Annotated in this window: 101 protein-coding genes and 1 tRNA gene (1 of these 102 running past the window's edge); 53 read left to right on the top strand and 49 right to left on the bottom strand. The window is 60.1% G+C overall.

Annotation, left to right across the window (positions count from 1 at the left end; translation table 11 throughout):
* Positions 1 to 913 carry the end of a M16 family metallopeptidase gene (locus tag RHSP_RS01685; protein WP_200863235.1) on the top strand. Its footprint begins 1,949 nt before the window's first position, so only the last 913 of its 2,862 coding nucleotides appear in the window; the start codon falls outside the window, past its left edge; it ends in the stop codon at positions 911 to 913.
* Between the two features lie 202 nt (positions 914 to 1,115).
* Positions 1,116 to 1,628 (top strand): DUF2867 domain-containing protein, encoded by a 513-nt coding sequence (locus RHSP_RS01680; protein ID WP_004107847.1) that lies wholly within the window; start codon positions 1,116 to 1,118, stop codon positions 1,626 to 1,628.
* Here RHSP_RS01680 and RHSP_RS01675 read toward each other — a convergent pair.
* The gene (locus RHSP_RS01675) at positions 1,606 to 2,697 is read right to left on the bottom strand and encodes a TraB/GumN family protein (protein WP_037148959.1); all 1,092 of its coding nucleotides are present in this window, start codon (positions 2,695 to 2,697) and stop codon (positions 1,606 to 1,608) included. The two genes, RHSP_RS01680 and RHSP_RS01675, sit on opposite strands and share 23 nt — an antisense overlap.
* 129 nt (positions 2,698 to 2,826) lie before the next feature.
* Positions 2,827 to 3,762, bottom strand: coding sequence for a tyrosine recombinase XerC (locus RHSP_RS01670; RefSeq protein ID WP_037149058.1), 936 nt, complete (start codon positions 3,760 to 3,762; stop codon positions 2,827 to 2,829).
* A gap of 243 nt (positions 3,763 to 4,005) precedes the next feature.
* Here RHSP_RS01670 and RHSP_RS01665 point away from each other — a divergent pair, with 243 nt between their 5' ends.
* The 9 genes from RHSP_RS01665 (at position 4,006) to RHSP_RS01625 (ending at position 14,101) form a co-directional block, all read left to right on the top strand.
* Complete coding sequence (locus RHSP_RS01665; protein ID WP_037148957.1) at positions 4,006 to 4,950, top strand: GNAT family N-acetyltransferase; 945 nt, start codon at positions 4,006 to 4,008, stop codon at positions 4,948 to 4,950.
* Positions 4,951 to 4,976: 26 nt separating this feature from the next.
* The gene (locus RHSP_RS01660; RefSeq protein ID WP_037148948.1) at positions 4,977 to 6,110 is read left to right on the top strand and encodes an AAA family ATPase; all 1,134 of its coding nucleotides are present in this window, start codon (positions 4,977 to 4,979) and stop codon (positions 6,108 to 6,110) included.
* Between the two features lie 57 nt (positions 6,111 to 6,167).
* Complete coding sequence (locus RHSP_RS01655) at positions 6,168 to 8,399, top strand: primosomal protein N' (protein ID WP_037148945.1); 2,232 nt, start codon at positions 6,168 to 6,170, stop codon at positions 8,397 to 8,399.
* A gap of 108 nt (positions 8,400 to 8,507) precedes the next feature.
* Positions 8,508 to 8,891: an AGROH133_08824 family phage infection protein gene (locus RHSP_RS01650; protein WP_004107841.1), complete on the top strand. Its 384-nt coding sequence runs from the start codon at positions 8,508 to 8,510 to the stop codon at positions 8,889 to 8,891.
* A 262-nt stretch (positions 8,892 to 9,153) separates the two neighbouring features.
* Positions 9,154 to 9,720 carry a F0F1 ATP synthase subunit delta gene (locus RHSP_RS01645; protein ID WP_081615277.1) on the top strand — a complete coding sequence of 189 codons (567 nt, stop codon included), beginning with the start codon at positions 9,154 to 9,156 and terminating at the stop codon, positions 9,718 to 9,720.
* The gene (gene atpA / locus RHSP_RS01640) at positions 9,720 to 11,249 is read left to right on the top strand and encodes a F0F1 ATP synthase subunit alpha (RefSeq protein WP_037148938.1); all 1,530 of its coding nucleotides are present in this window, start codon (positions 9,720 to 9,722) and stop codon (positions 11,247 to 11,249) included. Before RHSP_RS01645 ends, atpA begins: the two co-directional genes overlap by 1 nt.
* A 28-nt stretch (positions 11,250 to 11,277) precedes the next feature.
* Positions 11,278 to 12,162: a F0F1 ATP synthase subunit gamma gene (locus tag RHSP_RS01635; RefSeq protein WP_037148935.1), complete on the top strand. Its 885-nt coding sequence runs from the start codon at positions 11,278 to 11,280 to the stop codon at positions 12,160 to 12,162.
* A gap of 23 nt (positions 12,163 to 12,185) precedes the next feature.
* Positions 12,186 to 13,616: a F0F1 ATP synthase subunit beta gene (gene atpD, locus RHSP_RS01630; RefSeq protein ID WP_004107837.1), complete on the top strand. Its 1,431-nt coding sequence runs from the start codon at positions 12,186 to 12,188 to the stop codon at positions 13,614 to 13,616.
* A 77-nt stretch (positions 13,617 to 13,693) separates the two neighbouring features.
* Positions 13,694 to 14,101 (top strand): F0F1 ATP synthase subunit epsilon, encoded by a 408-nt coding sequence (locus tag RHSP_RS01625; protein WP_004107836.1) that lies wholly within the window; start codon positions 13,694 to 13,696, stop codon positions 14,099 to 14,101.
* 396 nt (positions 14,102 to 14,497) lie between these two features.
* On the opposite strand, the gene RHSP_RS01620 is transcribed toward RHSP_RS01625, so the two are convergent.
* Positions 14,498 to 15,403 carry a LysR substrate-binding domain-containing protein gene (locus tag RHSP_RS01620; protein WP_004107835.1) on the bottom strand — a complete coding sequence of 302 codons (906 nt, stop codon included), beginning with the start codon at positions 15,401 to 15,403 and terminating at the stop codon, positions 14,498 to 14,500.
* A 117-nt stretch (positions 15,404 to 15,520) separates the two neighbouring features.
* Between RHSP_RS01620 and RHSP_RS01615 the strand changes: the two genes are divergently transcribed.
* From RHSP_RS01615 to RHSP_RS01605, 3 genes are all read left to right on the top strand, one after another.
* Positions 15,521 to 16,666: an iron-containing alcohol dehydrogenase gene (locus RHSP_RS01615; RefSeq protein ID WP_004107834.1), complete on the top strand. Its 1,146-nt coding sequence runs from the start codon at positions 15,521 to 15,523 to the stop codon at positions 16,664 to 16,666.
* A 1-nt stretch (position 16,667) separates the two neighbouring features.
* Complete coding sequence (locus RHSP_RS01610; RefSeq protein ID WP_004107833.1) at positions 16,668 to 18,167, top strand: aldehyde dehydrogenase family protein; 1,500 nt, start codon at positions 16,668 to 16,670, stop codon at positions 18,165 to 18,167.
* 76 nt (positions 18,168 to 18,243) lie between these two features.
* The gene (locus RHSP_RS01605; protein ID WP_004107832.1) at positions 18,244 to 19,365 is read left to right on the top strand and encodes a mandelate racemase/muconate lactonizing enzyme family protein; all 1,122 of its coding nucleotides are present in this window, start codon (positions 18,244 to 18,246) and stop codon (positions 19,363 to 19,365) included.
* Positions 19,366 to 19,412: 47 nt separating this feature from the next.
* Here the strand turns inward: RHSP_RS01605 and RHSP_RS01600 are convergent, their stop codons facing one another.
* Both RHSP_RS01600 and RHSP_RS01595 read right to left on the bottom strand, forming a co-directional pair.
* Complete coding sequence (locus tag RHSP_RS01600) at positions 19,413 to 20,624, bottom strand: acyltransferase family protein (protein WP_004107831.1); 1,212 nt, start codon at positions 20,622 to 20,624, stop codon at positions 19,413 to 19,415.
* A gap of 169 nt (positions 20,625 to 20,793) precedes the next feature.
* Positions 20,794 to 21,369 carry an NADPH-dependent FMN reductase gene (locus tag RHSP_RS01595; RefSeq protein ID WP_004107830.1) on the bottom strand — a complete coding sequence of 192 codons (576 nt, stop codon included), beginning with the start codon at positions 21,367 to 21,369 and terminating at the stop codon, positions 20,794 to 20,796.
* A gap of 74 nt (positions 21,370 to 21,443) precedes the next feature.
* On the opposite strand from RHSP_RS01595, the gene soxR reads away from it, so the two are divergent.
* Positions 21,444 to 21,908, top strand: coding sequence for a redox-sensitive transcriptional activator SoxR (gene soxR, locus RHSP_RS01590; protein ID WP_004107829.1), 465 nt, complete (start codon positions 21,444 to 21,446; stop codon positions 21,906 to 21,908).
* Between the two features lie 11 nt (positions 21,909 to 21,919).
* Here the strand turns inward: soxR and glpD are convergent, their stop codons facing one another.
* Positions 21,920 to 23,431, bottom strand: a complete 1,512-nt coding sequence (gene glpD / locus RHSP_RS01585; RefSeq protein WP_004107828.1) for a glycerol-3-phosphate dehydrogenase — start codon at positions 23,429 to 23,431, stop codon at positions 21,920 to 21,922.
* Between the two features lie 116 nt (positions 23,432 to 23,547).
* Entirely contained in the window at positions 23,548 to 24,321 is a 774-nt protein-coding gene (locus RHSP_RS01580) for a DeoR/GlpR family DNA-binding transcription regulator (protein WP_004107827.1), read from the bottom strand.
* 97 nt (positions 24,322 to 24,418) lie between these two features.
* On the opposite strand from RHSP_RS01580, the gene RHSP_RS01575 reads away from it, so the two are divergent.
* The 8 genes from RHSP_RS01575 (at position 24,419) to RHSP_RS01540 (ending at position 33,047) form a co-directional block, all read left to right on the top strand.
* A complete protein-coding gene (locus tag RHSP_RS01575) occupies positions 24,419 to 25,189 on the top strand; it encodes an SDR family NAD(P)-dependent oxidoreductase (RefSeq protein ID WP_004107826.1) in 771 nt (256 codons plus the stop codon).
* A 101-nt stretch (positions 25,190 to 25,290) separates the two neighbouring features.
* Positions 25,291 to 25,635: an ArsR/SmtB family transcription factor gene (locus RHSP_RS01570; protein WP_004107825.1), complete on the top strand. Its 345-nt coding sequence runs from the start codon at positions 25,291 to 25,293 to the stop codon at positions 25,633 to 25,635.
* A 63-nt stretch (positions 25,636 to 25,698) separates the two neighbouring features.
* Positions 25,699 to 26,592, top strand: coding sequence for a LysR family transcriptional regulator (locus tag RHSP_RS01565; protein WP_004107824.1), 894 nt, complete (start codon positions 25,699 to 25,701; stop codon positions 26,590 to 26,592).
* Positions 26,593 to 26,816: 224 nt separating this feature from the next.
* Positions 26,817 to 27,236, top strand: a complete 420-nt coding sequence (locus RHSP_RS01560) for a formate dehydrogenase subunit gamma (protein ID WP_420820080.1) — start codon at positions 26,817 to 26,819, stop codon at positions 27,234 to 27,236.
* Complete coding sequence (locus RHSP_RS01555) at positions 27,233 to 28,789, top strand: formate dehydrogenase beta subunit (protein WP_004107822.1); 1,557 nt, start codon at positions 27,233 to 27,235, stop codon at positions 28,787 to 28,789. The genes RHSP_RS01560 and RHSP_RS01555 overlap by 4 nt, the downstream gene beginning before the upstream one ends.
* A 5-nt stretch (positions 28,790 to 28,794) precedes the next feature.
* Positions 28,795 to 31,674: a formate dehydrogenase subunit alpha gene (gene fdhF / locus RHSP_RS01550; RefSeq protein ID WP_004107820.1), complete on the top strand. Its 2,880-nt coding sequence runs from the start codon at positions 28,795 to 28,797 to the stop codon at positions 31,672 to 31,674.
* A gap of 274 nt (positions 31,675 to 31,948) precedes the next feature.
* Positions 31,949 to 32,776 carry a formate dehydrogenase accessory sulfurtransferase FdhD gene (gene fdhD, locus RHSP_RS01545; RefSeq protein WP_004107819.1) on the top strand — a complete coding sequence of 276 codons (828 nt, stop codon included), beginning with the start codon at positions 31,949 to 31,951 and terminating at the stop codon, positions 32,774 to 32,776.
* The gene (locus RHSP_RS01540; RefSeq protein WP_004107818.1) at positions 32,766 to 33,047 is read left to right on the top strand and encodes a formate dehydrogenase subunit delta; all 282 of its coding nucleotides are present in this window, start codon (positions 32,766 to 32,768) and stop codon (positions 33,045 to 33,047) included. The genes fdhD and RHSP_RS01540 overlap by 11 nt, the downstream gene beginning before the upstream one ends.
* A 130-nt stretch (positions 33,048 to 33,177) precedes the next feature.
* On the opposite strand, the gene RHSP_RS01535 is transcribed toward RHSP_RS01540, so the two are convergent.
* The 5 genes from RHSP_RS01535 to RHSP_RS01515 form a co-directional block, all read right to left on the bottom strand.
* Positions 33,178 to 33,654, bottom strand: a complete 477-nt coding sequence (locus RHSP_RS01535; RefSeq protein ID WP_004107817.1) for a chemotaxis protein CheW — start codon at positions 33,652 to 33,654, stop codon at positions 33,178 to 33,180.
* A 376-nt stretch (positions 33,655 to 34,030) separates the two neighbouring features.
* Positions 34,031 to 34,966: an arginase gene (rocF, locus tag RHSP_RS01530; RefSeq protein WP_037149056.1), complete on the bottom strand. Its 936-nt coding sequence runs from the start codon at positions 34,964 to 34,966 to the stop codon at positions 34,031 to 34,033.
* Positions 34,967 to 35,216: 250 nt separating this feature from the next.
* On the bottom strand, positions 35,217 to 39,404 hold the full coding sequence (locus RHSP_RS01525; protein WP_004107815.1) for a translocation/assembly module TamB domain-containing protein: 4,188 nt from the start codon (positions 39,402 to 39,404) through the stop codon (positions 35,217 to 35,219).
* 65 nt (positions 39,405 to 39,469) lie between these two features.
* Entirely contained in the window at positions 39,470 to 41,395 is a 1,926-nt protein-coding gene (locus tag RHSP_RS01520) for an autotransporter assembly complex protein TamA (RefSeq protein WP_004107814.1), read from the bottom strand.
* A gap of 320 nt (positions 41,396 to 41,715) precedes the next feature.
* On the bottom strand, positions 41,716 to 42,015 hold the full coding sequence (locus RHSP_RS01515; protein WP_037148932.1) for a glycine zipper domain-containing protein: 300 nt from the start codon (positions 42,013 to 42,015) through the stop codon (positions 41,716 to 41,718).
* Positions 42,016 to 42,313: 298 nt separating this feature from the next.
* Here RHSP_RS01515 and RHSP_RS01510 point away from each other — a divergent pair, with 298 nt between their 5' ends.
* The 4 genes from RHSP_RS01510 (at position 42,314) to hemA (ending at position 47,473) form a co-directional block, all read left to right on the top strand.
* Positions 42,314 to 42,802 carry a (2Fe-2S)-binding protein gene (locus tag RHSP_RS01510; RefSeq protein ID WP_004107810.1) on the top strand — a complete coding sequence of 163 codons (489 nt, stop codon included), beginning with the start codon at positions 42,314 to 42,316 and terminating at the stop codon, positions 42,800 to 42,802.
* A gap of 83 nt (positions 42,803 to 42,885) precedes the next feature.
* Positions 42,886 to 45,231, top strand: coding sequence for a xanthine dehydrogenase family protein molybdopterin-binding subunit (locus RHSP_RS01505; RefSeq protein WP_037148930.1), 2,346 nt, complete (start codon positions 42,886 to 42,888; stop codon positions 45,229 to 45,231).
* 15 nt (positions 45,232 to 45,246) lie between these two features.
* Complete coding sequence (locus RHSP_RS01500; protein ID WP_004107808.1) at positions 45,247 to 46,041, top strand: FAD binding domain-containing protein; 795 nt, start codon at positions 45,247 to 45,249, stop codon at positions 46,039 to 46,041.
* Between the two features lie 220 nt (positions 46,042 to 46,261).
* Positions 46,262 to 47,473 carry a 5-aminolevulinate synthase gene (gene hemA, locus RHSP_RS01495; protein ID WP_037148927.1) on the top strand — a complete coding sequence of 404 codons (1,212 nt, stop codon included), beginning with the start codon at positions 46,262 to 46,264 and terminating at the stop codon, positions 47,471 to 47,473.
* Between the two features lie 88 nt (positions 47,474 to 47,561).
* Here hemA and RHSP_RS01490 read toward each other — a convergent pair whose 3' ends face one another.
* Together RHSP_RS01490 and dxr are read right to left on the bottom strand one after the other, a co-directional pair.
* Positions 47,562 to 48,482, bottom strand: a complete 921-nt coding sequence (locus tag RHSP_RS01490; protein ID WP_037148916.1) for a pyridoxal-phosphate dependent enzyme — start codon at positions 48,480 to 48,482, stop codon at positions 47,562 to 47,564.
* Between the two features lie 38 nt (positions 48,483 to 48,520).
* Positions 48,521 to 49,714 carry a 1-deoxy-D-xylulose-5-phosphate reductoisomerase gene (gene dxr, locus RHSP_RS01485; RefSeq protein ID WP_004107804.1) on the bottom strand — a complete coding sequence of 398 codons (1,194 nt, stop codon included), beginning with the start codon at positions 49,712 to 49,714 and terminating at the stop codon, positions 48,521 to 48,523.
* 198 nt (positions 49,715 to 49,912) lie between these two features.
* On the opposite strand from dxr, the gene RHSP_RS01480 reads away from it, so the two are divergent.
* Positions 49,913 to 50,179, top strand: a complete 267-nt coding sequence (locus tag RHSP_RS01480) for a BON domain-containing protein (RefSeq protein WP_004107801.1) — start codon at positions 49,913 to 49,915, stop codon at positions 50,177 to 50,179.
* A 252-nt stretch (positions 50,180 to 50,431) separates the two neighbouring features.
* On the opposite strand, the gene RHSP_RS01475 is transcribed toward RHSP_RS01480, so the two are convergent.
* The 8 genes from RHSP_RS01475 to RHSP_RS01445 form a co-directional block, all read right to left on the bottom strand.
* A complete protein-coding gene (locus RHSP_RS01475) occupies positions 50,432 to 52,276 on the bottom strand; it encodes a TniQ family protein (RefSeq protein WP_004107799.1) in 1,845 nt (614 codons plus the stop codon).
* A gap of 25 nt (positions 52,277 to 52,301) precedes the next feature.
* Positions 52,302 to 53,267 (bottom strand): ATP-binding protein, encoded by a 966-nt coding sequence (locus RHSP_RS01470; protein WP_004107797.1) that lies wholly within the window; start codon positions 53,265 to 53,267, stop codon positions 52,302 to 52,304.
* Position 53,268: 1 nt separating this feature from the next.
* Positions 53,269 to 55,452, bottom strand: coding sequence for an integrase catalytic domain-containing protein (locus RHSP_RS01465; protein ID WP_037148913.1), 2,184 nt, complete (start codon positions 55,450 to 55,452; stop codon positions 53,269 to 53,271).
* Positions 55,453 to 55,503: 51 nt separating this feature from the next.
* The gene (locus tag RHSP_RS01460; protein WP_004107792.1) at positions 55,504 to 56,355 is read right to left on the bottom strand and encodes a hypothetical protein; all 852 of its coding nucleotides are present in this window, start codon (positions 56,353 to 56,355) and stop codon (positions 55,504 to 55,506) included.
* A 176-nt stretch (positions 56,356 to 56,531) separates the two neighbouring features.
* Entirely contained in the window at positions 56,532 to 56,690 is a 159-nt protein-coding gene (locus tag RHSP_RS34460) for a hypothetical protein (protein WP_157385284.1), read from the bottom strand.
* A gap of 1,160 nt (positions 56,691 to 57,850) precedes the next feature.
* A complete protein-coding gene (locus tag RHSP_RS01455) occupies positions 57,851 to 59,824 on the bottom strand; it encodes an AAA family ATPase (protein WP_157385283.1) in 1,974 nt (657 codons plus the stop codon).
* A complete protein-coding gene (locus RHSP_RS01450; protein ID WP_200863233.1) occupies positions 59,793 to 60,452 on the bottom strand; it encodes a hypothetical protein in 660 nt (219 codons plus the stop codon). Before RHSP_RS01450 ends, RHSP_RS01455 begins: the two co-directional genes overlap by 32 nt.
* A gap of 306 nt (positions 60,453 to 60,758) precedes the next feature.
* Positions 60,759 to 64,850 carry a PIN domain-containing protein gene (locus RHSP_RS01445; RefSeq protein ID WP_004107781.1) on the bottom strand — a complete coding sequence of 1,364 codons (4,092 nt, stop codon included), beginning with the start codon at positions 64,848 to 64,850 and terminating at the stop codon, positions 60,759 to 60,761.
* 741 nt (positions 64,851 to 65,591) lie between these two features.
* On the opposite strand from RHSP_RS01445, the gene RHSP_RS01430 reads away from it, so the two are divergent.
* Positions 65,592 to 66,140 (top strand): class I SAM-dependent methyltransferase, encoded by a 549-nt coding sequence (locus RHSP_RS01430; protein WP_004107779.1) that lies wholly within the window; start codon positions 65,592 to 65,594, stop codon positions 66,138 to 66,140.
* Positions 66,141 to 66,237: 97 nt separating this feature from the next.
* On the opposite strand, the gene RHSP_RS01425 is transcribed toward RHSP_RS01430, so the two are convergent.
* Positions 66,238 to 66,594 (bottom strand): hypothetical protein, encoded by a 357-nt coding sequence (locus RHSP_RS01425; protein WP_004107777.1) that lies wholly within the window; start codon positions 66,592 to 66,594, stop codon positions 66,238 to 66,240.
* A 68-nt stretch (positions 66,595 to 66,662) separates the two neighbouring features.
* Between RHSP_RS01425 and RHSP_RS01420 the strand changes: the two genes are divergently transcribed.
* The 3 genes from RHSP_RS01420 to RHSP_RS01410 are packed head-to-tail and all read left to right on the top strand — an operon-like array spanning position 66,663 to position 70,020.
* Positions 66,663 to 68,237 (top strand): recombinase family protein, encoded by a 1,575-nt coding sequence (locus RHSP_RS01420; protein WP_004107775.1) that lies wholly within the window; start codon positions 66,663 to 66,665, stop codon positions 68,235 to 68,237.
* The gene (locus tag RHSP_RS01415; protein ID WP_004107773.1) at positions 68,237 to 69,133 is read left to right on the top strand and encodes a plasmid partitioning protein RepB C-terminal domain-containing protein; all 897 of its coding nucleotides are present in this window, start codon (positions 68,237 to 68,239) and stop codon (positions 69,131 to 69,133) included. The genes RHSP_RS01420 and RHSP_RS01415 overlap by 1 nt, the downstream gene beginning before the upstream one ends.
* Complete coding sequence (locus RHSP_RS01410; protein ID WP_037148893.1) at positions 69,130 to 70,020, top strand: plasmid partitioning protein RepB C-terminal domain-containing protein; 891 nt, start codon at positions 69,130 to 69,132, stop codon at positions 70,018 to 70,020. Before RHSP_RS01415 ends, RHSP_RS01410 begins: the two co-directional genes overlap by 4 nt.
* 103 nt (positions 70,021 to 70,123) lie before the next feature.
* Here RHSP_RS01410 and RHSP_RS01405 read toward each other — a convergent pair whose 3' ends face one another.
* From RHSP_RS01405 to RHSP_RS01395, 3 genes are all read right to left on the bottom strand, one after another.
* On the bottom strand, positions 70,124 to 70,708 hold the full coding sequence (locus RHSP_RS01405) for a CCDC34 family protein (protein WP_240535341.1): 585 nt from the start codon (positions 70,706 to 70,708) through the stop codon (positions 70,124 to 70,126).
* A gap of 205 nt (positions 70,709 to 70,913) precedes the next feature.
* On the bottom strand, positions 70,914 to 72,143 hold the full coding sequence (locus RHSP_RS01400; protein ID WP_004107768.1) for an RDD family protein: 1,230 nt from the start codon (positions 72,141 to 72,143) through the stop codon (positions 70,914 to 70,916).
* A gap of 359 nt (positions 72,144 to 72,502) precedes the next feature.
* Positions 72,503 to 73,252 carry a hypothetical protein gene (locus RHSP_RS01395; RefSeq protein WP_004107767.1) on the bottom strand — a complete coding sequence of 250 codons (750 nt, stop codon included), beginning with the start codon at positions 73,250 to 73,252 and terminating at the stop codon, positions 72,503 to 72,505.
* 208 nt (positions 73,253 to 73,460) lie between these two features.
* On the opposite strand from RHSP_RS01395, the gene RHSP_RS01390 reads away from it, so the two are divergent.
* A complete protein-coding gene (locus RHSP_RS01390; RefSeq protein WP_004107765.1) occupies positions 73,461 to 73,964 on the top strand; it encodes a hypothetical protein in 504 nt (167 codons plus the stop codon).
* Between the two features lie 23 nt (positions 73,965 to 73,987).
* Here the strand turns inward: RHSP_RS01390 and RHSP_RS01385 are convergent, their stop codons facing one another.
* On the bottom strand, positions 73,988 to 74,617 hold the full coding sequence (locus RHSP_RS01385) for a winged helix-turn-helix transcriptional regulator (RefSeq protein ID WP_240535340.1): 630 nt from the start codon (positions 74,615 to 74,617) through the stop codon (positions 73,988 to 73,990).
* 185 nt (positions 74,618 to 74,802) lie between these two features.
* Here RHSP_RS01385 and RHSP_RS01380 point away from each other — a divergent pair, with 185 nt between their 5' ends.
* Entirely contained in the window at positions 74,803 to 75,357 is a 555-nt protein-coding gene (locus tag RHSP_RS01380; RefSeq protein ID WP_037148889.1) for a recombinase family protein, read from the top strand.
* Here RHSP_RS01380 and RHSP_RS01375 read toward each other — a convergent pair whose 3' ends face one another.
* From RHSP_RS01375 to RHSP_RS01360, 4 genes are all read right to left on the bottom strand, one after another.
* Positions 75,358 to 76,458, bottom strand: a complete 1,101-nt coding sequence (locus RHSP_RS01375) for a flagellin (protein ID WP_037148885.1) — start codon at positions 76,456 to 76,458, stop codon at positions 75,358 to 75,360.
* A gap of 513 nt (positions 76,459 to 76,971) precedes the next feature.
* Positions 76,972 to 77,367 carry a hypothetical protein gene (locus RHSP_RS34455; protein ID WP_004107755.1) on the bottom strand — a complete coding sequence of 132 codons (396 nt, stop codon included), beginning with the start codon at positions 77,365 to 77,367 and terminating at the stop codon, positions 76,972 to 76,974.
* A gap of 136 nt (positions 77,368 to 77,503) precedes the next feature.
* Positions 77,504 to 79,642 (bottom strand): hypothetical protein, encoded by a 2,139-nt coding sequence (locus tag RHSP_RS35050; RefSeq protein ID WP_004107752.1) that lies wholly within the window; start codon positions 79,640 to 79,642, stop codon positions 77,504 to 77,506.
* Complete coding sequence (locus RHSP_RS01360) at positions 79,614 to 79,958, bottom strand: hypothetical protein (protein WP_004107750.1); 345 nt, start codon at positions 79,956 to 79,958, stop codon at positions 79,614 to 79,616. Before RHSP_RS01360 ends, RHSP_RS35050 begins: the two co-directional genes overlap by 29 nt.
* A 499-nt stretch (positions 79,959 to 80,457) precedes the next feature.
* On the opposite strand from RHSP_RS01360, the gene RHSP_RS01350 reads away from it, so the two are divergent.
* On the top strand, positions 80,458 to 82,650 hold the full coding sequence (locus RHSP_RS01350) for an AAA family ATPase (RefSeq protein ID WP_004107748.1): 2,193 nt from the start codon (positions 80,458 to 80,460) through the stop codon (positions 82,648 to 82,650).
* A gap of 209 nt (positions 82,651 to 82,859) precedes the next feature.
* On the opposite strand, the gene RHSP_RS01345 is transcribed toward RHSP_RS01350, so the two are convergent.
* Positions 82,860 to 82,936 (bottom strand) — tRNA-Arg (locus RHSP_RS01345).
* Between the two features lie 119 nt (positions 82,937 to 83,055).
* Positions 83,056 to 84,216 (bottom strand): M20 aminoacylase family protein, encoded by a 1,161-nt coding sequence (locus tag RHSP_RS01340; protein ID WP_004107746.1) that lies wholly within the window; start codon positions 84,214 to 84,216, stop codon positions 83,056 to 83,058.
* Positions 84,217 to 84,409: 193 nt separating this feature from the next.
* Between RHSP_RS01340 and RHSP_RS01335 the strand changes: the two genes are divergently transcribed.
* A complete protein-coding gene (locus RHSP_RS01335; protein WP_037148879.1) occupies positions 84,410 to 85,576 on the top strand; it encodes a D-alanyl-D-alanine carboxypeptidase family protein in 1,167 nt (388 codons plus the stop codon).
* A 116-nt stretch (positions 85,577 to 85,692) separates the two neighbouring features.
* Positions 85,693 to 86,883, top strand: coding sequence for a CobW family GTP-binding protein (locus RHSP_RS01330; RefSeq protein WP_037148878.1), 1,191 nt, complete (start codon positions 85,693 to 85,695; stop codon positions 86,881 to 86,883).
* A 210-nt stretch (positions 86,884 to 87,093) separates the two neighbouring features.
* On the opposite strand, the gene RHSP_RS01325 is transcribed toward RHSP_RS01330, so the two are convergent.
* The 5 genes from RHSP_RS01325 to RHSP_RS01305 all read right to left on the bottom strand — a co-directional run bounded on the left by RHSP_RS01325 (position 87,094) and on the right by RHSP_RS01305 (position 91,012).
* Positions 87,094 to 87,327 carry a sulfurtransferase TusA family protein gene (locus RHSP_RS01325; RefSeq protein ID WP_004107739.1) on the bottom strand — a complete coding sequence of 78 codons (234 nt, stop codon included), beginning with the start codon at positions 87,325 to 87,327 and terminating at the stop codon, positions 87,094 to 87,096.
* Entirely contained in the window at positions 87,320 to 88,609 is a 1,290-nt protein-coding gene (locus RHSP_RS01320) for a L,D-transpeptidase family protein (protein ID WP_004107738.1), read from the bottom strand. The genes RHSP_RS01325 and RHSP_RS01320 overlap by 8 nt, the downstream gene beginning before the upstream one ends.
* A 229-nt stretch (positions 88,610 to 88,838) precedes the next feature.
* Positions 88,839 to 89,792, bottom strand: coding sequence for an acetyl-CoA carboxylase carboxyltransferase subunit alpha (locus RHSP_RS01315; protein WP_004107737.1), 954 nt, complete (start codon positions 89,790 to 89,792; stop codon positions 88,839 to 88,841).
* Between the two features lie 63 nt (positions 89,793 to 89,855).
* Complete coding sequence (gene xerD / locus RHSP_RS01310) at positions 89,856 to 90,812, bottom strand: site-specific tyrosine recombinase XerD (protein ID WP_037149046.1); 957 nt, start codon at positions 90,810 to 90,812, stop codon at positions 89,856 to 89,858.
* Between the two features lie 14 nt (positions 90,813 to 90,826).
* A complete protein-coding gene (locus RHSP_RS01305; RefSeq protein ID WP_004107735.1) occupies positions 90,827 to 91,012 on the bottom strand; it encodes a hypothetical protein in 186 nt (61 codons plus the stop codon).
* A 157-nt stretch (positions 91,013 to 91,169) separates the two neighbouring features.
* On the opposite strand from RHSP_RS01305, the gene RHSP_RS01300 reads away from it, so the two are divergent.
* The 3 genes from RHSP_RS01300 to RHSP_RS01290 are packed head-to-tail and all read left to right on the top strand — an operon-like array spanning position 91,170 to position 94,200.
* Positions 91,170 to 91,763, top strand: coding sequence for a shikimate kinase (locus RHSP_RS01300; protein ID WP_004107734.1), 594 nt, complete (start codon positions 91,170 to 91,172; stop codon positions 91,761 to 91,763).
* Positions 91,760 to 92,890 carry a 3-dehydroquinate synthase gene (gene aroB / locus RHSP_RS01295; RefSeq protein ID WP_004107733.1) on the top strand — a complete coding sequence of 377 codons (1,131 nt, stop codon included), beginning with the start codon at positions 91,760 to 91,762 and terminating at the stop codon, positions 92,888 to 92,890. The genes RHSP_RS01300 and aroB overlap by 4 nt, the downstream gene beginning before the upstream one ends.
* The gene (locus tag RHSP_RS01290) at positions 92,890 to 94,200 is read left to right on the top strand and encodes an HlyC/CorC family transporter (protein WP_004107732.1); all 1,311 of its coding nucleotides are present in this window, start codon (positions 92,890 to 92,892) and stop codon (positions 94,198 to 94,200) included. Before aroB ends, RHSP_RS01290 begins: the two co-directional genes overlap by 1 nt.
* Positions 94,201 to 94,217: 17 nt before the next feature.
* Here the strand turns inward: RHSP_RS01290 and RHSP_RS01285 are convergent, their stop codons facing one another.
* Complete coding sequence (locus RHSP_RS01285) at positions 94,218 to 94,505, bottom strand: BolA family protein (protein WP_004107731.1); 288 nt, start codon at positions 94,503 to 94,505, stop codon at positions 94,218 to 94,220.
* Between the two features lie 107 nt (positions 94,506 to 94,612).
* Here RHSP_RS01285 and RHSP_RS01280 point away from each other — a divergent pair, with 107 nt between their 5' ends.
* From RHSP_RS01280 to RHSP_RS01260, 5 genes are all read left to right on the top strand, one after another.
* A complete protein-coding gene (locus RHSP_RS01280) occupies positions 94,613 to 95,233 on the top strand; it encodes a J domain-containing protein (RefSeq protein WP_004107729.1) in 621 nt (206 codons plus the stop codon).
* 310 nt (positions 95,234 to 95,543) lie between these two features.
* Positions 95,544 to 96,533 carry a cobaltochelatase subunit CobS gene (gene cobS, locus RHSP_RS01275; protein WP_037148877.1) on the top strand — a complete coding sequence of 330 codons (990 nt, stop codon included), beginning with the start codon at positions 95,544 to 95,546 and terminating at the stop codon, positions 96,531 to 96,533.
* A gap of 17 nt (positions 96,534 to 96,550) precedes the next feature.
* Positions 96,551 to 98,452 carry a cobaltochelatase subunit CobT gene (gene cobT / locus RHSP_RS01270; protein ID WP_004107725.1) on the top strand — a complete coding sequence of 634 codons (1,902 nt, stop codon included), beginning with the start codon at positions 96,551 to 96,553 and terminating at the stop codon, positions 98,450 to 98,452.
* A 38-nt stretch (positions 98,453 to 98,490) separates the two neighbouring features.
* Complete coding sequence (locus RHSP_RS01265) at positions 98,491 to 99,552, top strand: esterase-like activity of phytase family protein (RefSeq protein ID WP_004107723.1); 1,062 nt, start codon at positions 98,491 to 98,493, stop codon at positions 99,550 to 99,552.
* A 106-nt stretch (positions 99,553 to 99,658) separates the two neighbouring features.
* Entirely contained in the window at positions 99,659 to 100,411 is a 753-nt protein-coding gene (locus tag RHSP_RS01260; protein ID WP_004107721.1) for an alpha/beta fold hydrolase, read from the top strand.
* A 50-nt stretch (positions 100,412 to 100,461) separates the two neighbouring features.
* On the opposite strand, the gene RHSP_RS01255 is transcribed toward RHSP_RS01260, so the two are convergent.
* Positions 100,462 to 101,097: a queuosine precursor transporter gene (locus tag RHSP_RS01255; protein ID WP_004107719.1), complete on the bottom strand. Its 636-nt coding sequence runs from the start codon at positions 101,095 to 101,097 to the stop codon at positions 100,462 to 100,464.
* A 117-nt stretch (positions 101,098 to 101,214) separates the two neighbouring features.
* Entirely contained in the window at positions 101,215 to 101,514 is a 300-nt protein-coding gene (gene rpmB / locus RHSP_RS01250) for a 50S ribosomal protein L28 (RefSeq protein ID WP_004107717.1), read from the bottom strand.
* Positions 101,515 to 101,752: 238 nt separating this feature from the next.
* Here rpmB and RHSP_RS01245 point away from each other — a divergent pair, with 238 nt between their 5' ends.
* A complete protein-coding gene (locus tag RHSP_RS01245; RefSeq protein ID WP_037148876.1) occupies positions 101,753 to 102,529 on the top strand; it encodes a DUF3108 domain-containing protein in 777 nt (258 codons plus the stop codon).
* Positions 102,530 to 102,571: 42 nt separating this feature from the next.
* Positions 102,572 to 103,471, top strand: a complete 900-nt coding sequence (yddG, locus tag RHSP_RS01240; protein WP_037148875.1) for an aromatic amino acid exporter YddG — start codon at positions 102,572 to 102,574, stop codon at positions 103,469 to 103,471.
* Between the two features lie 21 nt (positions 103,472 to 103,492).
* Here the strand turns inward: yddG and RHSP_RS01235 are convergent, their stop codons facing one another.
* The 3 genes from RHSP_RS01235 to gloB all read right to left on the bottom strand — a co-directional run bounded on the left by RHSP_RS01235 (position 103,493) and on the right by gloB (position 105,971).
* A complete protein-coding gene (locus tag RHSP_RS01235) occupies positions 103,493 to 104,641 on the bottom strand; it encodes an esterase (RefSeq protein WP_037148874.1) in 1,149 nt (382 codons plus the stop codon).
* Between the two features lie 134 nt (positions 104,642 to 104,775).
* Positions 104,776 to 105,201 carry a cupin domain-containing protein gene (locus tag RHSP_RS01230; protein WP_004107710.1) on the bottom strand — a complete coding sequence of 142 codons (426 nt, stop codon included), beginning with the start codon at positions 105,199 to 105,201 and terminating at the stop codon, positions 104,776 to 104,778.
* Positions 105,201 to 105,971: a hydroxyacylglutathione hydrolase gene (gene gloB, locus RHSP_RS01225; protein ID WP_004107709.1), complete on the bottom strand. Its 771-nt coding sequence runs from the start codon at positions 105,969 to 105,971 to the stop codon at positions 105,201 to 105,203. Before gloB ends, RHSP_RS01230 begins: the two co-directional genes overlap by 1 nt.
* Positions 105,972 to 106,024: 53 nt before the next feature.
* On the opposite strand from gloB, the gene RHSP_RS01220 reads away from it, so the two are divergent.
* From RHSP_RS01220 to RHSP_RS01205, 4 genes are all read left to right on the top strand, one after another.
* Positions 106,025 to 106,804, top strand: a complete 780-nt coding sequence (locus tag RHSP_RS01220) for a class I SAM-dependent methyltransferase (protein WP_037149040.1) — start codon at positions 106,025 to 106,027, stop codon at positions 106,802 to 106,804.
* A 102-nt stretch (positions 106,805 to 106,906) separates the two neighbouring features.
* Positions 106,907 to 108,016, top strand: a complete 1,110-nt coding sequence (gene hisC / locus RHSP_RS01215; RefSeq protein WP_037148873.1) for a histidinol-phosphate transaminase — start codon at positions 106,907 to 106,909, stop codon at positions 108,014 to 108,016.
* The gene (locus tag RHSP_RS01210; protein ID WP_004107698.1) at positions 108,013 to 108,942 is read left to right on the top strand and encodes a prephenate/arogenate dehydrogenase family protein; all 930 of its coding nucleotides are present in this window, start codon (positions 108,013 to 108,015) and stop codon (positions 108,940 to 108,942) included. The genes hisC and RHSP_RS01210 overlap by 4 nt, the downstream gene beginning before the upstream one ends.
* 26 nt (positions 108,943 to 108,968) lie before the next feature.
* Positions 108,969 to 109,397 carry a GNAT family N-acetyltransferase gene (locus tag RHSP_RS01205; protein ID WP_004107696.1) on the top strand — a complete coding sequence of 143 codons (429 nt, stop codon included), beginning with the start codon at positions 108,969 to 108,971 and terminating at the stop codon, positions 109,395 to 109,397.
* 4 nt (positions 109,398 to 109,401) lie between these two features.
* Here the strand turns inward: RHSP_RS01205 and RHSP_RS01200 are convergent, their stop codons facing one another.
* Positions 109,402 to 110,415 carry a DUF2125 domain-containing protein gene (locus RHSP_RS01200; RefSeq protein WP_004107694.1) on the bottom strand — a complete coding sequence of 338 codons (1,014 nt, stop codon included), beginning with the start codon at positions 110,413 to 110,415 and terminating at the stop codon, positions 109,402 to 109,404.
* A gap of 11 nt (positions 110,416 to 110,426) precedes the next feature.
* Here RHSP_RS01200 and RHSP_RS01195 point away from each other — a divergent pair, with 11 nt between their 5' ends.
* Complete coding sequence (locus tag RHSP_RS01195) at positions 110,427 to 110,999, top strand: gamma-glutamylcyclotransferase (protein ID WP_004107692.1); 573 nt, start codon at positions 110,427 to 110,429, stop codon at positions 110,997 to 110,999.
* A 28-nt stretch (positions 111,000 to 111,027) separates the two neighbouring features.
* On the opposite strand, the gene RHSP_RS01190 is transcribed toward RHSP_RS01195, so the two are convergent.
* From RHSP_RS01190 to ftsE, 4 genes are all read right to left on the bottom strand, one after another.
* The gene (locus tag RHSP_RS01190) at positions 111,028 to 111,831 is read right to left on the bottom strand and encodes a lysophospholipid acyltransferase family protein (RefSeq protein WP_004107690.1); all 804 of its coding nucleotides are present in this window, start codon (positions 111,829 to 111,831) and stop codon (positions 111,028 to 111,030) included.
* A 150-nt stretch (positions 111,832 to 111,981) separates the two neighbouring features.
* The gene (locus RHSP_RS01185) at positions 111,982 to 112,695 is read right to left on the bottom strand and encodes a YdcF family protein (protein ID WP_037148868.1); all 714 of its coding nucleotides are present in this window, start codon (positions 112,693 to 112,695) and stop codon (positions 111,982 to 111,984) included.
* 75 nt (positions 112,696 to 112,770) lie between these two features.
* Positions 112,771 to 113,817 (bottom strand): cell division protein FtsX, encoded by a 1,047-nt coding sequence (locus RHSP_RS01180; protein ID WP_338059870.1) that lies wholly within the window; start codon positions 113,815 to 113,817, stop codon positions 112,771 to 112,773.
* A complete protein-coding gene (ftsE, locus tag RHSP_RS01175) occupies positions 113,810 to 114,469 on the bottom strand; it encodes a cell division ATP-binding protein FtsE (protein WP_004107686.1) in 660 nt (219 codons plus the stop codon). The genes RHSP_RS01180 and ftsE overlap by 8 nt, the downstream gene beginning before the upstream one ends.
* A gap of 210 nt (positions 114,470 to 114,679) precedes the next feature.
* Here ftsE and RHSP_RS01170 point away from each other — a divergent pair.
* Positions 114,680 to 115,343: hypothetical protein (locus tag RHSP_RS01170; RefSeq protein ID WP_037148866.1), on the top strand; the 664-nt coding region annotated here is incomplete at its 3' end.

Below are 115,343 nucleotides of genomic sequence, written 5' to 3'. Positions count from 1 at the left end.
CAAGCGGGTGCAGCAGGCCTATCTGAACAGTCTTCCGCAGCTTCAGGCAACGCCGGGCAGCGTGGTCGGCCGTGATCTTCCCGGCCTTCTGCATTCCGGGGATCCGCGTTGGACCTTCCCGGAGCGGGCGCAACTGCTCGATGCCAAGCCGGAGGATTTCGAGGCGTTCCTGCGGCCCTATCTTTCCAAGGGGCAGATCGAAGTCATCATCGCCGGCGATGTTGCGGTGGATGACGCCATCCGCATGACGGCCGAGACCTTTGGCGCGCTGCCGGCCCGGCCTGACGCGCGGGGACAGGCCGGTAATGGCGACAGGCTCTTTCCGGCGCCGACCGCAGAACCGGTCGTGCGGCTTCAGGACGGGCGAAGCGACAATGCCGGCGCGCTCGTCGCCATGCCGGTCGGCGATTTTCTCTCCAACCTGCCGCGCGCTGCCGCCGCTAACACTACCGGAGCGATCTTCCGCAATCGCCTGATCGATCAGTTCCGCGTTGCCGAGGGCGCGACTTATAGTCCCCAGGGCGATGTCGATCTGTCCAGAGCGATACCGGGCTATGGTTTTACCTATTATTATGTCGAGACGACCCCGGCCAAGGTCGACCATTTCTTCGATCTCGTGGACAGGATCGCCGCCGATTTGCGGGACAAGGATGTTTCGCCGGATGAACTCACGCGGGCCAGGGCTCCGATCGTTGAGGAGATCAAGCGCTCGCAACAGACCAATAATTATTGGCTGGAGAGCCTCGGCAATGCCCAGACCGACCCGCGGCGCCTGGAACGGATTCGCGGCAGTATCGACAATTACCAATCCCTGACCGCGCAGGACGTCCGCGCGATCGCCACGAAATATCTGAAGCCGGAGACGGCCTGGCGCCTGAAGATCTTGCCGGCGAATGGAGCGGCTGTTCGCTAGAGCAGCTCCAGGAAAAGTGCGTAGCGGTTTTCCGTCCGGAATGCGCTGGGAAACAAGAAGATAGAGCGTTTTCGCGATTCGAAGAAAAGCGGAAATGCTCTAGCCGGCCGCACCTCTGGTAAATTGCCGCAGGCGGCATTTGCGCGTTTTGGTAGATTTGCCGATGTGGTAGCTTGCAGACATCGAAGCGACAGGTGAGATGATGCCTGCAAGACCCCTGGTGGTGAAACCCCTCATGCCGCACCCGGCGTTGCCGACCGCGGACTGGGCGGATTGTTACGAGCTACAGGTTCCGAAATCGGATTTCACGGCAATTGCTGCCGCGCGTGCCATGCTCAGCCGCTTTCCGCTCTGGGTGCGGCTATTGCTGAAACTGCGCGATTCGGTGACGTCCCTGTTCGGATTGAAGTCGTCCGGCAGCGCGGCTGGGGATGGCGTGGAAACGATCGGCTTCTTTCCCGTCGTCAGCAAATCGGACCATCAGGTCGTGCTCGGTTTTGACGATCGTCATCTCGACTTTCGCGTCGTCATCGACGTGCGGGATGATGCCCAGGGCCACCGGCTGGTTGATGCGACGACGCTGGTGAGACGCAAGATACTGCTCGGGCGGGTCTATATCGCGCTGATTGCGCCGTTCCATCGGCTGATCGTCGCAAACATGCTCGCCGGTTTCGGCAAGCGCATGTCTAAGGTCAGTTTACAGACGTCACCGTAAAGCCCTGCTTGCGCAGCAGTGCGACCAGACCCTGATCGCCAACGAGATGAAGTGCGCCGACGGCGATGAAGGCGTTGCCCTTGCCGAGGATCGGGGCGGAGCGTTCGGCCATCACCTTGTTGCGGTCGAGGATGATGCGCTGTTCGAAGGCGGCGGTGTCGGCGTCCGTGATCTTCTGGCTCGGCTCGATGACCTTCAGCATCGGCACCATCGCGCCGATATTGCCGACGAGATAGAGGTCGGTCATCGTTTCGTTGACGTCGTTGATCTTGTTGCCGAGCTCGAGCGTCTGGATCAGCGACTTCAGATGCAGTTCGGTCGGCAGGTCGCTCATGGCCTTGGCCTGCTCTGCCAGCGTCTCCAGGCCCTTGACTTGCTTGCCTTGGGCGGCGGCGTCGCTTGCCAGCTTCTGATCGAGGAATTTCGCGCCGGCAGTCTTGCGACGAACTTCGCAGCCGGTCATTTCGAAGGAGCTCGCAATCAGCCAGGGCTGCATGCGGGAAACGGCGGCAAGAACAATCCCGCGTTCCTTTAGCCCCGCCTCCAGACGTGCATTGTCTTCTGGCGAAAGATGCTGGCTGATGGTCGAGCCGTCGGCGAGCATGGTCAGGGACGGATTGGCAAACAGCGTAGCCGCGGCCTTCTTGTCGTCGAGAATCTCATCGGATTCGACGACGATCGTATCCGATGAGGCGACAGCCTCGGCTGCGCCCTTCGGCATGGTAAGCACGCGCGAATCGGAGACATGCATGGTGCCGAGCAGCCAGGAGGGCTTCAGGCCGGGCTTTTCGATCTTCCAGAAAATGCCCTTGCCGTTTTCCACTTTGTCGCCGGCGGCGATGATGGAGGCGTATTTCGCGGGATCGGTTTTCTGCAGCTCCGCCATCAGATCCTTGCCGCCGCAGCTGTCGGACGGTGCTTCTTCGGCATGGGCCGGCTGCAGCGTCAGCATGGTCGCGACCAGCAGGATCGCCAGTGCGAGCGGAAAGGCTGTGGCAAGCCAAAGCAGGATGTCGCCGGGCGTCGGCTTCATCGACCGCATCGCCTTGGATCCGAGGGCAGATATCATCAAAACCTTCCGTTCGCAGAGGGCATATCCTTAGCGCTCGAAAGCGGCTTTCGGGAGGCATGCCGGGACAGGATTCTGCTTTACACGCACCGGACGGAGATTCCCTTAATGCAAGGGGTTAATCTTTCCTTACGCGCGGGGATGGGCGCGGTCATAGACCTCGAGCAGCCGCGAGGAGTCGACGCCGGTATAGACCTGTGTCGTCGACAGGCTGGCGTGGCCAAGCAGCTCCTGGATGGTGCGCAGATCGCCACCACCGGCCAGGAGATGGGTGGCGAAGGAATGACGAAGCGCATGCGGTGTGGCCGTATCCGGCAGGCCGAAAGCGCCGCGCAGCTTCTGCATGCCGTGCTGGATGATGCCCGGCTGCAGCTTGCCGCCGCGGGCGCCGCGAAAGAGCGGACCGTCCGCATCGAGATGGTAGGGGCAAATCTTGCGGTAGTGATCGACCGCCTCGATAACGATCGGCAGCAGCGGCACCAGCCGCGTCTTGTTGCCCTTGCCGGTGATGCGCAGGGAGGTTGCGCCTTGCGGCATGTCCTGCGGCTTCAGACCCAGCGCTTCGGAAATGCGCAGGCCGCAGCCATAGAGCAGGGTCAGCACGGCTGCGTCGCGTGCGGCGATCCAGGGCTCCTCATGCAGCTGCGCCTCGTCGCTGACGACGGTGATCGCCTGGGTATCCGAGAGCGGCTTGGGAAGCGATTTCGGCTGTTTCGGCGAACGCACCGCGGCTGCACCGGCGGCATTCACCAGGCCTTTCTTTTCGAGGTAACGCAACAGTGAACGAAGGCCGGCAAGATTGCGCCCGAGCGAACGCGCGCCTGCGCCATCCTTGCGGCGTGTGGCGAGAAAGGCGCGAAAGTCCGCGGGGCGCAGAGCCTGGATATCCTTGATCGTCGCCGGACCGCCGAGATGGCCTGTGAGGAACATCAGAAACTGCCGCGTATCGCGCTCATAGGCATTCAGGGTGTGATCGGCGAGCCGCCGTTCCTGGCCAAGCGCTTCGAGCCAGCGGTTGCGTTCCGCCATCAACCCTGAGTCGGCGATGATCAACAAATCGTTCAGTGGAAACCCCCTTGAAATTCGGATTCCTTCTGCCACTTTGAAGGAAGGAAGGTTATGGAATCACTAACTTTCCCGCTGCTTCGGGTGTGTTTCCCCCTCGTATTGCAGGTACAGCTGCACCAAAAAACTGCATATGGGCCGATCGCGGATCTTCAGCGGTTCGGTTGTCATATGCGAGGCGTTTGTCATGCTTCGATCATATTCGATTGCGATAGCATATATCCCAACCATTCAGGATACTTCATGGCGCGCCGCGGTTCGATGACTGCACTGGGACAGCTGGCAGAGGCGATCGCTCTGGTGTCCCAGGGCCAACCCGGACATATCGTCGATACTTTGATCGCCGAGCGCGGGCGGAAGATCGTGCGCAACCCGCTCTGGCCGCTCATGCGTCCGTTCCTTTACACGCTGCTGCGCTACAACAAGGCGATCGAATTTGCCGATGATGTCGCCAAGCTTTCGGGCTTCCAGTGTTTCGAATATATGAGCGATCTGCTGAGACTTGATATCGGCGTCACCCATGCCGAGCGCATTCCGGCTACCGGCGGCTTCATTCTCGTCAGCAACCATCCGACCGGCATTGCGGACGGCGTCGCCGTCTTTGACCTCTTGAAGTCGCGCCGGCCCGATATGATGATCTTTGCCAATCGCGATGCCGTCCGCGTCAATCCGCGCTTCGCCGAGATGATCATCCCGGTCGAATGGCGAGAGGAGCACAAGAGCAAGCCGAAGACGCGCGAGACGCTGCAGCTGACCAACCGCGCTGTCGCCGACGGCAAGGTCACCGTGCTGTTTCCGTCCGGCCGCATCGCCTATTGGGCGAACGGCAAGCTGAACGAGCGTCCCTGGAAGACATCGGCCGTTGGGCTGGCGCGAAAATACAATCTGCCGATCCTGCCCGTGCATCTGACGGCGCGCAATTCCGGCCTGTTCTACTGGTTCGCAAAATGGTCGACCGAGCTGCGCGACATGACCGTCTTTCACGAGCTGCTCAACAAGCGCGGCGACCAGTTCGATTTCCTTGTCGGTAATTTGATCCCCGTCGAACACCTGGACGGCGAGGTCAACGAGGTGACGAAGGCGCTGGAGAAGCACACCGTCTTCGATCTTGCAGCCGACAGCAATGCAACCTTCTCGCCGCTTGTTCTACCCAGGCGGGACGAAACCCTGGTTTCGCGTTCTCTTTGATATGGGAATCGGCTAAACCGCGTGGCATGCAGCTACGCTCCATGTTTGCCCGGAATTATCGTTCCCTGCGCTCGATCCGCATGGATCTCGCCGACGTCAATCTGTTCATCGGCGAGAACGGCGTCGGCAAGTCCAACCTCTATCGCTCGCTGCAGCTCGTGCAGGCTGCTGTTCGCGGCAGGCTGGCGCATGAGATTTCCAGCGAGGGCGGCATGTTCTCCGCCATGTGGTCGGGCAAGCGGCGTTCGCACGAATCCGCCCGCATCCGCTTCGACGTCGAGCTGCTCGATATGGAGCGGGCGGCGACCTTCCGCTACTCGATCGAGGCTGGCATGCGGCCGCCGGCCGCGGCGGGTTTCTCGCTTGAGCCGGAAATCAAGACCGAAGAGCTTACGTTCGAAGCCGGACGCCGGCCGGTAACGATGATGAAGCGCGACGGGCCTGGTATTTCGGTGCGAGGCGAGTCTGGCCGGATGGAAACCTATCGCGAGCAGGCCTTGCCGTCGGAAACCGCGATTGCGCTGCTTGGTGATGCCGGACATTATCCGGAGATCGGCACCTTCCGGCGCGCCGTCGAAGCCTGGCGATTCTATCACGGGTTTCGCACCGATCGCGGCTCGCCGCTGCGTGCGCCTTGCCTTGCGGTCACGTCGCCGATGCTGGATGAAGACGGCGCCAACATTGCAGCTGCTTTCGCCACGCTTGTGCATATACGAGGAGACACCGTCGAACTCGACCGAGTGATCGCAGCAGCACTCGGCGGTGCGCGGCTCGTCGTGCCGGTGCCGGAGGAAACGGCGGATTTCGGCCTGATGCTGCCGGAATTTCCCAATCGCGTCTTCCAGCCGCGCGAGCTCTCCGATGGCCAGATCCGCTTTCTCAGCCTTGCCGCGGCCCTGATGTCCTATCGCCTGCCGCCGCTGATCGCGCTCAACGAGCCGGAGGCGAGCCTGCATCCCGACATGCTGGCGCCGCTCGCCGACATGATCGCGCAGGCGGCAAGGACCAGCCAGATCTGGATCGTCACCCATTCCGAAGTTCTGGCGCAGGCCGTGCGCGAGCGCTGCGGCGCAAAGCCGCGCCGCGTGATCCGCGAAGACGGCTCCACCTGGATCGACGGTATGCGGCTGACCGGCGTGATCGACGACGATGATGAATAGCGGCAATCCGGCAATGCGGGTTTTCTTTTGCGTTCGTCCAAGGCATGGTCTGGCGCAATGAGCAAAGATTCTTCCGATCTGTTCGGTGCGCTTTTCGAGGCGGCGCCCGCAAAACCTGTGATGAGCCATACGGTTCCTGTTCTCGTGCCGATGCCGGCGCCGAGGGCCTATTCCTATTCCGTGCCCGAGGGTATGGCGGTGGAGCCGGGGTCGGTCGTGCAGGTGCCGCTTGGGCCGCGGCAGGTCATCGGCGTTGTCTGGGATGGCGAGGACGATGGCGGTGTCGATCCGAAGAAGCTTCGGCCGATCAGCCATGTGTTCGATTGCCCGCCGCTCGGCAAGCATATGCGCGATTTCATCGATTGGGTTGCCGGCTATACGCTGTCGCCGCCGGGGCTGGTGGCGCGGATGGCGCTCCGGGCGCCGGCCGCCTTCGATCCCGAGCCGATGGTGGAAGGGTTACGCTTCGTCGGCGGGCAGCCGGAGCGGCTGACGCCGGCGCGCGCCAAGGTCATGGAGATTGCCTCCGACGGGCTTTCGTGGACGCGCATCGGCCTCGCGCATGCGGCCGGCGTTTCCACCAGCGTCGTCGACGGGTTGATCTCGCAGGGTATTTTCGAGACGATCTTTCTGCCGCCGCCGCCCGTTGTTGCCAAGCCCGATCCCGAATTCATCCCGTCGCGGCTGGAAGGGCCGCAGAGGCAGGCGGCTGACGAGATATTGGCCGATGTGCGCGAGGGTGAGTTCGCGGTTTCGCTGATCGACGGCGTTACCGGTTCCGGCAAGACGGAGGTCTATTTCGAGGCTATTGCCGAAACGCTGAGGCGCGGCAAGCAGGTGCTGATCCTGTTGCCGGAGATCGCGCTGACGGCAAGCTTTCTCGAACGCTTTCAGGATCGCTTCGGCGCCAAGCCGGCCGAATGGCATTCCGATCTTGCGCCGAAGATTCGGGAAAAGGTCTGGCGTCAGGCTGTCACCGGCGAGGTCAGGGTCGTGGCCGGCGCTCGCTCGGCGCTGTTCCTGCCCTTCGAGGATCTCGGCCTGATCATCGTCGACGAAGAGCATGACCCTGCCTACAAGCAGGAGGATCGCGTCTATTACAATGCGCGCGATATGGCCGTGGTGCGCGGCCGCATCGGCGATTTCCCCGTGGTGCTGGTGTCGGCCACGCCTTCCGTCGAAAGCCAGGTCAACGGCCAGAGCGGGCGCTACACCACCATTCACCTGCCGACGCGCTTTGGCGATGCCGCACTTCCCGATCTGCATCTGATCGACATGCGCCGGCATGCGCCGGAGCGCGGCGGCTTCCTTTCGCCGGTCTTACTCCGCGCGATCGGCAAGACGGTTGCCAAGGGCGAGCAGGCGCTGCTGTTCCTCAACCGGCGCGGCTATGCGCCGCTGACGCTCTGCCGCGTCTGCGGCCATCGCTTCCAGTGCCCGCAATGTTCGAGCTGGCTGGTGGAGCACCGGTTTCGCGGCCAGATCCAGTGCCATCAATGCGGCTATGCCGAGCGCACGCCGGAGGCCTGCCCGGAATGCGGCACGCTCGACCATCTCGTTGCTTGCGGGCCGGGCGTCGAGCGTATTGCCGAGGAAGTGGAGCGTCACTTCCCCGAAGCGCGGACGATCATGCTGTCTTCCGACATCATGGGTGGCGTCAAGCGGCTGAGGCTGGAGCTCGATGCCATCGCCAAGGGCGAGGCGGATATCGTCATCGGCACGCAGCTCGTCGCCAAGGGCCATAATTTTCCGCTGATGACGCTGGTCGGCATCGTCGACGCCGATCTCGGCCTTGCCAATGGCGATCCGCGCGCCGCCGAGCGCACATTCCAGCTTCTGTCGCAGGTGACGGGCCGCGCCGGGCGAACGGGCCTGAAGAGCCACGGATTGCTGCAGACCTACCAGCCGCAGCATCCCGTGATGCAGGCGATCGTCTCCGGCGATGCCGGCGCCTTTTACGAGCGCGAGATTGTGGAGCGTGAAAGGGCGATATTGCCGCCCTTCGGCCGGCTCGCCTCAATCATCGTCTCGGCCGACAGCAGGCAGGATGCCGAGACGCACGCCCGCGGCATGCGCAATGCGGCGCCACAGGTCTCGGGCATATCGGTACTCGGCCCGGCCGAGGCGCCGATCGCGCTCGTGCGCGGGCGGCATCGCTTCCGCCTGCTGGTGCATGGCCGGCGCAATTCCGACATGCAGGGCTTCCTTCGAGCGATGCTGGCGCAGTCGCCGAAGGAACGCGGCTCCGTACAGGTGCAGCTCGATATCGATCCGCAAAGCTTTCTGTGATTGATGCGGCAGATATCTTGACTGCGCCTTTCCCTGTCTGATCGGATCATGCCATAAGTCGCCGTCTCACTTATGTGATTTGCGCGGCTGACTTTTTGGGGGCGACCGATGGAGCTTTATTTTCCGACCGAATTCGGCGAGCGGCTCGCCTACTGTTCGGCCGCCGTCACGGCACTGATCGGCCTCTTCCTGATGTTCGCGCCGGGCTACACCTACCGCATCCTCAAGCTTCAGGTGAAGGAAGGGCGATCCGATGCCTATGGCGAGGCTCGTTCTGCCGGCGGCTTCATGCTCGGTTTCGGGCTGATGGCGATCCTGCTTGCGCAGCCGATGATCTATCTTGCGCTTGGTGCTTCCTTCGGCGTCGCGGCGTTCGGTCGTATTCTCGCGCTCATGTCCGACCGCGGCAGTGTGATCTTCAGTCTTCTCCTTCTGGTTGTGCAGGCGATTCTTGCCGCGCTACCTTTTCTGTACGGGTTAGGTTATATTTGAGCCGAAAATCGCTTCGGCGCGGCCTCATTTGCCCGCGCTATCCCCATGCTTTTGAATTTTTGCCATCATAAATTCGCCCGAATGGCGTATTCGGCGAATACGCGTGTTGCGAGTCTCAATATCCTATGTTAGACGAACCCCGAATTTCGGATGAGGCAGGAGCGCGCTCCTGCTGATTTCTGGGGGAAATCAAAACGAATTCAAGGGCATATGGCTTCCGTCATCCGGGAGTCGGGTTCTTGGGTTGAAATCAGGGAATTTTGTGCCCGTGGCAGACACATCCCAGCATGTTTCTGGCGTTGCAGAACGATATGCCTCGTCGCTGTTCGAGTTGGCCCTTGAAGAGGGTACAGTGCCGGCAGTGACTGCCGATCTCGATCGGTTCCAAGCCATGCTCGATGAGAGCGACGATCTGAAGCGTTTCGTTCTCAGCCCGGTCTTTTCGGCCGATGAGCAGGTCGGCGCGATCCAGGCGCTGGCAACGAAGGCCGGCTTCGGTGCCTATGTCACCAATTTTCTGAAGCTTGTGGCCAGCAACCGGCGCCTTTTCGCGCTGCCGGGCATGATCAAGGCTTTCCGCATCATCGCCGCCAAGCATCGCGGCGAGATTTCAGCCGAGGTCACCTCGGCCCATGCGCTCACTCCGGCGCAGGAAGATGAATTGAAGGCGGCGCTGAAGGGCGTCACCGGCAAGGATGTGGCAATTGCCGTCACGGTCGATCCTTCGATCCTCGGTGGTCTGATCGTCAAGGTCGGTTCCCGCCAGATCGATACGTCCCTTCGCACCAAACTCTCCACCCTTAAGCTTGCATTGAAAGAGGTCGGCTGATGGATATCCGCGCCGCGGAAATTTCCGCAATTCTGAAAGATCAGATCAAAAACTTCGGCAAGGAAGCTGAAGTCTCCGAAGTCGGCCAGGTTCTCTCCGTCGGTGACGGTATCGCCCGCGTCTACGGTCTGGACAACGTCCAGGCCGGCGAAATGGTCGAATTCCCCGGCGGCATCCGCGGTATGGCTCTGAACCTCGAAGCCGACAACGTCGGTGTGGTTATCTTCGGCTCCGACCGCGACATCAAGGAAGGCGACACCGTCAAGCGTACGGGCGCCATCGTTGACGTTCCGGTTGGTCCGGAACTGCTCGGCCGCGTTGTCGACGCTCTCGGCAACCCGATCGACGGCAAGGGCCCGATCAACGCGACCCGCCGTTCGCGCGTCGACGTCAAGGCTCCGGGCATCATCCCGCGCAAGTCGGTTCATGAGCCGATGTCGACCGGCCTCAAGGCCATCGACGCTCTGATCCCGGTTGGCCGCGGCCAGCGCGAGCTTGTCATCGGCGACCGCCAGACCGGCAAGACCGCCATCATTCTCGACACGATCCTGAACCAGAAGGCCATCCACGATGCTGGTCCGGACAGCGAAAAGCTGTACTGCGTCTACGTCGCCGTCGGCCAGAAGCGTTCGACCGTCGCCCAGTTCGTCAAGGTGCTCGAAGAGCGCGGCGCATTGAAGTACTCGATCATCGTCGCCGCGACCGCTTCCGATCCGGCTCCGATGCAGTTCCTCGCACCGTTTGCCGGCTGCGCCATGGGCGAATACTTCCGCGACAATGCTCAGCATGCCCTGATCGGCTACGACGACCTTTCCAAGCAGGCCGTTTCCTACCGCCAGATGTCGCTTCTGCTGCGCCGCCCGCCGGGCCGCGAAGCTTACCCGGGCGACGTTTTCTACCTGCATTCGCGTCTCCTCGAGCGCGCTGCAAAGATGAACGACGATAAGGGCGCCGGTTCGCTGACCGCTCTTCCGGTCATCGAAACGCAGGGTAACGACGTTTCGGCCTTCATTCCGACCAACGTGATCTCGATCACCGACGGCCAGATCTTCCTCGAAACCGACCTGTTCTACCAGGGTATCCGTCCGGCCGTTAACGTCGGTCTGTCGGTTTCGCGCGTCGGCTCGTCCGCTCAGATCAAGGCGATGAAGCAGGTTGCCGGTTCGATCAAGGGCGAGCTTGCCCAGTATCGCGAAATGGCCGCCTTCGCCCAGTTCGGTTCCGACCTCGATGCTGCAACGCAGCGCCTGCTGAACCGCGGTTCGCGCCTGACGGAACTCCTGAAGCAGCCGCAGTTCTCGCCGCTGAAGACGGAAGAGCAGGTTGCTGTGATCTTCGCCGGCGTCAATGGCTATCTCGACAAGCTGCCCGTCAACCAGGTCGGCAAGTTCGAGCAGGGCCTGCTGTCGTACCTCCGCTCGGAAGGTAAGGAAATCCTCGACACCATCCGCACCGAAAAGGCTATCAGCGACGCAACGAAGGGCAAGCTCACCGCTGCTCTCGACAGCTTCGTCAAGTCTTTCGCGTAATCGGGCTAAGCTCTAGGACGGACCAAGGATGCCTTCACTCAAGGATCTGAAAAACCGGATCGCCTCCGTCAAGGCGACGCAGAAGATCACCAAGGCGATGAAAATGGTCGCCGCGGCAAAGCTTCGGCGTGCGCAGGAGGCGGCTGAGGCCGCCCGGCCTTACTCGCAGCGCATGGCCGCTGTTCTGGCCAACATCTCGGCTGCCGTCAGCGATGCTGACGGTGCGCCGCTCTTGATGACCGGAACCGGCAAGAGCGATGTGCATCTGCTCGTCGTCTGCACCGCTGAACGCGGCCTTTGCGGCGGCTTCAATTCGCAGATTTCGCGTTTCGCTCGTGATCATGCCCGCAAGCTTCTGGCCGAAGGCAAGACGGTGAAGATCTTCACCGTCGGCAAGAAGGGCTACGACGTGCTTCGCCGCGAATACGCATCGCTGATCGTCGAGCGCAAGGAACTGCGCGACGTCAAGCGCATCGGCTTCGACAATGCCGACGCCATCGGCAAGCGCATCATCGACATGTTCGAAGCTGGCGAATTCGACGTCTGCACGCTGTTCTATTCCGAATTCAAGTCGGTGATCAGCCAGGTGCCGACGGCGCAGCAGCTCATTCCGGCTTCGGCTCCCGCCGCCGTCGAAGAGGACGCAGCTCATAAGGGCGCCGTCTATGAATACGAGCCGGATGCGGCTTCGATCCTCGCGGACCTTATCCCGCGCAACATCTCTGTCCAGATCTTCCGCGCGTTGCTTGAAAACGTCGCCGGCGAGATGGGTGCCAAGATGAGCGCGATGGACAATGCGACGCGCAATGCTGGTGAGATGATCAACAAGCTGACGCTGAACTACAACCGTCAGCGCCAGGCTCAGATCACCAAGGAATTGATTGAAATCATTTCGGGCGCGGAAGCGCTCTGAGGTTAGGGAAAGAGGGTAAGAATATGGCTGACGCAGCTACCCCCGCAGGTTCTGTCGGTAAGGTTACGCAGGTTATCGGCGCCGTTGTGGACGTTGCTTTCGACGGCGAACTCCCGGCGATCCTGAACGCGCTTGAAACCGACAACAACGGCAATCGTCTGGTTCTCGAAGTCGCACAGCACCTCGGCGAAAATTCCGTCCGCACGATCGCCATGGACTCGACCGAAGGTCTGGTTCGCGGCCAGCCGGTCAAGGACACGGGCGCACCGATCTCCGTTCCGGTCGGACATGAGACGCTCGGCCGTATCATGAACGTCATCGGCGAGCCGGTCGACGAAGCAGGTCCGCTGAACACGTCGAAGAAGCGCGCCATCCACCAGGATGCTCCGTCCTACGTCGAGCAGTCCACGGAAGCGCAGATCCTCGTCACCGGCATCAAGGTCGTCGACCTCCTTGCTCCTTACGCAAAGGGCGGCAAGATCGGCCTGTTCGGCGGCGCCGGCGTCGGCAAGACCGTTCTCATCATGGAACTGATCAACAACGTCGCCAAGGCGCACGGTGGTTACTCGGTCTTCGCAGGCGTGGGTGAACGTACCCGCGAAGGCAACGACCTTTACCACGAAATGATCGAATCGGGCGTCAACAAGCATGGCGGCGGCGAAGGCTCCAAAGCTGCGCTCGTTTACGGCCAGATGAACGAACCGCCGGGTGCCCGCGCCCGCGTCGCTCTGACCGGTCTGACGGTTGCCGAAAACTTCCGCGACGAAGGCCAGGACGTTCTGTTCTTCGTCGACAACATCTTCCGCTTCACGCAGGCTGGTTCGGAAGTGTCGGCTCTGCTCGGCCGTATTCCTTCGGCCGTGGGCTATCAGCCGACGCTCGCCACCGACATGGGTCAGATGCAGGAGCGCATCACCACGACGACGACGGGCTCGATCACCTCGGTTCAGGCCATTTACGTTCCGGCCGACGACTTGACCGACCCGGCACCGGCAACCTCGTTCGCCCACCTGGACGCAACGACGGTTCTGTCGCGCTCGATCGCTGAAAAGGGCATCTACCCGGCCGTCGACCCGCTCGACTCCACCTCGCGTATGCTCGACCCGCTGGTTGTTGGCGAAGAGCACTACGAAATCGCTCGTAAAGTTCAGTCGACGCTGCAGCGCTACAAGGCCCTGCAGGACATCATCGCCATCCTGGGCATGGACGAACTTTCCGAAGACGACAAGCTGGCAGTTGCCCGCGCCCGCAAGATCGAGCGCTTCCTGTCGCAGCCGTTCTTCGTCGCCGAAGTCTTCACCGGCTCGCCGGGCAAGCTCGTTGCGCTCGAAGACACGATCAAGGGCTTCAAGGGCCTCGTCAACGGCGAATACGACCACCTGCCGGAAGCCGCCTTCTACATGGTCGGCTCGATCGACGAAGCGATCGAAAAGGCCAAGAAGCTGGCTGCCTAATCAGGCCAATCCATCGGCGCGCGGCATTGCCCGCGCGCCCTTGCCTTGCGAATAAGACAATCGAGAAGTGACGGGCCATGGCTGACAATTTCAATTTCGAACTGGTTTCTCCGGAGCGCCTGCTGCTATCGGAACAGGTCATCGATGTCGTCATCCCCGCGACCGAAGGCGAGATGACCGTCATGGCACATCATGCGCCGACCATGACCACCATCAAGCCGGGCCTCGTCAAGGTGCATTCGGCTTCGGGCAGCAAGCAGGATTACGTCGTTTTCGGTGGCTTTGCCGATATCCTGCCGACCGGCTGCACGCTGCTCGCCGAATCCGCCGTTCCTGTTAAGGACATGAGCCGCGACGAGCTGGACCGCCGCATCAATGCCGCCAAGGCCGAACTTGAAGATGCGCTGCATCATGAGCACAAGTCGCGCCTGGAGCATTTCATCATGGAACTCTCGCATCTACGCGGCTCGATCCCGCAGGATTGATGCGATCCGGATAGTGATGATTGAGACGAAAGCGGTCCTTTGGGCCGCTTTTTTGTTGGAAGGTCCGCAGGCAATCCTCTCCCTTCGAGGCTTCGGCTGCTGACTTCAGGGTGAGACGCAGCGGATCACAGGGTTGAGCAACATCCGGCGCAAACCCGGGCGACCCCGCGGTTCGAGGCATTACCGTTTTCGCTCCGCTTAACGGCGCTGCACCTCACATGAGGTGCAGCATGCCCGGTGGCGAGGCACGCAAGACCAGTCCCCATGGTGAGGTGCGAAAGCACCTTGAGCTTGTCGAAGGGGGGCTGTAGCCTCGAACCACGAGGGCGGATGGCGAGCGGCTGTAACTCCCACTTCGCGAAGCGGAGGCAGCGGAATATTCGCTCTCAAATCGCATCAAGCCTGTTGCCCCCGCAGCAGGAACCGATGCAACTGGACTGCTTCGGGAGACAGCGACCGGAAGCGCGGGGCGCCGAGATAATATCCGAAGCCGCTCTCCACGCGGTCGTTGCCGATAGCGACGAGCGCGCCGGACTGCAGATATTCTTCGATGAGGCCGAGGCTGCCGAGCGCTATGCCTTCGCCCCTGAGTGCTGCTTCCACCGCCATGATATAGGTCGAGAAGGAAAGCCGCGGTCGCGGCAGCTTGCCTTTCAACGGGTCGCCGATGCGACCGAACCATTGGCGGAAACTGATCCAGTGGGCGTTGGCGCGCTCATAGTCGATCAGATCGAGTCCGGCGATATCGACCGCCGTCAGCGCTTGCGCGTCGAGGCCGCGGGTCGCCAGATAGTCCGGCGAGGCGATCGGCACCAGCACTTCCTTCATCAGCGGCGTCAGGTTCCAGCGCGGATGCTCACCCGTGGAATAGATGATGATGAGGTCGTTGTTCTCCGAGGCTAGTTCGGAATGGACGTCCGTCGTCAGCAGGCGCACCGAGATGCCGGGGCTTTCCTTGCCGAAATCCCTAAGCCTCTGCCCGAGCCAGAGATGCGAGATTGAGCCGCTGGCCGCAATGGAAATGATTTCGCCGGTTCCGGCGCGAAAGGGCTCCAGGCTTTCTTCCAGATACTCCAGCGTGGCGCGCACGCGCTGGAACAACCGCTCGCCATCCGGCGTGAGCGCCAGATTTCGGCCGCGCCGGGTAAACAGCGTTGCGCCGAGGTGATCCTCAAGCCCCTTGATGCGGCGGCTGACGGCGGCCTGGGTGATATTCAGCTCCCGGCCGGCTCGGGAAAAATTCATGGCGCGCGCGGCCGCGTCGAAGACGCGGAAGGCCTCCAGCGGTATTTTCTCTAGCATCGGCTCTCCATAACTTCAGATCATCAATATTCCTGATAATTGCCCGGATTTGAAGATCTGAAATTGTGATGCACGATTATGACATCATTTTCAGCCGCTCTTCCAAGGGGATCCCTCGTGTCCTTTTCCATTTCCGCCATTCCAGACATTCGTTTCGGTGACGGGGCCCTCTCCGGCCTTCCCGCGGCGGTTAAATCCTTCGATGGCGTTGGTGCCGCTCTGCTCGTCATCGATGCCTTCCTGGCGCAGTCCGGTCTTGCGGCCAAAATCAGCGGCGAGCTTGCCGAAGCGGGCGTGAAGACGCAGGTCTTTTCCGATTTCGCCGGTGAGCCGAAGCTTGCGCATCTGCATGCGGCGATCGCGGCAGGGCGGGGCGCGGATATGGTGATCGGCGTCGGCGGCGGTTCGGCGCTTGATATCGGCAAGGTCGTCGCCTGCTGCATCGCTTCGGGCGAGGATCCGATGCACTATGCGCTGGCGGCCAACCCGCTGCCGAAGAATCCGCTGAAGAAGATCATGATCCCGACGACCGCCGGCACGGGCTCGGAGACATCTGCAACGAATATCTTTGCCGGACCGGAAGGCAAGAAGCTCTGGATCTGGGGACCGGAGACAAAGGCTGATCTCGTCATTCTCGACCCTGCGCTGACGAAGACCCTGCCTGCCAACCTGACGGCATGGTGCGGCCTCGATGCCTTCATTCATGCTTTTGAGGCGGCCACGAACCGCAACACGCATCGCGGCGCGCAATTCTATGCCCATCAGGCGCTGCGGCTGCTGACCGGCGCGTTGGAAACGGCCGTCAAGCAGCCCGAGAATATGGCGGCGCGCGGCGACGTGCTGCTCGGCTCCTGCTTTGCCGGCATCGCCATCGATAATTGCGGCACGGCGATCGCGCACAATGTCAGCCATGCTCTCGCCGGCCTCGGCCCCGTTCATCACGGTCTTGCGACCGCGCTCGGCTTCGAAGTGACGCTTAGCTGGCTTGTGGAAGCCAATACGGCGGAGCTGAATGCTGCCGCCAAGGCTTGTGGCCTCGACAATGCTGCGCAGCTTCCCGCCTTCGTCTCCGGCTGGATGGATCGCTGCGGGATCACGCGATCGTTGCCGTCAGCCTTCAAGCCCTTCGATGACGCAGACCTCGCCCGCGAAATGCGTGCGCCGGAAAACCAGCCCATGCGGCGCTCGACGATCCGCGACGTGACGGATGCGGACATCGACCGCTTTGCCGCCGCCATCATGGCGCTGCCGAAAGGAATCTGAGATGACCAAGAACTATACGCGCGACTATTGGGAAAGCGTTCTCTCCGGCCTGAAGCCTGAAGGCCGGCACTTCATAAATGGTGCTCATCGCGCCGCCATCTCGGGTGAGACTTTCACCCGCATCCGGCCGATGGACGGCAAGCCTGGAGCCGAACTCGCGCGCGGCAATGCCGCCGATGTCGATGCTGCGGTCGCCTCTGCCCGTGCTGCCTTCGAAAGTGGCGTGTGGCGCAAGGAGGAGCCGCTCGAAAAGAAGAAGGTCATGCTGAAATGGGCCGAGCTCATTCGCGCCCACGGCGATGAGCTTGCCATGCTGGAGACGATCGATGTCGGCAAGCCGGTCATGGCGTCGCTTGGTGTCGACGTGCGTCTCTGCGCCGAAGGCATCCAGTTCTACGGCGAAATGATCGACAAGATGTATGACGAGATTGCGCCGACCGGCCCGAATGCGCGGGCGCTGGTACGCAAGGTGCCGCTCGGTGTCATTGGGGCAATCACGCCCTGGAACTATCCGATGATCATCGATGCCTGGAAGCTGGGGCCGGCGATCGCGGCCGGCAATTCCGTCGTATTGAAGCCAGCGGAGCAGTCCTCGCTTTCGGCGATCCGTCTTGCCGAACTCGCAGTGGAAGCTGGCCTGCCAGCAGGCGTCTTCAACGTTGTCACGGGCTATGGCGAGGAGACCGGCAAACCGCTGGCGCTGCACATGGATGTCGACATGATCGCCTTTACCGGCTCGACCGAAGTCGGCAAGCTGATCATGGGCTATGCAGCGCAATCGAACGTCAAGCGCGTGGCGCTGGAGCTCGGCGGCAAGTCGCCGCTCGTCGTGTTCGAAGACGCCGATCTCGACGCCGCTGCCGTCGCGGCTGCCTGGGGCTGCTTCTACAATTCTGGCGAGACCTGCCATGCCTCGACGCGCCTTATCGTGCAGCGTTCGGTGCAGGACAGACTGATCGCAAAGATCGAGGCGGTGACCCGCTCCGATATCGCGCTCAAGCATCCGCTCGATCCCTCGGCGCAGATCGGCGCCCTGATCGAAGAAGAGCATATGAACAAGGTGCTGGCGATGATTGCAGCCGGCGAGAAGGAAGGCGCGCGCCGTGCCTTCGGCGCCGAGCGCGTCATGAGCGAAACCGGCGGCTACTATGTCTCGCCGGGCGTCTTCGTCGACATGACCAACGACATGAGCCTGGCGCGGCAGGAAATCTTCGGGCCCGTACTGGCCGCCATCCCCTTCGACACTGAGGAGGAGGCGCTGAAGATCGCTAACGACACGATCTATGGGCTGGCCGGCGCGGTCTTCACCAAGGACATGGATCGCGCTCACCGCTTTTCCGAAGAGATCCATGCCGGTACGGTGTGGATCAACACTTACGACATGTCGAACTTCGCCACGCCGTTCGGCGGTTTCAAGCAATCCGGCTTCGGCCGCGACCGCTCAGTGCACGCGATCGACAAGTACTGCGATTACAAGACGATCTGGCAGCAGTTCGGCTGAGGATTGAAATCAGCATGATCCCGTCCGAGCGGCAACGCTCTTCGGGATCATGCCCGGAGGATAAAAGGGAGCCAGCATGAGCAAGATCGTTTCCATCGAAATCACCCATCATCGCCTGCCGCTCGATCCCGCGTTCAAGGCGAGCTGGGACGGCCGTCCGCGCCGGCATTTCGATGCGACCATCGTCCGCGTCAGGGACGATGAAGGCCGGGAAGGTATCGGCTCCGGCGACCTGATGAAGGGTTTCGAGGGGCATGAGGATCTGTTCATCGGGCAGGATCCGCGCCACCTTGAGCGCCACTATGAGGTCCTGTCGCATATCAACTTCCACTACGGCCGCTGCTGGCCGATGGATCTGGCGCTCTGGGACCTCTCCGGCAAGATCACCGGCGAGCCGGTCTGGCGGATGCTCGGCGGCCGCGCCAGCCGCGTGCGCCTCTATGCATCTTCCGGCGTGCTGCGCGAACCCTCTGCCATGGCCGAGCAGGCCGAGCGCTATATCGATGAAGGCTTCCCGGCCATGAAGGTGCGCTTCTCCTCGTCTTCGGGCGGCCGCGGCGGCTGGCGTGAGGACGTCAAGGCGCTGGAAGCGATCCGTGCCCGCGTCGGCGACCGGCTGGAACTCATGGTCGACTGCAATCAGGGTTGGCGCATGCCCTGGGATACGACCTTGCCCTGGACCTTCAAGGACGCGCTTGCTGTCGCCAAGGAGCTGGAGCGGCTCGGCGTCTACTGGATGGAAGAGCCGCTTTACCGTTCCGACCGCAAGGGCATGAAGGAATTGAAGCAGGCAACATCGGTTCGGATCGCCGGCGGCGAGATGACGCGCGAGCTTTACGAATTCCGCGACATCATCGAGGAGCGTGCCTTTGACGTCATCCAGCCCGACGTCGCGCTTGTCGGCGGCATCACCGGGTGCCGGCGGCTGGTCTATCAGGCCCGCGAGGCGGGCGTGCAGTTCACGCCGCATTCCTGGACGAATGGCATCGGCGTGCTCGCCAACGCGCATCTGACCGCCGGTGTCGGCGATGCTGCCTGGCTCGAATATCCCTACGACAATCCGGAGTGGAGCGAAGCCCGCCGCGACTACCCCATGGCCTCCCCGCTCAAGCATGATGCCGGCTGGCTGGATCTCGGCCTTGCTCCGGGGCTTGGCATCGTTCTCGACGAGGAGCGTCTGAAGGCGACGCGGATCTAACGAACGCTTTCGGGCTTCCGCACTGTCGCCTTATCTTCAGAGGCCCGTCACGCAGTGGCGGGTCGCATCATTGTATTTTCCCTGGCGCGGGCCCATCGCATGACGGGGCGTTCGACAAGCACGTAACTCAGCGTTCCGATGGCGAAGATGATGGCTGTTGCAATGAGGCACGAGGTGATCCAGCCGCCAAGCACGTCATCCGAGCCGGTGCCGAAGGTCCAGGGGAAGAGCTTCTGCATCAATGTCAGCACGATATCCTGCCAGATATAGACACCGAAGGAGACGGTGGCGACATAGCGGCTGAAGCCGTTGTCGAGCAGTTTCGCCAAGAATACCGACTGCGGGAGCGTGCAGAGGGCGGCGGCGACGGCCAGAGGCAACAGCGGAAATTGATAGGGAATGCCGAGCCAGGCATAACCTTCCGCCGCACCGCCGATCGATTGCGGCAACTGCCATGCACCCATGACGATGGCGAGCGTTCCGATGATATCGTAGATCGCCAAGCGGCGGGCCGGTAGGATGGTCTGGATTCCGGCGGCCAGCGCGCCGATCGCGAATATTGCGAAGAATCCAGCGGGGTTATAGCGCGGCATCCATTCCTTGGCGCCGCCCTGGAAGCCAAATTGCCACCCCCGCCCGACATTGTCTGTCGGGAGATAGGCGACTATCAGCCAATGGCCGACCAGCGAGGCCGCGATGATGCCGATCCAGAGAAGGCGATTGGCGAAAGCGTGGCGGGACCTCAGCTTCGCATTGAACAGCAGCAGGAAGCCGATCGGCAGAAGAACATAGCAGGTCGTCTCGAAGGGGATCGACCATAAGGGTCCGTCGCCTTGCACGGGGAAAAAGGTGCGCCAGTGCCATTGGCTCATCAGGAAGAAGCCGGAGATGTAGCGGCCGACCAATTCTGCATCAAGCGGAAACCCATAGACAGTGAAGCTGATCACGAAACCGACGGTCAGGGCGAACCAAAAGCCCGGCAGGATGCGCGCCGCGCGGCGCATGGCATAGATTTTCAGCGACGGTAACGGCTGGGTTCTATCCAGCGCCAGCCAGAAGGGGCGGGCGAGAAGAAAGCCGCTCAAAACGAAGAAGACAGAGACGCCGTGATTGCCGAAGCGCGCGATTATGAAGGTCATGTCCAGAGCTGGGGGAATCTTGTAGAAATTCATTCGAAGAACGAGATGATGCGCAAGCACCATCAGACATGCGACGGCGCGCATGAAATCCGCTCCTCCTAGGCGCCTCCCGTGCTCCATTTCCGTATCCGCCCAAACTCCTCTTCATTGGGTTAGGTCATCGCGGCGATTTCGGCAAGACAGATCCTTGAAAGCATGACGCCCGAACCTCTGGTGCGAGGTCCGGGCGTCGAACTGGCCTCTCGCACCTGCCAGAAACGAGAGGCCGGATTCACATGTTGCAGGGGGATCAGGCGGCAGCCGAACGATAAGGGCGCATTGCGCGGGCCGGCTTCAGCGCTGCGCTCCACCAGTTCAACCGCGCGATCAGTTGAACCAGCGATTTGCGTGCCTCTATCGGATTTTCGAGGGCGCCGTCCTCGGCAAACCTGCCCCAAGGGTTGGCGAAGCTGACTGTGTCGCGCACCGTTACGGCATGCAGCTCGGAAAAGACCAGCCGCAATTGCTCGACGGCGCGCAAGCCGCCGGAGATGCCGCCATAGGAAACGAAGGCGACCGGTTTGCCGTGCCATGGCTCATAGGCGAGATCGAGCACGAATTTCAGCGAGGCCGTGAAGCTGTGATTGTATTCCGGCGTGACGATGATGAAGGCATCCGCCTGCGAAAGCCGAGCTGTGAGGGCGGTGACGCCGGCGTGCTCGCGGTCATGCTGGAACGGCAGATCGAATTCGAGGGGGTCGATGACGTCGATTTCGATAAGCGGGTAATGCACCAGCTCCCGGGCGACCCAATTGACAACCCGGTCACATAAGCGGCCTGGGCGGGTGCTGCCGTAAACGATTGCCAGCCTGGTTGATTCTGTCATGCCTTGCTCCTGCTTTACGCGGTTTGGAGCTGGGTTTATAGAACCTCAAGTACGGTTGAGGTCAATAGAGCAAAATGGGAAAAATCGAGTCCGGTCAATTTTCAAAACTGCTGACGGTCGGCGAGGTGGCGGCGCGAAGCGGCATGGCCGTTTCGGCGCTGCATTTTTATGAGGCGAAAGGGCTGATCGAGAGCCAGCGCAGCCGTGGCAACCAGCGGCGCTATCCCCGCGAGGTGCTGCGCCGGGTGGCGATCATCAAGGTGGCGCAAAGGGTTGGCATTCCGCTTGCGGAGGTTCAGGCGGCGTTGCAATCGCTGCCGCAGGGGCGCACGCCGTCGGCTGCTGACTGGAAAGTGCTGTCAGCCCGCTGGAAGGACGATCTCGATGCCCGTATCCGACGTCTGCAAGGGCTGCGCGATCAGCTCGACGGCTGCATCGGTTGCGGCTGCCTGTCGATGAGCAGTTGTCCGCTGCGAAACCCCTGGGACAGGCTTTCCGAAGAAGGCGTCGGCCCGCGCTTGCTCGATCCGGACGATTGAGCCCAAGAGCTTTATGCGTGAACGCGGCTGCCGGCCATGTAGTCGTCAAGTGCGGCGGCTTCCTCCTTCGACAGGTAGAGGCCTTTCTTGGAGCGGCGCCAGAGAATGTCGGCGGCGCTGTGGGCCCATTCCTGATCGATCAGATATCGCACTTCCGCCTCGTAGAGATCGCTTCCGAAGCAGCGGCCGAGATCGGCAATCGCCTTCGCATCGCCAAGGATCATGGCTGCCCGTGTCCCATAGCGGCGGACAAGGCGGCGGGCATGCGGATCGGTCAGGAAGGGATAGCGCGACTTCAGCTTGGAGACTTCGGCATCATAGCCGCGAACGGGAAAGTCGCCGCCCGGCAGCGAACTCTTGGCCGTCCAGGGTGTACCCTTCAGGCCGATCGCCTCGCCGATCTTTTCCAGTGCATGCTCGCCTAGGCGGCGATAGGTGGTGAGCTTGCCGCCGAAGACATTGAGTAGCGGCGCCTGGCCTTCCGCGCCTTCGACCTTCAAGACGTAGTCGCGCGTTGCTTCCTGTGCTTTCGAGGCGCCGTCGTCGTAGAGCGGGCGCACTGCGGAGTAGGTCCAGACGATATCCTCTGATCGTACCGGCTCCTTGAAATATTCGCTGGCAGCGTTGCAGAGATAGGCGGTTTCTTCCTCGCTGATCTTCACATCCTTCGGATCGTTGTTGTAGTCGCGATCCGTGGTGCCGATCAGGGTGAAATCCTGCTCATACGGAATGGCGAAGATGATGCGATTGTCCGGATTCTGGAAGAAATAGGCGCGAGGACCATCGAACTTCTTGCGAACGATGATGTGGCTGCCCTGGACCAGGCGGACATTGTGCACCTGGTTCTTGCCGAAAGCGTCGGAGAGAACGTGATCCACCCAGGGCCCTGCGGCGTTGACCAGCATGCGCGACCGGAACAGGCGCTTCTCGCTGCTGATGGTGTTTTCCGTTTCGATTGCCCAGACGGTGCCTTCACGCCGAGCGGAAATCACTTTCGTGCGGGGCATAATCGTCGCGCCACGATCGGCGGCGTCGCGCGCGTTCAGTACCACCATGCGGGCGTCGTCGACCCAGCCGTCGGAATATTCGAACGCCTTGGTGAAAAGCGCCTTTAGCGGCTTGCCGGCCGGATCCCTTTTCATGTCCAGCGTCGCCGTCGGCGGCAGCAGCTTTCGCCCGCCGAGGTGGTCGTAGAGGAAGAGGCCGAGACGGATGAGCCAGGCCGGGCGGATGCCGCCCTTGTGGTAGGGCAGCACAAAGCGCATCGGCCAGATGATGTGCGGCGCCATCGCCCACAGCACTTCGCGCTCCATCAGGGATTCGCGCACGAGGCGGAATTCGTAGTGCTCGAGATAGCGCAGGCCACCGTGAATAAGCTTGGTGGCGCCGGAGGAGGTGCCGGAGGCGAAATCGTTCATTTCGGCAAGCGCGACCCTGTAGCCGCGTCCGGCTGCGTCACGGGCGATGCCGCATCCGTTGATGCCGCCGCCGATAACGAAAATATCGTAGACCTGTTCGCTCACCCGCCCCTCCGCAAAAGGCCAGCCATCCTTTGGAGATGGAAAATCGAAAGATAATTCATCTAAAACGAAACAGATACGAATGTCAAACGAAGGTTTCGTGACCGAAAACGCGCCGATCAGACTGGCCTGCGGGAGGTTTCCACAAGGCGTACACCATGTTCGGCCGCTATGGTGCGCACGGATTCGATGTTGCATTCGTCTGTGACGAAGGTGTGAACCTGCGAAAGGTGACCGATCCGTACGGGGGCGGTCCGCTCGAACTTGGTTCTATCGGCCACGAGGATGACGTGTCGGGCATTGGCGATGATGGCCTGGGCCACTTTCACTTCGCGAAAATCGAAATCCAGAAGCGCGCCGTCGGCATCGATCGCCGATGCGCCGATCACGGCATAATCGACCTTGAACTGCCGGATGAAATCGACGGCCGCTTCACCGACGATGCCGCCATCGGAGCCGCGCACGACACCGCCGGCAATGACGACCTCGATCGACGGGAAGATACGTAACTTATTGGCCACGTTGATGTTATTGGTAATCACCATCAATTCGTGATGCCCGAGCAGCGCCTCGCCAACGGCCTCCGTCGTCGTGCCGATATTGATGAAGAGTGAGCTGTTGTTGGGGATCAGGCCGGCGGCGGCGCGGCCAATCGCCTGCTTTTCGGGTGCGGCGATCGAACGGCGTGCCTCGTATTTCACGTTTTCGGTTCCACCAGGGAAAATCGCGCCGCCATGCACGCGCGACAGCACGCGGCCGTCGCAGAGGTCGTTCAGATCCTTGCGGATGGTCTGCGGCGTGACCGAAAAGCGTGATGCCAATTCTTCAACCAGCACGCGCCCTTCCGCCTTGGCGATTTCGAGGATCTCGGTCTGGCGCCCGGACAGGAACATGGCTTTCGCTCCCCTTCTTTCGTTTTTTAGCCATCATATGGTAAAGTGAAAATTCCGCAATTACTGGCGCGCGAATAGTGCGGTTGGGGAGGTTGTCGTGTTTCATCCGAAGCTATTCGAAAATCGCAACGTGGTGGTCACCGGTGCCGGCCGCGGCATCGGGCTGGAAGTCGCGAGGCAGTTTCTCGATTGCGGCGCCCATGTTCTCGTCCATATCGGGCGCGACTCCAATCGTGAGCTGCCGGATTATCTGATGGAAGCAGCCGCCGACCGCCGCGCCTTTCTCATCGCCGGCGATTTCTCCGCCGCCCATGGCGTGCGCAATTTCGTTGTTGCCGCCGGCGAGCGCTTCGATCGCGTTGACGTGCTCGTCAACAATGCCGGTACCATGGTCGGCCGCTTTCCTGCCGGCGAGCTGACGGACGAGCAGTATGAGAGGATCGTTCACCTCAACCAGACGTCCGTCATGGAAGTAACAAGGGGATTGTTGCCGCTGTTGCGGGCGGCGGGAGAGGCGGCGATCGTCAATACCGTGTCGATTTCGGCGCTGACGGGCGGCAGCCCGGGCTCTGCCATCTATTCCGCATCGAAGGCCTTCGTCGCGACCTATTCGAAGGCGCTGGCGCGAGAGCTGGCGCCCGACGGCATCCGGGTGAATTGTGTTTCGCCCGGCACGATATCGACCGATTTCCACGAGCGCTATTCGTCGAGGGAAAAGCTGGAGCAGACCCGCAAATCCATCCCGCTTCAGCGCCTGGGCACACCCGGAGACTGCGCTCCCGCCTACCTTTTTCTCGCTGCGCCGACGCTCTCCGGCTACATTACCGGGCAAGTGATCGAGATCAATGGCGGGCAGCTTATATGCTGAAAAGTCGGACCTTTTTTGGTTTTCGGGTCTTTTTAGATCAACTTACGGTTTGATGATATTATAAGCATAGCTCTATGTGAGTTCTCACTAGAGGCAGTGATATGTCGTCGTCTCCACTGCAAGGTAGTGCTGCGGGGCACAATGTCGAGGAAATGACAGAGAAGGCGCGCAAGGCGAGCGCTTTGCTGAAGGCTCTCTCGCATGAAACCCGGCTGGCTATTCTTTTCATGCTGGCCAAGCGCGAAAAGACCGTGATGGAGCTTGAGGCGCTTCTCGACCTGCCGCAGGCGGTGGTTTCACAGCATCTGGCGCGTCTTCGCCTGGATAAGCTCGTCGATACGCGCCGCGAGGGGCGGCTCATTCACTATGCGGTTGCAAGCTCGGAAATCTGTTCTGTGGTCGATGCGCTGCGGGAGGCTTTCTGTCCGGTGATCGTCGAGGCTTGAAGCAGGCTTGCTTGTTGCGCTCGCAGAGCTGCCGGTCTAACTCTTTCGTGTCGGGAGAGTGGCATGATCGATAAGCTGGAATTCTTCATCGCGCTTGCGAATCAGAAGCATTTTGGTCGCGCCGCCGAGGAGTGCGGGGTGACGCAGCCGACATTGTCGGCCGCCATCAGACAGTTGGAAGATCAGCTCGGCGTGATGCTCGTCAGTCGCGGTTCGCGCTTTCAGGGGCTGACGCCGGAAGGGCAACGCGTGCTGGAATGGGCGCGCCGTATCGTCGGCGACAGCCGGACGATGCGCGAGGAGATGCGGGCGGCGCGCAAAGGTCTTGCGGGTCACATCCGGATCGCGGCCATTCCTACGGCGCTTGCCATGGTGCAGAAGATCACCACGCCTTTCCAGGAGCGGCATCCGGACGTCACCTTTTCCATTTTATCGCGCAACTCGCTCCAGGTTCTGAGCCTGCTCGAAAATCTCGAGATCGATGCCGGCATCACTTATCTGGAAAACGAGCCGCTCGGCCGCGTCACCAGCGTGCCGCTCTATGCCGAGCGCTATCATCTGATCACGGCAGCGGGTAGCCCGCTCGCGGATCGCACCAGCGTGACCTGGAAGGAAGTCGGCAATCTTCGGCTTTGTCTATTGACGGCCGACATGCAAAATCGCCGGATCATCAACCGGCATCTGGCCGAGGCCGGCATCGTCGCCAAGCCGACGCTGGAATCCAATTCGATGATCGTGCTGTTTTCCCATGTCCAGACTGGGCGATGGGCGAGCATCATGCCGAAGAATATCGCCGATTCATTCGGTTTTCCCGTCGATATCCGCAAGATCCCCATTTCCGATCCCGAGGCCGAGCATCTGGTCGGACTGGTCGCCACGCATCGAGAGCCCTTTACGCCGCTCGTCTCCGCCCTACTGCATGAGGCGCGACTGCTGGCGGAAGGTGTCAAGAATTGATAGGAAATTTCTATCAAGCGACGGGACTGCCTTATTGATCCTTTGCCTCTCGCCTGCGACGGTTATTGCAAGCGTGCGCCGACTGCGCACCTGTGGTGGAGATGCCGCATAAGCCTTTCCGAGATTGCTGCAGCGATTGTCGGATTATGCGTGGGAGGCTGTATATGAGTTTGAATCTGGGTACGGGCGAGATTGCGGCCCGTGCCGGCACCATCATCGATAGCATGAAATCGATGGAAGGGCCGCTTTTGCCGATCCTGCACGGGATTCAAGAGGAATTCGGCTATGTGCCGCCGGACACGCTGCCGCTGATCGCCAAGGCTCTGAACCTGTCGCGTGCCGAAGTGCACGGCGTCATGACCTTCTATCACGACTATCGCGACCACCCCGCCGGCCGCCATGTCCTCAAGCTCTGTCGTGCCGAGGCCTGTCAGTCGATGGGCGGCGATGCGGTGGCAGAGCGCGTCAAGCAGTTGCTGGGCATCGATTTCCATCAGACCACGCTCGATGGCAGCGTTACGCTCGAGCCCGTCTACTGTCTCGGTCTCTGTGCCTGCTCGCCGACTGCGATGCTGGATGGACAGCTTCATGGCCGGCTCGACGCTGAAAGCGCCGAAGACCTCGTGAAGGAGGCGCGCCAATGACCCTGACCATTTATATCCCCCGCGATGCCGCCGCGCTTTCTCTGGGTGCGGAGAAGGTGGCGAAATCGGTCGCGCAGGAAATTGCCAAACGCGGCCTCGATGCGCGTATCGTACGCAACGGCTCGCGCGGCATGTTCTGGCTCGAGCCTTTGGTCGAGGTCGAGATCGGCGGCAAGCGCATCGGCTATGGGCCTGTGAAGGTAAAGGACGTCTCCGGCCTGTTCGATGCCGGGCTCGCTGAAGGCTGCGAGCATCCGCTCTGTCTTGGTGAGGTCGAAAACCTCCCGTTCCTGAAAGAGCAGACCCGCCTGACCTTTGCCCGCTGCGGCATTACCGATCCGCTTTCGCTACACGATTATGAAGCGCATGGCGGCCTCAAGGGACTGCGCCGTGCCATTGGCATAGCGGCCAGTGATATCGTCAAGGAAGTCACCGATTCCGGCCTTCGCGGCCGCGGTGGTGCGGGCTTCCCGACCGGCATCAAATGGAAGACGGTGCTCGATGCGCCGGGTGAGCGCAAATATATCGTCTGCAATGCCGACGAGGGCGATAGCGGCACCTTCGCCGACCGGATGATCATGGAAGGCGATCCCTTCGTGCTGATCGAGGGCATGGTGATCGCTGGCCTGGCGACCGGGGCGACCAAGGGCTTCGTCTATACGCGCTCGGAATATCCGCATGCGATCGCCGCGATGACCGAAGCCGTCGAAGTCGCGCGCAAGGCCGGCATTCTCGGTGCCTCGGTGCTTGGCTCCGGCAAGGCTTTCGACATGGAAATCCGCACCGGCGCCGGCGCCTATGTCTGCGGCGAGGAAACGGCGCTCTTGAACAGCCTCGAGGGCAAGCGCGGCGTCGTGCGCGCCAAGCCGCCGCTGCCGGCGCACAAGGGTCTGTTCGACTGTCCGACCGTCATCAACAACGTGATTTCGCTCGCCTCCGTCCCGGTCATCATGGACAAGGGCGCCGCCTTCTACCGCGATTTCGGCATGGGCCGTTCGCGCGGCACGATCCCGCTGCAGATCGCCGGCAACGTCAAGCATGGCGGCCTCTATGAAACAGCCTTCGGTCTTTCGCTGGGCGATATCGTCGACAGGATCGGCGGCGGCACTGCGAGCGGGCGGCCGGTCAAGGCGGTGCAGGTGGGCGGGCCGCTCGGGGCCTATTTCCCGCGCGCTCTGTTCGACACGCCATTCGATTATGAAGCCTTCGCGGCCAAGGACGGCTTGATCGGCCATGCCGGCCTCGTCGTCTTCGACGATACCGCCGACATGCTGAAACAGGCGCGTTTCGCGATGGAATTCTGTGCGGTCGAAAGCTGCGGCAAGTGCACGCCCTGCCGCATCGGCTCGACGCGCGGCGTCGAGACGGCCGACAAGATCGCGCGCGGCATCGAACCGGAGAAGAACAAAGAGCTGCTCGCCGATCTCTGCAATACGATGAAGTTCGGTTCGCTCTGCGCGCTCGGCGGCTTCACGCCCTATCCCGTCATGAGCGCAATGACCCATTTCCCGGAGGACTTTTCTCCGGCTCCCTTGATTGAAGCGGCGGAGTAAGAGCCATGTTCCTCGTTCCAGAAATCGATTACGGTACGCCGGCCTCCCAGTCCGAAACCATGGTGACGCTGACCATCGACGGGCAGCAGATTACAGTGCCGGAAGGCACGTCGATCATGCGTGCCTCGATGGAAGCAGGCATCGAGGTGCCGAAGCTCTGCGCCACCGACATGATCGACGCCTTCGGCTCCTGCCGGCTCTGTCTCGTCGAAATCGAAGGCCGCAACGGCACGCCGGCCTCGTGCACGACGCCGGTCGCTCCCGGCATCGTCGTGCACACGCAGACGGGCCGGCTGAAGGACATCCGCCGCGGCGTGATGGAGCTTTATATCTCCGACCATCCGCTCGACTGTCTGACCTGTGCCGCCAATGGCGATTGCGAATTGCAGGACATGGCCGGCGCGGTCGGCCTGCGTGATGTGCGCTACGGCTATGAGGGCGACAATCACGTCAAGGCGCGCAACAATGGCGACATCAATCTGAAATGGACGCCGAAAGACGAGTCCAATCCCTATTTCACGTTTGATCCCTCGAAGTGCATCGTCTGCTCGCGCTGCGTGCGCGCTTGCGAAGAAGTGCAGGGCACCTTCGCACTGACCATCGAGGGCCGAGGCTTCGGCTCTCGCGTCTCGGCCGGCATGCACGAGAATTTCATCGACAGCGAATGCGTCTCCTGTGGCGCTTGCGTGCAGGCTTGCCCGACCGCGACGCTGATCGAAAAATCGGTGATCTCGATCGGCCAGCCGGAACATTCGGTCGTCACCACCTGTGCCTATTGCGGCGTCGGCTGTTCCTTCAAGGCGGAGATGCGCGGCGAGGAGGTGGTGCGCATGGTGCCCTGGAAGGACGGCCAGGCCAATCGCGGCCATTCCTGCGTCAAGGGCCGCTTTGCCTATGGCTATTCGACCCACCAGGACCGCATCCTCAACCCGATGATCCGCGCGAAGATCAGTGATCCCTGGCGCGAAGTGACCTGGGACGAGGCCTTTGCCCATATCGCCACCGAGTTCAAGCGGCTGCAATACCAGTATGGCCGCGATTCCATCGGCGGCATCACCTCGTCGCGCTGCACCAATGAAGAGACCTATCTGGTGCAGAAGCTGGTGCGCGCCGGCTTCGGCAACAACAATGTCGATACCTGCGCCCGCGTCTGCCATTCGCCGACCGGCTACGGGCTCGGCCAGGCCTTCGGCACCTCGGCCGGCACGCAGAATTTCGACAGCGTCGAGCATTCCGATGTCGTTATCGTTATCGGCGCCAATCCGACGGACGGCCACCCGGTCTTCGGCTCGCGCCTGAAGAAGCGGCTGCGCCAGGGCGCCAAGCTCATCGTCATCGATCCGCGCCGCATCGATCTGGTGCGCACGCCGCATGTCGAGGCCAGCTATCATCTGCCGCTGAAGCCGGGCACCAATGTCGCCATGATGACGGCGCTCGCCCATGTCATCGTCACCGAAGGTCTGTTCGACGAGACGTTCATTCGCGAACGCTGCGATTGGTCCGAATTCGAGGATTGGGCAGCCTTTGTCGCCGAGCCGCAGCACAGCCCGGAGGAAACGGAAAAATATACCGGCGTTCCCGCTGATCTCGTGCGCGGTGCCGCTCGCCTCTTTGCGAAGGGCGGCAATGGCGCGATCTATTACGGCCTCGGCGTCACCGAACACAGTCAGGGTTCGACGACCGTCATGGCGATCGCCAACCTCGCCATGGTCACGGGCAATATCGGCCGTCCGGGCGTCGGCGTGAACCCGCTGCGCGGCCAGAACAACGTGCAGGGCTCCTGCGACATGGGCTCCTTCCCGCACGAGCTGCCGGGCTATCGCCACATCTCCGACGATGCGACCCGCGATATCTTCGAAAAGCTCTGGGGCGTGAAGCTCGCCAACGAGCCGGGCCTGCGCATCCCGAACATGCTCGATGCTGCTGTCGACGGCAGCTTCAAGGGCCTCTACATCCAGGGCGAGGATATCCTCCAGTCCGACCCGGATACCAAGCATGTCGCAGCCGGCCTTGCCGCGATGGAATGCGTTGTTGTCCACGATCTCTTCCTGAACGAGACGGCCAATTACGCGCATGTCTTCCTGCCCGGTTCGACCTTCCTCGAAAAGGACGGCACCTTCACCAATGCCGAGCGGCGCATCAACCGCGTGCGCAAGGTCATGACCCCGCGCAACGGCTATGGCGACTGGGAGGTGACGCAGAAGATGGCGCAGGCCATGGGGCTTGACTGGCATTACGCGCATCCGTCCGAGATCATGGACGAGATCGCCGCGACGACGCCGAGCTTCGCTCTGGTCTCCTACGACTATCTGGAGAAGGTGGGGTCGGTACAGTGGCCCTGCAACGAGAAGACGCCGCTCGGTTCGCCGATCATGCATGTCGATGGCTTCGTGCGCGGCAAGGGTAAGTTCATCCGCACGGAATATGTCGCCACCGACGAACGCACAGGCCCGCGCTTCCCGCTGCTGTTGACCACCGGGCGCATCCTCAGCCAGTACAATGTCGGCGCGCAGACGCGACGGACGGAGAATGTCGTCTGGCATGCGGAGGATCGCCTGGAAATCCATCCGCACGACGCCGAGCAGCGCGGCATCCGCGACGGTGACTGGGTCCGGCTCAGCAGCCGCTCCGGCGACACGACGCTCAGAGCCTTGATTACCGATCGCGTTGCCCCCGGTGTCGTCTATACGACCTTCCATCATCCGGATACGCAGGCGAACGTCATTACGACTGATTATTCCGACTGGGCCACCAATTGCCCTGAATACAAGGTGACGGCGGTACAGGTCTCGCCCTCGAACGGTCCGTCGCAGTGGCAGGTCGATTACGACGAACAGGCGCGGCAGTCGCGCCGTATCGTCGGGAAGATGGAGGCTGCGGAGTGAGTCGGAGTGCGTGGAGAGATACCCCCCTCTGTCACTTTCGTGACATCTCCCCCACAAGGGGGGAGATCGTTCATGCGTGGCGCTCTCCTCGCAATATAATGAACATTATCCCCTTGGAAACGTTGTCTGCGGATATCACTGGGGAGCGCGTTTGCCTCCCACCGATCTCCCCCCTTGTGGGGGAGATGTCACGAAGTGACAGAGGGGGGTATTCGTCCTCTACGAACGCTAAAGTTTGTGGCGTTGCCAAGGAATATGCTGGTATCGCAGCATTATGACCAAATTCACCCCCACCATAACCGTTCCCGAAACTGCCCGCCGCAATGGTTTGGTCCGCTCGGGTTCTCGCATCGTCCCCGAGGAGGTGCCGATCGCCTTTTCCTATGGCGGCACGTCGCATGCGGTCATGATGGGAACGCCTGCCGATATCGAAGATTTCGCCATTGGCTTCAGCCTGACCGAAGGCATCATTAACGATATAGATCAGATCGCAGCGATCGAGCCGATCGAGGACGAGCGGGGGATCGATGTGCAGATCACCCTGGTTGACGATGCGGCGGATGCGCTGCGGCTGCGCCGCCGCCATATGGCAGGTCCCGTCGGCTGCGGCCTGTGCGGCATCGAATCGATCGAACAGGCCGTGCGCAAGGTGCCGGATGTTTCCAAGGTCACGTTCACTTTGACGCAGAAGGATATCGTCCGCGCGATCGCCCTTCTGAACGACGCTCAGCCGCTGCATCGCGAGACGCGCGCCGTTCATGGTGCGGGCTTCTATATTCCGTCCGAGGGATTGCTGGCCGTGCGCGAGGATGTCGGCCGGCATAACGCGCTGGACAAGCTCTGTGGCGCCGTCATCCGTTCCGGCCACAACGGGGCGGAAGGCGTTGTTGCCGTCACCAGCCGGCTATCGGTCGAGATGGTTCAGAAGGCGGCAATCTTGGGCAGCCCCGTGCTGGTCGCCATCTCCGCGCCGACGGCGCTTGCCATCCGCACGGCCGAAGAGGCCGGCATGACGCTGGTGGCGCTGGTGCGCGGCGACGATTTCGAGATTTTCACCCATCCTCATCGCATCATTCCGGGGAGCATCGCCGATGTCGCCTGACGAAACGCCGCATGGCAAGACCGAAACAAAGCTCATCTACATGGCGAACCAGATCGCCACTTTCTTCAAGACGCAGCCGGCAAGCGAAGCGGTGCAAGGTGTCGCCACACATATCAACAAATTCTGGGAGCCGCGCATGCGGCGTCAGCTGTTCGCGATCATCGATCACGGGGATAGCGGGCTGAACCCGCTGGTGCTGGAGGCGGCGGCGCTGATCCATAAGCCTGCACCGGCTGAGGAAGTTAAGCCGGCTGTTCCTTCGAGGCTTTGACGACGGCGGCGATATTGGATGTGATGTCGTCCACTTGTGTGGCAATAAGTAAAATATAACTATCTAAAGTTAGTAGAAAAAGCCGCCACACGGAAGGTGACGGCTTTTAAAATGGGCAGTGCGGAAAGAGTTACGCTGCCAGTTCTTCCGTTTCGTTTTCCTTGAACATCTTGGCGAGGTTCAGGAAGCAGATCATTCCGTTTTCGGTGGCGATAATACCTTCGCAATAGGCGCGATCGAAGGAAGCGGTGACTTCCGGAACCGGCTGCACCTGGCTGGAGGCGATCGTGAGGATATCGGAGACGCGATCGACGAGCATGCCGATGACCATGCTGTGCACTTCGGCGACGACGATAGCGCTGCGCTCATTGGCGACCGTGCTCTGCATGCCGAGCTTGTAGGCGAGGTCGATGATCGGGATGACCGAGCCGCGCAGGTTCATGACGCCGATGACATCGGCCGGGGCATGCGGGATCGGCGTCGAGGGCGCCCAGCCGCGGATTTCGCGGATCGTGGTGGTCTTCACGCAGAATTCCTGCTCATGAAGCCGGAAGGCGATGATCTCCAGAGTATCGCCGCTGAAGCTGGTGGAATTGATCGTGGCCATGAACGTCCTTCCCATTGAACCGTGACGCCAAATCCGGCGCGTTCAGGCCAAGATAGAGCAAGAACATTGCTTAAACCTAAATCTATACAAGCGGTTTCGGTCGTAAGAGCTTCGGGATGTCATGCCGAAAGTGCGTGGCCGTTTTGCAAAGGACGCTCATCACCCGCGCCCTTGGTTCGAGAGTGCTTGTGCGCGCCACCTCACCATGAGGCTTGATCTTCCGACACTGCCGCCAAAGAGCGGCAGGCTATATCGAGGATGAGGCCCGCTCCACCCTCCTCCCGAGCCTGTCGAAGGACGAGGGGGCCTGAGGGAGGAATGGTTCGCCCGGCGGCGAAGCGTCATCCAATTCCTCCCCGCTGACGATGTAGTGTCCTCAGGCGGCTCGCGTCGGGCGATCGAAGATGCGACGGCCGAAAAGGCTTGCTGCCATCTCCACGAGGACGCGGGCGCTCTTGCCGCGATCATCGAGGAAGGGATTGAGCTCGACGAGATCGAGCGACGAGACGAGGTTGCTATCGGAAAGCATTTCCATGATGAGATGCGCTTCGCGGTAGGTCGCGCCGCCCGGCACCGTCGTTCCGACGCCCGGTGCGATATCCGGATCGAGGAAATCGACGTCGAAGCTGACATGCAGCAGGCCGTTGGCGGCGCCGACGGTATCCAGCACCTTGCGCATGATGGCGGCGACGCCCTGCTCGTCGAGCGAGCGCATGTCGAAGACGTTGACGCCGTGCTCGCGGATTTCCTCGCGCTCGCGCGGATCGACCGAGCGGATGCCGACCTGGAAGACCTTCGTTGGGTCGACAAGCGGCCGGCCGGCCTGCAGAACATTGGCTATTTCGGCCTCGCCGCAGAAGAAGGCGACAGGCATGCCGTGGATGTTGCCCGACGGCGACGTCGCCGGCGAATTGAAATCGGAATGCGCGTCCAGCCAGAGGACGAAGAGCGGCCGGCCGACCTCCGCCGCATGGCGCGCCATGCCGGAAACGCTGCCCATGGACAGGCTGTGGTCGCCGCCGAGGATCAGCGGGAAGCCACCGGACGATGCAACATCATAGACTTTCGCTTCCAGTGCACGGGTGAAGGCGCCGACGATCTTCAGATTATGGGCCTGCGGATCGTCAGGCAGATCGGCCGCCGGGGCAGGGCGCAGGTCGCCGCCATCGGTGACGCGATGGCCGAGCTCGGTCAGCGTCGTTTCGATGCCGGCGATGCGGAGTGCCGTCGGACCCATGCCGGCGCCGCGTCGGCCCGAACCTTCTTCAAGGGGAACGCCGATCAAAGTGATGGGGGTGGATTGCGTATTCATCGGCATTGCTCCGAAGGTTAGAGGCTGTCGGGTCGGCATTATTCATTTTCCGCATGCCAGCAAAAAGATGGAAATTTGTCGAATTTTGATGGTCTTTCGACAGATTGCTCAATCCAAATTGCCAGAACGGCAAACATGTGGACGACCTTGCCGCTCAACGAAACGCTCCGCCGGCTCAGGCCGATCAGCTGATATCAGCGTGACCGAGTCCAATATCCTGCTGTCCGTTCAGCAGAACGGATTTTGCAACTCAATACTCATGTTCATAGACGATGCCGGCTTCGCCTGCGCCGTCCGATCCGGCTGCACCGCGCAGCTTCACGCCGCGCCCGACATCGAGATTGATGATCGCCTTGGTGTTGTTGGAGGCGCCTTGCTGCAGCTCGATGTAGGTGCGCTTGTTGATGTACTTGCCGGCACCGACTTGCGCCTGACCGTTCGAGTCGGTCGAAATATCCAGATCGTCGACGCCGAGATGGCTGCGCAGGCCCTCGAACAGCGAGGTGGAGCGGCCGCCCGCCAGCTGGCTTGCGGCATCGGCGAGCTGGGCGATCTGCATGGCGGATAGTTTCGACATGGACTGGCCGAAGATCAGCTGCGCCAGGACTTCGTCCTGCGGCAGGGCGGGCGAGGAGGAGAAGCCGATCTGCGGATCGGTGGCGAGGCCGGTGACATCGACGGTGACGGTGGTGGAGCCCGCCGTCGATGTCGCTTCCATGTTGAGGGCGGGCGTCAGGTCTCCGCCGAAGGTGATCTTGCTGGTGTCGGTGAAATCCAGCCGGCGGCTGAGGATGGTCAGGCGCCCGCGGCGCATGGTGAAGCCGCCGGATACGATCGGCTCAGCAGCCGTGCCGCGCACCGTAATGCTGCCGCCGAGTTCGGCGTCGATGCCGCGGCCACGCACGAAAATCTGCGAGGGAGCGTCAAGCTGCAGGTCGATGCCAAGGGTTGTCGACTTGCTTCGGGGTCCTTCCGGCTTCTGATCCTTGAACTGGGCATTGACCGCGGCGGACGCATTCTTGTGCTTGATATTGATCTCGGAAAGCGACGCCGGCAGCTTTTCAGGCACGGTGATCGACGCCTTGTTGATTCTGAGGTTGCCTGTCAGCATCGGCGCGGTCAGCAGCGGCCCCTTGACGCCGAGCGTGCCGTTGACGGTCGCCGTCACCAAAGTGCCGTCGATATAGGTTGCGTTGTTGAACTTCACCTGGATGTCTGCCGGGAAGCCGCTGTCCGGGGCAATGCCGACCGTGCCGCTGCCCGATATGCTGCCGCCGCTGGTCAGATTGCCGCTCAGCCGCGAAATGACGGCCTGCTTGCCATCAAGCGTTACGGTCACGGCGAGGCCGTTGAGCGTCAGGTTGCGGCGAACGTCGACAAGCTTGGCGCCGTCGGTGGAAATCGAGCCGGTAATGGCGGGTGCTGCCGTGGTGCCGCCGATCTGCATGTCGATCCTGGCGGTCCCCGTCATGACAAGTCCCTGCGCGGCAAGCTGGCCGGAAAGGGCGTCGAACGGCAGATTGCCTGAGAACTTCAGCGCCATGGCCTTGCTGCCGGCAATCGCGACCGTGCCGCCGCCATTGAGCGCCAAGCCGCTCTGGCCGGTCAGGTTTGTATTGATGGTGACGACGTTGTCGGCGAACTTGCCGTCCGCCTTGATGCCGAGCGGCGCAAGGCCGGCGGATTTCGTCTGGCTGGTGGCCGCGCCCGACCAGTTGGTCTGGAACGCCACGACGGGAGACGTAGCCTTGCCGGTGACTGTCACCGTGCCGGAGATGACGCCTTCGGCTGCCAGCGTCGGCGTGAAGACATTGGCAAGGTTTGCCGGCAGGTTGGCAATCCTGGCATTGATGTTCAGGGCTTGACCGGCAGAACCATCGACGGTGACGGAGCCGCCGCCCGTCTGAAGGGTCAAGCCGTTCAGCGAGGCGGCACCGTCCTTGATGACGATCTTTGTGGGAGCGGCGAGCTTCACCGGTATCGTCCGCGGTGCGCCGGCGAAGGCGTCGAGGCTGACGGTGGTCTGGCCGCCAGCCGTCTCGACGCTGCCGCGCGCCGTCAGCGGCGCATTGTCATAGGCCGACTTCAGATCGAAATCCGTGCGGCTGCCCTGCTGGGTGAAGGTCAAAGCGAGATCGGCGATGCGGTTGGCGCCCGAGGCGATGGTGTCGGCGCGGATGCTGCCGTTTGCCGAGAAGGCCTTGAGATCGTCGACCGAGAGCGCCACGACCGGCTTGCTGATCACCAGATCGTCGCGACGGATGCCGCTGCCACCGGCATTGACCTTGAGCTCGATCTTGCCGTTGGCGCTTGTGACATCGAGCGAGCCTTTGAGGTCGCCCTCCGCCTTTTGGCCGGCAAGAGCCGCGAGCAGGCTGAGGTCGGGCAGGTTGAAGCTCATCGCGCCCGTGGGCTCGAAGCTCGGCGAAAGGTCCAGCTTGCCTTGCAGCTTGTTGGTGCCGATTTCGGCTGACAGCGATGGGATGCTCGTGCGGCCATCCTTGGAAACGGCATCGGCGGCGATGCGGATCGGCTTGCCGTCGATCGCGCCGCTCGCCTGGATGTTAGCCTGCGGGGCCTTGGGATCTGCGATTCCGGTCACGCCGATATCGAGCGTATCCAGCAACCGCCCCGCCAGCTTGACGTTGACGGCTTTGGCCGTCGCGTCGATGCCGAGCGCGGTGAGCTCGCCCTTCGTCTTGAGGCCGATATCGGCCTGCCCCTGCGCATTCGGGATGAGCTTGGAGAGATCGAGCAGCTTGCCGGAAAGATCCGACGTCAACGTCTGGGCGTTCAGCGCGACATTGCCGCTGATCTCGGCGACGTTGGATTTCACGGCGAGCTTGGAGAGCGTCATCTTGGTCGGCACGGTGCCGGCGACCTGACCCTCCAGCGAGATGGTTCCCTCGAACTTGTCCGATATGCCGTCGGGCAGCACGCCGGGCAGGGCAAACAGCTTGAAATTGCCCGTCAGCGCCTTCGACGACAGCGTGTACTTGCCGTTGACAGTGCCGCCGATACTGGCGCTTTCCAGCGTCGTGTTGTTGAAGCCGATCGTATCGGGCGAGAGCTGCAACGGCGCCGTCAAGGCAATCGGTGCCCGGATCAGGCGATTGAGATCGGCGCTCGTGAAAGCCGTTTGACCGACGACGAGGCGGAGCTGCAACGGGCCGGACATGCCAGCGAGGTTGAAGGCATCGCTTCTGGCGCTGAGATTGACCTGGCCAATCTGGCCCTGCGGTGTGCTGATGCTGTCAAAGGCTGCCTTCGCGTCGATCTTCACCGATTGGGCTGCGCCGGTCAGCGCGATATCGACCCGCGGAATCAGGGCGCGGACCTCACCATTCTCCATCGGCCAACGGAAGTCGACAGGGCCCGATGTGCCGAGGAGATTGGCATTGAGGCTGTTATTGCCGGCAGGATCGAGCGTGCCCGATGCGGCAAGGACGGCGCTGCCCGTGGCGAGATTGCCGGTCTGAATGTCGATCTTGCCCTTGCCGTCGAAAGTTGCCGAAACGTCGATGGTCGTCTGGCCGGCGAAGAGAGGGCGCATGGTCGGGGGCAGCAGCGAGTCGACATTGCCGCCGCCCTTGACGTCAATGTGGTGCAGGCCATCGGCCGAGAGACTGTGATGGCCGCTGATCGCCACCGTCGGCTTGCCGTCGAGTGCAGCCTGCAGCTTACCGGCCCAGTTGGAGAGAGGGCCCTCGCCGGAAAGGTCGATGTTGATGGCCGGGCCACCCGGCAGATGCAGGAGGCTGGCGAGCATCCCGTTGCGCGGCTCGGAAATCCGCGTCTTCAGCTTCAGCTGGTTTTCGCCCGGCGCGAAGGCGACATCGGCGGAGAGCTTGGCATCGGGCACATCGTGGCGGCTGGCATCGAGCGTGAGGCCCATGCTGCCGCTGTTTGCCTTGACGCTGCCGTCGGCAGTCAGAGCAAAGTCCTGGCCTGCCACAGCCTGACCGACGCGGAGATCGGGCAGGGCGATCGCGTCGATCGTGATGGCGATGGGTAGCGAAAAGCCGCCGCTGCTGCTTGCTGCCTGCGTTTCCTGCCTGGGTGCCGCCGTCGAAACCGGCAGGCGCTGGAAATCGATCACATCGGCTGCAGCGCGTTCTGCATGGAAGGTAGCCGTCAGCAGAGACAGGGGAGACCAGTCGACGGCAAGGTTCTGCACCTTGGCGTAGATGCCTTTCGTGTCGGAAACGGTGATGGAGCCGACCCTCAGATTGCCGTTCAGCAGGCCGGAGGGTGCGGTGATGGTGATGGTGCGGTCCGGCGTCGAGGCGAGCTTGGCCACCTGGTTGACGGCATAGCTCGTTGCAGAGGGCACCATGCCGACGACGAGCACTGCCGCGATCACGAGCAAAAGGATCGCCACGACCGCATAGGCGATCCAGCGCACCAGTTTCCCGAGAATTCGAATCAATATGCTCATGAAAGCAACAGTAGCCCCAATTTTGTAACCGTGTGCTGAAATGCCCGCGACGACTCGGCGGTTTGTCAGAAGGCCTGGCCGATGCCGGCATAGATACCATAGGCCGTGCCGTTGTTGTACTTGTTCAACGGAACGGCGACATCAAGCCTGATCGGGCCGAACGGAGTGGCGTAGCGCAGGCCGACGCCGGCGCCGATGCGCAGATCTGAGGCGTCGGGCAAGGCGCTGTCGGTGACGCTGCCCGCATCGATGAAGGGTACGATACCGATCGTATCGGTGATCTTCACGCGCGCCTCCAGCGACGCCGTCACGTAGGAACGTCCGCCGAGCGCATCCCCCTTGGAATTATAGGGCGTGATCTCCTGATAGCCATAGCCGCGAACCGATCCGCCGCCGCCGGCATAGAAGCGCCGGGTGGCGGGAATATCCTGGACGCTGTTCGCGCCCAATAGCGAGCCGGCAGCAAGCTTGCCGGCGAAGACGACATTGTTGTTGGCGCCTATGCCCTTATAGCCGGTGATCGAACCCTCGAAGGAACTGAACACCGTGCCGCCCATGGTCTCGTAGCTCGGCTTGGCGCTGATGGAGGCGCGAAAGCCTTCGGTGGGATCCAGCTTGTTGTCGCGCGTGTCGCGGACATATTCGAGCGGGATCGCGACGGTCAGATATTTCTGTTTTCCGAAGGCGTCGGTCGTGTCGGCTTCATAGGAGACCTCGCCGCCGGCGGAGACCGTGTCCTGATCGTTGATTTCATAGGCAAGGCCGCCGCTCGCCGTCACCGTATTGGCATCATAGGCGTCCGGGTGCAGGCTCTGCATCTTGAGGCCGGCGGTGAAGGTCGCCGACGGGTAGAACGTTGCCGGCCGGACGTAGGTAATGCCGGCGGTATAATCGAGCTGGCCGATATCGGCGGTCTCGCCGATGCGCGATACCGATCCTTCGATGCGCAGCGTATCGGCGCGTCCCGTCAGATTGCGATGCCCCCAATAGCCCTGCAGGCCGAAGCCGTCGATGGTGGAATATTGCGCGCCGACGCCGAGGAAGCGCTGTTTGCCCTCGGATACTTCGATGGTCGTCGGGATGCTGCCATCCGGGGCCAGCTTGTCGGCCTCGCGGATGGTGACGCTGGAGAAGACGCCGAGTTTTCGCAGGCGGTCCGACGCCTTCTTCAATTCGTCGGGCGAGTAGGGCTTGCCTTCATTGATGCGGGCATAGCGCTTGATGAAATCCGGATCGACCGATTTCTGGCCGGTAACGCCGACATTGCCGAAAGGCGCCACCGGGCCGCTTTCGACCTTGAGCGAGACATCGACCGTATTCGTCGCGTGGTCGGCAACGACGTCGCGCTTGTCGAGCCTGGCAAGCGGATGCCCTTCATTCTTGAAGTCGGCAACCATCTTGTCAGCCGCCTTGAGAATGTTCAGGGAGCCGGCATCTCCGCCATGCGCCAATCCATAACGGGTGGGATCCAGCCTGCTGGCATCGCCGAGCAGGGTGACCCTGCCGAGCTTGAAGAGCGGGCCTGGTTCGACGCTGATGGCAACGGCGACAGGTTTGGAGCGGCCGAAGGTGGGCGTCGGCGGCAATGCGTCGAGAGCCGTGCCGTTGACGGTGATGGTCACTACGCCGCCGTAGCGTGCCTTTTCATAGAGGGCGGCGATCAGCCGGTCGCGATCGTCGCGCGCCTTCACGACAACGCCGAGGTCGCCGGATACGGGCTTGTCCTTGTCGGAAACCAGCATGGAGCTCCGCTCCAGGGCTTCCTTCAGGTCCTTGTCGAGATTGTCCGCCTTGAAATCGACCGTATAGCGCACGGGATCGGACACCTGATCCGTCGCTTCGTCTTCACCCCAGAGCTTTATTCCGAAGAGCTTGAAAGCAAAGGCATTTCCGGCGCACACCGGACCGAGCGCGATCGTCGCCGCAACCGCTGCCACGGTTCCTGCCTGCCGATACGCAATACTCTTCTTCGGTTCAGTTCTTTTATGCATACGCCGCTTTACGGTTACATGAGAACTTACTCAGCTTGACGTTTCCCCCAGGTTAACGCGCGGCCACCATAGAGGCAAAAGTGCCTGAGGTGTACCGTTTTGGAGTCAAAAACCTGGAAAAGATGACCACTACGGGTGGAAATTGATAGATTTTCCGTGGGTTTCCGGCCTCTCCGGCCTGCTGTCGGGCAATGCATAAAGGTGTTGCCGCTGCGCCTGCATTTGACGTAGTTGCAGCTCAACCGGGAATTTTTCGGCAGCCGGAATCAAAAAGTCCCGGACTTGCGGTCCGGGACTTCGATGTCTGAAACAGGGATCGATCAGTAGCCGCCGTATCCGCCGCCGTAGCCACCACGATAGCCGCCGCGCGGGCAATCGTCGATGTAGCGACGGCCGTAACGGTCGCGGTAGTAGCACTGGCCGGGCTGCTCCTGGACGCTGCCGATAACCGCGCCGGAGACGCCGCCGATCGCTGCGCCGACTGCTGCGCCGCGCACGTTACCGGTGACAGCGCCACCGATGATGGCGCCGGACGCTGCGCCGATGCCTGCGCCCTGTTCGGTCGGCGTGCAGCTTGCGATAGACAAGCCGACCAATGCGAGCATAAGAATTTTTTTCATTTACTCTCTCCAACGTTAGTTAAGCCGAACCCCGGCCAACGTCGTCCCTATTCTTCAGCTCCACCACGATGGGCTGTCTTTTCAGTCCTGCAACTACGAAAAAATATCGTGCAAAATATGATTGTCCATCGGGCGCGAACAGTTTTTTTGCTCCTGGTTAAAGCTGGCCTCGTATTCGGACAATAAAACGGCCGGCACGGCATAGAAAATCTGCCGCGCCGCTAAAGTAGAGGTTGATTGGACTACAAAAAAGTCAAATGATGCCTTCTGCCTCTGGAGGAGAGGCAAGGAGGAAAATATGGCAAAAGTGACTTTGACGGTGAATGGCCGTCCGGTCAGCGGCGAGTGTGAAGAACGCACGCTGCTTGTCCATTTCATCAGAGAAAAACTCGGCCTGACCGGAACGCATGTCGGCTGTGACACCAGCCAGTGCGGCACTTGTGTCATTCATATGGATGGCAAGTCGGTGAAGAGCTGTTCCATCCTGGCCGTTCAGGCTTCCGGCTCCAAGATCACAACCATCGAGGGTCTGGCCGCCAATGGCGAGCTGCACCCCGTTCAAGCCGCCTTCAAGGAGCATCATGGCCTGCAATGCGGCTTCTGCACGCCGGGCATGGTGATGACAGCTGTCGACATGATCAATCGTCATGGCGGGGCATTGGACGAAAAGACGGTGCGCAGCGAGCTTGAAGGCAATATCTGTCGGTGCACCGGCTATCACAACATCGTCAAGGCGGTGCTGGCGGCCAATGCCGAGATGAACGCCGCGAGCCAAGCGGCCGAATAGAGTTTCACCGAGACCGTCTGGCGAACGCCAATGATCGTCGTCTTGGCGTGGTGCCAGGCCCGCAACCCCGATGGGAGGATGTGATGGGCGTGGAAGGCATTGGCGCGCGCGTGGCGCGCAAGGAAGACAAGCGATTTCTGACAGGCAAGGGGCGCTACACCGACGACATGGTGACGCCGGGAATGAAATACGCCTATTTCGTTCGCAGCCCGCATGCACATGCGAAGATCAAGGGTATCGATGCATCGGCGGCACTCTCCATGCCGGGCGTGATCGGCGTGCTCGAGGGCAAGCAGTTGCTGGCCGATGGCATCGGCAACATAATCTGCGGCTGGATGATCCATTCCAAGGATGGGTCGCCGATGAATATGGGCGCTTGGCGGCCGCTGGCGGTCGACACCGTTCGTTATGTTGGCGATGCCGTCGCCATCGTCGTTGCCGATAGTCTCGGCGAGGCACGTGATGCGGCCGAGGCCGTCGCGGTCGATTATGAGGAGCTGCCTGCCGTCGTCGAGGCGGTGGATGCGCTGAAAGCAGGCGCGCCGCAGATCCATCCGGAAGCGGCAAACAATCTGATCTTCGACTGGGAGCTTGGCGATGCGGCGGCGACCGACAAGGCGATCGCCGAAGCCGCACACGTCACCGAGATCGAGATCCATAACAACCGGCTTTCGCCGAACGCCATGGAGCCGCGCGCCACGCTCGGCATCTACGATGCGGCCGAAGACCATTATACCTGCTACACGACCAGCCAGAACCCGCATGTGGCCCGGCTCGTCATGAGCGCCTTCTACAATGTCGCGCCGGAAAACAAGCTGCGCGTCATTGCGCCCGATGTCGGCGGCGGCTTCGGCTCGAAGATCTATATCTACCCGGAGGAAATCGTCTGCCTGTGGGCGTCGAAGAAGACCGGGGTGCCGGTCAAATGGACGGCTGATCGCACCGAAGCCTTCCTGACGGATGCGCATGGCCGCGATCATCTCTCCAAGGTGAAGATGGCCTTCGACGCGCAAAACCGCATCACGGCGCTCAAAGTCGACACCATCGCCAATCTCGGCGCCTATATGTCGCTCTTCTCCTCGGCGGTGCCGACCTATCTCTATGCGACGCTGCTGTCGGGCCAATATGACATTCCGGCGATCCACGCCAATGTCCGTACGGTCTATACCAATACCGTGCCCGTCGATGCTTATCGCGGGGCAGGGCGTCCGGAAGCGACCTATCTTCTGGAGCGCACGGTGGAGACGGCTGCGCGCGAACTCGGTGTCTCGCCGGCGGAACTCCGCCGGATCAACTTCATCCGCTCCTTCCCCCACCAGACGCCCGTCATCATGAACTATGATGCCGGCGACTACGAGGCTTCGCTCAATGCCGCCATGCAGCAGGCGGACTGGAGCGGTTTTGCTGCCCGCAAGGCGGAGGCTGCCGCCCGCGGCATGAAGCGCGGCATCGGCATGAGCTGCTATATCGAGGCGTGCGGCATCGCGCCGTCGCAGGCGGTCGGGTCTCTCGGTGCCGGCGTTGGCCTGTGGGAATCGGCCGAGGTGCGGGTGAATGCGGTCGGAACCATCGAAGTGCTCACCGGCTCGCACAGCCACGGGCAGGGGCATGAGACGACTTTTGCGCAACTCGTCGCCGACCGGCTCGGCGTGCCGATCGACAGCGTGTCCATTGTCCACGGCGATACCGACAAGGTGCAGATGGGCATGGGCACCTATGGTTCCCGCTCGGGCGCCGTCGGCATGTCCGCCGTCGTCAAGGCGCTCGACAAGGTGGAGGCGAAGGCGAAGAAGATCGCCGCGCATCTGATGGAGGCCGACGAAAGCGATATCGTCATCGAGAACGGCGAAGTGAAGGTGGCGGGCACCGACAAATCCCTGCCATGGTTCCAGGTGGCGCTCGCTTCCTATACGGCGCATAACCTGCCTGCCGGTATGGAGCCGGGCCTCAAGGAAACCGCCTTCTACGATCCGGCCAACTTCACCTTCCCGGCCGGCTGCTACATCTGCGAAGTCGAGGTGGATCCGGAAACCGGCAAAACCGAGATCGTGCAGTTCGTCGCGGCCGACGACTTCGGCAATATCATCAACCCGATGATCGTCGAAGGGCAGGTGCATGGCGGCATCGCGCAGGGCATCGGCCAGGCGTTGCTGGAAGGCGTGCATTACGACGAGAGCGGCCAGCTTCTGACGGCGAGCTTCATGGATTACACCATGCCCCGCGCCGACGATCTGCCGTCCTTCCAGCTTTCGCACCAGAATACGCCGTGTCCGAACAACCCGCTTGGGATCAAGGGATGCGGCGAGGCGGGTGCCATCGGCTCGCCGCCGGCGCTGATCAACGCCATCACCGATGCCATCGGCAACAACGCGCTGACCATGCCGGCGACCCCGCTCAAGGTGTGGGAAGCGGCACGGGCGGCTGGCTGAGAGGAGGATAGGACAATGTACGCAACGAATTACCATCGCGCCTCCTCGGTCGACGAAGCCGTAAAGCTCCTGTCGAACGCGGACGAGGGCAAATACGTCTCCGGCGGCATGACGCTGATTGCCACCATGAAGCAGCGCCTGGCATCGCCGAGCGATCTCGTCGATCTGAGGCATATCCCCTCGCTCAAGGGGATCCGCGTCGATGGCCGCAGGGTCACCATCGGAGCGGCGACCACCCATGCGGAGGTCGCCTCTTCGGCCGCCATCCGCGCGGTCTGTCCGGCGCTCTGCGAGCTTGCCGGCATGATCGGCGATCCGCATGTCCGGCATATGGGCACGATCGGCGGCTCCGTCGCCAACAACGATCCGGCGGCGGATTATCCATCGGCGATGCTGGCGCTGAATGCCACCATCGTCACCGACCGGCGCCAGATCGCGGCTGACGATTTCTTCCGGGGCCTGTTCGAGACGGCGCTGGAAGGTGCCGAGCTGATCACTTCGATCGCCTTCGACGCGCCGGAAAAGGCCGGATATGCCAAGTTTCCCAATCCGGCCTCGCGCTATGCGATGACGGGGGTCTTCGTCGCCAAGAGTGCCGGCGGCGTGCGCGTTGCCGTTACCGGCGCGGGAGCAGACGGCGTATTCCGTCAGACGGATATGGAGCAGGCGCTTGCGGCGAATTGGTCGCAGGCTGCCGTTGCGGCCGTAACTGTGGATTCATCGGCGCTGCTGTCCGATCTGCATGCCACGGCCGAATATCGCGCCAATTTGATCAAGGTCATGGCGAAGCGCGCCGTGGCTGCCGCATAGACTCACCATGAAATGATACCGGAGCGGCGGCTCGAAGCCGCCGCTCCGGCTTTTTCGCTTCGCGCGCGGTTTCGATTGTCAAATTGACGTGAATCACTATTCTTGTCTGGAACTGTTCAAAATTAGGGGCCATTTGCCGCAGCGGGCGCGAAAGCAATGCAGAGGGGTTGACGTGTGAACCGGCATTCTCGAAAACGGTTGCACGGTACTGGAGCAGATGATGGATTTCGAAGCATTTTTTAAGGGCGAGCTGGAAGGTCTTCACGATGAGGGCCGCTACCGGATCTTCGCGGATCTCGAACGCCGCCGTGGCAATTTCCCCCGCGCAATCCGGCATACGCCCAATGGCCCGCAGGAAGTGACCGTCTGGTGCTCCAACGACTATCTCGGCATGGGCCAGCATCCGAACGTGATCGAGGCGATGAAGCAAGCGATCGATCACTGTGGCGCGGGTGCGGGAGGCACCCGGAATATTTCTGGCACCAACCACTACCATGTTCTGCTCGAGCAGGAACTTGCCGATCTGCACGGCAAGGAAGCCGCGCTGATCTTCACCTCCGGCTACGTCTCCAACTGGGCGACGCTCGGCACTCTCGGCGCGCGCATTCCCGGCCTCATCATTTTCTCGGATGCGCTCAACCATGCATCGATGATCGAAGGCATCCGCTATGCGAAGTGCGACAAGGTCATCTGGAAGCATAACGACCTGCACGATCTCGAAGCCAAGCTGAAGGCTGCCGATCCCAAGGCGCCGAAGCTCATCGCTTTCGAATCCGTCTATTCCATGGATGGCGACATCGCTCCCATCAAGGAAATCTGCGATCTCGCCGACAAGTATGGCGCGATGACCTATCTCGACGAAGTGCATGCCGTCGGCATGTACGGCCCGCGCGGCGGTGGCATTGCCGAGCGCGAAGGCCTGATGGATCGTCTGACCGTCATCGAAGGCACGCTCGGCAAGGCGTTCGGCGTCATGGGCGGCTATATCGCTGCTTCGAGCGCGCTTTGCGATTTCGTCCGGTCCTTCGCCTCCGGCTTCATCTTCACGACGTCGCTGCCGCCGGCCTTGGCTGCCGGTGCCGTCGCCTCCATCCAGCATCTGAAGGTCAGCCAGTTCGAACGCATGCGCCATCAGGATCGCGTGCGCAAGCTGCGCGCCCAGCTTGATGCTGCCGGTATTCCGCATATGCCGAACCCGAGCCACGTCGTGCCGGTCATGGTCGGCGATGCGGCCAAGTGCAAATGGATTTCCGACCTGTTGCTTGACGCTGGCGTCTATGTCCAGCCGATCAACTATCCGACTGTGCCGAAGAAGACCGAGCGCCTGCGCATCACGCCGACGCCGCTGCATTCGGATGGCGATATCGAACAGCTGGTCGGTGCGCTGCACGCCCTGTGGTCACGCTGTGCGCTGGCAAGGGCCGTCGCGTAACGAGATCCGCATCATCATTGCGGAAATGCCTGGCGTAGCGCCCATTTCCGCAATGTCTTTCAAGACAGCAGAGTTAGTTCCGGCTTATCTAAGCCAGGCTGGTTTGCCAGGCCTGCAGCTGAGCGAGGGTGGCGGTCGCTCCGCCGCAGGCGATTATCAGCACGCGCTCGAAACGTGCAAGCCTCTCGGCATGGGCGTAGGCGACGGCCAATGCGGCGCCGCAAGCCGGCTCCACCAGGACGCGGTGATCGTCGAGGAAGCGCATGCAGGCGTCGACGGCTGCACTGTCATCGACGACAACGCAATCGACCGGCCTGTTTTGGGTGATCTCAAAGGCCCGTTTGGCGACCTTGCGAGCGCCAAGCGATGTCGCGATGCTGGTGATGGCAGGCAGTTCCACCGGCCTGCCGGCTTTGACGGCAGCTGCGAGCGAGGCGGCGCCTTCCGTCTCCGCGGCGATGATCGGAACATGTTGAAGGCCGTTGCGGTCGAGCCCTTCCGAGACGCCGGCCAGCAGGCCACCGCCGCCCACCGAAAGAACGACCGCATCGAACGGCACGCCGGCTCTGACGACCTCGTTGATCATCGTCGCGTGGCCTGTCCAGAGGAGCGGATCATCGAAGGGGTGGATGAATGCCGTTTCCGCATCGACTGTCTGCAGCGCGCGCTCATTTGCCTCCTGCCAGGATGCCCCGTGAACGAAAACCTCGGCGCCCTCCTGGCGGATCAGCGCTTTCGCCCGGTCCGACGCCGTCTCGGGAACGAAGACCGATACGGGGATGGAAAGGCAACGTCCGGCATAGGCGACCGCAATGCCGGCATTGCCGCCGGAGGAGGAGACGAAGCGCCGCTTTCCGTTTGTCGCGTGATGTTCGCAGGCAGCACCGATGCCTCTGATCTTGAAGGAGCCTGGCGGCTGGAGCGCATCCATTTTCAGCCAGATGGAGCGTCCTGATGCCTGACTGAGCGGCCGGGATTCGAGCAGTGGCGTTTCGAGATGCAACGGCATGGAATGATCTATCCAGAGGGTGTTGTCGGCGATGGGGTTTAGGCGGCCTTTTCCCGCTGGGCGATAAGCACGGCTGCACGGCTGCGTGCTTCCGCGTCCGCGGCAAAGACGGCGTCCATGGTTTCGGCGCTGCCGGTTGAAATCATCTCGTCCATGACGGCTTCGGCGATATCGGCCATTTCCAGGAAGCCGATGCGGCCATCCACGAAGGCATGAAAGGCAATTTCTTCGGCTGCATTCATGATCGCGCCCTGCAGGCCGCCGCGTTGAAGCGCAGTGCGGGCAAGGCGCAGTGCCGGGAAGCGGACCTCGTCCGGCGCCTCGAAATCGAGCCGGGCGAGCTTGGCGAAATCCAGCCGATCGACGCTGAGCTTGGTGCGGGCGGGGTAGGTGAGCGCATAGCCGATGGCCGTGCGCATGTCGGGACAGCCGAGCTGCGCCAGCACGGAGCCATCCGTATAGCCGACCATGGAATGGATGACCGATTGCGGGTGCACCACCACTTCGATCTGATCCGGCCGCACGTTGAACAGGTGCTTGGCTTCGATCATCTCCAGCGCCTTGTTGAACATCGAGGCGCTGCCGATGGAGATCTTGAAGCCCATCGACCAGTTCGGATGGGCGCGGGCGATAGCGGGCGTGACATTGGCCATCTGCTCGCGCGTCCAGGTGCGGAAGGGACCGCCGGACGCGGTCAGGATGATGCGCTCCACCGCATGCTGCTGGTCTTCCTCCAGCGCCTGAAAAATGGCGCTGTGTTCGCTGTCGACCGGGATCAGCCGGCCACCGCCTTCGGCAACGGCGCGCACGAAAAGATCGCCGGCGGAAACGAGACATTCCTTGTTGGCAAGGGCAATGTCGGCGCCGCGGCGGGCGGCCGCCAGCGTCGGTGGCAGACCGGCGGTGCCGATGATTGCAGCCATCACCCAATCCGAGGGCATCGAGGCGGCTTCGATCAGGGCATTCTTGCCCGCGCCGGCGGCAATGCCTGATCCGGCCAGGGCATCCTTCAAATCCCGATAGCGCTCTTCATTGGCGGTGACGGCGAAAGCGGCGCCGCAGGCCTTGGCCTGCTCGGCCAACAGGGCGATATTGTCATGCCCGGTGATCGCCGCGATGTCGAAGGCGTCGCGTCCGCCCAGCTGGGCAATGACGTCAAGTGTGTTCTGGCCGATGGAGCCGGTCGAACCCAATATCGTCAGGCGACGACGCGCCTTGCTGCCGGTGTTCATTCAGGTATCCGCATTTGCTGCTGTTCTCCAAGGCTCTACAGGGGATTGCCGGGAGCGGCAAGTCCGCTGCTGCGCAGCCACTGCCAGAGGTGGAGGTGTGGCGAGCCTGAACTTACTGATTTGACGATATTTTCGCTCTCCGTTGAACCAAATGGCAAGTGCTGCGTTTTCCGACCACTTGGATGCAGAAGGTGACGAATGGTTTTTAAGGCTGCAACGTTTCACGGCACGGAACTCTATCTGGAAAGCGAACAGGCAAGGCGATCCGCCCTGGAATCCGCCGTTGCCAATGCGCTGGCCGTTGCCGGCGGTATCGATGCTTCCGATGTCACGGTAACAGCCGCAGGCCAGGAAATCCGCCTGGACGGCTCGGTGGCGACACTGCAGGAGGTGAGGCGGGCGACAGCGGTCGCCGAGTCGATCCGCGGGGTCAGGCTGGTGAGGAACCGGATTGTCGTAGGGTAACTCAGTTAATACCTAAAACGTAATGAACGCTGGTAATTTCCGCAAACATCGAGCGTGCGGATGGAGCGGTTTAATAGGTTTGTCCCAGATAAGATAGATCGTAGTTGATTTTGTTGCGTTTTTTACCATCGTTTAATTTGATCTGTCCCAGACGCTTTAATAGGTCTGTCCCTGAAATCGCCACCAGAATTAGGGCAATAAAAAAGGCTCCGAAACCGGAGCCTTCAAAAACGTCGTATGATGATGGCGGTGCTAGGCCGTTACTCGGTCAAAAGTGAACTTATCCAGATCGCTCCGCCAATAGTACCTTCCTGGCCGGGACCCGGGGTCGAAGCTTGGCTCAATGCCGAGCAATTCCATGCGTCGAACGATCACGTCAGCGCGTGTGCCATAGATCGAGGCGATTTCAGCAACTGAAATATGAACGCGCTGAAAATCCTCGAGAGCCTTCGGTTCGATGAAAGACTGCATCTGGCGCGACGAACGATTGAGTCTCGTGACCGACGAAAGGACTCCGCTGGCGACAAGAGGGTAGATTTTGTATTTCGCGGTATTCAACAGGTCGGCGGCTTCCGCAATCGACAGCAGATCGGTTCCGATCTCCCGTCTGGCTACAAGACGCCTCTTCCCCTGGGCCTCCTTCAGATTCACGAAGAGATTGCCGAACGTGAGGCCGGTGCCGGTCCGGGCAACACCATGAATTTGGCCGTCCAGAATCATTTCAACAACTTCATTTAGCTGGCAGTTGCACCTGTGGGCCACCTTCAAGATTGGCAGGTAGCCATCGAGATCGATCGCAGTCTGAGCCCGTTTAAACAGGCGACTTTGAAAGTCGGTCAGCTCCTGCCTGCTGATGCGGGTGTAGATGCGAAGATCGCCACGATCTGCCTCGACGCGAGGCAAAAAACCGGCATCGATAATCTCGTGCAGCCTTGGCCCCCTCAAATCCAGAATGGCCGCCGCCTCGGTAAGGGACAGGGCATCCTGCGCGGCCTTCAGAATGGGCTTCGCCAGCTCAGCGTCGAAGGAAACCCTTGCCGTTGTTGCCGTTCCCGCTTTCAGGAGTCCGGCTTTCGTCAAAAGTTCTACGATGCGCGGTTCCCCCAGGCCGTATTCGACACTCGCTGAGCGTACGGTGTGGCGGTAGCGCCTGCGCGTGGGCAGAATACAGATATGACCTTCACCCAGTGGCATGTTTCTTTCCGCGAGGTCCTGAAATAGCTCGACGAGAGTTGTATAGGCCGGAACATCGCGATTGCGACGAAGCCAGCTCAGGATCGGTTCCATCGGGGCGGCCTCGTCTTCCGAGGCGGGGCTTTCACCGAGCACAAGTTCCGAAACCAATTCCGAGATGTAGGCTTCGCCCAGTTTTACGGCGTTGAATCCGTACTCCGCATCGTCAAGGGGCTCGAACGAGCCATTTTCGCTAACCGCAGCGCCGCGATATCGACGCAGAAAGCGGCCGAAATGCTTGCTGAGGTCGGCGACCACATACGCCTCGAGACCATCAAGGAAAGGAAATGACCTCCCTCCCCGGATGCGGCTGGTGAGATAGATGTCCAGCCCCCTCGGGTGATCGCCGTCGGCATCCCTGTCATTGTTGGCAAACTCTTGCGGATGGGACCGAACGAAAGAAGCGAAATCGTCCTGGCCGTCATTACAGGCCACTTCCGTGATGCGCGACCCGTGGAGTGGGCAGGTTCGAATTGCCTTGGTTTCCCACCATGCTCGCACATAAGGGCGGGAGCCGATGCGGCCTTCTCCCGCCCGAAAGTCGTTCTCGATGCAACTGACACAGAAGCGGTGAGTCTTTCCGCGGCGATATTCGCGGCTGAACACCGCATCGCCCAACCCAAAGCAAAGCTTCTTGTCGAGCGTTCGCGAAGCATAGCGAGCAAGTTTTGTGTGGTCTTCTCCAGACCATTCAGCCAGGAGAGCCATGGCAACGGAATCGCCGCGGGAGATCGCGAACGCTGTCGTTTCCGTGCAGTCCAGGAATGCCTCAAGCGAGGGATAGCCGTTTGCAGTGGAGAGGCGGGATGCGAAACCAAGCGGCGTTTCACATTCGTGAAACATGATCGAGATCGGCAGTTTCATCGGAACTTCCTTTCCAAAACCGTTATCAGGCGAGGTCCGCAAGTGCATGACGGGGGACGAGATCGCGCCAGCGGGCGGCGGTAAAGACGTTGTCACGGGGCATGCACCCGGTATCGCGTTCGTAGTTCCGCGCGAACTCCTTGAGCGAGAGCGACTTTCGCCCTCGCTCAAGCGCACGGAAGCATGCCTCCTGCACCATCGCGATCATCGAGCCGAACGCGCCGTTGGCCGCCAGACACAGCTTCTCCGGGAAGTCGTCTTCCAGAAGCTCGGCGGACAAGGCCAGGCCGCATCCTTCGGTGGTTACCTTCGCCAAAATGCCGGTGATCCATTGCGCGTCCGCAGGGCAGCTAAGTGCGTCGTAGCGCAGGACGCGGGAACGGTTGGCAAGCTGGGGGTCGCCCCTGAGCAGTTCCGCCAGCTCGGGAACGCCGGAATAGATCGTGTGCAGAGGCCAGTCGGCAATCTGGATCAGGCTTTTCAGCGTGTCCTGTACATGGCGGATGGCCGTCGCAGTGTTGTGCCGCATGACGTGTTGCATTTCGTCGATATGCAGGTACTTCACGCCACGCTCGCGAAGCTGGACCTTGAGGACCGCAAAGAGCGTGTGTTCCGTCATCCGCTCCCTTGTGGGCAATCCCAAAGCCGTTAGGATCGCGATCGCCAAGGCCTTCGTGTTGCAAGGCCGCGGCGCGTCGATGCTCAGCACTGGCGAGACGGTCTCGCCGTGCTCGTTCAGGTACGGACGGAATTCCGGCATCGTTTCGAAGTGGTGCTGGAGCGAGCGGGTTTTCCCGCTACCCGAATCCCCGATAACAAACAGGGCGCGCCGTTTGGAACCAGCACCCAGTTCGCAGTCTTCGACGTTGACGGCCATCTCCCGGAGATAGGAAGCCAGCTTCGTGTCGCGGCCCGTCGTGAAATAGCTGCCGCGGACGCCAGCCTTGAGGGCGGCGAAGTCGGAAGTTTCGTTGGACTTGGTGTTGGTCATGTCAGTCGTCCTCGTTGTAGTCGAGAGTGGAAACGATAGGTGCCGGCCGCGACGGAGGGCCTTGCTCGGTGGCGGGTGCGTTCGCGCCGGGGGCGGATTTCAGGTGGTCGATGGGCAAGGCGCGCCTCGGCGGCCCGCGGAGTGGATCGGCGGGAAGTGCAATCTCCGACACGAGTTCGGGCAAGATGCCGGACCGACGGGTGCCAGGCTTCCAGCCGCGCATGACTTCCCGCTCCATGCGTTCATATTCTTCGGCGTCGGGAATGGCGGGGTTCAGATGGGCGCGGATGGTCGCCGATTCTCCGGCGCGCCGAAGCTTGTTGACCGCTGCGTACATCGCTGCCATCCCGTCTTCCGCCTCGACGGCATTGTGCGCGAGTTCCTCCTTGCGGGCCGCGATCCACTCAGCGAGCGAAATGTCATCGTCGATGCCGACGGTGTTTTCGACGGTGAACCAGCCCTTGTCGCCTTTCACCGCGATCCAGCGGACGTTCTCGGGATCGGTCTTGATGTCGAACTCCTTCTTGCCGTGGCTCATGCGCTGGACGTTGAGTTCGTCGCTTCCGTAGGTGATGCCCTGGTAGGTGATCCCGTCGTCTGAGATCGGCCGCTTCAAAGGCTCGCCGAAAACGTGGAGCATTTCCTCGTCCGACGGCACCTGCCGAACGCGATACTCCCGCGTGGCGCGGACCCAGGCATTGTGCGGGGAATTCCCGCCGAGCGAGGCATGCGGCTTATTGTGGTAGATGTCGCAGATCGCGTAGGTGAACATCCGGACCAACTCGTCCGTGGTTACCGCAGCAAATTCTTCGGGATCGTAGTCCCCCTTCTCGGCAATCGAACCGAAGGTGCGACCATCGAAGAACTGGGCGATCATCGGGCCGACGGAATGGAAAAGGCTCTCGATGAACGGACGGCGCGCGGGGTCGCCTGCGGGCGGACAAGTCGGGTTCACGAGGGCGGCCTTGAAGACCGCGCGCGTGCGCTCGGCGATGAACGCCGATCCGTTGTCGGAATAGACTTCCTTCGGTCTCAGCATGCCGATCCAGGGCGTTTTTGCGCCCACCGATTGCGAAAGCAACCGCTTGTCCGTCATGATCATGCGAAGCGCCGCGATGGCGGCGTTTGCAGTCGGATTGAATGTCGCCCTGAGCGCGAGGACATAACGGGTCGCAACGTCGATCGCCGCCACGAACCAGATACGCACCTTCGGAATGTTCGCGCGCACCTTCTCTGGGAGGCCCTCGTATAGGCCCGTTTCCACGAGCAGCGTCATGAGGTCGACATTGACTTCGTCAATCTCGACACGCTGTCCGGGAGCCAGGATGTCGTAGCTCCGCAGGTTCCTGGCGTACTTGTCGACCGCCCACTTTTCGCCGTGACGGCTGGCGTCTTTCTCGAACTCGTCGAACCGGTTGATCATCGATTCGAACTTGGTTCTCGAAACCTTGTGCAGCTTCGTGGCCCGCGTCTGGTTGATCTCGAAAAGCTCGGCGCAATACAGCAGGTAGCAGTGAGCCTTCGTGGGTTTCTTGCGCGACAGATACCGACGCGCGCCACGGTGGGCGACCGCCATGCTCTCGGGGCAGCTCATGAAGAGGCGCTTGCCGGGGCCGTGATGACGATGCGCCAGCGCGAGCGTCTTCCTGCCGCATCCCATGTAATCGGCATAGTCGCGGTTGAACTGGCGCACCGACGGCGCACCGAACGAAATGGCCCCCTGATCCCCCCGCTTGCGGCGCTCGCCCTTCGTACCCTTTTCGATTTCATCCGCCCACTGGTCGAGCAGAGGCTGAAGCTTCTCTTCGGAGCGGGGAAGCGCCTTCCCGGCTCTGAGGCACTCGTCCTCATAACGCAGGATAAGCTTCTCGCGAAAGCTCGGCAGGGTGCGTTTCTCGGGATCGAGGTCTTCGAAGGTCTCGTCGCCCCAGATGAGGCGCAGTTTCTGTTCCGGGATGCTGTTATAGCGATAGCGGATCGCCGCCCGCTTTTCCGTCAGTCGGCGGTGGATTTCCGCGTGGCTCATAAAGACCTCGCGCCCGTCATCTTCGTGACGCACTACGTAGCCGTCCCCATCGGCGCGCAACGGAATGTAATTCTGGTTGGCGCAGGTGAAGAGGTCGGTGTCATCCATCTCGACAATGGAGTGGTGGTAGACGAGCGCAGGCAGGGCGTGGTTCGGCATCGAGGTCTCTTGACTCCGTTGAAAACGACAGGGCAGCGGGGGAAAGGACAGTCAGGACGGCACGGTCAGCCAGCTCAGGTCCGAAATGCGCCCCCGGGAGAGCGGGACCAGATGGCCATGATCAATCAGTTGCCACACGGCATCGCGCCGACTTCCGACATGGCGGCAGCCTCGGAGCAATTCGCCGAACCGGAAACGACCGGCGAGACGTTTCGCGATCGATAGGGTGGTTTCGTACTCGATCGTGTCGAAATGCTCGCGGGCGCGCAGGATGTCGTGGGCGTTATAGAATGCCCCGTAGGTTGCATTCTCCTCCGTCATGAGGCGCAGGTCGTCCGCCACATGGGAGAAGTCTTCTCTGGCGATCCTGTCGAACATGTCGAGGATTTGGGCCTGCTTGCGGGCGTGTTTCACCGCGATGGCCACGCGGTAGCCGTCGTTGAATACCACGTAGTAATCGAAGGTATGGTCGTGGATCACGCCATCGTCGTCGAAGAACGGGAGGATGGGGAACTGGGAATGAAGTTCCCGCACATCGGCGCGCGCCTGGATGATCGTCGAGACACGATGTTCCAGCTCGCTCTCGTGGAACACCACGGTGCCGTTGAAGATCGTGAAACCGCGCGCCGTCTTCGCCTGGCGAAGCGCCGGACGCCGCGTCGCGTGTCCTTCGGTCGGCTCGTTCCAGAAGAGCGGGATGTCGCCGCGCTGGCTGGTGCGGCCGCGGTATTTACAGTCCTCCGCCTCGGTGCGGCCGCGCTTACCCTTCAGCTGGATTACGGGGGCTTCGTATTGCCGAGAAGACGCAGCCATAGGCGCAGGCGCACGGCGACGGTCGACAAGAAAGCCGAGTCCGGCCTTCTTGAGCGCGATATTACGGGCAACCGTGTGGGCGATGTTCATGCTCGGCTCCTTCCACCTTGTCGCTAAGCGACCTGCAAGATTGGCTGGAGGAGATGCCTTTTCGGAAGAGGACCAGCCTCGTTTCGAGAAGTCAAAACCTGCCACTCGTAGTATGGCTCCGCCGTCCGCGGGGACGGTGATCCCCGCGTCGGGTAGCTATCTTCCGGTTGCTGTGCTTACAGGCCGTGGCGGCCCGGGCGGTCGGATACGGAGCAGATCATGCGGGCGATCTCCTCCTCCAACGGGATGGTCGTCAGGTCGTCGAGGGTGGGAAGATCGATGTCGGCCGTTCCGATAAAGAAAGCGGAATCGAGAATGTGTTTGGACAGATACATGGGCGCACTTCTCCTATGGCCGCTCGCGTAGGCGGCGGCGTGCGTTGAAACGGATTGGAAAGCGGAGCTCCGTCCGGCGTCTACCTAGACCGGCCAGCGAGGAGCAATGCAGTCAGGCGTCGCCGCCTGGCTATTCGCTCCGGTTCACGGGCGGTGGGGCAGATGGTTTCCGGGGCAAGATGTGCCCCGGAAACCGACGTCCGGCGTGCGGGAGAACGCGGATCGACGATCGCCGTTAACGCTTTACGCGTCATACGGCGATGTGGGCCGGTTTTCCGTTTGATTTCCGGGGCGTGCCCATCTACAAGTGTGTCATGGCTTAAATCTCCAAGTGCGAGCCATCGGCTGACACCTGCGTCAACAGGTCCAGCCACTCCAAAACGGACCGCTTTCCCGAGTGGTCCGTTTCTATCTCCGGCACCAGACAACTGGCACCGTTGAGCGGCATGTAGCCCTACACCCCCGGCAATATCAAGACCCCAACCTTGAGCGAAAAATGCGACTCGCGGCCGAGATTCAACTCTGACGCGTCCACTCGATTTTTGACTCATCAGCTCTCTCCAGCAGACGGGCACGCGGTGCGCAAGGAAATTCGCGGAAAACCGGAGACCACTGATTTCCTTGGAAAATTCAAGAACTCCTTGGCGAATCCTTGGAGACGCAAAACAGCAGCTGGGAGGCACAAGTGTCGCAAGGATTCGACGATCCGATGCCTCGCTCAGCGAGTTCTTGAATTCTCGTTTTGGATGTACCGGGCTCCTGTTCTCGCAGACGGCGTCGAGAAGCCAAGAAGCCTTGCGTGGTCTCGGTTTCGAAGGCGTCGACACTTGACATGTGCCATCTGAAGAAGATTGCGAGACCAGCGCGAGCAGTCTGTATTTTTCCGAGCTATCCGAAGAGGTCGCGTTAGCCAAACCGTCGGAGAATTCCTTACTTTCATGTCTTGCCATGACGCGATCTCCTTTCTTTGGCAAGGATTCGGGAAAGGATTCCCGATTTTAATAATTCAAGAACTCGATGCGGCAATTGATCGAGATTTCCTTTGCGCAGGCGTGTTGGCTGACTGACTTGAGCGGAGGTTCATTCGGCAGCTCCGTGCAACCTATGCCGGTAGATGCGAAAATTAACCTTTCTGAAATCGTTCGTGAAAAAAATCGATTTCAGGCTCTTCGAAGACCAGTTGGCTCATTCAAACAGCCGATTGTGTCGCTCGAAGCGGCGTCTTGCAGTGCGGCACGAACGTCATCCGCCGAGAGCATACGCTCCTTCATAAGCCTCTCGTGCAAGGTGAGCAGGACGCTTCGATGTTCGTCGAGTAGCGACTTCGCCCGCTGGAATTGGGTTTTCAGCATGACGTCCACCGCCTGCCGGAGACCCTTTCGCTGCGATCTGAACGCCGACAACCGTTCGGGAGTATCGGCGGTTTCCACCGCGAAGCTGCCGCCCAAGCCCCATTTGATTTCCATCATCGTCGCCAACTCGGTTGCCTGGTTCAGGTCCGCGTGCGGGTGACCGGCCGCTGCGGTCTCGAAGTCTCCGAACATCAGCTCCTCGGCCGCGGCTCCCGCGAGCAGCACCGCGATCTTGTTCTGGAAGTAAGTCGACGTTTTTCGGGCGAACATCCGTTCCTGGAACCTGGCCCCTCCCAGGGGCTGAACGACCAAGTCCTCTCTAACGGTTCTGTTGATCGAAACGGAGATCAGGGGATCGGCATCAACCAGCACACCGACGATGGCGTGGCCGAGTTCGTGGACGGCAACGAGTCGCTGCATGGCAATCGGGATCGTCCGAGTGGGTGGCAATGCTCCCTTGACGTCGGCAAGGACAATATCGCGACCCTGCCGGCGAGCGCCACGACGGGCCTGCCGGACACCCTTTTCGATATCCGCTCCCGACCACCCTTCCGACGCCGAAGCGACGATCCGGATTTCCTCGTCCGAGAGGTTGTCGCCCAGGTAGAAACGGAAGATGCCCGCACGGGTTTCTTCGTCGGGTAGCCCGATCTCGAAATGGCGTTCGAGGCGGCCGGAGCGCAGCAATGCGGCATCGATCAGATGAGGATAGTTCGTAGCGCCAATGACGATGACGCCGTCACGAGCTTGCCCACCGTCCAAAAGTTCAAGGAGGCCGTTGATCACCTGACGGGCATAGGACGAGTTGCGACCCGCGTCCTCGGTCCGGCTCCCGATGGAATCAAGCTCGTCGATCAACAGGATGCTCGGCTTCGCAGCTTCGGCGTCTGCGAAGCTCTTCCGCATAGCCGTCAGCATGTCGCCAAGGTAGCCGGAACCTGAGGATTGCCACTGAGCCGCCGATGCGTAGACGAACTTCGCTCCGCAGGTGCGTGCCAAGGCTGACCCGAACGAGGTTTTGCCCGAACCCGGCGGACCATACAGAAGGACGCCGCGATCAATGTCGTCCCAGGTGATCTTTCCGTCACGCCACGCTTCCACGTCGTCAGAGAGTTCCAGTCCCCAAGACTTCGCGTCACCGTAACCCGAGAGTTCGTGCAGGGTCGGCCCGGAAGGGACGTCCGTCGAAACACCCGTATTGGGATACAGACGCAGCCTCCGAAGAGCGGCAGGCAACGGACGCCCGTGTCGAACGGCGATCGCTGCGTGGATCGGGGGCTGACTGGCGAGGAGAGCAGCGTCTTCGTCGGTAAGATTCCCGAAGCCCATGTTGCGTGCTGCGATGCGGTGATCATCGGCCGAAGGAGATGGTAGCTCCGCGACGACGTCTGCCGCGAGTCGGATTTCGTTGGCCAAGAGTTTCTTGTCGGCTACCAGAATGATAGCGCGTCTGAGTCTCTTGAGTTTCCTGAATTCCATGAACCCTTCATCCACGTCGGTCTCGTCAAGGACCGGGACGACGTAGTTGTAGCCTTCCACCTTGCTCAGTGGCAGGGTTCCCTCGAGCAGAAATCTGGCCGCGCGTTGGTACGCATTGAAGTTGCCGCCCGGTGGCAACGCGAATGCCACGACGAACCCCGATCGCTTCTTGAGGAAGTGCCGGAGAACTCGGGACATGGTGATGACCGCCAGATGGGTGGGCAGCGAGAGGGCATCGCTCTCTTCGTCGCCATAAGGGTCGATATATGTTTTAGGGAAGCGTCTGTTTTTCTTGGTGGTCATTGTTGCCTCGGTGTTCGGAATTGGAGCGCGGACTGAAGGACGCGCATATCCGTCTCACCGTGGTCTCAGGACCGATCAGGCCAGCATCGAGGTCCACCGAGATGAAGCCCTGAATGATCAGGCTTGCAAAACCGGCCACCGCTTTCGTTTCCGTGAAGGCCGCCAGGCTTTCCGCAACGGTCAGGGTACCGTTTTCGTCGAGCCCGGCGAGCAAACGTAGCCGATCTCCGAGCGGCACCTGGCAGTTGGCATACCTTAGGAGGTCCTTTGCATTTCGAAGTCTCGGCCCACCATAGATTTCATCCCGCCGAAGCTGGCGGTATGACATTCCCATTCTCCGTGCGGATGCCGCCAGCAGTTCAACGTCGAGATGCCTGTCGGGGGCATCAACGAGTTCCAGGCAGCCATCGGCATCGAGGATTTCGAAATCCGGAATGTGAGCTTCATCCCCGTAAGGAAGCGAGGACGGCAAGCATTTCCAATGAATGATGGTTGGCTCGAAATCGAAAATACAGGCGGCGTCACGCGACACCTGCGATCTGTAGATGGTGACACCGTCACATTTGATGGTGCCAGCGGGATAATAGGTTCGGATCGACGCGGTTTTTCTTTTGGCGCGCAACGTCAACGCGCGGGACGCAATACCCATAAGAGCACCTCGATAGCCATGGATGATCAGAACCGCCGACGGGCGGTTTCGGTGATCAACGTATTCGTATGAGAGTGCGGTGCTGTTTCATAAAGCGAACAAATAGAGAACATGACGTGCACCGTCAAGAGGTCGCACGCGGAAAAGTTGAATTTTGTTACCATTCGAGGTGCGAGGTTTACTGTCGAACAATCCGCGACCTATGACAAAAACGGTGCGCCAAGCATATTAAACACCGTCTCGAACTGCCAACTCGCTTGCCAAGCTCAAAGGGGTTTCGCTTTATTACCTTCTGCGTTTTGATCTGCGTTTTCTCGGAGGAAGGTCTGGTCGGCCAGAACTACGCGGCGATCTCGGAGGCAGCAGCGCTGGCGCTGATGCTCCGCGAGTCTCCAGCAACGCCTGCTGTGGCGACGTGTCAGCCCCAAGTCGGCTGGCCGCGAGCGCTTTCTGAACCACAATAGCACTCACACGTCTCCTTAGCGCGTAGATAATAGCCGGATTCAAAAAATGCCCCTTGAGCCACCCTGTTAGATACTCCCTGTCGGCAAATCCTGCTTGCTCTTCCAGCATTTCGATGAGCAATGGCCATTTGTCGCCGGTGTGACGGATCAGTTTTCGCAGGAGAATACTAATGGACCGCTGTCTCACCAGACGGTCGAGGGATCGGTCGTTGGCCGTGGCATCGATGAATTCCTGCACAACCGCCGTATGAGATATATAATCCGCCCCGCGGCTGCCGATGTAGCGCGCCAAAGCGTCGAGCGTTCGTAGGTCCCCGCTGGGATCGCGATCGATGACCGATCTGATCAATGGCGCGTCGATAGCTACGGGGCCATGGCGGAGGATCGCTAGATTGACCACTGCGTCGGCGTATCGTTGTGCTGAAATCGCGCCTCTGCCTCTGGCCTCCATCAAAATCACCTGCAGCCAAAGGCCTTCGACCCGCATTTCTTTGGCGAACTGCCTATATCGAAGGTCCTCGGACAGGAGAACACGGCCATCCGTGCAGAGATAGATCGGGTCTAACACCCTTTCCCCGCACTTTTCCAGGATCATGCTCTCAAGCGGTGTGATGTCGTTCGGGGCTGCGACCGGCGCGACAACGCAGGCTTTTTCGATCTTCGCGATCTGTAGGCTAATATAATGCTCGCGCGCCTCCACAGATTCCTGAGTGTGCTCCCGGCGGAAGGTCTCCCCGCCTCGATGAAAAAGCGTCAGCGACGAGGACCGCTTGATGTCGTCAAATCCACGGAACGTGATGAGGTTATCGAGCGCTGACTGGGGAAGGTAGATAGGCCCCAGCGAAGCCTCGATAATATCGAGCACGTCGAGGGTCGCCGCCGTCCAAGCGGCATGGGCATCCAACACCACACCTCTTCGATTGCTGTTCCTGATGAGTGCATAGGCCGCCTCTCGCTCCGGGTCGATCCCCAAGCATGTGCTGACGTCTTCGTCCGCCTCCACGATGCCGCCGGCAATGTTGATGGGGTTTTCGTTGAACATTCCCGCCACGAGCTGGAAGGGGATACGTGACTTCACATAAAGGTCTATCGCTTTCTCGCCGCGTTCCGCAAAACGGCGCACCACATCAAGGACTGGCGACAGGTCGCCGTCATTCATTGTGAAAGCGAAGAGGCCCTTGGAAGTAGGAAATTTTGTTTGGAAATTGGCTAGGACATCATGGAAGGCATGGAGAAAGCGGTGCTTGATCTCTTTGATCCTCCAGGTGATCTGATCACCGATCTGCTGGGGAATGCTGATGGTATCACCTGCCGCTTTGCCCATCGTCTCTGCCGCCAGCTTGTGTGTCGGCGACAAATATCCGCCGCTCGGGTCGTTGGCACCTTCCTCGATGACGAAATCAAAGTCCTTTCCATTGCTTCCCGAAAGCTGGACCCATGTGCCCACCTCCGCGGTATCGGCCCTGACGATGTCGCCGAAGTGTTCCATCGAGAACACTAGAATGGCATAGGAGAGATTGACCGCTTCGTCGTTGAGGTTGGCGCGCAGCACTGGGTAGGCCATTTCAATCGCAGCCCGCTCGTGTCCGGCGCGCCGCAATTCCTCTGCCATCCTCATCTTCTCGATCGGCGTACCGTCCAGCGCTTCGATGTCGAAGTGAGCCAATAGCGGGGGTATCTCAGTGCTCCGGTTCTGGCGGCGCAGGATCATGATCATCATGAGTAGGAGTTCTAGGCGCGGCGAAGCGTCCATATCTGCACTGAAGATCAGCTCAGCGGACGCAAGGTTTCCCCGATTGAACTCCATGAGCCCCTCGAGATAACGGTAATGAGCAGACGATCTAACCTCCGCAGGTAGACCTGTGAAGAACTCAACGGCTCGTTGTTTGATCGGTCGCTCCTGAACGAGAGAACCGGCCAATGCCTTCAATTCCTCACTATCGCGGTCCACCGCGATATGCCCTATCAGCAGGCTTGCGGTATCCGACCAGTAGCGATTCCGATACGCGTAGATCGCCACCATCATGCGGCTTGCGATGTGACTTCTGTCGTCGATATTCGAGCGGGCATTAACCCAGGCTTTTTCGGCCAGACCGGGCTGACGTCTGTTGGCGCAATATTGAGCGGTTATGATGCTGGCGCGGGGGTGCTTCTCGACATCCTGGATAAGTTTCGCCAGTTGTGGGATACGCTCTTCATCTGGAATTCGCCAGAGCTGGCCCAGTCGTATCGCAGTGCGACATAATATCCATTCCGTCGGTGGATACGCTTCTTCATTATCCGGATCGAGCTTGGCGAGCGTATCCCAGTCGCCCTTGAGCACGGCCATCTGCAGAACCAGGAGATTCCTTGACGGAGAGGCCGGAAGTCTCGGTAGAATTTCTTCGACAGCAGGATGGTCACCCGCTTCCATGGCAGCGGCGGCGGCTCGCAACGTGGAGCCATCATCAAGATCGGGTATCGCGAGCATTTCTCTTACGATGACCATCGCCGACACATGATCACCAAGGACCCTATAAGACAGGATCAGATTGCCGCAGATGGCGATTTGCGACTCGTCGAGCCTGTTATCTTCCGCCTTCACTTCGTCCCAAAGTTCAGCCAGCGTGATCGAAGACCGCTTCAACTTTTCAAGATCGCTCTCTGTGAGCGAAACATGGTCGACGTAGTTATTATCACCAACGACATCGTCGAGATCGGCCTCCGCCGCGAGTTGGCGAGCCAGTCTCTCCTCAGGAAAGCGTTCGGCGAGTGTCCGCGACAACGTCTTCCAGTCCTCGCCAGGCTTTGATCTCTGGAAAAGTGCCATCGCCAGCAAAACCCCGGCAGCTTCTCGGTCTTTCGTCGGCACCAATGTAAGAGGGTCGCCCGTAAAACCGGAAAACCTCGCCGCTTGGATAACGTACGACGACAGCATTTCGTCGGCGGTTTCGGATTTCAGGTTTTCACGTCCCATGGCGAGGACTGTGTCCCAGTCCTCCATCAATAGATGGGCATATGCTTTGTTGGCGATCGCCTTTGGTTCAAGCGGAGCGTGGTCGAACGCTTCGAGAAGCCACTTTATACCTTCCTCTTCGTTCCCCAGGAGCAGATGGCAGGAGCCGATATTCGCTTTTATGCGGAACAGGATGCGGCCGCTGACACCGTCACGTTGGACGCGTTCGAGAAGTGCTGTGAACTGGCCGAGAGCGATTCTGCGTTGGCCACCTTTGTTCGCATCCCTGTATCCGTCGATCTCGGCGTCGAGGTGTTTCTCGATTGCAAGCGCGACTTCAACCGTAGTGTCCGCTGGAGATTGCGTCTTGATCGCCGATTGGATTTCGGAAATCGCAGCAAGAAGCTTCTCTTGCCCCGCCTGTTGGAGGTCGATACCTTTGTTGACAGCGGCCATCGTTTGTTGTCCGAATACGCCGTAGCTATCATCGAACGCCAGCAGAGCGTCGGGATATTGCCCCAACTCATCTGTAATCGCCTGCCAGCCCCAAATGATAAACCGGATTTTGCGACCGGCATCCATTTGCTCGACAGCAAGTTGATCGGCAAACAGCTGAATTTCGGCGTCGCGGTCGGCCGTCGTGACAATATGAAATTCCGTGAGCGGCGGCTTGATGGCGAGTGCCGCTTCGAACTCCCTACGGACCTCTTTTTCGGTGAGTTTTCCGTTCCCATTTTTCAACTTGCACTGAATTCCAACCCGTTTTCGCGGGTCATCGTCGCGGATGCCGATAATATCGAGACCGTGCTGATTTTGACCGCTTCGCCCCAAGCGCTGAAGATTAGGGTCCTTTAGCTTTGCCGACCAAAGGACTGCACATTGGCGCTCGAAATCTTGATGATTTTCCGGCTTCGGAATTTGAGTGCGCGATAATGCCATGCGATCCTTGAAGGCGTGCCAAATCAACGAGGCACGCATCAAAATATTCTGCCAGAATATCTACTTAGGTGCCACGGGAGTTCGTGCTATGTTCCCGCTATCCACAACATGGTTGCGGAGCGGCGTGCTCTACACGCGCCGGCGCACTTATCTGGTGGGATCGGGATTGCTCGGCGGTACAAATATTGTGCCGCAGCTCTTGGCGGAGCCAGGACATGGTCAGTTGTTCATCAAACCTGATTTCGACTAGGTGCACGCCGTTTTCCTCACACAAGCGCCTTTTGACCGCATCCCGTTCCACGCCGCGCTTCAATACCTCGTCGCCTCCGAACACATTGACCGCTCTGTGGTGCTGCGCTCCCTGGTGCTCTAGTGCAAAGTTCAGGGCAGGGATGAACACATCCAAGCGTTGGCGACCGAGCCACGACGGGGAAGCTCAGGGATGACAACCTGATCACGAAACAGCTTTTTGACGATGCTGTACGTTTCCGCCTCTCGGAGCCAATGGAAATCATCAAATCGCCTCCCACACCAATCGGAGGGTAGTTTCCCCCTCCGTTTTGAGCGAATTCAGCAACAACCAGCCCATACCCTCCCGAAGCACAATTATTCTGATCGCGGGGCGATATGGCGCATTGCAATGTATGTGGAAGCTCAGACCTTAGGGATTTCAACGGACGGCCGTTGGCGATCTGTGCCTCGTGCGGGGCCGTCGAGCGAACGCGAATTCTCAAGACTATTCTCGACGCCACCGGTTGGATTCAGCCCGGCCAACGCGTTATGCACCTTGCGCCTGAGTATGGCATCGGTCGGTTCATCAAAGGCATCGTCGGCAACGGTTATGAGGCTTTCGACATCAGCCCGGAGCGATATCCGCCGGAACTCAATACCCGCCAGCTCGACTTGGTGACCGGCGCGGAAAAACTGCCATCGCAGCATTATGATATCGTCCTGCACTCCCATGTCATGGAACATCTACCATGCAATGAAACGGCCGTGCTTTATCACCTGCACAGAAGCCTGAAGCCTGGCGGCAAGCATATTTTCTGCATTCCGATCCACGACGGGCACTATGAAAGCGACCTCGGGAACCTCTCAGGCGAAGAACGGACCAGACGGTTCCACCAGCATGATCACATCCGCCGCTTCGGACGTGCCGATTTCCAGAACACTATCGGCATGATTTTCGATCTGAAACTTTTCGATCTGGAACGGCTCGTCGGTGCCAACCAACTTCGGGCGAACGCGATACCCGAGGAAGGATGGCGCGGTGTCTCCGGGCACATGTACTACTTCGCCGAAAAGGACGACATCAAATTGAAGGAATAGCGGGTCGGAAAACAAGTTTTCCCTCCGGGTATTTTAGGTCGTGGCGCAGGTGCCGATCACTTCGTCGTCAACCGTGTCCCCCGAGATGTATCACAATTCACTGCCGCGGGGCCAAGGCACTCAGAATGGCGGCGGCGCGAGCGAGTGATGCCTGGGCCGCGTTCAACTCGATCGAAATCTCGAATATATCTCGCTCGGCCATCGTCAGAAAAGCATGGAGTACTGCATCGGAATTTCTTGCCAGTTGGATCAAATGCCAGCCGCCAGGGCCTCGTTCTCCAGCAAGCCAATATTTGGCCGCGCGATTACTTGCTCCCGTCCATCGCATTATCGTTTTGATGGCCGGCGCGCTTGACCCAAGTTCATGTCGTAACGCCTCCGAAATTGTAGCGACGTAACCGTCGCGCAGCTTCGGGTCGCCACTGTGAACAATTGTGCCCTTAATCGGAACCATCTTTCCTGCCTCCTCGATATATACTCCCGCCGCCACAGTCTTACCGTAACGAGAATTGTTGATATGTGATGGTCATTGAGTGGAGCCAGAAGAACGGCGATACGACCTCGTCCGACCGGCCGAAAGTCCCGGTCGCGACTTACGTTCGGATGTCCACTGAGCATCAAAAATATTCGACCGACAACCAGCTCGCCGTCATTCGGCAGTATGCCGATAAAAATGGCTTCGAAATTGTCCGTTCATACGCGGACGAGGGGAAAAGTGGCTTACGCCTGGTTGGACGTGACGCTCTGCAGAATTTGCTCTCCGATGTTGAAGGAGGTCAAGCGGACTACAAGGCGGTCCTTGTGTATGACGTCAGCCGCTGGGGTAGATTTCAGGACCCTGACGAAGCCGCAGAAATCGAGCTTCGCTGTAAGCGGCAAGGAATTCTTGTGCACTATTGTGCCGAACAGTTTGCCAATGACGGGAGCATGGGTTCCTCGATTATCAAGACCGTAAAGCGGGCAATGGCAGGCGAATATAGTCGCGATCTATCAGTGAAAGTTTTTAACGGTCAGGCCAATCTCATCCGTCTGGGCTACAGGCAGGGCGGCGCTCCAGGCATGGGTTTGCGTCGCCAACTCGTCGACCAAAATGGTACTCCTAAAGGGGAACTGGCACGCGGCGAACATAAGAGTATTGCGACCGACAGGGTCATCCTAATTCCCGGTCCGGAGGAAGAAATCCGAATTGTGAGAAGGATTTACGACCTCTTTGTCGTCAAGGGCCAGATCGAGGTCGAAATCGCAGCGATCCTGAATGCGGAAGGAATTTTGACGGACTGGGATCGACCATGGACTCGTGGCACTGTTCATCAGGTCTTGATTAACGAGAAATATGTCGGGAACAACGTCTGGGGTCGCACGTCATTCAAACTCAAGCAATCGCATGTAAGGAATCCCGAGGGTGAATGGGTTCGCGCCAACGGAGCATTCGTCGGTATCGTACCCGTCGAGACGTTCGATAGAGCCCGTGAAATCATTGCTGCCCGGGCGGAGCGTTTATCCGATGATGTGATGCTGGAGAAGCTTGCTGCCGTCCTCGAAAAGCAGGGTTATCTGTCCGGCCTGATTATTGATGAGATGGAAGACTGCCCATCCAGCAGCTCCTACTCCCATCGCTTTGGCAGTCTGTTGAGGGCATATGCCTTGGTCGGTTTCGTCCCGGACCACGATTACCGATATTTGGAGATCAATCGGGCGCTCCGCCGTATGCATCCCGATCTTCTCTCCGAGATAATTCAAGGTCTCCAATCGTCAGGCGGCTCAGTTTCGCAGGATCGCGAGACGGACTTACTGACAATAAATCAGGAATTTAGTGCTTCGGTCGTCATCGTTCGCTGCCTGCAAACAACGACGGGATCGCTCAGGTGGAAGGTGCGTCTGGATACGGTCCTGAGGCCTGACATCACGGTCGTGGTCCGAATGGGGCCAGGCAACCTCGAGCCATATGACTACTATTTGTTGCCCCTGCTCGACATGCATCAGGCTGTGTTGCGGCTCTGCGAATTCAATGGTTTGTCCCTGGATGCGTACCGCTGTGAGACGCTGTCGCGTTTTTATGCGATGGCGGCCCGCAGGTCATTCTCGGAGGTGGCGTAATGGTTGCGGTTCCTGCACAAAAAGTCGAGATGATCCCGATCAACAGGATTACGGTGGTCAATCCGCGTATCCGTAACAAGAAACACTTCAAGGAAATCATTGCGAATATCGGGCAGATTGGACTGAAGCGCCCGATCACGGTGACGCGTCGGATGGAAGCCAGCGGACCTGTTTACGATCTCGTGTGCGGACAGGGACGTCTTGAGGCGTTCAGAGCGCTGGGACAACAGGAAGTTCCGGCTCTTGTCGTCAATGCGAATAAGGAGGATTGCCTGGTAGCGAGCCTCGTTGAAAACTGCGCTCGTAGACAACATCGAGCGGTCGATCTCCTCCAGGACATCGGTGCGATGCATGAGCGGGGTCACGGCGTTCCGGAAATTGCCCGTATGACCGGTCTTTCCGCTGAATATGTCTACGCCGTTGTGCGTCTGATCGAGAAGGGTGAGGAACGGCTACTAAGATCGGTGGAATCCGGTCAAATTCCATTCAGCGTCGCTGTGGAGATCGCCGACGCCGAAGATCACGATATTCAAGCTGCGCTTCAGTCCGCGTATGAGAAAAAGCTTCTCCGCGGCAAGAAGTTACTGATTGCCAAGCGCATCGTCGAAATTCGACGACGGCGTGGTAAAACGTTGAAATACGATACCTCCAACCCCCGCCCGCGCCCAATCTCGTCGGAGGCCTTGCTCAAGGCATTTGAAGACGATGTTGATCGCAAGCGTATGCTGATCCGCCGGGCGGAAACTGCCAAAGCCCGTCTTACCTTCATCACAGAAGCCATCCGCAAGCTTATGACGGATGCTCGATTCAATGCCATCTTATCCGAGGAGGGATTTGCCTCACTCCCTGAAGCGTTGGCGGCGAAACTCCAGACCGGAGGGGGATCATCACCATGAAATCCCCCGTGTTCGGTTCATCTATTCCGCTCGCTTTCGAAAACATGAGCCTGCGGATACCGATAGCCGAAATTCTGCCTCTGAAGCAGCTATCGCCTGCTGCATTGAAGTCTGTGAAATATGGGCAAATAGCGGCTTCGATTGCCGAGGTAGGCATCATCGAGCCGCCAGTCGTTATTCGGGACAGACGCCAACCTGATAAGTTTCATCTTTTGGACGGTCATATCCGTCTGGATGTCCTCGCCAAGCGAGGTGAGACCGAAGTCGTTTGTCTGGTTGCCACCGAAGACGAGGCTTTCACGTATAACCGCCGCATAAGTCGGTTGGCTACGATTCAGGAGCACAAGATGATCCTGAAGGCGATTGAAAAAGGCGTTCCTGAGGAGCGTCTGGCGCGGGCACTCAATGTAAATATTTCTAGCATCCGCCATAAGAAGAACCTGTTAGACGGGATGTGCGACGAGGCTATCGACCTGCTGAAAGAAAAGCATGTCCCCATCAACACAATCGGTGAGTTGCGGAAAATGAAACCCATGCGGCAAATCGAGGCTGCTGGATTGATGGTGGTAATGAACAAGTTCTCGGTCAGCTATGCCAAGTCATTGGTTGCTGCCAGCCCCGACTCCATGCTTTTGTCTCCTAAGAAAAAGATTGCCGGACTTAGCGAGGACCAAATCCTGCTTATGGAGCGGGAGTCGGCGACGCTCGATCGTGAGTTCAGAGCCATCGAGCACGATTATGGCGCGGATCATCTCGATCTCGTGCTGGCGATTGGCTATGTGACGCGAATAATGAGCAATGCGAGGGTCGTACGCCATCTCGCGGAGTTTTATCCAGAGATATTGTCCGAGTTCACCAAGATGACTACAGTCCGTAGAGCAGCCTAATCACCGTCCGCGCTCCGCAGGGCGTTGGCACCATCAGCTCCTCCTTGATTGCTGCACGTATCTTCAGCAATTCGGCCATCATTATTTCCATGAAATCCATGGGTTATTTCTCAGAGCCTGACAGCCAGAGATCGGTCGCGGCCTTCTCTACGATCTTCCGTACCGTTGATCGATCAAGGTCTGGAAACAATGTTTCCGCCAGTGCCTCGCGCTTGGCAGCACTGATTTTCGGGGCGAGAAAGCGAGCATCGGCGACGAGCTTTTTGATATATGGGGCCAGGCGCTTCCTTTCTTCAGCGTCCCGCTTCCTGGCGTCAGCCTCTTGCATTTGAGCGAAAGCCTCTGATTGCGCTTGAAGACGAGCCTCGGCAAGCCCGTCGACTTCTATGTCGAATTCTTCGAACCAATCAGTTGTTTCGACAATTCCATGAAGGACGCCATCTGCCATCAGTCCGAGCACCAGACGGGATGATAGGCCGTCCCTATTACGGTATTTCGCCACCAACTGCTTCAAGTCGCGGTCAAGCTCTTCTTCGAAGCTCGCTTCGACTTCGTCCTCGGCGTTGAATTTCGTCAGCAACATGTAGATCAACCGAGGCCGAAGATGTTTGACGAGCGAAGGGAAAGTATCGACATCTACGGCGACGGCTGGCAGATTTTCGCTTGCCAATATGGTCTCGAGGATCATCGCACCGCAGGCATCGGCAGCCTCGCGGACTTCTTTCGCCATTCTATCGAGATCAGCGCTTTCGGTCATGTATCCCCCTCATTCCGCAACCAGAGACAGTATTGCGGATGTTGCACTTCCCTTATCCAACTGCAATCGGGAATGGGCTATCATCGTCCGTTTCAGGATGACGTATCCTCGTATTTGGCCCCAACCCGGCGAGGATTCAATTCACCGTCCCGAAAATGGCGTGGACGAACTTGTCCTTCTCGGCCGACTGCTGCGGCGAACTGCCCCTGACAAAGGTGATCGTCCTCCACGCATTCTTGCCAGACACGACAACGGTCGCTTCAACCACGCTGTCCTTGAACTTCACAGAGCTTCCTGTGGCGCGCAGGCCAGGCATCCCTTGGACCGTGACCGGCCGCCATTCGGAAGTGATGGTGACACTGGACGCTATCGCCTGCTTGAAGGCCTCCGCATAGCTGAGGGCATTTGCCGCTTCGGACGGAAATTGTTCGTAGCCGAAAATGGCCTCGGCCAATAGTTCGTTCGAAGCGAAGTAGAAGGCGCGGCCACTGTTGGTATTCATTTCCTTGGGTTGCCAGGTCTTGGCAATAAGCGCTGACTTGTTGGTCACGGGGTTCACCCAGACCTGGGTAGTCGTGAGGCTGCGATTGGCGTCTTCGTCCGCGACCCGCAAGACAACGTTGCCGCAGAAGACGGCCAGCGCTATGACAGCCGCCGCACCGAGCCTTAGTGTCGAGGGATTGGCGATGACGGTCGGATTTCCTTCGTCATAGCTGGTCGTATTATCCGATGAGAGCCGACGATATTGGTGGATTTGCGTGAAAAGCGCGACGAACGGGATGCCTAGACCGAGACCGGAGGCCCATACCCGGAGCTCTCTTGCCAGGAAAAATCTGGCGCGATTGCGATCGTTAGGGACGGGAACGCGAACACCGACGATGGCTTTGCCTATCGTTGAACCTGTCGCAATCATGAAGAGAGCGAGGACCAGCGCGACGAGTGGCAACATAAGTGCGCTGAACAGAGCGGCATTCATGGTGACGAGCTGTATGTAGATGTCGGGTGCGTAAATGGCGGTGGCAGTTCCAACACCAAATCCCAACAGCGGGACGAGTATGAGATTGTCGATGAACCTTGCCCAGAAGCGGGGCCACGGCCGGGATGTGATAACGACCCCAGTTTTCGGTGAGGTAGGCTGAAATGCCGGAGGCGGTAGCCTCGGCATGTTGGCGGACGGAAGCGGCGGTGGTGATACAAACGCCTTGGCAAGTTCGGAATGTTCCCCAGCGCTTTGCCAGCTCTCCATTCCGTCGCGCCATACGTAGGTTTCCCTATCGATCTTTCCGCTCTTAATGAGCGAATGAAGTTCCTCCTCGCCGACGGGACCGTTCCGATCCTGTCCTACGGCATAATACCAATCTGCCATGCTCTCACCCCCGACGCCTTCTGGTTAGACAACTATCAAGAGTGCGGAGCGTCGTAAAGTTGCAAGTAGCCCGGGTCCATACACATGGGAAGATTGGCCCTCGGAATCTGAAAATTCGGGGCGCAGCTCCCATCTGCTTAGCAAGGGTGCCTGCAGCGCCACGCGTATGCGTCATATCACAGAGGTCCAACTGCGAGCGCCGGCAGAAAACGCCAGCAATTTTGATAATATCTCGGAGTTTCGAGATGCAGCGCAGATTCAGTGGCCACCATCCCCCGCCGGCGCTCGATCACAAACGCCGACTTTTACACCCACAAATTGACGCTGGTCCCAAGTATAGGGTCCGGTCTATGCTGCATCTACAGCTTCGGAGCAGGTGCCGCGTTTCCAACATTTTTGGCTTTGGCCGAATCGATCCGCTTTCTGGCGTCAGAATTGTCCGCCTGGAAATCCTGCGCCAGATGCAGTTGGTCCATCATCTTCATCTCAAGCTCGTTTGCCAGACCCGTCGGGTCGCCTCGGACGACAAAGTCGATATAGATGCCGCACATGCTCGCGGACTGCTTCGCCTTTTTTGCGGTAAAGTCGTCAAGGCCAACGGGGAAATCGCTCGTACCAATGCAGGCAATCGGTGACTTGAGCTTTTCGGCACGCGCGTCATCTGCGCCGAATTTCCACGCGGCCCAGATGTCGGTGGCGCTCTTCCCCGTGACCGAAGGCTCACCGAATTTCTGGACGGCCGCCGCGTAGACGGACTCGGTCGTCGGGCGTTGCGACGGCCGGAATTTCAATTCGCGTGATGCCGCGAAGAGCTTATTGCCGGACCCCAGGCCCGTGAAGGCGAACTGCATCCGCTCGTGTTCCATGTCGTCCGGATTGGCAAGGTCGTTGTATAGGGTCCTGCCATTTGCGACCCATTCGGTGCCTTCCGGCAGCTTCCACTTCACGAACTCATATCGCGCGTCTGGCCGTACTTCCTGGAATTTGGCGATGACCTGGTCGGCGCTCATACCGAGAGCCATTCCGTTGATGTCAAATTCGGCGGCCTGCGAACCAGCGGCTCCTCCAAGAAGAAGCGCGGTTATTGCGGTTAGTAGGGAGGTCTTCATTTTCCCCGATGTCTCCGTTGAGTGCCCAAGATTCGGCCGCTCTGGAATGCGGCCGGATGCGGAGACCATTCCTGAGGAAAATTGTGGTTTCGGCAATTTTCGAAGGGGATTTCACCCTCTGCGCGAATTCGAGACGCCACAGCAGGTAGCAAGGTTATCAATCGTTAAATAGGGTCAACTTCCAGACTCGAAAATCGGGAGGACTGCGATGGCCGTCGTCAATATCAGTATGGATACTCGGAAGTCGCTAGCCAGGGCGCTGCTGCCTCAGGATATCGAATTAAACATTCTGGCAATCGAGCTTTTCTACTATGCCTGCGCATCTTGGCATTCGAAGGACTTCCTGAGGGCGGCTGACGACATAGGTGTATCGGTCGAAGTCGACCAGATCACATTCTCCAATCCGTTCGATATCTGGGCGTTCTTCAAAAGCATTCCGTCGGGCTTGGCCACCGAAGTTCTCGATCGGACAGTGTACTACCGGACCGAAGTCGAGCGTCGCGCGGCGGAGGCGGCAAAGGCGCGCCAGAGTGTCATCTCGGACAAACTCGATAACCTGCGGAAGGCAAATGAACTTCGTGCCGAACTGCTCTCCTCCGGCACCGATCCCGACGAGGTTACCCGTCTTTTGGCGCAGATTTTGTCGGACCAGGGAGCGACGCTTGAGGTGCGTGATGTTAGCCAGCGGAAGAGACTGCCGCCGTCGCGTTGAATCTCGTGCACCGAGACCTTCGTTTAAAGTGATCGGGCGACGAGACCGTGGAGCGTTCTCGCGCCTGCTAGCGTCTTGAGGCGTTCGATGCGGTGTTCGACGGTGCGTGGCGATAATTCGATCCGATGGCCGATCTCCCTCATCTGAAGACCTTCTCGCAGCAATTGGAGAATGGCGAGATCGACGTCGTCGAGGTCCTTCGGTATTGCCGACGACCTAAGGATATGGTTCACGACACCATAGACAAGGCACCAGTCGTCGCCCGGCTTCGCGGCTTTCCGAGGAAGCGACAGCATCTCAAAGTCGGTTTGCATGTTGTCGTGGCGGACGGTTTCGGAGACGAGCGAAGGGCGACGGCCGGCGAGCGCCTTCTGGATGGAAGGATGGAGACGCCCGCCAGCTAGCATCGGAAGTCGTGATTTCAGGACGTCAGGGACGTCTGCGTAGGTGGTTGGAATGCTGTAATCGCTGACGACATGGACATCGAACTCGATAGCACCACCCGCGGGCACCGTGATTACGGCGAGTACCATATTGGCGGCGAGCTGCTCGCCGACTACACGCGAAAGCCCGGACGGATGATCGACCTCATCTCGTGAAATCCAGACGTCAATCAACTGCTGCGCCAAGGCGGCGAAACCACTGGGCCTCACCGGCGGATCGCTTCTGCGAAAATGCCAACAAACGTCGTCAGATTCGACCGTATTTGTCATCGGTCGCCTGTGTTTTTGTCCCTTGTCTAAACCATTGCAACTATACCCGGATTGTAATGATGCAGTTCCGCGCCCCCGCCCGTCGAAAACGGTCGTTTCTGTCAACGCGCGGGGAATGGAATTCGATGACAAAAGTCGGTTATGCCCGGGTATCGACGCAGGATCAGCGCCTTGATCTTCAGCTCGCAGCGTTACACTTGGTATGCGACCGGGTCGTCGTGGATGAAGGCATTTCTGGATCGACTATCAAAAGACCTGGACTGATCTCCGCGATGCGATCATTGAAATCCGGTGACACCTTGGTTGTCTGGAGACTCGACCGTCTAGGGCGCTCGATTCAAGACCTTATCGGGATCATCGAAAAGCTCGGCAAACGACAGATCGATTTCCAGAGCCTGACGGAAAACATAGACACTACTTCTGCGGGCGGTCGCCTCGTCTTCCATGTTTTGGCCTCGATGGCGGAATTTGAAAGGTGTTTGATCAGAGAACGAACCTGCGCGGGACTTGAAGCTGCCCGTGCACGAGGGCAACGCCTCGGCCGGAGGCCATCCTTGAGCGACACCGAGCGTCAATCGGCGTACCATGCTGTCGTTCGGGGAGAGGACGCCCTCGAAGTTGCCAGGCGGTACGGTGTACATCCGCGAACGCTGGCCAGATATATCGATCGTATGCGCTGATTACTGGAACAACTGAATGAGGTTTCCAGGCGCTGCATTGGCAATCCCGAGGCTCTGGACGGCGAGTTGCTGCTGTGTTTGCAACGCCCGCATCTTGCTCGCGGTGGCCTCCATGTCCGCATCCACCAGGCGGCCGATCCCCCTCGTCGTTGCGTCGATCATGTTGTTGTTGATCTCGTTGTACATCTCGAGGGATTTCTGGACCGTCCCGACGTACGACATTTTGGAGGTCAGTTGCTGGATTTTTTGGTCGATGCTCGCGACGACGTTGCTGTAGAGCCCCTCGCGATCCGAACCGAAACGGACGACGTTGTTTTCGATGGACTGGAGGATATGGGTCTGATCGACAGGATAGGCCTCAGGCTCGCCGGTCGTCGGATTTTGAAGCGGAATATTGTACCAGTAGATCGACGCCGGGGTAAACGATCCGGGCGCATCAATGATGTCGCTTCCGTCGAACAACGTCTTCTCCGGATTGAACTCCCCCGGGTAACTGGTCGGATAGCTGCCGAAGTCGTCGTTCAGAAGCAGAGTGTCCATGGCCTTGATGTCCAACGTCTGAACATTTCTGTTGGAATAGCCGACGGTAAACGAGAAGACCTGTTGGCTGGCTTTCTCGTCTTCGTTCTTGCCGTGATAGAGAAGGTTCACGCCCGAGAACGACGCGGACAATATGGCTGACTTGGCCTGATCTTGGAGTTGCTGTATCTGCTGGTCGATCTTGTAGACGTCGGATTTCGCATATTCCGGGTCGATATCGAATGTCGACTTAACCACGTCCTTCATGCCGGGTTGTGGCATGCCACTCGCGGTGATGACCAGGTTTTTGATCTCCACGAAACTATCGAGCACCGTTTTCATCGCGGCGTACGCCGTATCGACCACGCCCTGCGCCAGGCCCACGCTTTCCTTGACCACGTTCATGGTTTTCACGTCCGAGCGCATCGACGTGGAGATGGACCAATATGCCGCATTGTCGGCGGCCGACTTCACCCTGAGCCCCGAAGACATCTGTTGCGAAGTGTCGGTGAGGCGGTCGTTGATCGAACGCAGCGTGCCGAGCGCGGCCATCGCGACATTGTTGGTTATAATGCTGCTCATGGTACCCGTAGCGTTAACCGGGCTCCTCATGAGCCAATCTCAGATTTCTGAATTCGAAAAATTCACGAGGACAGTTAACAGCGGAGCGAAGATCGTAGGGGGAAACTACCCTGTCGCCAAAATAATGTGACCGTGGCGGGTTGCCGGTTCTGACGGAGGCATGGACTTGTGGCCGGCGTGCTTGGACGCCAAGCTCAATAAAGGAACGTCGGCCGAAGCGGTGATCAATGGTAAATGAGACAGGCAATCATGAGGCAGTGTTGCTAGCGCTAAGATTGGGAAATGTTTCCGCCGCTCGTATCTTGTTCGAGGAACTCGCGCCGGAGGGTCCTCATAGGTCTGGCCAATGGCTGGAACTGCTCGACATACTGAACACATCCGAACTCGTCGAAGCGAAATACGGTCTGGGGTCGCTTCTCGATATCGATCACCCGTTTGTCGCCTACTGTGTCAAATCGAAGTATATCGATTCCGAGATGGTCGAAGCCGCCGAGCGGTTCAAAGCAAGTGAACTCACCGCTTCCAAGCTTGGTGATTTTGTGCCAGGGCTAGAGCGCCATGAGGGCCGTCGACTGCGGAAATGAACGTCGGGTCACCGGTCGGGGCGGCGTAATAGGCAGGCGGTTCGACGTCCACTAACAGAGATATGAAGCCTTCTGCATGCGGAACCGTTTTGGTTGCGCCTGATTTAGCATCGATGACTGTGAGCTCTTCTCGAATAAAGCCTTTGGTATGAAAAAGAGCACCCGGCGTCCCAAGTTCAGGCTCCTTTTCCAGTTCTTCTTTTTGGAGGGTGGACAACTCTACCGAAACAGCGACATAGGAGAGCGAACACGATGTCATCGCACCGCCAAGTGTGATGCCGAAAAAATACCGTTTACCGTCATAGTCAAAGAATACGATATACACTGAAAAACTGGCTCCGTGAGTTTGCGGCAGACATAACTCTCGAACCTTTCCATTTGATTGCTACTCCACGCAGTGCATTGACCCTTACTACCATCCGGCGAGAATGTGCCGCCTGTACGCGATACATATGATCCGGTCACCGCCGCCGCCTCTGCTCATTGGCCGCGAACTCCTCCAGGACCTCAAGACACCGGGCCAGAGTCTTCTCGTCCTTGCAATAGTCGACGGGTTTGGTGCCGCCGAGTTCCTTCCACTGCGCTGTCAGCCAGAGATCGGCGATTTCCCGGCGCAAGATGCGGCTGTAGACCCGGTCATAGAGCTTGTCGACCATGGCTTTGCGGACGCGTTCGCTCCGTTCTGCGGCCATCTTGTCCTCCCGCATTCTCCACAGGACGCCCTGAACCTGTTTCAGGCCGTCCGTGCTTTCGGCCGCCAACTCTCCGGGTGTCTTGCCTTCATGCTCGGAGAGGGGTGTCTTCATGAAGACCGCGACGTCATCCACGTCGAACAATGCCGCCTCCTCGGCCTTGTGGACCCGATCTGCCACCTCCTGCTTCAGGCGGGCGGCAGTCTCGATCGCTTCGCGCTGACGACGGGCGGCCAGTTCGGCTTCCGCACGCTCCTCGGCTTCGAGACGGGCCAGCCCAAGGCGGTTGATCAGGCGATCCATCGGCAAGCCGGCCATCTCGTCGGGCGGATCGACGCCTTTGAGGCGCTGCATTTCCTCTATCATCGTTCTGACTGCAATGACCTGATCCAGCAACTCCTCGTAGTCTCCGTTCTCGTCAGCTAGGAGTTCTGCCACCGACAGATCGAAGTGTTCCGCCCGGCTTTTCAGCCAGACATCATAATCAGGAAGACGGCCGTCCTCGGGAAGCATGAGCGAACCAACACCCTGGAAGGCGATCCGCAGCTGCTTGCTCTGGCGCTCGGGCAACATCCGCTTCTGGATCGCCGTGTCGATCCGAACTTGGATGTCATGTCCCATGACAAAGCGTTTGCCAGGGACCTCGTACACGGCCCCCGCTTGGCGTAGACGCGTCAGGTACGCATAGACTTCTTCGTAGGGTGACTTGAAATCTTCGTCAACGTTTGCGGCGATCCATCGGGAGTGATGGGACTTCGTGTAAGCGATGTCCTTCTTCGGCCAGCCGCCCTTCGAAAAGCTCTCGATAAAAGCCATCGCGCCGAGCGCCGATTTCGCCTTCAACAGGCGGTCGAAGATGGCGGCCTGCCATTGGCGGCGGTAGACGATAAACGCCGACGGCCGGTTGTCATCAAGATCAAGGAAATCCGAGAGACCAAGCTGGACCAAGTCGTCGACAAGCTTCTGCGCCTTCTTGTGGTTCCAGATTTCGGGATCGCGGTAGATGGCGACCAACCGCTTCGCTTCCGCGATCTTCGCACTCTCTTGCCGCAGCCTCTCCTCTGCAATATTCGCCGCCATGGCCTTCACCTCGGCGCTGTGGAGCAGCTTGCGCGGGGCGATGTCCAGGATGATGTCGTCGAGTTCGTCGAGTGGGTGGCTTTGATATTTTGAGACGGTGATCTCCAGAACTTCCACGCCCATGGCATCCAGCTTCTCGATTTTCTCGGGAGGACAGGGATGAGTGTTCGCGATCTCGATGAAAAGCCGTCGGCCATCGGGCATGGTGGCGATAACGTCCGGAATGACTTCTCCCGCCGCCGTTTCCAAGTGGACGTCCGTCAGGTGGATGGACCGCTCAGGCGACACCTCGACTGGCTTTCCGTCGAGACCCGGCGTGAATGTTGGCGGCAGGGTCACCCGGCAATGCTTGGCTATGATTTCCTTCGCGCGGATATGGAGGGCCGTTTCCCCGGACGACACGCAGTCGACGACGTTGTCCTCTGGTCGGTGGGCGAAGGAATACGCTCGGACGTTGGGGTCGCCGCCGTTCCTGGCGATCAACCGCCTGCCGCACCCGAAGCAGACGCATCCGCAATTCGCACCGTTGGCGACCTCTGTGATATGACGTGGCGATCCGTCGTTCACATCCTTGGCGACGAGGATCATGCCCTCGTCGTCGGGAAACAGGTGGGCGATGGTGGTCTTCGTTGCCATCTGGGCCTTGATTCGCTGTGAGTGCGAGAGGCTAGCCCCGTTCAGTTTTCTCCTGAAGCCCTCAGTCGACCTGCGACTTTCGGCCAGCGTGCAATCCGTACGCTTCGCCCGACAGTTAGCGTCGGGGATGATACTCGCCAAAGAGACCGTTTCGCCTAGCGCTTTACTTGCGACGTGACTCTTCGCCACCATGAACCGCGCAGTTGGTTCCCAGCATTTTTAGCCAATCCTCGATATCTTGCTGGATCGGGCCTGAAACCATGTTCTTGCATCGCGACCCGGAGGTCGTTCTTGCTGAACACTGAACCGTTCCGTCGGAATCCACCCACTGACGATAGAGTTCTTTGGAAACCCCAAATCGCTTTGCAGCGTACCCGTCTTTGTCGTTGACGAACTCCCGCAACTCATCTGGCTTCAGGAAAATGTTGGTACCGCCACCTGGCACGTCTACGCTGGCAGCGAACGAAATTCCGGCACGATCAAGAACCTCAATAGTTTTTCTGTCCATGGACGGACTCCCGCATGAGCTGAATTGAAGACAAGACATTCTCGCAGGCGATCAAGCCCGTCAAGCGTAGGTTGAGTGCTGGGAGTCTTGGCGGAGTTGGTGGCGTGCTTGGGGCTTAAATGTCGAGTGCGTTTTCCGTTCGCGGCGTTGGCCCGTTCTTTGTGCGCTCGGCATGCCACGGTGACATCCTTCGCGGTCCAGAATTGAGAATCTGTATCAACTCCCAATAATCGATTGCTTCGTCCGATATGTTGAAGGTCTGAGCCGCCCAGATATTTTCCTCGCCGAGCACGTTTGATATCTCGTTGAAAGACTTGCCTCCATCGCGGAATCTTGTTGGCGACAGCGTCCGCGGCTTCCACGCCGATCCTTTGCCCATTGAGTTGCGTACATTTTTACTCCCGAAATATCGGCTCTTTTAGAACAAAAACGTGTATTTTACCAATTGCTGCTGCGATCTAGGCGAGTATTCTTCAATTGGGGAATCAGGGGGCGAGGCATGATTGAACAAATCTCGATTGATACTGTCGCTAGCTATACGGGGGGAGCAGCAGTCCTCACTCAACTACGGCCGATTAATTTTATTTTTGGCGCGAACGGCTCGGGCAAGACGACGATATCCCGCGTGATCGCCAAGCCGGAGACTTACGCACGCTCGACTGTTAATTGGGCAGGTGGGACGCCGCTGGAGTGTCTCGTCTACAACAGGGATTTCGTTGAAGAAAACTTCACGGCTCGAATGCGCGGCATATTCACGCTCGGGCATGATAACGCTGAAACACTTCAGCGTATCGACGATCTCAAGAAGGAGATCGACGAAATTCAGAAAACGATACGCGATCGCAGACACATCCTCGAAGGGGCTGATGGTACGGGCGGCAAACGAAAGGAGCACTCGGACCTGACCGCGACGTTTCAGGAGGCATGCTGGAAATCGAAGACCCAGTACGAGGACAGATTTAAAGAGGCCTTCCGCGGTGTGCTGAACTCGCGTGCCAATTTCGCGGATAGAATGTTTGGCGAGTTCGAGAGCAACACGGCGTCATTGAAGCCGCTGAACGAACTGGAAGCCCGCGCCAGCACCATATTTGCCGAGGCCAAGGTTCGTCTTGACCGCCTTTCAGTTCTCGAAGCATCGGATGTGATCGCACTCGAGGCCGACCCTATTCTCGAGAAACGGGTGGTCGGGAAAGAAGATGTCTCGATATCCGATATGATCAAGCGCCTCGGGAATAGCGACTGGGTCAAACAGGGTCTCGGGTTTTTCCGGCAGAACGACGATCACTGCCCCTTCTGTCAGCAGGCGACCGACGACAAATTCCGCCGCCATCTCGAAGATTATTTCGATGAATCCTATCAGAGAGATGTCGATGCAATTTCACGTCTAGCTGCGGCCTATAGCGAGCACTCAAATAGCATCAGCCGCCAGCTCGATCATGCGATGGCCGCGCAGGTCGAATATTTGGACCGGATTTTGCTCGAACAAAAGGCGGAAGTGCTCCGCACCAAGATGGCTCTCAACATTCAGCACATAGCGAGAAAAAAGACCGAACCGAGTTCCAAGGTGGAACTTGAAACTGTCCGCCAGATTGTCGACGAAATCAACGCGATCCTCTCTGATGCGAACGGCAAGGTCGACGAGCATAATACGCTTATAGACAATATCGTCGCGGAACGGGCCATCCTGATCGCCGAGATATGGCGCTGCATCGTCGAAGAGGCCAAGATCACGCTTGAAGGGTACAAAACTGCCCGCCATGCCGTGAGCAGCGCCATTCAAGGACTGACGCGGGGCATTGAGGCGAAGGAGCAGGAGAAGCGTGATAAATCCACCGCACTGCGGGAGCTGGAACGGCAAGTAACCAGCGTCCAGCCAACTGTGAACGCAATCAACACTCTCCTGGACTCTTTCGGTTTCCGGAACTTCAAGCTGGCGACATCTGGCGAGGGAGATCAGCTCTATACCGTTATTCGAGGCGACGGCTCCGAGGCTCGCGAAACCCTCAGTGAAGGTGAGAAGACTTTTATTGTCTTCTTATATTTCTACTACCTGATCAGTGGCAGCGTGTCCGAGAGCGGGATAACGAACAACAGGATCGTGGTCATAGACGATCCGGTTTCGAGCCTGGATAGCGACGTTTTGTTTATCGTCAGCAGTCTCATTAGAAAGCTCTTCACGAAGGTGCTGGATCAGTCGTCGACATTAAAGCAAATCTTCGTACTCACTCACAATATTTACTTCCACAAGGAGGTTACCTTCGACCCAAAAAAGCAGTGGCAAACCAAGATCACGTTTTGGGTGGTCCGGAAAAAGGAAGACTACTCGGTAATCGAAGGCCATGCGCAGAACCCTATCCAGACCTCGTACGAGATGCTGTGGCAGGAGGTCAGGAACGAGAACCGGTCTATACTCACGATCCAGAACACCCTTCGCAGAATATTGGAGAACTACTTCACGATTCTGGGTAACATGGACAAAGACGACATCGTGAACGAGTTCGCAGGCCAAGAGCAGCAAATCTGCAATTCGCTGTTTTCGTGGGTCAACGATGGCTCGCACAGTGCTCACGAAGACCTGTATCTGGCCTGCGACGCAGCTACGGTCGACCGCTTTCTCCAGGTGTTTAAGAAGATATTTGAGGTCAGCGGACACTCAGCACATTACGACATGATGATCGCGCCGCGCCATTGATCAAAAGAGGTGAGAGCCACGAAACCAAAAGGCAGGGTCTCTGGCATCCATGTGAAAATCAATCAAAGACCCGGAACGAGGAAAACAGGTTTTGAACTCAGGGACAAATCTATTGAAGCGTCAGGGACAAAACAGCGCGCGTGGGGACAAACCTTTTGAGCGATTCCAGCGGAAATATGTTCAAGGGCAGAATTATCTATTGGAATGAATGGTGATCTCGACGCGATTCGAACGCGTGACCCCCAGATTAGGAATCTGGTGCTCTATCCTGCTGAGCTACGAGACCACTCAAGATGATCCATACAAAAGCAAAGGCCCGAAGCCAAGCCCTTTTCCGTCCCAGGGACAATTCGCTTTGCGGTGCCGTGCGCCCTGGTGAGGCGCACGGGGAATGGTGGCGAAGCCTCAGGCGTTGAGGCGCTGTTCGGCAAGCCGCACCCAGTAGGAAATGCCGTGGGCGATGGCTTCGTCGTTGAAGTCGTAGGCCGGGTTGTGCAGGCCGGCGGTGTCGCCGTTGCCGACGAAGATGAAGGCGCCGGGGCGGGCGTTCAGCATGTAGGAAAAATCCTCGCCGCCCATCATCGGATCGATATCCCCGATGACGTTGCCTGCGCCGGCGATCTCTCGCGCCACCGCGATCGCGTGGTCGGTCTCGTCGGCGTGGTTGAAGGTGACCGGGTAGTTGCGCTGGAACTCGATCTCGACTTGCGCGCCGTGGCTCGTGGCGATGCCGGAGACGATCTGCTTGAAGCGCTGTTCGGCAAGATCGCGCATCTCGGGATCGAGCGTGCGGATGGTGCCGGTGAAGCTGGCATCGTTCGGGATGACGTTATGCGCATTGCCGGCATTGAACGTGGTGACGGAGACGACGACTGACTTCAGCGGATTGGCGCTACGCGAGGCGATGAGCTGCAGGTTGGAGATGATCTGCGCGCCGATCGCGATCGGGTCGATCGTGTTGTGCGGCATGGCGGCATGGCCGCCGACACCCTTGATGGAGATGGTGAATTCGTCCGTCGCCGCCATGATCGGGCCCTTGCGGATGGCGAAGTGGCCGACGGGCAAGCCCGGCATATTGTGCATGCCGTAGACTTCGGCGATCGCGAAGCGCTCCATCATGCCGTCCTTGACCATGGCGTCGCCGCCGGCGCCACCCTCTTCGGCCGGCTGGAAGATGACGGCGATGTTGCCGTTGAAATTGCGGTTTTCGGCAAGATATTTCGCAGCGCCTAAGAGCATGGCGGTGTGGCCGTCATGGCCGCAGGCATGCATCTTGCCGGGGGTTTCGGAAGCATAGGGCTTGCCGGTGATTTCGGTGAGCGGCAGGGCGTCCATATCGGCGCGCAGGCCGACCGTGCGTCCTTCGCCCTTGCCGCGGATCAGGCCGACGACGCCGGTGCGGCCGATGCCGGTCACCACCTCGTCGATCCCGAAGGAGCGCAGCTTTTCGGCCACGAAGGCGGCGGTATTGTCAACCGCATAGAGAAGTTCCGGATGCGCATGGATATGGCGGCGCCACTCGGTCACTTCGCCCTGGAGTTCTGCGGCTCTGTTCAAGATCGGCATGCTGATTTTCCTGCTGCTCACTGTCGGTTCTGGTTCAACTTTCAGGTCGGTCGCACAGCCTCGGCCAGTCTGTCGCGGCCTTTGCGGCGTGCCACCGGGAAATAAAGTCGTCAATCGCCTTTGCCTTCTCCTAGCCATATAGGTTAAATAGACGAAGCTTTCGAGAAAATTCCGGACCTCTGAAGGATAGATCGTGCCGACGAAGCAGAATCGCTTGTATGCCGCCCTGCGGCTTGTCCCTGTGGCCGCAGCAGCATCCATGCTTTTTCTGTCGACCGCCCAGACGGCCGGAGCCAATCCGCATATTCTCGTCGATGTCAGCACCGGGCGCGTCCTCGACCAGCAGGAGGCTTTTCGCCGCTGGTATCCCGCGTCGCTCACCAAGCTGATGACGACCTACGTCACCTTCCGTGCCCTCCAGTCCGGCCAGATCAAGCTCGATACGCCTGTCGTCATGACGAAGCTTTCCGCGGCGCAGCCGCCGGCGAAGATGTATTTCAAGCCCGGGCAGAAGCTGACGCTCGACAATGCCCTGAAGATGATGCTGGTCAAGTCGGCAAACGATCTTGCCATGGCCGTCGCCGAGACGGTCGGCGGCTCGCCGCAGGGCTTCGTCGCGCGGATGAATGCGGAAGCCGCCCGCCTCGGCATGCGCGACTCGCATTTCATCAATCCGAACGGCCTGCCCGGCAAGGGGCAATATACGACGGCGCGTGACCTTGCGATCCTCAGCGTCGCGCTGCGCCGCGAATTTCCGCAATATGCCGGCTATTTCTCGCTGGAAGGCTTCACCAACGGCGTAAAGCAGGTGCCGAACATCAATATGCTCATCGGCCGCTTCGAAGGCGCCGACGGCATGAAGACCGGCTTCATCTGCGCGTCCGGTTTCAACCAGATCGCATCGGCAACCCGCAATGGCCGCACGCTGATCTCGGTCGTTCTCGGAACCGACAGCCTGGCGGCGCGCGCCGACGATTCCGCCAACTTCCTGGAAAAAGGCTTCCAGAACCAGCTTTCCGGCAGCGAAACTCTGGCGACCCTGCGGCCCACTGCGCCGCTCTCGAATGAGGTCGCCGATGTCACCGCCGATATCTGCAGCGCCAAGGGCGCGCATGCCCGCAGCGAAACCCGCGATCCCTTCGGCCGTACCAAGGTACAGTCGCCCTATATTCACGAAATGGATCACGAGCCCAATTTCATCTATGCCGGCCTGATCGGCGGTCAGGACGTCGCCACCGCCGTCAAGGGCGACAAGGACGACGCCACCGCCAATGGCGATAAGGCGACCAAGGACAACAAGATCGCTGTCTCCGGTCGGGCGGCCAATGTGCCGATCCCGATCCCGCGTCCCACTTTCTAGAGCATTTCCGTTTTAAGCGGAGCAGCGGAAATGCCCTATCTTTTTGTCTTACGCAATTCCGGACGCAAAACCGCTGCGCAGTTTTGCTGGAATTGCTCTAATATCGGATTGGAATCATGAGCGTTTCGCAGCAAAGAGTACCGGTTGCCATCCTGACCGGTTTCCTCGGTGCGGGCAAATCGACCCTGCTCAACCGCATCCTCAAGGACGAGGACATGCGCGATGCGGCCGTCATCATCAACGAGTTCGGCGATGTCGGCATCGACCATCTGCTGGTGGAAAGCTCCGGTGATTCCATCATCGAGCTGTCCGATGGCTGCCTGTGCTGCACGGTGCGCGGCGAGCTTGTCGATACGCTGGCGAACCTTATGGATGCGATGCAGACCGGTCGCATCCGGCCGCTGAAGCGTGTCGTCATCGAGACGACCGGGCTTGCCGATCCTGCTCCCGTCATGCAGTCGATCATGGGCAATCCGATCATCGCCGCCAATTTCGACCTGGATGGCGTCATCACGGTCGTCGACGCCGTCAACGGTCTGCAGACGCTCGACAATCATGAAGAGGCGCGCAAGCAGGTGGCCGTCGCCGACCGGCTGATCGTGTCCAAGACGGGGATTGCCGGCGCGGTGCCGGAAGCGCAGCTGGAGAGCAGGCTCCGGGCACTCAATCCGCGCGCGCAGATCCTGAATGCCGATAGCGCCGAGGCGGGCCGGGCCGCTATTCTGATCAACGGCCTTTACGATCCAGCTTCCAAGATCGCCGATGTCGGCCGCTGGCTGCAGGACGAGCTGGAAGCGGACGACCATCACCACCACCATGATGATGATCACGACCACGACCACCATCACGGCGACCATGGTCATCATCACCACCATCATGGGCACCACCACGGCCATCGGCATCAGCACGCCCATGACGTCACGCGTCATGACGGATCGATCCGATCCTTCTCGATCGTCGAGACGCAGCTCATCGATCCCATGGCGCTGGAAATGTTCATCGATCTGCTGCGTTCGGCGCATGGTGAGAAGCTCCTGCGCATGAAGGCAATCGTCGCCGTGTCCGACCGGCCGGAACGACCGGTCGTGCTGCATGGCGTGCAGAACATCTTCCACGCGCCGGTGCGCCTGCCGGCCTGGCCGGACCCCGAAGACCGGCGCACGCGCATGGTGATCATCACCAAGGATCTGCCCGAGGATTTCGTCAAGGGCCTGTTCGACGCCTTCCTCAGCAAGCCGCGTGTCGATACGCCCGATAGGGCGGCGCTGCAGGACAATCCGCTCGCCGTGCCGGGGATGAAATTCTAGTTTCATCCCGGTGAGGCCAAACAACCCGCCTCGCCGTTTGAGGGCCTTGCGGGCCACCTCAGGGTGAGGCTGATCTTGGTCGCGTCAATGCTCGTAATCAGAGGATGGCATTCGGCGTGCGAAAATACTGCGGAATTCGCCCCATCCTCATGGTGAGGTGGGAGCGAAGCGACCCTCGAACCGCGAGGATGGCCTCGGGGCGACAGCCGATCAGCCCTTGCGGATGATGAAGCGATGGCCGCCATCGGTCTTCTCGCTTAAGAGAAGCGTGTGGCCTTTTTCGTTGCAGAGATGCGGAATGTCGATCACCGCGAGCGGATCGGTGGTTTCCACGGCCAAAGTCGCGCCGCTCGGCATGCCGCGCAGGCGTTTTTCCGTCTTGATCGCCGGATAGGGGCACTTCAGTCCGCGCAGATCGTAGATCTCGGCGTCGGGATTATTCACTCTTGGCCCAGAACTTCCAGAATGGCGGCTTCTTCGGCGGCTCGGTCTGCGCCGTCTCGACAGCAGGGTTGCCAGCGTAAGCGAGCGGATTGACGACCGGGTTCATCGGGTTCGCCGTTGGGATCGGGACATTTGCCGGGATGTTGGCGGCAACCATCGTGCTACCCGCCTGCGGTGCGGCCGCATTGGGAGCAGCCGTCGCCAGGCGGATGCTTGCCGTCGTCGTCGGGCTGGCTACGGTGCCGCCGCGAGCGACCTGCTGTCCCGACTGGTTGGACATCATCGATTCGAGATCGGCGACCTTCACCATCTTGCCGGCGGCAAGCGCGGTGCCTGTGGGAGCATAGGCAATATCGTGGCCCTTGCGCTGCTTGGCGACGACCGCCTTGCGCTCGGCCTCGCTCGGATCGTACCAGGCCATGCCGTCAAACTTCTTGGTGGCCGAGGCATAATCTGCCTGATACTGCTTGTCGTAAGTCGCAAGCGCCATCTGCAGGGCAGGCGGGGTCGTCATGACAGGGCATTTGCCGCTGGCGTTGAACGGGCCGCCGGCCTGCTGGTTGAAGACGTATTTCTTCTCGCAGACTTCGACTTCAGGCGGCCGCTTGGTGACTTCGAAATTGTCGTAGCCGACCTTCAGCATCTTCCAGAATTCGATATTGGGGCTGAGGCGGTGCTTCCACATGTTCTCCGCGGTCATGCGGAAGGGGAAGGCCTCCAGTTGTACTGCCTTCTGGCCGCCCTTGAAGGCGTCGCGTGCGAAGGCATAGATTTCCAGCACCTGCTGATCGGTCATCGAGTAGCAGCCCGACGACGAGCAGGCGCCATGGATCATCAGGTTGTTGCCGGTGCGGCCGTTGGCGGCGTCATAACGGTTCGGAAAGCCGGTGTTGATGGCGAGGTAGTATTTCGAATTCGGGTTCAGGTTGGCCGGCGTCAGCATGTAGAAGCCTTCCGGAGCCTGCCGGTCGCCTTCCTTGACCTTCGGGCCGAGACGGCCGGACCAGGCGCAGATGCTGTAGCTCGCAATGACTTCGAAACGGTTGTTCTGGTTCGCCTTCAGGATCTCCATCGTACCTTCCTCCTTGAAGATACGGATCATGATCGCCGAATTGCGGTCCATGCCCTTTTTCGCCATGTCGGCAAGGATGTGGCTGGGGAGAGGTTGCTCGACCTTGTTCTTCACTTTCGACAGGTCGATCGCCGCTGTGTCCAACGTATCGTTGCAGCCGGCAAGTGCCAGCGCCATCAGGGAAACATAGGCAAGGTGACGGATGCGCATTCTGACTTGGCCCATAAATGCGAAGAGCGGCAGCTCGATCTGTTTCGCCACTCCCCTCGAAGCATGAAACGGAATCATAGACGGCTTATACTTGAAAATTCCTTACCAGCCTATGACGTGCCCGCAACGCGTCGGCAAGCTTTTCTTTGCCATAAGAGCTTCGATAACGGAAATGTGGCCAAGATTTGGCCTCATTCCCATTTTCGCAATCCTATTTTCAGGCCGCAGTCTAGAGATTGCGGCCGATATTGAGGAACTTCTGGCGGCGGTCGCTGCGCAATTGTTCGCCCGAACGGCTGGAAAGTTCGCTGAGCGCGTTCGCGATCATGTCGCCGGTTGCGGCGATTACGGTCTGCGGATCGCGATGGGCGCCGCCGAGCGGTTCCGGAATGATACCATCGATGACGCCGAGGCTCTTCAGGTCGTCGGCGGTGATCTTCATATTCGTCGCGGCTTCCTTGGCACGGGTTGAATCGCGCCACAGGATAGAGGCTGCCCCTTCGGGCGAAATCACGCTGTAGATCGAATGTTCGAGCATATAGACGCGGTTGCCGGTGGCGATCGCGATGGCGCCGCCGGAGCCGCCTTCGCCGATGATGACGGAGACGATCGGCACCTTGAGAGCGAGGCTGATTTCGGTCGAGCGGGCAATCGCTTCCGCCTGACCGCGCTCTTCCGCTCCAACGCCCGGATAGGCGCCTGCGGTATCGACCAGCGTGATCACCGGAAGCTGAAAACGGTCAGCCATTTCCATGATGCGGATCGCCTTGCGGTAGCCTTCCGGCCTGGCGCTGCCGAAATTATGTTTCAGTCGGCTCTTGGTATCGTTGCCCTTCTCCTGGCCGATGATGGCGACCGGCTGGCCGCGGAAGCGGGCAAAGCCAGCCTGGATGGCGGCATCCTCGGAGAATTTGCGATCGCCGGCGAGCGGCGTGAACTCCGTCAGCAACGCGTTGGCGTAGTCGACGAAATGCGGCCGCTGCGGATGGCGGGCGACCTGCGTCTTCTGCCAGGCATTGAGCTTGGAATAGATGTCGGCAGTCGCCTCGCGGACGCGGATTTCGAGCCGGGTCACTTCGTCGGAAGTGTCGATGCTCTCGTCTTCGCTCGCCAGTTTCTTGAGCTCGTGAATCTTGCCTTCGAGATCCGAGATGGGTTTTTCGAAGTCGAGATAATTGTGCATGAGGTGCGTTTCCGATCCTTTTGCGCGGGACGAGAGAAGGCGGCTTTAGCCAGTATGCCGGTCCTAATCCAGTTTTTTTGCCTGTTTGGCAAGGGGGTGATGCGTTTGCACGAGCTGATGTAGGCGTTCTTCCAGCACATGTGTATAGATTTGCGTGGTCGAAATGTCCGAATGGCCAAGCAATTCCTGCACCACGCGCAGATCCGCGCCGTTCGCCAGAAGATGGCTGGCAAAGGCATGGCGCATGACGTGCGGCGAGATCATGGAGGGCGTCAGCCCGGCGCGGATGGCGAGATCCTTCAGGTCGCGGGCGAAGACCTGGCGCGGCAGATGGCCTTCCCGCGAGGCGGCGGGAAAGAGCCAGGGGCTTTCCGGCGCCGGTTGTTTCGCGTTTGCCGCAAGCTCCGTCTGCAGCTGTCCGTAGACCTTCAGAGCGGCGATCGCCGATTGCGACAGCGGCACCAGCCGTTCCTTGTTTCCCTTGCCGCGGATGATCAGAAAACGTCCTTCGTGATCGAGCACCTTGGCTGGCAGGGTAACGAGCTCGCTGACGCGCATGCCGGTCGCATAGAGCAGTTCGAGCAGCACCAGCATTCTTTGGCGCTGCAGCTGATCAGGTCCCGCGGCGGCCGCCTCGGTTTCGGCTTGGCTCAGAAGACGCGTGACCTCGTCGATGCCCATGGTCTTCGGAAGGGGGCGGCCTTTTTTCGGTGCGTCGAGGATTCCCGTGGGATCGTTCGTGCGCAAGCCTTCCGCATAAAGGAATTTGTAGAATTGCCGCATGGCGGATAGCCGCCGCGCCTGGGACGAGGGTTTGAAACCCTGAGCCGAGAGGGACGAAAGGTAGGCGCCGAGATCGTTCGAGCCCGCCTCGGTCAGGCGGACGCCGCGTTCCGACAGGAAGGAATGAAGATCGTCGAGATCGCGTTCGTAGGATTGCAGGGTGTTGACCGCCGCACCGCGCTCGGCGCTCATCATCTCCAGAAAAGATTCCAGGTGCGCACGGCTCAGATCTCTCACGCCAGCCCCTGCATTCATTGCTTCAACGAGCCGGTGACCGGCGGATCGCCGGTGGCTGGCGGATTGATGCGCTCCGGCGGGATGCGGATGGTGATCTCGCGCGGCTGCGGATCGACGAAGAGAGCGAGTGCCCACATTGCCCCGTATATCGATCCGCCGATCACCGCGCAGATGACAAGGAAGCGAAACAGGGTCGGCATTCGAACATTCTCCTGGTGCCAGTCACAGCCCTGGCGACGCAATAATAATACCCACCAAGCGTTAGCCGAAGGATATTGCAGACATGTTTACGGGCGGCGTCTTGACGCTACCGGCGCATTTGACGATACCGTTTCCAAAGAAATTGTGAATGGGCCTATGAGTGAACAAGTCCTGACCCTTGCCGAGAACCTCAAAGACAGGGCGCGTGCCGCGCTGGGTCGGCGCAATCTTGTCCTTGTCGGGTTGATGGGAGCGGGCAAATCCTCGGTCGGCCGTCTAGTGGCACAGCAACTTGCCATTCCCTTCGTCGATACCGACGCGGAGATCGAGCGCGTATCGCGCATGACGATCGCGGAACTTTTCGCCGCCTATGGCGAACAGGAGTTCCGGGCGCTGGAAACGCGTGTCATCAAGCGGCTGTTGCGCGGCGGCCCGCGCGTGGTTTCGACCGGCGGCGGCGCCTTCATCAACGAAAGCACGCGGCAGCATGTCAAGCGCGGCAGTCTTTCCGTCTGGCTGAAGGCCGATCTCGACGTGCTTTGGGAGCGGGTCAACAAGCGCGATACGCGCCCCCTGCTCAAGACAGAGAATCCGAAACAGACCCTCGAGAACCTGATGAATGCGCGCTATCCGATCTATGCGGAAGCCGATCTGACGGTTCTGTCCCGCGATGTGAGCAAGGAAGTCATGGCCAGGGAAGTCCTTGCCGCGATCGTCGAGGAAAAGAAAGCAGAAAGCAAAGCCCCATGAATGCGATCAAATCGGCTGCCGCAGAACGTCTCGTGCGCGTCCCCCTTGGCGAGCGAGCCTACGACATCCTGATCGGTCCCGGCCTGATCGCCAGAGCCGGGCGAGAGATCGCGGCTCGGCTGAAGGGACGCAAGGCCGCCGTCATTACCGACGAAAACGTCGCGCCGCATTATCTCGATGCGCTGGTTGCCAGCCTTGAGGCGGAGGGCATTCAGGCGGCCAGCCTCGTGCTGCCGGCGGGCGAGAAGACCAAGAGCTTCGAACATCTGATGACGGTCTGCGATGCCGTTCTGACCGCGCGTGTCGAGCGCAGCGACGCCGTGATCGCGCTCGGCGGCGGCGTCATCGGCGATCTCTCAGGCTTTGCTGCCGGCATCGTGCGCCGCGGCGTTCGCTTCGTGCAGATCCCGACCTCGCTGCTGTCGCAGGTCGATTCCTCTGTCGGTGGCAAGACCGGCATCAACACCCATCACGGCAAGAACCTTGTCGGCGTCTTCCATCAGCCCGATCTCGTGCTTGCCGATATCGACGTGCTGAACACGCTGAGCGGACGCGAATTCCGCGCCGGTTACGCCGAAGTCGCAAAATATGGCCTGATCGACAAGCCGGATTTCTTCGCCTGGCTCGAGGCCAACTGGAGAGAAGTCTTTGCCGGCGGGGCCGCCCGTATCGAGGCGATTGCCGCGAGCTGCCAGGCGAAATCCGATGTCGTCGTCGCTGACGAGCGCGAAAATGGACCGCGCGCCCTGCTCAATCTCGGCCACACGTTCGGCCACGCTCTGGAAGCGGCCACCGCCTATGACAGCCGCCGGCTGGTGCATGGCGAAGGCGTCGCCATCGGCATGGTGCTGGCGCATGAATTTTCCGCGCGCCTCAATCTGGCAAGTCCCGATGATGCCAAGCGCGTCGAGGCGCATCTGAAGGCCGTAGGCCTGCCGACGCGGATGAGCGACATTCCCGGCGAGCTGCCGCCGGCCGAAACGCTGATGGATGCGATCGCGCAGGACAAGAAGGTCAAGAGCGGCAAGCTCACCTTCATCCTCACGCACGGTATCGGCCAGTCCTTCATCGCCGACGATGTGCCTTCTTCCGAAGTTCTGAGTTTTCTCAAGGAAAAACATCGCTGATGACGATCGAGGGCACGCTGGCTGTCTTGTTCGAATATTGGCCCGAGATCCTCTCGATCGTCGCGCTCGTGCTGTTATCGGCGTTCTTTTCCGGTTCGGAGACGGCGCTTACCGCTGTTTCGCGCAGCCGCATCCATACGCTGGAGGCCAATGGCGACGAAAGTGCTGGAATCGTGCGTCGTCTGATCGAGCGCCGGGACCGGTTGATCGGCGCTCTGCTCATCGGCAACAACCTCGCGAACATCCTGGCCTCGTCGCTGGCGACCAGCGTATTTCTCGGTCTCTTTGGTAATTCCGGCGTGGCGCTGGCAACGGCGGCGATGACCGTCATCCTCGTCATCTTCGCCGAGGTGCTGCCGAAGAGCTGGGCCATTTCCACGCCTGATCGCTTTGCGCTCAACGTGGCCGGCACGGTGCGGCTCTTTGTTGCCGTCGTCGGCCCGGTGTCGAGTTTCGTCAACGCTATCGTCCGATGGATTCTCGGCCTGTTCGGCGTCAACCTCTCGAGAGAGGTGTCGATGCTATCTGCACATGAGGAGCTGCGCGGTGCGGTCGATCTGCTGCACCGGGAAGGCTCGGTGGTCAAGGCCGACCGTGACCGTCTGGGTGGCGTGCTCGACCTCGGCGAGCTGGAGCTTTCCGACATCATGGTGCATCGCACGGCGATGCGCGCCATCAATGCCGACGACCCGCCCGAAGTGGTCGTGCGCGCCATTCTCGACAGCCCCTATACGCGCATGCCGCTCTGGCGTGGTTCGATCGACAACATCATCGGCGTCGTGCATGCCAAAGACCTGCTGCGGGCGCTGGCGGAGCCGAATGTCGAGCCGGAAAATCTCGACATCGTCAAGATCGCGCAGAAGCCGTGGTTCGTGCCAGACAGCACCAATCTCGAAGATCAGCTCAACGCCTTTTTGCGCCGCAAGCAGCACTTCGCCGTCGTCGTCGACGAATATGGCGAGGTGCAGGGCATCGTGACGCTGGAAGACATTCTGGAGGAAATTGTCGGCGATATTGCCGACGAGCATGATCTCGACATCCAGGGCGTTCGGCAGGAAGCCGACGGCTCGATCGTCGTCGATGGCGTTGTGCCTATCCGCGACCTGAACCGTGCGCTCGACTGGAACTTGCCGGACGAGGAGGCAACGACGATTGCCGGCCTTGTCATCCACGAATCGATGACCATTCCCGAGGAGCGGCAGGCCTTCACCTTCTACGGCAAACGCTTCATCGTCATGAAACGGGAAAAGAACCGCATCACCAAGCTGCGCATCCGTCCCGCCGAGACGGAAGAGACGAAGCCGCAGTAGGGGCTGTCCGTTCGCGGCTACCAGCGAACAGACTCACCCGGCGCCGCGGGTTCCACGGCCAGGGCATGCAGCCCGGCTTCCAGTTCGGGCTTCAGCAGCTCGTTGATCGCCCTGTGGCGTGCCAGGCGCGGCATGCCGACGAACTTGGCAGAAACGATGCGAATTCTTATATGGGTCTCGCCGGTTCCGGTCATGTCGGGCTGATGACCGGCATGCAGGTGGCTCTCATTGATGACGGAAAGGCGCTCTGGCGCGAAAGCGAGGTTGAGCTTCGCCTCAATGCGGGATTGCAGTGTCGTTTCCATATTCCCGCGTCGACCTCCGTTGCGAAAAAAAGCTCCCACAAAGCCTATAACATTCCTGTTTGTCAATTCTTGTTGTGGGGTATCCAAGGCCCCATAATTAGGCCGCCATGAGACTTGATTCAAAATATTTCGATCGTATCCGTACCCGCCGCAAGCGCGCGCAAGAGCCCGAGCAGGGCCCGCCGACGTGCCAGTGGGATGGCTGCGACAAGCACGGTACGCATCGCGCCCCTGTCGGGCGCAATGCGGAAGGGCAGTTCTTTCTGTTCTGCTTCGAGCACGTCAAGGAATACAACAAGGGCTACAACTATTTCTCCGGCCTCTCGGACGGCGAGATCGCGCGCTACCAGAAGGAAGCCATCACCGGCCATCGCCCGACCTGGACGGTTGGTGTCAACAAGGCTGCCAAGAACAGCCCGCTGCAATCGGATATTCGTTCCGGCTCCTATTCCCGCGTGCGGGATCCTTTCGGCTTCGTCAAGGAAGGAGAGGGGCAGGGGCGCGGACCGCGCTTCCCGCAACAGCGCAAGCTGAAAACGCTCGAGGCGAAGGCATTCGACACGATGGGGCTGGGCGCTACCGCCACAGCGCCGGAAATCAAGCGCCGCTACAAGGAATTGGTGAAAATGCACCATCCCGATGCCAATGGCGGCGACCGCGGTTCCGAGGAGCGCTTCCGTGCGGTGATACAGGCCTATCAATTATTGAAACAGAACGGTTTTTGTTAATTCCCGTCCTTGCTCTCCGCCTTCAATCAGGTATGGTCCAAATCGGCTGAAGCCGCGGGCAACCGCGGCAGGGTGTGCTTTTGGCTGGCTGCACCTCGGCCGACTTTCCGGACGCGGCGTTTCTTGTCCGGGACTCTGTTCAAGGATGCTCGCAAGCGATCATGCAATCGCGCCGAGATTTTGCTTTAGTCCCGGAGAAGTATCGCCGTTGTTCCGACCGAACGGATGCGGGCAAGAAAGCTGCGGCGATTCGGACAAAAATGGCTGAGATTGATATGGCAGGGTGAAAGCCACCCGCCCTGGAGACATGATGAGCAAGATCGACCTTGATATTTCCGAGATTCCCGACACCACCGTTTCGGTTCGTGAAGTTTTCGGCATTGATTCCGATATCCGCGTTCCCGCCTACAGCCAGGGCAGTGCCTATGTGCCCGATCTGGATGCGGATTACCTCTTCGACCGCGAGACCACGCTCGCCATTCTCGCCGGCTTCGCTCACAACCGTCGCGTGATGATCTCGGGCTATCACGGCACCGGCAAGTCCTCTCACATCGAGCAGGTTGCCGCGCGCCTCAACTGGCCTTGCGTGCGCATCAACCTCGACAGCCACGTCAGCCGTATCGATCTCGTCGGCAAGGACGCCATCGTCGTCAAGGACGGGCTGCAGGTCACCGAATTTAAGGATGGCATCCTGCCCTGGGCCTACCAGCACAACGTCGCGCTCGTCTTCGACGAATACGATGCCGGCCGTCCGGACGTGATGTTCGTCATCCAGCGCGTGCTGGAATCCTCGGGCCGCCTGACGCTGCTCGACCAGAGCCGCGTCATTCGCCCTCACCCGGCTTTCCGCCTGTTCGCAACCGCCAACACCATTGGTCTCGGCGACACGACGGGCCTCTATCACGGCACGCAGCAGATCAACCAGGCGCAGATGGACCGCTGGTCGATCGTGACGACGCTGAACTATCTGCCGCACAACAACGAAGTCGATATCGTGCTGGCGAAGGTGAAGTCCTTCCGCACCGACAAGGGCCGTGACACCGTCTCCAAGATGGTGCGCGTCGCCGATCTGACGCGTGCGGCCTTCATGAACGGCGATCTGTCGACGGTTATGAGCCCGCGTACCGTCATCACCTGGGCTGAGAATGCGGAGATCTTCGGCGACGTCGCCTTTGCCTTCCGCGTTACCTTCCTCAACAAGTGCGATGAGCTGGAGCGGCCGCTGGTCGCCGAGCACTATCAGCGCGCCTTCGGCGTCGAGCTGAAGGAAAGTGCTGCCAACATCGTGCTCGAAGCCTAAGGAAAAGCCCACACATCATGTCAGGTCGCGGAGATAATTCCAAAGCGAAGCCGGGCGCCCCGGTGGACATGGAGCCGTTGCGCCGGGCGATCACAGGTTGCGTGCGCTCGATCGCCGGCGATGCCGAGGTCGAGGTCGCATTCGCCAACGAACGTCCGGGGATGACCGGCGAGCGCATCCGCTTGCCGGAGCTTTCGAAGCGGCCGACGATGCATGAGCTCGCGGTGACCCGCGGGCTCGGCGATTCGATGGCGCTGCGGCTTGCCTGTCACGATGCCCGCGTCCATGCTGTTATGGCGCCGCAGGGTGCCGATGCGCGTGGTATCTTCGATGCCGTCGAACAGGCGCGTGTCGAATCGATCGGTTCGCTGCGCATGAGCGGCGTTGCCGCCAACCTCAGCTCGATGAATGCAGAGAAATACGCCAAGGCGAATTTCTCCGGCATCGAGCGGCGCGAGGATGCGCCGATCGGCGAGGCCATGGCGATGATCGTGCGCGAGAAGCTGACCGGTCAGAAGCCGCCTGAAAGCGCCGGCAAGGTGCTCGACCTCTGGCGTCCCTTCATCGAGGAAAAGACCGGCGGTCAACTCGAGAGCCTGCTATCTGCTATCAACGACCAGCAGAGCTTCGCTCGTGTCGTCCGCAATATTCTGACAGCCATGGAAATGGCCGAGGAATATGGCGACGAGCAGTCCGAGCCCGACAGCGAAGAGCAGCCGAGCGAAGAGGACAAGCCGAACGGCGAAGACCAGGATAACGACGACGTCAAGGAAGACGAAGGCTCCGATGCCGCGCCGGCCGAAGACAGTGAAGCCTCCGACGAGCAGATGGAGGATGGCGCGACCGAAGACGGCGGCGAGATCTCCGACGACGATATGAGCGAAGAGGGAGAGGAAGATTCGGAAACGCCGGGCGAGACCCGCCGTCCCAATACGCCTTTCGCCGACTTCAACGAGAAGGTCGACTATCACGTCTATACGGAGGAGTTCGACGAAACCACGACGGCGCAGGAACTGTGCGACGTGGCCGAGCTCGAGCGCCTGCGCGCCTTCCTCGACAAGCAGCTTGCCCATCTGCAAGGCGCTGTCGGACGGCTTGCCAACCGGCTGCAGCGCCGCCTGATGGCGCAGCAGAACCGCTCCTGGGACTTCGATCTGGAAGAGGGCTATCTCGATCCGGCACGCCTGACGCGCCTGATCATTGACCCGATGCAGGCTCTGTCCTTCAAGATGGAGCGCGATACGCAGTTCCGCGATACCGTCGTGACGCTGCTGATCGACAATTCCGGTTCGATGCGAGGACGGCCGATCACGGTTGCTGCTTCCTGCGCCGACATTCTTGCCCGGACGCTCGAGCGCTGCGGCGTGAAGGTCGAGATCCTCGGCTTCACCACCAAGGCCTGGAAGGGTGGACAGGCGCGTGAAAAGTGGCTTGCCAGCGGCAAGCCGCAGACGCCGGGCCGCCTGAACGATTTGCGCCACATCATCTACAAGTCTGCGGACGAGCCTTACCGCCGGTCGCGCGCCAATCTCGGTCTGATGATGCGCGAAGGCCTGCTGAAGGAGAATATCGACGGCGAAGCACTGATCTGGGCGCATAACCGTCTGCTCGGTCGCCGCGAGCAGCGCCGCATCCTGATGATGATTTCGGATGGTGCGCCGGTCGACGATTCGACGCTGTCGGTCAACCCGGGCAATTATCTGGAGCGGCATCTGCGGGCCGTCATCGACCAGATCGAGACGCGCTCCCCTGTGGAACTGCTGGCGATCGGCATCGGCCATGACGTGACGCGCTACTATCGCCGCGCCGTCACGATCGTCGATGCCGACGAACTTGCAGGCGCCATGACCGAGCAGCTCGCCTCGCTATTCGAGGATCAGGCAAGCATGCCGCGTTCGCGCATGCGCCGTGCAAGCTGAGCCCGCTTCGGCTTCCTTTCGCATCGGCCTTGCGGCCGATGCTTTTTCCTTTTGGCCGCTGCAAGGGCTGGCATGCTACGCTGCGCTGCATCAGCCTGACGGCGATGCTGGCACTGCCGCTGGCCGGATGCGATGCCGCAGACCGAGCCGATGATGGCGGTCCGGCCAATATTCGCGCCAACATCATCTCAGCCTTCAGGCCGGGCTCGCAGCAAACGCAGTTCGGGGCTCTGGAATTTATCGGCGGTCTTGAGCTCAGCTCGGACAATGCGCTTCTGGGCGCCATTTCCGCGATCCGCTTTCGTCCCGATCAGCGGCATTTCGTTTCCGTGCTGGATACCGGTCACTGGCTGACGGGCGCCATAGAGCGCGACGAGAAGGGGCGGTTGAAAGGTATTGCCGAGGCACGCATCATGCCGATGATGGACCGCCGCGGCAGCATCGATGCGGGGACGGGGGCGATGGATGCCGAAGGCCTGGCCTTGCGCGACGATCATGTTCTTGTGAGCTACGAGCAGTTTCATCGTGTCGATATCTATCCCGATCCGGGCTTCGAGATCTCGCCGCCGGACAATAGCCTGCCGGTCCCCATTCCAAGGCTGCAGCTTCGCTCCAACCGCAGCCTTGAAGCGCTGATGATCGCGCCGCAGTCCAGCCCGCTTGCCGGAGCCGCCGTCATCGTCACGGAAGATAGCCTGGACGAGCAGGGCAATATGGTCGCGGCCATTCTCGACGGTCCGCTGCACGGTCGCTTCACAATCAGGCACTATTGCGGTTTCGATGTCAGTGACGGCGTCTTCCTGCCCGACGGCGACCTGCTGTTGCTGGAGCGCCGCTTCGGGCTGGCGCATGGTCTTGGAGTGCGCATCCGCCGCATTGCCGGTGAGGACATCAAGCCGGATGCCGTGGTGGACGGCAAGGTGATCTTCGAGGCCGATTCCAGCGAGCAGATCGACAATATGGAAGGGATCGACGTCTTCCGCGCTGCTGACGGCTCCCTCCATCTCATTCTTATCTCGGACGATAATCACTCTATTCTGCAGCGCAGTCTGATGCTGGAGTTTCGCCTGAGCGACAAAAATCTCGTCGGTCAAAACTAGAAGCGACGTGGCGCCGATTTTATTCTCTGCGCCGATCTTGCCGCATTGAGGAAATTTTCGTTGTGAGCTAAGCGACGCCTTTGCTCCAACAATGGGATTCTTCGACATGTCTGCTCCTGGCAAACCTATCGTGCTGCTGCACGGGCTTTTTGGCAGTCTGAACGACCCCAAGATCCTGGCTGCGTTCGGCAATGCCGATATTCATGCCCCGGATCTTATTGGCTATGGCCGTAACAGAGAGGCGAACACCAGTAAGCTGACTCTTCTCGATCAGGCGCGTCATATCGCGGACTTCATATCCGGCCTCGGTGCTGGCAAGGTGCATCTGGTCGGACATTCGGTCGGTGGTGCGGTTTCGGTGCTCGTCGCCCGGCATTTTCCCGGGCTCGTCGAATCGCTGACCAGCGTCGAAGGCAATTTCACCTTGAAGGATGCGTTCTGGTCGGGACAGATTGCCGTGAAGCCGGACGAGGAAGTGGCTCACATCATCTCCGGCTATGAGACCGATCCGGACGCCTGGATCGCCGGTGCCGGCGTGCAGATCAACGAATGGACGTCGTCACTTGCCAGAGGTTGGCTTGCGAATCAGCCGCCCTCGACGATCAAGGCACAGGCCAAGGCGGTCGTGGCGGCGACGGGAGACGCCGCTTATCTCGACGCGATCCGCGGTATCCTGCAGTCCGACATTCCCGTCTATCTGATCGCCGGGCGCCGTTCTGCGGAAGGTTGGGATGTTCCCGATTGGGTCAATGATCTCTGCACGGCGCGGCTCAATATCGCCGACACCGGTCATTTGATGATGGCGGAAAATCCGGCCGCATTCGCAGCCGCCGTTCTAACCTGCCTGTCTTATCGCTAGAGAGTGTTTCGGCGCGTACCGATAGCGATCCGCGCCGAACAACCAACCGTTCAGGCGGCCGGAGCCTGCGACATCGGCTTCAGGGTGTTCATCAGCGCGCCATAGGGCAACAGCATGACGAGGCCGACGGTCATCTTGACCGAGAAGTCGCCGATCGCCCAGGAAATCCAGCGCGGCGCCGAGGTGGAGAAAACGCCGAGGATTGGCGCCCATTCGATCGCGAAGGGATCGTTCGGTCCGAAGAGGACGAAGAAGGGCGCAAAGGCGAAGGAGAAGAAGATCAGCGTATCCAGCATCGAGCCGATCAGTGAGCCGAACAGCGGCGCGCGCCACCAGGCCATGCGACGAAGGCGGTTGAAGACCGAGATGTCGAGCAGCTGGCCGACGAGATAGGCCGAACCGGAGGCGATCGCGATGCGCGGCTGTGCCGTGTAGAACGACAGCGCGACGCCGACGACGAAGCCGGCAAACACCACCTTGCGCGCAGCCTTCGGGCCGAACTGGCGATTGGTCAGATCGGTGATGAGGAAGGCGACCGGATAGGTGAAGGCGCCCCAGGTCAGGATATCCGCAAGATTGATACCGGCGAGCGTCGCCTGCAGCGGATATTGCACGAGGATATTGGAGGCGACGACGACCAGCGTCATCAAGACAACATAGATAAGGGTATGACGTGTCGTCAGCATTTTTTTATCCTGGGAGATGCCACCAGTTGAGGGAAACCGGACATGGAAAAAGGCCTGTCCGGAGATGATCCGTGCAAGCCTTTTAGCCGGTATGAAATCGCGACGCGCTAGAGCTGCTTAGGCAGCGACTGCAGCTTCCGCGGACTTCTTGACGATCTGACGACGCAGCAGGCGAGCGCGCATGCTGAGTTCGTTTTCGCTTGCCTTTATGAGGAAAGCGTCCAGACCACCGCGATGTTCGACCGAGCGAAGCGCTGCTGCGGAAACGCGCAGACGATAGCGTTGGCCGAGAACGTCGGAGATCAGCGTGACCTGGCAAAGGTTCGGCAGGAACCGACGCTTGGTCTTGTTGTTGGCGTGGCTGACATTGTTGCCCACGAGGACGGCCTTGCCGGTCAATTCGCACATGCGGGACATGGTACACCTACTTTTGTTTTTCTCGGCCATCGGATAAACATCCCGGGCAAAACCCGGCGCGCAATCCAACAGGCCATAATTGGAAAGTTGCGGTTCTATAGTCAGAGCGGCCGGCCGCGTCAAGCCAAACCTTGTGTTTTCCCGCAATTCCGTCAAAAAGCTGCTGTTCTCTGATGCTCGCAGCAGACGAACATAGTGTCTATATATCTCGCCTGACCCTCGTTGAAGGCCCGAAATCATGGTTCAAATTCGCAAATGGCTTCTCATTTCAGCTGTCGTTGCGTCGATGCCGTCGACGGCATTCGCCGACGTGCTGCGGCATGAAACGCGTTATCGCGTTTCGCTGGCCGGCCTGCCGATCGCCAGGGCGGATTTCAAGACCGAGGTCACCGGCAAGCAGTTTACGATCAGCGGCAACATTACCTCCGCCGGTCTTGCGGACCTCGTCACCTCCATCGATGCCAGGACCGATGTGACCGGTGTGGTCAACGACAACAAGCTGCAGGCAACGCATTACACGCTGTTCTACAAGAGCGGCAAGAAGGAGCGCACCTACGATGTGGCCTATGCCAACGGCAATGTGACGTCGAATACGATCACGCCCGAACCGAAGCGGCCGGACAACTGGATCCCTCTTGCCGACGCGGATCTGAAGTCCGTGCTCGATCCGATTTCCGGTATGATCTTTCCAATCACGCCCAGCCTCAATCTCTGCAATCAGACGCTGGCCGTCTTCGACGGCGAGATGCGCCTGGATCTGAAGCTGTCGCCAAAGGGGGCTCATCCGTTCTCGACCGAGGGCTTCACGGGCAAGACGGTTGCCTGCGGCGTGCGCTTCACGCCGAAGAGCGGCTATAAGAGCACGCGCAAGGATTATCTCTATCTCGCCAAGAGCGACAAGATGGAGATCTGGTTTGCCAAGGCCGATACCATGAATGTATATGCTCCGGTCTATGTGCGCATACCGACACAATACGGGACCGTGACGATTACAGCCGTGAAATACGGCAGCTAGCAGGCAGGAGGATGCCTGCAGCAACGAGAGCTGGGGGCAGAGTTGAAGTTTCGCGCGACATTGACGGGCTTTTCGGCCATTTTGATGTGGTCTTTCCTGGCGCTTCTGACGGTGGCGTCCGGCAAGATGCAGCCGTTTCAGCTGCTTGCCATCTGTTTTGCCATCGGCAGCATTCCCGGCATCGTCGTGCTGCTGCTCAGGCCGGAGCGCCTGCGGCTTCTGCGTCAGCCCGCCAAGGTCTGGATAACGGGCATTGCCGGCCTGTTCGGCTACCATTTCCTCTATTTCACGGCGCTGCGCCATGCGCCGGCGGTGGAAGCGGGGCTGATCGCCTATCTCTGGCCGCTTTTGATCGTCGTCGGCTCGGCCTTGCTGCCGGGCGAGCGGCTGCGCTGGTATCACATCGTCGGCGCGCTGATGGGGCTTGCGGGCACAGTTCTGATCGTCGGCCGCAACGGCTTTCATTTCGAAGGCGCCTATGCGGTCGGCTACGGCGCGGCTTTTCTTTGCGCCTTCACCTGGTCCGGCTATTCGCTGATCACGCGCCGTTTCGAGGCCGTATCCACCGACGTCGTCACCATATTCTGCCTCGTGACATCCATCCTCTCCTTCTTCTGCCATCTCGGCCTGGAGGAGACCATCTGGCCGGAGGGGGTGGCACAGTGGATCGCCGTGCTCGGCCTCGGCCTCTTCCCCGTCGGAGCGGCCTTCTATGCCTGGGACTACGGCGTCAAGAACGGCGATATCCAGATTCTCGGCGCCGCAAGCTATGCGGCGCCGTTGCTGTCGACGCTGATCCTGACGCTCTTCGGCTTTGCCGAGCCGAGTTGGGGCATTGCGCTCGCCTGCCTGCTCGTGACCGGCGGCGCCGTGCTCGCCGCGCATCGCATGATCCTGCGCCGAGACAATACCGAACGGGCGCAGGCGGAAGCGGCGGAATAGCTCCGCCGCAATCATTGCCAGCTATTTCCTGAAGACTTTTTCGAGGAAAGCCGCGAGCGACGGCCGCCAGACGTCCATCTCGTGCTGGAGGTCCGGATATTCGTGGTATTCGTGATTGATCTTCTTCTCGTCGAGCGCCGCCTTCAGGCCGGCAACGTCCTTGCCGACGACCTGGTCCTTGCTGCCGACCGTTACCGTGAAATTGCGCAGGGCCTTGTTGATCTTTTCCGGCTCGTTCAGCACGGCGTCCACAGTCTTGTTCGGAACGGTCGTGGTGCTGACGCCGCTGAAGGTCGCGACCCAGCCGAAGGTGTCCAGATGCGTGAGGCCGGAGACGAGGGCCTGATATCCGCCCTGCGAGAGCCCGGCAACGGCACGGCTGTCAGCCTCGTTTCGCACCCGATAGTGTGTCTTCATGTATGGGATGAGGTCATCGATCAACTCGCGATCGGCTGCCTCGGCATTGGCCGGATAGAAATTCGCGCGACGATCGGCGGCCGGGAAGTTTTCGGCAATCGCGATCGGCACGTCGGTTTCGGTATCCGGGATGACGACGATCATCGGCTCGATCTTTTTCTCCGCGAGGAGATTGTCGAGCATCTGCGGTGCGCGTCCCTGCGCGACCCAGGAGCCGACCGTGTCGCCGAAGCCGTGATAGAGGTAGAGCACGGGCAGCGGCTCGGAGGCATCGGTATAGCCGGGCGGCGTGTAGACATACATCTGCCGCTCCGATTCGAGTGCGTTGGAATGCAGGGTCACCAGCCGCAGATCGCCATGCGGCACGTTGCGGATATCGAGAATGCTGCCGGGCACGAGGATAAGGCTGGTGTTGACCTGCCGCTGCGGCTTGGGCGCGTTGGTTCCCGTGTCGATGCTGCGGAAGCCGTCGATGTTGAAATAATATTCGTAAAGGTCGGGCTTCAATGCTTCGGTCTTCGCGTTCCAGGTGCCATCATCACCACGTTGCATGGCGATCGGATCGCGCGAGCCGAGGCCGACGGAGACAGCCTTTGCCGACGGCGCATAGAGCCGAAAGGTAATCGAGCCGTCTTTTTCGACCGAGGTGACGAAGTTTTTCAGAGGCTTCTCGGCCGGCGGCGCATCAAGGGCAAGGACCGGACCGCTCATGACGCAGCCTGTCGCGACGAGCAAAGAAAACAACAATCGCACGAAAAAACCTCCTCCGGATGAACCACTCTTCTCTCTCTCCGTGTAAAGCTGAAACAGTGCCGAACTTTTTCAAGGTTGTCGCTCCGCGCCGTGCGCAGCATGCTGCGTGATGTCAACGAAAGGTAAAAAAGGGTTCAGCTTGAGGCTGGTTTCCAATCCGGCGGAGCCATCTCGAAGCTTGAGAATTCGAAGCCCGGCGAGACCGTGCAGCCGACGAGCGTGAATTCGCCGAGGCTTTCGGCGGATTGCCACCAGTTGGCCGGAATGATGGCCTGCGGGCGCTCACCCTTTACCAGATCGGAGCCGAGCACCAGCGTCTCGCTCGTCCCGCCGTCCGCCGAGCGGTGCAAAGCGAGCGGCGCGCCGGCATAGTGGTGCCAGACCTCGGCGGCATCGTGCACCCGGTGCCAATGCGAGCGCTCGCCCGCTTCGAGCAGATAGTAGATCGCCGTGGAGTGGCCGCGAGTGCCGCCGTTCTCGTCGCGGAAGGTCTGCACGTACCAGCCGCCTTCCGGATGCCGCTGCATGGAAAGCGTTTCGATGATCTCTTTTGCCTGCATCAGAAATTGTCCTTGCGCTTGCGGATTTCGGCGAAGACCTCGTCATTGCCACGGCTTTCCATCAAAAGGTGGCGGCGGATCGCGGGATCTGCGGCGCGCAGGAACGGGTTTGTCTCCTTCTCCAGCGCCAGCGTCGTCGGAATAGTGAACTTGCCTTGCGCCCTCAATGCCTCGATATCGGCAGCGCGCGCCCTTAGCCGTTCATTATCGGGATCGATCGTCAGCGCGAAACGGGCGTTGGAAAGCGTGTATTCGTGGCCGAAATAAACGGCCGTTTCGTCCGGCAGGACGGCCAGCTTCTGCAGCGAGGCCCACATATCCGCCGGTGTGCGCTCGAACAGGCGGCCGCAGCCTAGCGCAAACAGCGTGTCGGCGGCAAAGAGCAGCTTGTCGTCGGCGAAGTGATAGCAGACATGACCGGCGGTGTGGCCGGGGGTTTCGATGACGTTGACCGTATGGCCGGCGAACTCGAAGCTGTCGCCATCGCCGACGGCGCGATCGAGGCCGGGAATGGCGACGGCTTCGTTGAGCGGGCCGATGATCTGGCAGCCGAATTGCTCTTTCAGCGCGAGGTTACCCTCGACGTGATCGGTGTGGTGATGGGTCGTCAGGATATGACTGATCGTCCAGCCGCGACGCTTGGCCGCCTTCATGATCGCATCCGCCTCCGGAGCGTCGATCGATGCCGTCAATCCGGTCTCCGGATCGTGGACCAAGACGCCGAAATTGTCGGAACGGCAGATAAATATCTCTAATTCCAAGGGTTTCATGATTGAAATCGTCCTCGTCTTTTACGTTGGTAGAGAATGTAAGCCGTTCGGCCTTGAAGTCCAACGCTCGGCTGATAACATTTGTTTCGATGCACGCCGATATTGTCGATCTCCGCCAGTTTTATCATTCCGAGCTCGGTCGCTTGGCGGAGCAGTCGATTGCCATGGCGCTTTCCTCCATCTGGGCGCGCATGCCGGAAGAGCGGCTTGTCGGCCTCGGCTATGCCGTTCCCTATCTCGATCGCTTCCGTGCCGATACCGAGCGCACTTTCGCCTTCATGCCGGCGGGGCAAGGCGCAGTGAACTGGCCGATGGGCTCGGCATCGTCGACGGCGCTGATCTTCGATGAAGAGCTGCCGCTGCCTGACAGTTCGATCGACCGTGTGCTGATGGTGCATTCGCTGGAATTCGCCGAAAGCCCGCGCGAGACGCTGAAGGAGCTCTGGCGTGTGCTGGCGCCTGGCGGGCGGCTTGTCATCGCCGTGCCGAACCGCCGGGGCGTCTGGGCGCGTATGGAGCACACGCCCTTTGGTTCCGGCCGTCCCTATTCGCGCGGCCAGCTGACCTCGCTGCTGCGCGAGACTAATTTCACGCCGGGTGCGACGGCCGAAGCGCTGTTTTTCCCGCCCTCCAAGTTGCGCACCGTGCTGCGGCTGCGCCGCGCCTTCGAAAGGATCGGCCGTACCCTGTGGCCTGCTTTTTCCGGTGTCATCATCGTCGAGGCGCAGAAGCGGCTCTATCAGGGCCTGCCGGTCGCCGTGCGCGCGTCGCGTCGCGTCTTCGTGCCGGTGCTGGCGCCGCGCGGCATTCCGACGACGCGTGACAGCACTTGATGCGATCGACGAGGTGCTGACACTCGACAAAACCGTGTTTCCGCTTTAATGCGACGGGGTGTTTCTAACCGGAATTTCCCGGTCCTTCGCAAGGTCGATCCCATGAGCATGGAAATGAGCAAGCCCGTCCCGCGTTCCGGTATTCTCGACATCGCCGCCTATGTGCCGGGCAAGGAGCATGCGCCGGGCGTTGAGCGCGTCTTCAAGCTCTCCTCCAATGAGACGCCGCTTGGCGCGAGCCCCAAGGCCATCGAAGCCTTCCGCGCCGCTGCCGGCCAGCTGGAGCGCTATCCCGACGGGCAGGCCAAGGAGCTGCGTCAGGCGATTGCCGACGTGCATGGGCTGAACATCGCCAACATCCTCTGCGGCAACGGCTCCGACGAGCTGCTGGGCCTGCTCTGCCACACCTATCTCGGTGTCGGCGACGAGGGCATCATCACCGAGCATGGATTCCTGGTCTACAAGATCCAGATCATGGCTGCCGGCGCGACGCCGGTGACGGTCAAGGAAAAGGATTGCACGGTCGACGTCGATGCCATCCTCGCCGCCGTCACCGACAAGACCAAGATGGTCTTCATCGCCAATCCAGGCAATCCGACCGGCACCTATGTCCCGGTCAGCGAAATCCGCCGCCTGCAAGCGGGTCTGCCGAAGCATGTCATCCTCGTGCTCGATGCGGCCTATGCCGAATATGTTCGCCGCAACGACTACGAGGCCGGCCTCGAGCTCGTCTCGGCCAACCAGAATGTGGTGATGACCCGCACCTTCTCGAAGGTCTATGGCCTGGCGGCGCTCCGCGTCGGCTGGATGTATGCGCCGGTCGATATTATCGATGCCGTCAATCGCGTGCGCGGCCCATTCAACATGAACAGCGCCGCCATCGCCGCGGGGGCTGCTGCCGTTCGCGATCAGGCCTTCACGGCTGAGACTGTTGCCTTCAATTTGCACTGGATCGAGAAGGTCACGGCTGCGTTGGAGGCCATCGGCCTCAAGATAACGCCGTCGGTTGCGAACTTCGTTCTCATCCATTTCCCTGACATCGATGGCAAGCGCGCCGTCGAGGCTGACGATTTCCTCACCAGCCGCGGCTACATCGTGCGGGCCGTTCGCGGCTATGGATTCCCGAATTCGCTGCGCATGAGCATCGGCACCGAAGAGGCCAATCTCGGCGTCATCGATACGCTGACGGAGTTTATGGGACGCAAGGCATGAGCACGACCCAGTTCGATCGCATTGCGCTGATCGGCATTGGCCTGATCGGCTCGTCCATCGCTTACGACATCAAGCGGCTGGCTCTCGCCAAGGAAGTGGTGATCTCGACGCGCAGCGCCGAAACGCTGAAGCGCGCCGAGGAGCTGAAGCTTGGCGACCGCTATACGCCGTCTTCGGCCGAAGCGGCCAAGGATGCCGATCTCGTCATCGTCTCGGTGCCTGTGGGAGCCTCGGAGAGCGTCGCCAAGGAAATCGCAGCCCATCTGAAACCGGGCGCCATCGTCACCGACGTCGGTTCGACCAAGGCATCGGTCATTGCGCAGATGCAGCCGCATATGCCCGCAAACGTGCACTTTATCCCCGGCCATCCGCTGGCAGGTACGGAAAAATCCGGTCCTGATGCCGGTTTCCCGGGGCTGTTCAAGGGGCGCTGGTGCATCTTCACGCCGGTTCCCGGCACCGACGAAGCCGCGATCAAGACGCTACGCGATTTCTGGGAAACCCTGGGCTCCCGCGTCGACGAAATGGACCCCGAACACCACGACAAGGTGCTGGCGATCGTCTCGCATCTGCCGCATCTCATCGCCTATAACATCGTCGGCACCGCCGACGATCTGGAGACGGTGACGGAGTCGGAAGTCATCAAATATTCGGCCTCCGGCTTTCGCGATTTTACCCGCCTTGCCGCATCCGATCCGACCATGTGGCGCGACGTCTGCCTGCACAATCGCGATGCGATCCTCGAAATGCTCGCCCGCTTTTCCGAGGATCTCGCCTCGCTGCAGCGCGCGATCCGCTGGGGCGAAGGCGACAAGATTTTCGAACTCTTCACCCGTACCCGTGCCATTCGCCGCTCGATCGTCGAGGCCGGCCAGGACGTCGACGCGCCGGATTTCGGCCGTCATGCTCTGGATGCGAAGGAATAAATAGTTTTACGCCATGGGGAGCGCTCATGATCGTCAGACGCGGGCGCTCTGAAGACTTGGCCTGGCTCGTCGATCATGACGATGCGAGCGAAGACTGGATCGGGCGCTGCATCCAGTTCGACGAATATTTCGTCGCCGCGCAGGATGGTGAACTCCTCGGCTTCCTGCGGTTCAGCCGCTTCTGGGGCAAGATACCCTACATGGACATGATCCGCGTGCTGTCGTCGCATCAGCGCGCCGGTGTCGGGACAGCCCTGTTTCGTGCTTGGGAAGACGCCATGATCGAAGAGGGCGCGCAGCATCTGATGACGTCAAGCGAATGGGCGGAAGCTGATCCCCAGGCCTGGCATCGCCGCAACGGCTTCCAGGCCGCCGGCAGCATCGATTTTCGCATTGTTCAGCCGAGCCCGGAGATATTCTTCCTGAAGGACATCTCCGGCGTCCGCGGAGGGTAGGGCTTCAGATCGGCGGGATCTTGCCGAGCGGGATGAAGCCGCTGAGCGAGAGGCGGCCGCGATCCGCCGTCAGGTCGACGGAGACTTTGTCGGCGCCGCTGGCAAGCGCCTTCAGCATCTTGATGGCCGTCTTGATCAGATTTTTGGCGGCGGGAAGCGTGGCGGTCAGGCTGTCGCCCCAAGGGCCGATCTGGTTGATCTCCAGCTTGAACCGGCCGGACAAAAATCCGTCCCCGTCGAAATTGAAGGGACCGGAAAGCGTCATGATGCGGCCGTCGCCGATGTCGATGACGGCTTGATGCAGCACGCCCGCCGCGCCACGCAGCCCCTCGCGGTCGCTGCCATCGAGCAGCCCGGCCTTGCCCGTCAGCGTCACGCTCGCGCTCGTCGAGGCGGTCGGCAGCGTCTGTGGGAAATCCTTGATCACGGCATTGGCATTCTCGACGCCGATAGCAAAATCCAGGTCGTTGCCGTTCTGGCTGGCGTGCATCTCGGTGTGGGCGGCCGTCACATTGGCACTCTGCCCGGTGAAGGAGGAGACGATGCCGGCCTTCAGCCCTTCGATAACGGTCTGGGTCCGTGCAACGCCACGGCCCTTGGCGACGAGGTTCGATTGAAGGTCTGTCCATTCGGCCGATACGGTCAGGCCCTGTGTGGAGCGCAATTCCGCCGGCGACTTGAGGCTCCAGCTGACGTGGTTTGGCTGGAAGACCGGCGCCGATGCGCTCAGCGTGTCGAAATTGGCCGAGACGCCCTGGGTCTGGTTGTCGACCGTCACGGTGTCGCAGGTCAGTCCGATGGAGAAGGGGAAGCCGTTGAAGGCCATGTTCTCGCATTTGCCGGCAATGCCGGCACTGTTCTGTTGCCCCAGCGCCTTCAAAATATTGGCCCTGACAAAGCCGGTCGCGTAATACCAGCCCCCGGTATAGAGCGCGGCGAGGATCACCAACAGACCGAGCAGAACGAGCCAAAGGCGTTTGCCTCGACCGGTTGCTACGCGCTGGCTTGACGCTGCCATGTTGTTCTCCAATGGTTGAACCGAAGCTTCACAGTGATTTGGCGTTGGATATGGACGAATTTTGGGTATTTGGCTACGGATCCCTCATGTGGAATCCGGGCTTTGCTTATGACGAGCGGGCCGAGGCGCTTATTTTTGGTTATCGTCGCTCGCTCTGCGTCCGTTCCTGGGTTCATCGCGGCACAGAGGAAAGTCCCGGCCTGGTGCTCGGCCTCGATCATGGCGGCTCCTGCCGTGGCATGGCGTTTCGCGTGCCGGCCTCCGCTTGGGACGAGGTTCTGATCTATCTGCGCGAGCGCGAACTGGTCACCAACGTCTATCTGGAAAAGACATTGCAGATCCGGCTTGCAGATGGGCGGCGTGTCAACGCCGTCGCCTATGTCGTCGACCGCGCTCACAGGCAGTATGCCGGCTCTCTGGATGCGGTCGAGGCCGCCCATGTGGTGGAAGCTGCCAGCGGCCGCTCCGGCCCCAACGATGCCTATGTTTTCAATACGCTGGTGCACTTGCGCGACATGGGCATTCGCGATCACTGGCTCGAGCAGGTCGCCGGTGAAGTGGAGCGAATGCGAAAGGCATCCTGAGCCGATCTCGTGCCAGGTCCTCGCGGATTCAGACCGCGGCGGTCACAGGCTTCGTCTTGCTGATTTCGGCCAGACGCTGGGCGGCTGTCGGCGGAATCGGCAGATGCGGGTTTTCGGCGATCGTCTCGACCAGTAACTGGTCGCTCGCCTTTTCCGTTTCCTCGATCAGGCGCGCAAAGAAGACATCGGGGTCCAGGCCCGGCTCGATCGGCGGCAAGATGCGCACCTTGATGTGGCCGGGATATTTGCGGAAGGTGCGGCGCGGCCAGAAAAGGCCAGGATGCATGGCAACGGCGACGACGGGAATGCCGAGGTCGCGGTACATGCGCGCAATGCCGTATTTATAGACGGGCTCGGCGCCCGGCGGGCGACGCGTACCTTCGGGGTAAATGATCAGCTGCCGGCCTGTGGCCAGCTCTTCGCGCGTGCGCTTCAGGACATCGAACATGACTTTGCCGCGCGCGCTACGGTCCACGGGGATCATGCGCTGCTTCCCGGCATACCAGCCGAACAATGGTATCCACATCAGCTCGCGCTTCAGGATGTAGACCGGATCGTCGAGATAGGGCAGCAGCGCGAACGTATCCCAGAAGGATTGATGTTTGGGCGCGAAGATGAAGCTGCCCTTGGGGAGATTCTCCAGGCCTTCGACCTCGAAGGTGGTGCCGACGATCTTTTCCATCAGCCAGGTGCTGGATTTCGCCCAAGCCTTGGGGATCGCGTAGGCGGCCTTGCGCGGCATCAGAAAATAGATCGGCGTCAACACGATCATGCGAATGATCAGATTGGCATAGAAGAGCGTATTGAACAGGACCGAACGCAAGATAATCATCGAGGCTTTCCCAACGCGCCGGCTTGCGCCGGCATCCAAGGGTTTGCCTACACGATTACAGCGTCAATAAAAAGTCGGTGCGTGCGTGGTTTTCGCGTCTTCAGGCGCGTCGTTAATGCAAAACCGCTGCACAGTTTTGCGCGACATGCTTTAGTCGTCATCAGTCGGTTGGCGTGACCTCAAGCCGGTCGGACGTCCAAGGCCGGTGATGTTGCGGGCGCCGGCGAGAAGTACCTTGGCATATTCGGAGATCATCGTGCGCAACGCATTCGGATCCGTGAACCAGTTCTTGGCCTTCAGGTCGGAATTGACGACCGGGTAGGGGATGAAATCGGTCGACGGGTCGACATATTTCAGTTCCGCCAGGCTGCGGGGCATATGGTAGTTGTTGGTGACTACGAGGACGCTCTTATAGCCCTTGGCGTGGATCCATTTTGCCGCTTCGCGGGCATTGCCGATGGTATCGAGCGCGTCATAACCGATGTCGACGCAGCAGCTGAACAGATTGACGGAGCTCTGCGTCAGTCTGCGGATTTGCGATGGCGTGGTGGTCGGGTGCACGCCCGATATCAGCAGACGGTTGCCGGCGCCGGAACGCAGCAATTCAACGGCCTGGTCGATGCGCTGATAGCCGCCCGTCAGCACGACGATAGCATCCGCCTTCGGCTCGAGCGGCGGCTTCAGCGTGGTGATCGAATCGGCAAAATGCAGGAAGCCGCCGAAGATGATGGCGACGAGAAAAATGAAGGCGAAGCCGCCCCAGCGCAAGAGACGACGGAACAAACTACGTCGCACGGGTCTGTCGCTGTGGGATTGCTCCCGCAACGGCTGCGAACTCACGGTCTTGCGAGTCGTCAGATCCATGCTCATGATTCGTCATTATACGACAATTGCGGCAAGGAACGGGCTGCCAATCGGCAAAAAATTATCACCGGGGCATCAATTCTGCGCACCTTCGGACCTGCCGGGGTCGGAACGGATCAAATCGATCTCGTAAATCGTCCGCATCACGGTAAAGCGCGCCGTGAGCGTCGTCAGCAGGGCGATGACGATCATGGTCGCAAGGATACCGAGATAGCCAAGTGCGCCGACGGAAAAAGTACCGAAGAGGGCGGTCGCCTGGTCGGTCTGCGGCGTGGCGATCGTGCGGCTCTGCAGGAAGCCGGCGCTGGCGAAGAACAGGGCGGCCAGCGCGCTGCCGGCTGCCGATCCCTTCAGGCTGATCTTCAGAAAATGCTTCTGGAATTCATTGGCGACGAAGGTGCTCTCGGCTCCGACGAAATGCAGCACTTCGACGATATGGCGATTGCCCGACAGGGCGCCGCGTGTGGCGAAGACGACGGTCAGGACCATGGCGGTGAAAACCAGCAGCAGGATGCCGGTGCCGATGAGAACGGTCGTATGCGCCATGGAAACCAGCCGGTCGACCCAGGTGCGGTGGTCATCGAGCGTCGCCTGCGGGATCTGTGCCTTGAGCAGGCTGCGCATGGCCTCGAAATCCGGCGGATGCGTCTCGTCGATGGTGATGATGACGAGGCGCGGGACGGGCAGTTCCTTGATGTCGAGACCGGCGCCGAGCCAAGGCTCGAGAAGGCGCGCGGTTGCGGCCTCGTCGACGATCTGGCCGGACTTGGTGCCGACGAAGCCAAGCGCGATATCGCGGGCGCTCGCGAGCGCCTTGTCCATATCGAGATTGTCGTCCGGCTTGATCTGGATGGTGATCTCGCGGGAAATCTGGCTTTCCCAGCTGGCCGCCGTCGAGCGCACCATGCTCACCGCGCCGAGCGTCAGGCAGGCGAGAAAGGCCATGATGGCGATGACGACGATGAGCGCATTGCCCTGAATATTGGAGGAAGGCACGATCGGCCCTGTCGGTCGCACGCGCATCTCCGGGCGCTTGCGCTCCGCCGCTGCTGCTGCGGGTGCCTGCCGCGCTTGCGGCGCCTTGGGGTTCGGGGCGTTCCTGCGGGGGCCGGGCTCAGTCATAGATATCGAGATGCCCCCCCGATAGAATCATGCGCCTGGCCTCGATCTGGTCCATCAAAGCGAGGTCGTGCGTGGCGATGACGACGGCCGTGCCGAGGCGGTTGAGTTCCAGGAACAGATTGAGCAGGCGGCGCGCCATCGGCGGATCGACATTGCCCGTGGGTTCGTCGGCGAGCAGAATCTCCGGGCGATCGATGAGGGCGCGGGCGATGGCGGCGCGCTGCTTTTCTCCGCCCGAGAGCACCGGTGGCAGCACATTGATACGTTCGCCGAGGCCGACCCATTTCAGCAGCTCCAATACGTCGGTGCGGTAGGAGCTTTCCTCCTTGCCGCGCACGCGCAAGGGCAGGGCGACGTTCTCATAGGTCGTGAGATGCTCGAGCAGCCGGAAATCCTGAAAGACGATGCCGACACGGCGGCGCAGCAGCGGCAGTTCGTTGCGCGGGATCGAGGAGATCTCCCGATCGAACATACGGATCAACCCGCGGGTCGGCTGCAGCGACATGAAGAGCAGTCGCAGCAGCGTCGTTTTGCCGGCACCGGAGGGGCCGGTCAGAAACTGGAACGATTTTCGCGGAATGTCGAAGCTCAGGTCGCGGAGGATTTCCGGACCCATGCCGTAGCGCAAACCGACGTTCTCAAAGTGAATCAACGGGCAGTCCAGTCTTCCGCGGTGTTCAATCAGGCGACTTGTTAAACAATGGCATTAACAGCCGGTAAATTTTTCTGGAAAGGCGCCCGATTCATGGCGATCTTTGCGAAGCATTAACCAATAAAATTTACGACTGGGCAGGATTCGTTTCAATGCCCAGATTGGCAATGGGCGTCGAAACCATGTGGATCACCGCAACGGGAGGCCATCATGGGCGCTTTTCGCCACCGTCAACAGCAGGCGGGGCTGGTTTATGACCTCATTCCGCCCGAACGCGGAACGGGGGTCAGCCAGCCGCATCGGTTCGTGCCGAAGCCCGATGTCGTCGATGCCGAATTCGTGACCGTCTCCGGCGCGCGCGCAAGGGCGGCGTCCGGCGTCAACATGCGCTATGGCGGCCGTGCTCCGTCACGCCCGCAGCCGGCGATGCCTAAGAATGCCTTCTCGCGTATCCTCTCCGTCCTGCGCGGCGTCGAGCAGGTTTTGCAGCAGGCATCGCGGCGCAGCTTCGTGGCGCTCATCGCTTCCCTGGCGATATTGATCTTCGGTCTTTCGGGCGGCTTTTCCGGCCTTTCGGGCGCACCGGTCGCGACGGCGGCCGAGCCGCTGCAATTCTCGCATGTGACGCTGACGCCACGGGACGAGAATGGCCTGCGCGTATTGCGGCTAAGTGGCATCATCGAGAATGTCAGCGGTGCTACGCTGTCTGTCCCGCAGGTGCGCGCCAATCTTTTCGCTGGCGATCAGCTGGTCAGAAGCATCGTTGTGGACACGCCGATCGATCGCCTCGGACCGCATGAAAGCCGCGGATTTTCGACGCGATTGCAGCATCCCGGTGGGAAAACGCCGGATGTTCGGCTCTCCTTCATGCCTT

The organism is Rhizobium freirei PRF 81 (genome assembly GCF_000359745.1).
Lineage (GTDB): Bacteria > Pseudomonadota > Alphaproteobacteria > Rhizobiales > Rhizobiaceae > Rhizobium > Rhizobium freirei.
Note: the sequence above shows the minus strand (reverse complement) of the source record. Positions and strands in the feature narration are given on the sequence as shown.

Coding starts and splice junctions, on each gene's coding strand:
- RHSP_RS01680 (WP_004107847.1), top strand. CDS start 1,116: ATGCCTGCAAGACCCCTGGTGGTGAAACCCCTCATGCCGCACCCGGCG.
- RHSP_RS01675 (WP_037148959.1), bottom strand. CDS start 2,697: ATGATATCTGCCCTCGGATCCAAGGCGATGCGGTCGATGAAGCCGACG.
- RHSP_RS01665 (WP_037148957.1), top strand. CDS start 4,006: ATGGCGCGCCGCGGTTCGATGACTGCACTGGGACAGCTGGCAGAGGCG.
- RHSP_RS01660 (WP_037148948.1), top strand. CDS start 4,977: ATGCAGCTACGCTCCATGTTTGCCCGGAATTATCGTTCCCTGCGCTCG.
- RHSP_RS01655 (WP_037148945.1), top strand. CDS start 6,168: ATGAGCAAAGATTCTTCCGATCTGTTCGGTGCGCTTTTCGAGGCGGCG.
- RHSP_RS01650 (WP_004107841.1), top strand. CDS start 8,508: ATGGAGCTTTATTTTCCGACCGAATTCGGCGAGCGGCTCGCCTACTGT.
- atpA (WP_037148938.1), top strand. CDS start 9,720: ATGGATATCCGCGCCGCGGAAATTTCCGCAATTCTGAAAGATCAGATC.
- RHSP_RS01635 (WP_037148935.1), top strand. CDS start 11,278: ATGCCTTCACTCAAGGATCTGAAAAACCGGATCGCCTCCGTCAAGGCG.
- atpD (WP_004107837.1), top strand. CDS start 12,186: ATGGCTGACGCAGCTACCCCCGCAGGTTCTGTCGGTAAGGTTACGCAG.
- RHSP_RS01625 (WP_004107836.1), top strand. CDS start 13,694: ATGGCTGACAATTTCAATTTCGAACTGGTTTCTCCGGAGCGCCTGCTG.
- RHSP_RS01620 (WP_004107835.1), bottom strand. CDS start 15,403: ATGCTAGAGAAAATACCGCTGGAGGCCTTCCGCGTCTTCGACGCGGCC.
- RHSP_RS01610 (WP_004107833.1), top strand. CDS start 16,668: ATGACCAAGAACTATACGCGCGACTATTGGGAAAGCGTTCTCTCCGGC.
- RHSP_RS01605 (WP_004107832.1), top strand. CDS start 18,244: ATGAGCAAGATCGTTTCCATCGAAATCACCCATCATCGCCTGCCGCTC.
- RHSP_RS01600 (WP_004107831.1), bottom strand. CDS start 20,624: ATGGAGCACGGGAGGCGCCTAGGAGGAGCGGATTTCATGCGCGCCGTC.
- RHSP_RS01595 (WP_004107830.1), bottom strand. CDS start 21,369: ATGACAGAATCAACCAGGCTGGCAATCGTTTACGGCAGCACCCGCCCA.
- soxR (WP_004107829.1), top strand. CDS start 21,444: ATGGGAAAAATCGAGTCCGGTCAATTTTCAAAACTGCTGACGGTCGGC.
- RHSP_RS01580 (WP_004107827.1), bottom strand. CDS start 24,321: ATGTTCCTGTCCGGGCGCCAGACCGAGATCCTCGAAATCGCCAAGGCG.
- RHSP_RS01570 (WP_004107825.1), top strand. CDS start 25,291: ATGTCGTCGTCTCCACTGCAAGGTAGTGCTGCGGGGCACAATGTCGAG.
- RHSP_RS01565 (WP_004107824.1), top strand. CDS start 25,699: ATGATCGATAAGCTGGAATTCTTCATCGCGCTTGCGAATCAGAAGCAT.
- RHSP_RS01560 (WP_420820080.1), top strand. CDS start 26,817: ATGAAATCGATGGAAGGGCCGCTTTTGCCGATCCTGCACGGGATTCAA.
- RHSP_RS01555 (WP_004107822.1), top strand. CDS start 27,233: ATGACCCTGACCATTTATATCCCCCGCGATGCCGCCGCGCTTTCTCTG.
- fdhF (WP_004107820.1), top strand. CDS start 28,795: ATGTTCCTCGTTCCAGAAATCGATTACGGTACGCCGGCCTCCCAGTCC.
- fdhD (WP_004107819.1), top strand. CDS start 31,949: ATGACCAAATTCACCCCCACCATAACCGTTCCCGAAACTGCCCGCCGC.
- RHSP_RS01540 (WP_004107818.1), top strand. CDS start 32,766: ATGTCGCCTGACGAAACGCCGCATGGCAAGACCGAAACAAAGCTCATC.
- RHSP_RS01535 (WP_004107817.1), bottom strand. CDS start 33,654: ATGGCCACGATCAATTCCACCAGCTTCAGCGGCGATACTCTGGAGATC.
- rocF (WP_037149056.1), bottom strand. CDS start 34,966: ATGAATACGCAATCCACCCCCATCACTTTGATCGGCGTTCCCCTTGAA.
- RHSP_RS01525 (WP_004107815.1), bottom strand. CDS start 39,404: ATGAGCATATTGATTCGAATTCTCGGGAAACTGGTGCGCTGGATCGCC.
- RHSP_RS01520 (WP_004107814.1), bottom strand. CDS start 41,395: ATGCATAAAAGAACTGAACCGAAGAAGAGTATTGCGTATCGGCAGGCA.
- RHSP_RS01515 (WP_037148932.1), bottom strand. CDS start 42,015: ATGAAAAAAATTCTTATGCTCGCATTGGTCGGCTTGTCTATCGCAAGC.
- RHSP_RS01510 (WP_004107810.1), top strand. CDS start 42,314: ATGGCAAAAGTGACTTTGACGGTGAATGGCCGTCCGGTCAGCGGCGAG.
- RHSP_RS01505 (WP_037148930.1), top strand. CDS start 42,886: ATGGGCGTGGAAGGCATTGGCGCGCGCGTGGCGCGCAAGGAAGACAAG.
- RHSP_RS01500 (WP_004107808.1), top strand. CDS start 45,247: ATGTACGCAACGAATTACCATCGCGCCTCCTCGGTCGACGAAGCCGTA.
- hemA (WP_037148927.1), top strand. CDS start 46,262: ATGGATTTCGAAGCATTTTTTAAGGGCGAGCTGGAAGGTCTTCACGAT.
- RHSP_RS01490 (WP_037148916.1), bottom strand. CDS start 48,482: ATGCCGTTGCATCTCGAAACGCCACTGCTCGAATCCCGGCCGCTCAGT.
- dxr (WP_004107804.1), bottom strand. CDS start 49,714: ATGAACACCGGCAGCAAGGCGCGTCGTCGCCTGACGATATTGGGTTCG.
- RHSP_RS01480 (WP_004107801.1), top strand. CDS start 49,913: ATGGTTTTTAAGGCTGCAACGTTTCACGGCACGGAACTCTATCTGGAA.
- RHSP_RS01475 (WP_004107799.1), bottom strand. CDS start 52,276: ATGAAACTGCCGATCTCGATCATGTTTCACGAATGTGAAACGCCGCTT.
- RHSP_RS01470 (WP_004107797.1), bottom strand. CDS start 53,267: ATGACCAACACCAAGTCCAACGAAACTTCCGACTTCGCCGCCCTCAAG.
- RHSP_RS01465 (WP_037148913.1), bottom strand. CDS start 55,452: ATGCCGAACCACGCCCTGCCTGCGCTCGTCTACCACCACTCCATTGTC.
- RHSP_RS01460 (WP_004107792.1), bottom strand. CDS start 56,355: ATGAACATCGCCCACACGGTTGCCCGTAATATCGCGCTCAAGAAGGCC.
- RHSP_RS34460 (WP_157385284.1), bottom strand. CDS start 56,690: ATGTATCTGTCCAAACACATTCTCGATTCCGCTTTCTTTATCGGAACG.
- RHSP_RS01455 (WP_157385283.1), bottom strand. CDS start 59,824: ATGACCACCAAGAAAAACAGACGCTTCCCTAAAACATATATCGACCCT.
- RHSP_RS01445 (WP_004107781.1), bottom strand. CDS start 64,850: ATGCGTGCCTCGTTGATTTGGCACGCCTTCAAGGATCGCATGGCATTA.
- RHSP_RS01430 (WP_004107779.1), top strand. CDS start 65,592: ATGCACCTTGCGCCTGAGTATGGCATCGGTCGGTTCATCAAAGGCATC.
- RHSP_RS01425 (WP_004107777.1), bottom strand. CDS start 66,594: ATGGTTCCGATTAAGGGCACAATTGTTCACAGTGGCGACCCGAAGCTG.
- RHSP_RS01420 (WP_004107775.1), top strand. CDS start 66,663: ATGGTCATTGAGTGGAGCCAGAAGAACGGCGATACGACCTCGTCCGAC.
- RHSP_RS01415 (WP_004107773.1), top strand. CDS start 68,237: ATGGTTGCGGTTCCTGCACAAAAAGTCGAGATGATCCCGATCAACAGG.
- RHSP_RS01410 (WP_037148893.1), top strand. CDS start 69,130: ATGAAATCCCCCGTGTTCGGTTCATCTATTCCGCTCGCTTTCGAAAAC.
- RHSP_RS01405 (WP_240535341.1), bottom strand. CDS start 70,708: ATGATCCTCGAGACCATATTGGCAAGCGAAAATCTGCCAGCCGTCGCC.
- RHSP_RS01400 (WP_004107768.1), bottom strand. CDS start 72,143: ATGGCAGATTGGTATTATGCCGTAGGACAGGATCGGAACGGTCCCGTC.
- RHSP_RS01395 (WP_004107767.1), bottom strand. CDS start 73,252: ATGAAGACCTCCCTACTAACCGCAATAACCGCGCTTCTTCTTGGAGGA.
- RHSP_RS01390 (WP_004107765.1), top strand. CDS start 73,461: ATGGCCGTCGTCAATATCAGTATGGATACTCGGAAGTCGCTAGCCAGG.
- RHSP_RS01380 (WP_037148889.1), top strand. CDS start 74,803: ATGACAAAAGTCGGTTATGCCCGGGTATCGACGCAGGATCAGCGCCTT.
- RHSP_RS01375 (WP_037148885.1), bottom strand. CDS start 76,458: ATGAGCAGCATTATAACCAACAATGTCGCGATGGCCGCGCTCGGCACG.
- RHSP_RS35050 (WP_004107752.1), bottom strand. CDS start 79,642: ATGGTGGCGAAGAGTCACGTCGCAAGTAAAGCGCTAGGCGAAACGGTC.
- RHSP_RS01360 (WP_004107750.1), bottom strand. CDS start 79,958: ATGGACAGAAAAACTATTGAGGTTCTTGATCGTGCCGGAATTTCGTTC.
- RHSP_RS01350 (WP_004107748.1), top strand. CDS start 80,458: ATGATTGAACAAATCTCGATTGATACTGTCGCTAGCTATACGGGGGGA.
- RHSP_RS01340 (WP_004107746.1), bottom strand. CDS start 84,216: ATGCCGATCTTGAACAGAGCCGCAGAACTCCAGGGCGAAGTGACCGAG.
- RHSP_RS01330 (WP_037148878.1), top strand. CDS start 85,693: ATGAGCGTTTCGCAGCAAAGAGTACCGGTTGCCATCCTGACCGGTTTC.
- RHSP_RS01320 (WP_004107738.1), bottom strand. CDS start 88,609: ATGCGCATCCGTCACCTTGCCTATGTTTCCCTGATGGCGCTGGCACTT.
- RHSP_RS01315 (WP_004107737.1), bottom strand. CDS start 89,792: ATGCACAATTATCTCGACTTCGAAAAACCCATCTCGGATCTCGAAGGC.
- RHSP_RS01305 (WP_004107735.1), bottom strand. CDS start 91,012: ATGCCGACCCTGTTTCGCTTCCTTGTCATCTGCGCGGTGATCGGCGGA.
- RHSP_RS01300 (WP_004107734.1), top strand. CDS start 91,170: ATGAGTGAACAAGTCCTGACCCTTGCCGAGAACCTCAAAGACAGGGCG.
- aroB (WP_004107733.1), top strand. CDS start 91,760: ATGAATGCGATCAAATCGGCTGCCGCAGAACGTCTCGTGCGCGTCCCC.
- RHSP_RS01290 (WP_004107732.1), top strand. CDS start 92,890: ATGACGATCGAGGGCACGCTGGCTGTCTTGTTCGAATATTGGCCCGAG.
- RHSP_RS01285 (WP_004107731.1), bottom strand. CDS start 94,505: ATGGAAACGACACTGCAATCCCGCATTGAGGCGAAGCTCAACCTCGCT.
- RHSP_RS01280 (WP_004107729.1), top strand. CDS start 94,613: ATGAGACTTGATTCAAAATATTTCGATCGTATCCGTACCCGCCGCAAG.
- cobS (WP_037148877.1), top strand. CDS start 95,544: ATGAGCAAGATCGACCTTGATATTTCCGAGATTCCCGACACCACCGTT.
- cobT (WP_004107725.1), top strand. CDS start 96,551: ATGTCAGGTCGCGGAGATAATTCCAAAGCGAAGCCGGGCGCCCCGGTG.
- RHSP_RS01265 (WP_004107723.1), top strand. CDS start 98,491: ATGCTTTTTCCTTTTGGCCGCTGCAAGGGCTGGCATGCTACGCTGCGC.
- RHSP_RS01260 (WP_004107721.1), top strand. CDS start 99,659: ATGTCTGCTCCTGGCAAACCTATCGTGCTGCTGCACGGGCTTTTTGGC.
- RHSP_RS01255 (WP_004107719.1), bottom strand. CDS start 101,097: ATGCTGACGACACGTCATACCCTTATCTATGTTGTCTTGATGACGCTG.
- rpmB (WP_004107717.1), bottom strand. CDS start 101,514: ATGTCCCGCATGTGCGAATTGACCGGCAAGGCCGTCCTCGTGGGCAAC.
- RHSP_RS01245 (WP_037148876.1), top strand. CDS start 101,753: ATGGTTCAAATTCGCAAATGGCTTCTCATTTCAGCTGTCGTTGCGTCG.
- RHSP_RS01230 (WP_004107710.1), bottom strand. CDS start 105,201: ATGCAGGCAAAAGAGATCATCGAAACGCTTTCCATGCAGCGGCATCCG.
- gloB (WP_004107709.1), bottom strand. CDS start 105,971: ATGAAACCCTTGGAATTAGAGATATTTATCTGCCGTTCCGACAATTTC.
- hisC (WP_037148873.1), top strand. CDS start 106,907: ATGAGCATGGAAATGAGCAAGCCCGTCCCGCGTTCCGGTATTCTCGAC.
- RHSP_RS01210 (WP_004107698.1), top strand. CDS start 108,013: ATGAGCACGACCCAGTTCGATCGCATTGCGCTGATCGGCATTGGCCTG.
- RHSP_RS01205 (WP_004107696.1), top strand. CDS start 108,969: ATGATCGTCAGACGCGGGCGCTCTGAAGACTTGGCCTGGCTCGTCGAT.
- RHSP_RS01200 (WP_004107694.1), bottom strand. CDS start 110,415: ATGGCAGCGTCAAGCCAGCGCGTAGCAACCGGTCGAGGCAAACGCCTT.
- RHSP_RS01195 (WP_004107692.1), top strand. CDS start 110,427: ATGGTTGAACCGAAGCTTCACAGTGATTTGGCGTTGGATATGGACGAA.
- RHSP_RS01190 (WP_004107690.1), bottom strand. CDS start 111,831: ATGATTATCTTGCGTTCGGTCCTGTTCAATACGCTCTTCTATGCCAAT.
- RHSP_RS01185 (WP_037148868.1), bottom strand. CDS start 112,695: ATGGATCTGACGACTCGCAAGACCGTGAGTTCGCAGCCGTTGCGGGAG.
- RHSP_RS01180 (WP_338059870.1), bottom strand. CDS start 113,817: ATGACTGAGCCCGGCCCCCGCAGGAACGCCCCGAACCCCAAGGCGCCG.